At 72.9% G+C, this 109,221-nt stretch carries 104 protein-coding genes and 1 pseudogene (2 of these 105 only partly in view); 57 read left to right on the top strand and 48 right to left on the bottom strand.

What is annotated here, in order from left to right; translation table 11 throughout:
- Nucleotides 1–670, top strand: the 3' end of a protein-coding gene (locus tag ACF3NH_RS09540) for an amidase family protein (protein WP_198365398.1). Its footprint begins 728 nt before the window's first position; 670 of the gene's 1,398 nt are visible here — the last part of the coding sequence; the start codon falls outside the window, past its left edge; the stop codon is at nt 668–670.
- A gap of 52 nt (nt 671–722) precedes the next feature.
- Here ACF3NH_RS09540 and ACF3NH_RS09535 read toward each other — a convergent pair whose 3' ends face one another.
- From ACF3NH_RS09535 to phaR, 3 genes are all read right to left on the bottom strand, one after another.
- Nucleotides 723–2,177: a multicopper oxidase family protein gene (locus ACF3NH_RS09535; protein WP_422922644.1), complete on the bottom strand. Its 1,455-nt coding sequence runs from the start codon at nt 2,175–2,177 to the stop codon at nt 723–725.
- 155 nt (nt 2,178–2,332) lie between these two features.
- The gene (locus ACF3NH_RS09530; protein WP_255528639.1) at nt 2,333–2,782 is read right to left on the bottom strand and encodes a helix-turn-helix domain-containing protein; all 450 of its coding nucleotides are present in this window, start codon (nt 2,780–2,782) and stop codon (nt 2,333–2,335) included.
- A gap of 123 nt (nt 2,783–2,905) precedes the next feature.
- Nucleotides 2,906–3,517: a polyhydroxyalkanoate synthesis repressor PhaR gene (phaR, locus tag ACF3NH_RS09525; protein ID WP_198365396.1), complete on the bottom strand. Its 612-nt coding sequence runs from the start codon at nt 3,515–3,517 to the stop codon at nt 2,906–2,908.
- A 193-nt stretch (nt 3,518–3,710) separates the two neighbouring features.
- On the opposite strand from phaR, the gene ACF3NH_RS09520 reads away from it, so the two are divergent.
- The 3 genes from ACF3NH_RS09520 (at nt 3,711) to ACF3NH_RS09510 (ending at nt 6,687) form a co-directional block, all read left to right on the top strand.
- Nucleotides 3,711–4,340, top strand: a complete 630-nt coding sequence (locus tag ACF3NH_RS09520; RefSeq protein WP_422922643.1) for a hypothetical protein — start codon at nt 3,711–3,713, stop codon at nt 4,338–4,340.
- A gap of 16 nt (nt 4,341–4,356) precedes the next feature.
- Nucleotides 4,357–5,373 (top strand): alpha/beta fold hydrolase, encoded by a 1,017-nt coding sequence (locus ACF3NH_RS09515; protein WP_370591951.1) that lies wholly within the window; start codon nt 4,357–4,359, stop codon nt 5,371–5,373.
- Between the two features lie 138 nt (nt 5,374–5,511).
- Complete coding sequence (locus tag ACF3NH_RS09510) at nt 5,512–6,687, top strand: acetyl-CoA C-acetyltransferase (RefSeq protein ID WP_198365394.1); 1,176 nt, start codon at nt 5,512–5,514, stop codon at nt 6,685–6,687.
- 100 nt (nt 6,688–6,787) lie between these two features.
- Here the strand turns inward: ACF3NH_RS09510 and ACF3NH_RS09505 are convergent, their stop codons facing one another.
- Nucleotides 6,788–7,579, bottom strand: a complete 792-nt coding sequence (locus tag ACF3NH_RS09505; RefSeq protein ID WP_422922642.1) for a class I SAM-dependent methyltransferase — start codon at nt 7,577–7,579, stop codon at nt 6,788–6,790.
- A gap of 57 nt (nt 7,580–7,636) precedes the next feature.
- Here ACF3NH_RS09505 and gloB point away from each other — a divergent pair, with 57 nt between their 5' ends.
- The 3 genes from gloB to ACF3NH_RS09490 all read left to right on the top strand — a co-directional run bounded on the left by gloB (nt 7,637) and on the right by ACF3NH_RS09490 (nt 9,696).
- Nucleotides 7,637–8,365 (top strand): hydroxyacylglutathione hydrolase, encoded by a 729-nt coding sequence (gene gloB / locus ACF3NH_RS09500; protein ID WP_422922641.1) that lies wholly within the window; start codon nt 7,637–7,639, stop codon nt 8,363–8,365.
- Between the two features lie 20 nt (nt 8,366–8,385).
- A complete protein-coding gene (locus ACF3NH_RS09495) occupies nt 8,386–8,985 on the top strand; it encodes a glutathione S-transferase N-terminal domain-containing protein (RefSeq protein WP_422922640.1) in 600 nt (199 codons plus the stop codon).
- An 81-nt stretch (nt 8,986–9,066) separates the two neighbouring features.
- The gene (locus ACF3NH_RS09490; protein ID WP_422922639.1) at nt 9,067–9,696 is read left to right on the top strand and encodes a class I SAM-dependent methyltransferase; all 630 of its coding nucleotides are present in this window, start codon (nt 9,067–9,069) and stop codon (nt 9,694–9,696) included.
- 8 nt (nt 9,697–9,704) lie between these two features.
- On the opposite strand, the gene ACF3NH_RS09485 is transcribed toward ACF3NH_RS09490, so the two are convergent.
- Nucleotides 9,705–12,038, bottom strand: a complete 2,334-nt coding sequence (locus ACF3NH_RS09485) for a putative bifunctional diguanylate cyclase/phosphodiesterase (protein ID WP_422922638.1) — start codon at nt 12,036–12,038, stop codon at nt 9,705–9,707.
- 162 nt (nt 12,039–12,200) lie between these two features.
- Between ACF3NH_RS09485 and ACF3NH_RS09480 the strand changes: the two genes are divergently transcribed.
- Nucleotides 12,201–12,905, top strand: a complete 705-nt coding sequence (locus tag ACF3NH_RS09480) for a glutathione S-transferase (protein ID WP_422922637.1) — start codon at nt 12,201–12,203, stop codon at nt 12,903–12,905.
- Between the two features lie 54 nt (nt 12,906–12,959).
- On the opposite strand, the gene ACF3NH_RS09475 is transcribed toward ACF3NH_RS09480, so the two are convergent.
- Nucleotides 12,960–15,080, bottom strand: a complete 2,121-nt coding sequence (locus tag ACF3NH_RS09475) for a TonB-dependent receptor (RefSeq protein ID WP_422922636.1) — start codon at nt 15,078–15,080, stop codon at nt 12,960–12,962.
- A gap of 172 nt (nt 15,081–15,252) precedes the next feature.
- Between ACF3NH_RS09475 and ACF3NH_RS09470 the strand changes: the two genes are divergently transcribed.
- Together ACF3NH_RS09470 and ACF3NH_RS09465 are read left to right on the top strand one after the other, a co-directional pair.
- Nucleotides 15,253–16,224: a phosphoribosylaminoimidazolesuccinocarboxamide synthase gene (locus ACF3NH_RS09470; protein WP_198365387.1), complete on the top strand. Its 972-nt coding sequence runs from the start codon at nt 15,253–15,255 to the stop codon at nt 16,222–16,224.
- A 109-nt stretch (nt 16,225–16,333) separates the two neighbouring features.
- Nucleotides 16,334–16,699, top strand: a complete 366-nt coding sequence (locus ACF3NH_RS09465; RefSeq protein WP_422922635.1) for a phage holin family protein — start codon at nt 16,334–16,336, stop codon at nt 16,697–16,699.
- Between the two features lie 45 nt (nt 16,700–16,744).
- On the opposite strand, the gene phbB is transcribed toward ACF3NH_RS09465, so the two are convergent.
- Nucleotides 16,745–17,467 (bottom strand): acetoacetyl-CoA reductase, encoded by a 723-nt coding sequence (gene phbB, locus ACF3NH_RS09460; RefSeq protein ID WP_422922634.1) that lies wholly within the window; start codon nt 17,465–17,467, stop codon nt 16,745–16,747.
- A gap of 117 nt (nt 17,468–17,584) precedes the next feature.
- A complete protein-coding gene (locus tag ACF3NH_RS09455) occupies nt 17,585–18,601 on the bottom strand; it encodes an amino acid ABC transporter substrate-binding protein (RefSeq protein ID WP_422922633.1) in 1,017 nt (338 codons plus the stop codon).
- Between the two features lie 264 nt (nt 18,602–18,865).
- Here ACF3NH_RS09455 and ACF3NH_RS09450 point away from each other — a divergent pair, with 264 nt between their 5' ends.
- Complete coding sequence (locus ACF3NH_RS09450) at nt 18,866–19,078, top strand: hypothetical protein (protein WP_198365383.1); 213 nt, start codon at nt 18,866–18,868, stop codon at nt 19,076–19,078.
- 100 nt (nt 19,079–19,178) lie between these two features.
- A complete protein-coding gene (locus tag ACF3NH_RS09445) occupies nt 19,179–19,367 on the top strand; it encodes a soj family protein (protein WP_198365382.1) in 189 nt (62 codons plus the stop codon).
- A gap of 49 nt (nt 19,368–19,416) precedes the next feature.
- Here ACF3NH_RS09445 and glcF read toward each other — a convergent pair whose 3' ends face one another.
- From glcF to pcaH, 3 genes are all read right to left on the bottom strand, one after another.
- On the bottom strand, nt 19,417–20,733 hold the full coding sequence (glcF, locus tag ACF3NH_RS09440) for a glycolate oxidase subunit GlcF (RefSeq protein WP_422922632.1): 1,317 nt from the start codon (nt 20,731–20,733) through the stop codon (nt 19,417–19,419).
- 111 nt (nt 20,734–20,844) lie between these two features.
- Nucleotides 20,845–21,426, bottom strand: a complete 582-nt coding sequence (gene pcaG / locus ACF3NH_RS09435; protein ID WP_422922631.1) for a protocatechuate 3,4-dioxygenase subunit alpha — start codon at nt 21,424–21,426, stop codon at nt 20,845–20,847.
- A gap of 2 nt (nt 21,427–21,428) precedes the next feature.
- A complete protein-coding gene (gene pcaH / locus ACF3NH_RS09430; RefSeq protein WP_422922630.1) occupies nt 21,429–22,154 on the bottom strand; it encodes a protocatechuate 3,4-dioxygenase subunit beta in 726 nt (241 codons plus the stop codon).
- A gap of 110 nt (nt 22,155–22,264) precedes the next feature.
- Between pcaH and ACF3NH_RS09425 the strand changes: the two genes are divergently transcribed.
- From ACF3NH_RS09425 to ACF3NH_RS09405, 5 genes are all read left to right on the top strand, one after another.
- Nucleotides 22,265–23,191, top strand: a complete 927-nt coding sequence (locus ACF3NH_RS09425; protein ID WP_422922629.1) for a LysR family transcriptional regulator — start codon at nt 22,265–22,267, stop codon at nt 23,189–23,191.
- Nucleotides 23,188–23,973: an IclR family transcriptional regulator domain-containing protein gene (locus ACF3NH_RS09420; RefSeq protein ID WP_198365377.1), complete on the top strand. Its 786-nt coding sequence runs from the start codon at nt 23,188–23,190 to the stop codon at nt 23,971–23,973. Before ACF3NH_RS09425 ends, ACF3NH_RS09420 begins: the two co-directional genes overlap by 4 nt.
- Nucleotides 23,974–24,098: 125 nt before the next feature.
- Nucleotides 24,099–25,178: a LacI family DNA-binding transcriptional regulator gene (locus ACF3NH_RS09415; RefSeq protein ID WP_422922628.1), complete on the top strand. Its 1,080-nt coding sequence runs from the start codon at nt 24,099–24,101 to the stop codon at nt 25,176–25,178.
- Nucleotides 25,163–26,110 (top strand): 3-hydroxyacyl-CoA dehydrogenase, encoded by a 948-nt coding sequence (locus ACF3NH_RS09410; protein ID WP_422922627.1) that lies wholly within the window; start codon nt 25,163–25,165, stop codon nt 26,108–26,110. Before ACF3NH_RS09415 ends, ACF3NH_RS09410 begins: the two co-directional genes overlap by 16 nt.
- Nucleotides 26,111–26,182: 72 nt before the next feature.
- Nucleotides 26,183–27,565, top strand: coding sequence for a GntP family permease (locus tag ACF3NH_RS09405; protein ID WP_422922626.1), 1,383 nt, complete (start codon nt 26,183–26,185; stop codon nt 27,563–27,565).
- A 46-nt stretch (nt 27,566–27,611) separates the two neighbouring features.
- Here ACF3NH_RS09405 and ACF3NH_RS09400 read toward each other — a convergent pair whose 3' ends face one another.
- From ACF3NH_RS09400 to ACF3NH_RS09380, 5 genes are all read right to left on the bottom strand, one after another.
- Nucleotides 27,612–27,830, bottom strand: coding sequence for a hypothetical protein (locus tag ACF3NH_RS09400; protein WP_422922625.1), 219 nt, complete (start codon nt 27,828–27,830; stop codon nt 27,612–27,614).
- Nucleotides 27,827–28,288: a CreA family protein gene (locus ACF3NH_RS09395; RefSeq protein WP_422922624.1), complete on the bottom strand. Its 462-nt coding sequence runs from the start codon at nt 28,286–28,288 to the stop codon at nt 27,827–27,829. Before ACF3NH_RS09395 ends, ACF3NH_RS09400 begins: the two co-directional genes overlap by 4 nt.
- Before the next feature lie 87 nt (nt 28,289–28,375).
- Nucleotides 28,376–29,356: a LacI family DNA-binding transcriptional regulator gene (locus ACF3NH_RS09390; protein ID WP_198365372.1), complete on the bottom strand. Its 981-nt coding sequence runs from the start codon at nt 29,354–29,356 to the stop codon at nt 28,376–28,378.
- A 31-nt stretch (nt 29,357–29,387) separates the two neighbouring features.
- The gene (hisD, locus tag ACF3NH_RS09385; RefSeq protein WP_198365371.1) at nt 29,388–30,674 is read right to left on the bottom strand and encodes a histidinol dehydrogenase; all 1,287 of its coding nucleotides are present in this window, start codon (nt 30,672–30,674) and stop codon (nt 29,388–29,390) included.
- A 100-nt stretch (nt 30,675–30,774) separates the two neighbouring features.
- On the bottom strand, nt 30,775–31,551 hold the full coding sequence (locus ACF3NH_RS09380; RefSeq protein WP_422922623.1) for an SDR family NAD(P)-dependent oxidoreductase: 777 nt from the start codon (nt 31,549–31,551) through the stop codon (nt 30,775–30,777).
- A gap of 299 nt (nt 31,552–31,850) precedes the next feature.
- Between ACF3NH_RS09380 and ctrA the strand changes: the two genes are divergently transcribed.
- A complete protein-coding gene (ctrA, locus tag ACF3NH_RS09375; protein ID WP_422922622.1) occupies nt 31,851–32,597 on the top strand; it encodes a response regulator transcription factor CtrA in 747 nt (248 codons plus the stop codon).
- Between the two features lie 38 nt (nt 32,598–32,635).
- On the opposite strand, the gene ACF3NH_RS09370 is transcribed toward ctrA, so the two are convergent.
- From ACF3NH_RS09370 to ACF3NH_RS09345, 6 genes are all read right to left on the bottom strand, one after another.
- The gene (locus tag ACF3NH_RS09370; RefSeq protein ID WP_198365369.1) at nt 32,636–33,433 is read right to left on the bottom strand and encodes a CheR family methyltransferase; all 798 of its coding nucleotides are present in this window, start codon (nt 33,431–33,433) and stop codon (nt 32,636–32,638) included.
- On the bottom strand, nt 33,430–34,575 hold the full coding sequence (cheB, locus tag ACF3NH_RS09365; RefSeq protein ID WP_422922621.1) for a chemotaxis-specific protein-glutamate methyltransferase CheB: 1,146 nt from the start codon (nt 34,573–34,575) through the stop codon (nt 33,430–33,432). The genes ACF3NH_RS09370 and cheB overlap by 4 nt, the downstream gene beginning before the upstream one ends.
- Nucleotides 34,572–34,964 (bottom strand): response regulator, encoded by a 393-nt coding sequence (locus ACF3NH_RS09360; protein ID WP_198365368.1) that lies wholly within the window; start codon nt 34,962–34,964, stop codon nt 34,572–34,574. The genes cheB and ACF3NH_RS09360 overlap by 4 nt, the downstream gene beginning before the upstream one ends.
- Nucleotides 34,965–34,974: 10 nt before the next feature.
- Nucleotides 34,975–35,457: a chemotaxis protein CheW gene (locus ACF3NH_RS09355; protein ID WP_422922620.1), complete on the bottom strand. Its 483-nt coding sequence runs from the start codon at nt 35,455–35,457 to the stop codon at nt 34,975–34,977.
- A 13-nt stretch (nt 35,458–35,470) separates the two neighbouring features.
- Nucleotides 35,471–38,074 (bottom strand): hybrid sensor histidine kinase/response regulator, encoded by a 2,604-nt coding sequence (locus ACF3NH_RS09350; protein WP_422922619.1) that lies wholly within the window; start codon nt 38,072–38,074, stop codon nt 35,471–35,473.
- 92 nt (nt 38,075–38,166) lie between these two features.
- Nucleotides 38,167–38,763: a histidine phosphotransferase family protein gene (locus ACF3NH_RS09345; protein ID WP_422922618.1), complete on the bottom strand. Its 597-nt coding sequence runs from the start codon at nt 38,761–38,763 to the stop codon at nt 38,167–38,169.
- A gap of 132 nt (nt 38,764–38,895) precedes the next feature.
- On the opposite strand from ACF3NH_RS09345, the gene ACF3NH_RS09340 reads away from it, so the two are divergent.
- From ACF3NH_RS09340 to ACF3NH_RS09325, 4 genes and pseudogenes are all read left to right on the top strand, one after another.
- Nucleotides 38,896–39,069, top strand: coding sequence for a DUF3553 domain-containing protein (locus tag ACF3NH_RS09340; RefSeq protein ID WP_198365365.1), 174 nt, complete (start codon nt 38,896–38,898; stop codon nt 39,067–39,069).
- Nucleotides 39,066–39,791, top strand: a pseudogene (locus tag ACF3NH_RS09335) (TSUP family transporter); the annotation flags it as partial. The gene ACF3NH_RS09340 and the pseudogene ACF3NH_RS09335, both read left to right, overlap by 4 nt.
- 132 nt (nt 39,792–39,923) lie before the next feature.
- A complete protein-coding gene (moaA, locus tag ACF3NH_RS09330) occupies nt 39,924–40,916 on the top strand; it encodes a GTP 3',8-cyclase MoaA (RefSeq protein ID WP_422924759.1) in 993 nt (330 codons plus the stop codon).
- Nucleotides 40,917–40,933: 17 nt separating this feature from the next.
- Nucleotides 40,934–41,341 carry a hypothetical protein gene (locus tag ACF3NH_RS09325; protein WP_422922617.1) on the top strand — a complete coding sequence of 136 codons (408 nt, stop codon included), beginning with the start codon at nt 40,934–40,936 and terminating at the stop codon, nt 41,339–41,341.
- Between the two features lie 39 nt (nt 41,342–41,380).
- On the opposite strand, the gene ACF3NH_RS09320 is transcribed toward ACF3NH_RS09325, so the two are convergent.
- From ACF3NH_RS09320 to ACF3NH_RS09310, 3 genes are all read right to left on the bottom strand, one after another.
- Nucleotides 41,381–41,983 (bottom strand): hypothetical protein, encoded by a 603-nt coding sequence (locus ACF3NH_RS09320; protein ID WP_422922616.1) that lies wholly within the window; start codon nt 41,981–41,983, stop codon nt 41,381–41,383.
- Nucleotides 41,980–42,612: a YjbE family putative metal transport protein gene (locus ACF3NH_RS09315; protein ID WP_422922615.1), complete on the bottom strand. Its 633-nt coding sequence runs from the start codon at nt 42,610–42,612 to the stop codon at nt 41,980–41,982. The genes ACF3NH_RS09320 and ACF3NH_RS09315 overlap by 4 nt, the downstream gene beginning before the upstream one ends.
- Nucleotides 42,613–42,891: 279 nt before the next feature.
- On the bottom strand, nt 42,892–43,527 hold the full coding sequence (locus ACF3NH_RS09310) for a TerC family protein (protein ID WP_198365360.1): 636 nt from the start codon (nt 43,525–43,527) through the stop codon (nt 42,892–42,894).
- Between the two features lie 156 nt (nt 43,528–43,683).
- Here ACF3NH_RS09310 and purB point away from each other — a divergent pair, with 156 nt between their 5' ends.
- Entirely contained in the window at nt 43,684–45,021 is a 1,338-nt protein-coding gene (purB, locus tag ACF3NH_RS09305; protein ID WP_198365359.1) for an adenylosuccinate lyase, read from the top strand.
- A 105-nt stretch (nt 45,022–45,126) separates the two neighbouring features.
- Entirely contained in the window at nt 45,127–45,420 is a 294-nt protein-coding gene (locus ACF3NH_RS09300) for a hypothetical protein (RefSeq protein ID WP_198365358.1), read from the top strand.
- Nucleotides 45,421–45,480: 60 nt separating this feature from the next.
- On the opposite strand, the gene ACF3NH_RS09295 is transcribed toward ACF3NH_RS09300, so the two are convergent.
- Entirely contained in the window at nt 45,481–46,080 is a 600-nt protein-coding gene (locus ACF3NH_RS09295; protein WP_422922614.1) for an accessory factor UbiK family protein, read from the bottom strand.
- Nucleotides 46,081–46,247: 167 nt separating this feature from the next.
- On the opposite strand from ACF3NH_RS09295, the gene rfaD reads away from it, so the two are divergent.
- The 5 genes from rfaD to ACF3NH_RS09270 all read left to right on the top strand — a co-directional run bounded on the left by rfaD (nt 46,248) and on the right by ACF3NH_RS09270 (nt 50,950).
- Nucleotides 46,248–47,240 carry an ADP-glyceromanno-heptose 6-epimerase gene (rfaD, locus tag ACF3NH_RS09290; RefSeq protein ID WP_198365357.1) on the top strand — a complete coding sequence of 331 codons (993 nt, stop codon included), beginning with the start codon at nt 46,248–46,250 and terminating at the stop codon, nt 47,238–47,240.
- A 10-nt stretch (nt 47,241–47,250) separates the two neighbouring features.
- Nucleotides 47,251–48,084, top strand: a complete 834-nt coding sequence (gene lgt / locus ACF3NH_RS09285) for a prolipoprotein diacylglyceryl transferase (RefSeq protein WP_422922613.1) — start codon at nt 47,251–47,253, stop codon at nt 48,082–48,084.
- A 53-nt stretch (nt 48,085–48,137) separates the two neighbouring features.
- The gene (locus ACF3NH_RS09280; protein ID WP_422924757.1) at nt 48,138–49,127 is read left to right on the top strand and encodes a class I SAM-dependent methyltransferase; all 990 of its coding nucleotides are present in this window, start codon (nt 48,138–48,140) and stop codon (nt 49,125–49,127) included.
- Nucleotides 49,124–49,894, top strand: a complete 771-nt coding sequence (gene pgeF / locus ACF3NH_RS09275; RefSeq protein ID WP_422922612.1) for a peptidoglycan editing factor PgeF — start codon at nt 49,124–49,126, stop codon at nt 49,892–49,894. The genes ACF3NH_RS09280 and pgeF overlap by 4 nt, the downstream gene beginning before the upstream one ends.
- 87 nt (nt 49,895–49,981) lie before the next feature.
- The gene (locus ACF3NH_RS09270; RefSeq protein WP_422922611.1) at nt 49,982–50,950 is read left to right on the top strand and encodes a hypothetical protein; all 969 of its coding nucleotides are present in this window, start codon (nt 49,982–49,984) and stop codon (nt 50,948–50,950) included.
- Between the two features lie 37 nt (nt 50,951–50,987).
- Here ACF3NH_RS09270 and zigA read toward each other — a convergent pair whose 3' ends face one another.
- Both zigA and ACF3NH_RS09260 read right to left on the bottom strand, forming a co-directional pair.
- Complete coding sequence (gene zigA, locus ACF3NH_RS09265; RefSeq protein ID WP_422922610.1) at nt 50,988–52,199, bottom strand: zinc metallochaperone GTPase ZigA; 1,212 nt, start codon at nt 52,197–52,199, stop codon at nt 50,988–50,990.
- Entirely contained in the window at nt 52,196–52,873 is a 678-nt protein-coding gene (locus tag ACF3NH_RS09260; RefSeq protein ID WP_422922609.1) for a DUF1826 domain-containing protein, read from the bottom strand. Before ACF3NH_RS09260 ends, zigA begins: the two co-directional genes overlap by 4 nt.
- Nucleotides 52,874–53,060: 187 nt before the next feature.
- On the opposite strand from ACF3NH_RS09260, the gene ACF3NH_RS09255 reads away from it, so the two are divergent.
- The 6 genes from ACF3NH_RS09255 to ACF3NH_RS09230 all read left to right on the top strand — a co-directional run bounded on the left by ACF3NH_RS09255 (nt 53,061) and on the right by ACF3NH_RS09230 (nt 58,432).
- A complete protein-coding gene (locus tag ACF3NH_RS09255) occupies nt 53,061–53,993 on the top strand; it encodes a ribose-phosphate pyrophosphokinase (protein WP_198365350.1) in 933 nt (310 codons plus the stop codon).
- 47 nt (nt 53,994–54,040) lie between these two features.
- The gene (locus ACF3NH_RS09250; protein WP_422922608.1) at nt 54,041–54,724 is read left to right on the top strand and encodes a glutathione S-transferase family protein; all 684 of its coding nucleotides are present in this window, start codon (nt 54,041–54,043) and stop codon (nt 54,722–54,724) included.
- Entirely contained in the window at nt 54,724–55,290 is a 567-nt protein-coding gene (locus ACF3NH_RS09245) for a histidine phosphatase family protein (protein ID WP_198365349.1), read from the top strand. The genes ACF3NH_RS09250 and ACF3NH_RS09245 overlap by 1 nt, the downstream gene beginning before the upstream one ends.
- Nucleotides 55,291–55,398: 108 nt before the next feature.
- A complete protein-coding gene (locus ACF3NH_RS09240; protein ID WP_198365348.1) occupies nt 55,399–56,049 on the top strand; it encodes a tetratricopeptide repeat protein in 651 nt (216 codons plus the stop codon).
- Nucleotides 56,049–57,386 (top strand): PQQ-like beta-propeller repeat protein, encoded by a 1,338-nt coding sequence (locus tag ACF3NH_RS09235; protein WP_422922607.1) that lies wholly within the window; start codon nt 56,049–56,051, stop codon nt 57,384–57,386. Before ACF3NH_RS09240 ends, ACF3NH_RS09235 begins: the two co-directional genes overlap by 1 nt.
- Nucleotides 57,387–57,496: 110 nt before the next feature.
- Nucleotides 57,497–58,432, top strand: coding sequence for a calcium-binding protein (locus tag ACF3NH_RS09230; protein ID WP_422922606.1), 936 nt, complete (start codon nt 57,497–57,499; stop codon nt 58,430–58,432).
- A gap of 43 nt (nt 58,433–58,475) precedes the next feature.
- Here the strand turns inward: ACF3NH_RS09230 and ACF3NH_RS09225 are convergent, their stop codons facing one another.
- Nucleotides 58,476–59,450, bottom strand: a complete 975-nt coding sequence (locus ACF3NH_RS09225) for a Bug family tripartite tricarboxylate transporter substrate binding protein (RefSeq protein WP_422922605.1) — start codon at nt 59,448–59,450, stop codon at nt 58,476–58,478.
- Between the two features lie 157 nt (nt 59,451–59,607).
- Here ACF3NH_RS09225 and der point away from each other — a divergent pair, with 157 nt between their 5' ends.
- Nucleotides 59,608–60,942, top strand: a complete 1,335-nt coding sequence (gene der / locus ACF3NH_RS09220) for a ribosome biogenesis GTPase Der (protein WP_422922604.1) — start codon at nt 59,608–59,610, stop codon at nt 60,940–60,942.
- Nucleotides 60,943–60,964: 22 nt separating this feature from the next.
- Here the strand turns inward: der and asnB are convergent, their stop codons facing one another.
- The 3 genes from asnB to ACF3NH_RS09205 are packed head-to-tail and all read right to left on the bottom strand — an operon-like array spanning nt 60,965 to nt 64,777.
- Nucleotides 60,965–62,725 carry an asparagine synthase (glutamine-hydrolyzing) gene (gene asnB, locus ACF3NH_RS09215; RefSeq protein ID WP_422922603.1) on the bottom strand — a complete coding sequence of 587 codons (1,761 nt, stop codon included), beginning with the start codon at nt 62,723–62,725 and terminating at the stop codon, nt 60,965–60,967.
- Nucleotides 62,726–62,744: 19 nt separating this feature from the next.
- A complete protein-coding gene (locus ACF3NH_RS09210; RefSeq protein ID WP_422922602.1) occupies nt 62,745–63,830 on the bottom strand; it encodes a glycosyltransferase in 1,086 nt (361 codons plus the stop codon).
- Nucleotides 63,827–64,777, bottom strand: a complete 951-nt coding sequence (locus ACF3NH_RS09205) for a glycosyltransferase family 9 protein (protein ID WP_422922601.1) — start codon at nt 64,775–64,777, stop codon at nt 63,827–63,829. The genes ACF3NH_RS09210 and ACF3NH_RS09205 overlap by 4 nt, the downstream gene beginning before the upstream one ends.
- 128 nt (nt 64,778–64,905) lie before the next feature.
- Between ACF3NH_RS09205 and ygfZ the strand changes: the two genes are divergently transcribed.
- On the top strand, nt 64,906–65,724 hold the full coding sequence (gene ygfZ, locus ACF3NH_RS09200; RefSeq protein WP_422922600.1) for a CAF17-like 4Fe-4S cluster assembly/insertion protein YgfZ: 819 nt from the start codon (nt 64,906–64,908) through the stop codon (nt 65,722–65,724).
- Between the two features lie 89 nt (nt 65,725–65,813).
- On the opposite strand, the gene ppdK is transcribed toward ygfZ, so the two are convergent.
- The 3 genes from ppdK to ACF3NH_RS09185 all read right to left on the bottom strand — a co-directional run bounded on the left by ppdK (nt 65,814) and on the right by ACF3NH_RS09185 (nt 71,619).
- Nucleotides 65,814–68,483: a pyruvate, phosphate dikinase gene (gene ppdK / locus ACF3NH_RS09195; RefSeq protein WP_422922599.1), complete on the bottom strand. Its 2,670-nt coding sequence runs from the start codon at nt 68,481–68,483 to the stop codon at nt 65,814–65,816.
- A gap of 11 nt (nt 68,484–68,494) precedes the next feature.
- Nucleotides 68,495–70,663 (bottom strand): glycine--tRNA ligase subunit beta, encoded by a 2,169-nt coding sequence (gene glyS / locus ACF3NH_RS09190; RefSeq protein ID WP_422922598.1) that lies wholly within the window; start codon nt 70,661–70,663, stop codon nt 68,495–68,497.
- A gap of 83 nt (nt 70,664–70,746) precedes the next feature.
- Complete coding sequence (locus tag ACF3NH_RS09185; protein WP_422922597.1) at nt 70,747–71,619, bottom strand: glycine--tRNA ligase subunit alpha; 873 nt, start codon at nt 71,617–71,619, stop codon at nt 70,747–70,749.
- A gap of 80 nt (nt 71,620–71,699) precedes the next feature.
- Between ACF3NH_RS09185 and ACF3NH_RS09180 the strand changes: the two genes are divergently transcribed.
- Complete coding sequence (locus ACF3NH_RS09180) at nt 71,700–72,104, top strand: ketosteroid isomerase-related protein (RefSeq protein ID WP_422922596.1); 405 nt, start codon at nt 71,700–71,702, stop codon at nt 72,102–72,104.
- A 22-nt stretch (nt 72,105–72,126) separates the two neighbouring features.
- Here the strand turns inward: ACF3NH_RS09180 and ACF3NH_RS09175 are convergent, their stop codons facing one another.
- The 3 genes from ACF3NH_RS09175 to ACF3NH_RS09165 form a co-directional block, all read right to left on the bottom strand.
- Nucleotides 72,127–72,921, bottom strand: coding sequence for an aldolase (locus ACF3NH_RS09175; protein ID WP_198365336.1), 795 nt, complete (start codon nt 72,919–72,921; stop codon nt 72,127–72,129).
- A gap of 110 nt (nt 72,922–73,031) precedes the next feature.
- A complete protein-coding gene (locus tag ACF3NH_RS09170; protein ID WP_198365335.1) occupies nt 73,032–73,883 on the bottom strand; it encodes a LysR family transcriptional regulator in 852 nt (283 codons plus the stop codon).
- A gap of 73 nt (nt 73,884–73,956) precedes the next feature.
- A complete protein-coding gene (locus ACF3NH_RS09165; RefSeq protein ID WP_198365334.1) occupies nt 73,957–74,346 on the bottom strand; it encodes a winged helix-turn-helix transcriptional regulator in 390 nt (129 codons plus the stop codon).
- Nucleotides 74,347–74,455: 109 nt separating this feature from the next.
- Between ACF3NH_RS09165 and ACF3NH_RS09160 the strand changes: the two genes are divergently transcribed.
- On the top strand, nt 74,456–75,067 hold the full coding sequence (locus ACF3NH_RS09160) for an NAD(P)-dependent oxidoreductase (protein WP_422922595.1): 612 nt from the start codon (nt 74,456–74,458) through the stop codon (nt 75,065–75,067).
- Nucleotides 75,068–75,155: 88 nt separating this feature from the next.
- Here ACF3NH_RS09160 and ACF3NH_RS09155 read toward each other — a convergent pair whose 3' ends face one another.
- The 3 genes from ACF3NH_RS09155 to ACF3NH_RS09145 form a co-directional block, all read right to left on the bottom strand.
- On the bottom strand, nt 75,156–75,923 hold the full coding sequence (locus tag ACF3NH_RS09155) for a DUF2076 domain-containing protein (protein ID WP_198365332.1): 768 nt from the start codon (nt 75,921–75,923) through the stop codon (nt 75,156–75,158).
- 196 nt (nt 75,924–76,119) lie between these two features.
- On the bottom strand, nt 76,120–76,548 hold the full coding sequence (locus ACF3NH_RS09150; RefSeq protein WP_422922594.1) for a CoA-binding protein: 429 nt from the start codon (nt 76,546–76,548) through the stop codon (nt 76,120–76,122).
- Between the two features lie 92 nt (nt 76,549–76,640).
- Nucleotides 76,641–77,750, bottom strand: a complete 1,110-nt coding sequence (locus ACF3NH_RS09145) for an S-(hydroxymethyl)glutathione dehydrogenase/class III alcohol dehydrogenase (RefSeq protein ID WP_422922593.1) — start codon at nt 77,748–77,750, stop codon at nt 76,641–76,643.
- A 191-nt stretch (nt 77,751–77,941) separates the two neighbouring features.
- Here ACF3NH_RS09145 and ACF3NH_RS09140 point away from each other — a divergent pair, with 191 nt between their 5' ends.
- A complete protein-coding gene (locus ACF3NH_RS09140) occupies nt 77,942–78,751 on the top strand; it encodes a S49 family peptidase (RefSeq protein WP_422922592.1) in 810 nt (269 codons plus the stop codon).
- 64 nt (nt 78,752–78,815) lie between these two features.
- Nucleotides 78,816–80,075: an aminopeptidase gene (locus ACF3NH_RS09135; RefSeq protein WP_422922591.1), complete on the top strand. Its 1,260-nt coding sequence runs from the start codon at nt 78,816–78,818 to the stop codon at nt 80,073–80,075.
- Between the two features lie 53 nt (nt 80,076–80,128).
- Here the strand turns inward: ACF3NH_RS09135 and ACF3NH_RS09130 are convergent, their stop codons facing one another.
- Both ACF3NH_RS09130 and ACF3NH_RS09125 read right to left on the bottom strand, forming a co-directional pair.
- Complete coding sequence (locus ACF3NH_RS09130; protein WP_422924755.1) at nt 80,129–80,653, bottom strand: sugar O-acetyltransferase; 525 nt, start codon at nt 80,651–80,653, stop codon at nt 80,129–80,131.
- Nucleotides 80,654–80,790: 137 nt separating this feature from the next.
- A complete protein-coding gene (locus tag ACF3NH_RS09125; protein WP_422922590.1) occupies nt 80,791–82,287 on the bottom strand; it encodes an aldehyde dehydrogenase family protein in 1,497 nt (498 codons plus the stop codon).
- Between the two features lie 274 nt (nt 82,288–82,561).
- Here ACF3NH_RS09125 and ACF3NH_RS09120 point away from each other — a divergent pair, with 274 nt between their 5' ends.
- Together ACF3NH_RS09120 and ACF3NH_RS09115 are read left to right on the top strand one after the other, a co-directional pair.
- Nucleotides 82,562–83,797 carry an MFS transporter gene (locus ACF3NH_RS09120; protein WP_198365326.1) on the top strand — a complete coding sequence of 412 codons (1,236 nt, stop codon included), beginning with the start codon at nt 82,562–82,564 and terminating at the stop codon, nt 83,795–83,797.
- Nucleotides 83,787–84,464 (top strand): trimeric intracellular cation channel family protein, encoded by a 678-nt coding sequence (locus tag ACF3NH_RS09115; RefSeq protein WP_422924753.1) that lies wholly within the window; start codon nt 83,787–83,789, stop codon nt 84,462–84,464. Before ACF3NH_RS09120 ends, ACF3NH_RS09115 begins: the two co-directional genes overlap by 11 nt.
- Before the next feature lie 7 nt (nt 84,465–84,471).
- On the opposite strand, the gene ACF3NH_RS09110 is transcribed toward ACF3NH_RS09115, so the two are convergent.
- Together ACF3NH_RS09110 and ACF3NH_RS09105 are read right to left on the bottom strand one after the other, a co-directional pair.
- Nucleotides 84,472–85,980 carry a M81 family metallopeptidase gene (locus ACF3NH_RS09110; RefSeq protein ID WP_422922589.1) on the bottom strand — a complete coding sequence of 503 codons (1,509 nt, stop codon included), beginning with the start codon at nt 85,978–85,980 and terminating at the stop codon, nt 84,472–84,474.
- Nucleotides 85,977–87,140, bottom strand: a complete 1,164-nt coding sequence (locus ACF3NH_RS09105) for a threonine synthase (protein ID WP_422922588.1) — start codon at nt 87,138–87,140, stop codon at nt 85,977–85,979. Before ACF3NH_RS09105 ends, ACF3NH_RS09110 begins: the two co-directional genes overlap by 4 nt.
- Nucleotides 87,141–87,301: 161 nt before the next feature.
- Here ACF3NH_RS09105 and ACF3NH_RS09100 point away from each other — a divergent pair, with 161 nt between their 5' ends.
- From ACF3NH_RS09100 to ACF3NH_RS09085, 4 genes are all read left to right on the top strand, one after another.
- Complete coding sequence (locus ACF3NH_RS09100; RefSeq protein WP_198365323.1) at nt 87,302–88,573, top strand: cystathionine gamma-synthase family protein; 1,272 nt, start codon at nt 87,302–87,304, stop codon at nt 88,571–88,573.
- A gap of 119 nt (nt 88,574–88,692) precedes the next feature.
- A complete protein-coding gene (locus tag ACF3NH_RS09095) occupies nt 88,693–90,927 on the top strand; it encodes a TonB-dependent siderophore receptor (RefSeq protein WP_422922587.1) in 2,235 nt (744 codons plus the stop codon).
- A complete protein-coding gene (locus ACF3NH_RS09090; RefSeq protein WP_422922586.1) occupies nt 90,924–92,066 on the top strand; it encodes an ABC transporter substrate-binding protein in 1,143 nt (380 codons plus the stop codon). The genes ACF3NH_RS09095 and ACF3NH_RS09090 overlap by 4 nt, the downstream gene beginning before the upstream one ends.
- A gap of 34 nt (nt 92,067–92,100) precedes the next feature.
- The gene (locus tag ACF3NH_RS09085) at nt 92,101–93,177 is read left to right on the top strand and encodes a DUF2218 domain-containing protein (RefSeq protein WP_422922585.1); all 1,077 of its coding nucleotides are present in this window, start codon (nt 92,101–92,103) and stop codon (nt 93,175–93,177) included.
- 75 nt (nt 93,178–93,252) lie between these two features.
- On the opposite strand, the gene ACF3NH_RS09080 is transcribed toward ACF3NH_RS09085, so the two are convergent.
- A complete protein-coding gene (locus ACF3NH_RS09080) occupies nt 93,253–94,386 on the bottom strand; it encodes a M20 family metallopeptidase (protein WP_198365319.1) in 1,134 nt (377 codons plus the stop codon).
- A gap of 152 nt (nt 94,387–94,538) precedes the next feature.
- Between ACF3NH_RS09080 and ACF3NH_RS09075 the strand changes: the two genes are divergently transcribed.
- From ACF3NH_RS09075 to ACF3NH_RS09065, 3 genes are all read left to right on the top strand, one after another.
- Complete coding sequence (locus ACF3NH_RS09075; protein ID WP_198365318.1) at nt 94,539–95,126, top strand: LOG family protein; 588 nt, start codon at nt 94,539–94,541, stop codon at nt 95,124–95,126.
- 19 nt (nt 95,127–95,145) lie between these two features.
- Nucleotides 95,146–96,090: a bifunctional riboflavin kinase/FAD synthetase gene (locus ACF3NH_RS09070; protein ID WP_422922584.1), complete on the top strand. Its 945-nt coding sequence runs from the start codon at nt 95,146–95,148 to the stop codon at nt 96,088–96,090.
- A 69-nt stretch (nt 96,091–96,159) separates the two neighbouring features.
- The gene (locus ACF3NH_RS09065) at nt 96,160–97,056 is read left to right on the top strand and encodes an alpha/beta fold hydrolase (RefSeq protein ID WP_198365316.1); all 897 of its coding nucleotides are present in this window, start codon (nt 96,160–96,162) and stop codon (nt 97,054–97,056) included.
- 34 nt (nt 97,057–97,090) lie between these two features.
- On the opposite strand, the gene ACF3NH_RS09060 is transcribed toward ACF3NH_RS09065, so the two are convergent.
- Nucleotides 97,091–98,032 carry an alpha/beta hydrolase gene (locus tag ACF3NH_RS09060; RefSeq protein WP_422922583.1) on the bottom strand — a complete coding sequence of 314 codons (942 nt, stop codon included), beginning with the start codon at nt 98,030–98,032 and terminating at the stop codon, nt 97,091–97,093.
- Nucleotides 98,033–98,333: 301 nt separating this feature from the next.
- On the opposite strand from ACF3NH_RS09060, the gene ileS reads away from it, so the two are divergent.
- The 6 genes from ileS (at nt 98,334) to pgi (ending at nt 106,804) form a co-directional block, all read left to right on the top strand.
- Nucleotides 98,334–101,216 (top strand): isoleucine--tRNA ligase, encoded by a 2,883-nt coding sequence (gene ileS / locus ACF3NH_RS09055; protein ID WP_422922582.1) that lies wholly within the window; start codon nt 98,334–98,336, stop codon nt 101,214–101,216.
- Entirely contained in the window at nt 101,213–101,710 is a 498-nt protein-coding gene (lspA, locus tag ACF3NH_RS09050) for a signal peptidase II (protein WP_422922581.1), read from the top strand. Before ileS ends, lspA begins: the two co-directional genes overlap by 4 nt.
- A complete protein-coding gene (locus ACF3NH_RS09045; RefSeq protein ID WP_198365312.1) occupies nt 101,707–102,279 on the top strand; it encodes a DUF3035 domain-containing protein in 573 nt (190 codons plus the stop codon). Before lspA ends, ACF3NH_RS09045 begins: the two co-directional genes overlap by 4 nt.
- Nucleotides 102,280–102,308: 29 nt before the next feature.
- Nucleotides 102,309–103,733, top strand: a complete 1,425-nt coding sequence (locus tag ACF3NH_RS09040) for a M16 family metallopeptidase (RefSeq protein WP_422922580.1) — start codon at nt 102,309–102,311, stop codon at nt 103,731–103,733.
- Nucleotides 103,730–105,016, top strand: coding sequence for a M16 family metallopeptidase (locus tag ACF3NH_RS09035; RefSeq protein ID WP_422922579.1), 1,287 nt, complete (start codon nt 103,730–103,732; stop codon nt 105,014–105,016). Before ACF3NH_RS09040 ends, ACF3NH_RS09035 begins: the two co-directional genes overlap by 4 nt.
- 123 nt (nt 105,017–105,139) lie before the next feature.
- Nucleotides 105,140–106,804, top strand: a complete 1,665-nt coding sequence (gene pgi, locus ACF3NH_RS09030; protein ID WP_422922578.1) for a glucose-6-phosphate isomerase — start codon at nt 105,140–105,142, stop codon at nt 106,802–106,804.
- 9 nt (nt 106,805–106,813) lie between these two features.
- On the opposite strand, the gene ACF3NH_RS09025 is transcribed toward pgi, so the two are convergent.
- On the bottom strand, nt 106,814–107,536 hold the full coding sequence (locus ACF3NH_RS09025; RefSeq protein ID WP_422922577.1) for an MgtC/SapB family protein: 723 nt from the start codon (nt 107,534–107,536) through the stop codon (nt 106,814–106,816).
- Nucleotides 107,537–107,653: 117 nt separating this feature from the next.
- Here ACF3NH_RS09025 and mutL point away from each other — a divergent pair, with 117 nt between their 5' ends.
- Nucleotides 107,654–109,221 carry the 5' portion of a DNA mismatch repair endonuclease MutL gene (mutL, locus tag ACF3NH_RS09020; RefSeq protein ID WP_422922576.1) on the top strand. 259 nt of this gene lie beyond the right edge of the window, so 1,568 of the gene's 1,827 nt are visible here — the first part of the coding sequence; it begins with the start codon at nt 107,654–107,656; its stop codon lies beyond the right edge, outside the window.

Here is a 109,221-nt window from a genome sequence, read left to right as displayed (position 1 = left end):
CCCCTGGTGGGTGCCGGCGCCGCTGGACGGGCCGCCCATGCCGAAGCGCGCCGCGCTCTGCATCCGCCCGGAAGGCCTGGCGACGAAGCCCGAGGTGGAGCAGGCGCTGCGCGACGCGGCGCTGCGGCTGCAATCGGCGGGCTGGAGCATCGTCGAGACCGCCTGCCCGCCGCTGCGCGAACCGGCGCGGCTGCAGGCCATGCTCTGGCTGGCCGAATCCCGCCGCAACGGCAACACCGCCTATGAGCGCGAGGGCGATCCGGACGCCCGCTTCGTGCTGGCGCAGATGGAGCGCCTGGCCACGGCGCCCGACCTCGACGCCTTCCAGGACGCGCTGCAGGCCCGCGCCGGCTTCACCCGGCAGTGGCAGCTCTTCCTGCGGGACTATCCGGTGCTGCTGCTGCCGGTCTGCGCCGAGCCGCCCTTCCCCGACCTGCTGGACATCGAATCCCCCGCCGCCTTCGACCGGGTGATGGAGGCGCAGCTCGTGCAGGTCGGGCTGCCGCTGATGGGGCTGCCCGGCCTCACCGTCGCCACCAGCGGCGGGCGCGCGCCGATGGGCGTGCAGCTGATCGCCGGGCGCTACCGCGAGGACCTGCTGCTGGCGGCCGGCGCGGCGATCGAGGCGGCCGGCCCCGGCGTCGAGCCCTGCGACCCCGCCACGGCCTGACGGAATGGCGCCGCCGGCCCCAGGAACGGATGGCCGAACCGTCGGCGGCGCCTCAGCCGATCCGCAACCAGCCCATCATGCCGGTCTCCAGGTGCTCCAGCACGTGGCAATGGAACATCCAGTTGCCTGGCGCCGCCACGAAGGCGATCTCGGCGCGCTCGCGCGGCTGCAGCAGCACGGTGTCGGCCAGGAATCTCGGCAGGCCCTCCTGGCGCGAGAGCGACAGCACCTCGAAGGTGTGGCCGTGCAGGTGGATCGGGTGGGGGTGCGGCGTGGTGTTGTGCAGCTCGAAGATGTAGCTGCGGCCGGCCTTCAGCTCGGCCAGCGGCGGCGGCAGGTGGCGGTGGTCGCCCTGCGCGCCGCCGGGCCAGGTGGACTTGTTGATCGCCCAGAAGGTCTGGCGCCCGGTGCAGAGGCTGTCCAGCAGCACCTGCGCGAAGGGGTCCTCCGGCGGCAGGCCGGCGATATCCCCCGGCGCTGTTCCCGGCAGGCCGAGCGATGCGCTGAAGGCGAAGGGCAGCCGCTCGGCGCGCGCGAGGTCGGCGCGCGGAACGCGGCCCGGGCGCAGCCCGCGCGGCGCGAAGGGGCGCGGCGGCCGGGTGGAGGGCGCGGCGGTGAGGCGCGCGATCGGCCAGGGCGTGCGGGAGAAGTCGTCATGGAGCGTGACGGTCCCGCCCGCCGCCGGGGCGCGCAGCAGCAGATCGAGCCGCATGGCCGCGCCGACCCTCCAGCCCTCGAGCGGGGCGGGCGGCAACAGGGCATTGCCGTCGGTGGCGATCACCACGGCCTCCGCCCCCTCCACGCGCGGCGTCAGGGTGCGGGTGGCATCGAGGTTGAGCAGACGGAGCCGCACATCGCCATGCGCCGGCACCGTGGCCGAGAAGTCCGGCCGGCCGTTGACGGCGCGCCGCGTCCCGAAGGTGCCCGCCCGGCCGGCACCCTGTGGCGTCACGAAGGGCAGCCAGGCGCCATCCCCGGCCAGCCGCCAGTCCTTCACCGCCAGGACGATATCGGCATCGGCGGGCTCCGCCTCGTCGCCCTCCACCACTAGCACGGCGGCGAGGCCGCGCCCGACCTGCCCGGGCTCGTTGCAGTGCGGATGCAGGAAGAAGGTGCCGGTGTCGGGCGGCGTGAGGTCGTAGGTGAAGCTCTGTCCCGGCTCGACCGGCGGCTGGGTGACGTATTGCACCCCATCCATGGCGTTGGGTCCGCGCACGCCATGCCAGTGGATGGTGGTGTGCTCGGGCAGGCGGTTCTCCAGCACGGCCCGGATGCTGTCTCCCTGCCGGATCCGCATCACCGGCAGCAGGCCGTCCGTATAGCTCCAGATGCGCGAGGCCGGGCCTTCGGGACCCAGGAGGCGGGCCTCCCGCTCGGCGGCGACGAAATGCCATTCATGCCGCCGCCCCGCCTGCTGGCCCGCCTGGGCAGGCGCCGCCCTCGCCAGGCCGAGCCCCGCTAGCCCGGCGAGCAGACCACGGCGCCGAAGGGAGGAGAACCCGGTCATGCGCGGCGCGCGCGGCCGGGGATGGAGGAGGAGATCATGCCAGGACTCCGGCGGCGGGTAAGGTCTGAGGTCGACCCTAGCCCCGCTTCCGGCGAAAGTCCTGCTGGTTGCGAGCCGTTCGCAGGAACGGCCGGCCGGGGGACAACCCCCCGCTGTCAGTCGAGGCTGCGGCCCTGCGACTGCGCGGCCAGGGCACGGGCCATCTGGCTCAGGGCCTCCTGGTGCTTCTCGTTGTCGATCAGCGCGAAGTTGCGGGCCAGTTCGAGGCACATGCGCTGCCGCACGCCGAGGGGCTGCGCCGAGCCGTCCTCCGCCAGGCCCTCGAAGAACCAGGAGACCGGCACCGCCAGGACGGCGGCGATCTCGAAGAGACGGCCGGCGGAGATCCGGTTCAGGCCACGCTCGTACTTGTGCGCCTGCTGGTAGGTGACGCCGATCATGCTGGCGAGCTGCTGCTGCGACAGGCCCAGCATCAGCCGGCGCTCGCGGATCCGCGCGCCCACATGCTTGTCGGCCTGCTTGGCGCGCTGGGTCGAGGGATCCTCCGATTCCTCGCCCACTGCGCGTGGCCCTGCCACGATGTCATCCACGTCGGTTGCGGCCATGCTGCTCATCCAGGAAGCGATGTTCTCAACCTCAAATAGGATAAGCCTGCGCAAACTTTGTCGCAGATCGTTCGGTCTCTTCTAACAATCGCGTGATAATTCAACTCGATTCAGAGGGATCTCTCAGGATTTTCCCGAATTGCTCTCGGCTTTCGCCAGACGCTGCCGCAGAAGTTGTACTTCCTCCCGCAGAGCCGCAACCTCATCCGCCTCCGCCGGCGCGCCGGGCGTGGAGTCGCGGCGCGGGAAGGGGCTGAACAGCGTCATGGCGCGCTCCATCATCGCCATGTTCTGCTTGCTGACCTCCTCGAGCCCGGCGAGCGGATTGACCATGGGCTTGAAGTTGCCCATGGCCTGCTCGACGGAAACCCGCATCTGCTCCTGCTGGCGCGCGAAGGTGCCCATGGCGGCCTCCAGATAGCGCGGCACCAGGGATTGCAGGCTGTCGCCGTAGAAGCCGATGAGCTGACGCAGGAAGGAGGTCGGCAGCAGGCTGCGGCCCTTGGCCTCTTCCTCGACGATGATCTGCGTGAGCACACCGCGGGTGATGTCGTCGCCGGATTTCGCGTCGTAGACGACGAAGTCGCGGCCGTCGCGGACCATGTGCGCGAGATCCTCCAGCGTCACGTAGGAGGAGGCCTCGGTGTTGTAGAGCCGGCGGTTGGCGTATTTCTTGATGACAACCGTCGGCCTCGTCGCGTCCTCGGCCACGTGCTGCTTCGCCTGCTCGGCCATGCTCTCTTCCTCCCGGTCCCGCTGGAGCGATGCGAGGACGCTAGCATGACACATCCCGCAGTGCGACAAGCGTCTGGTGGCGCAACGATCCCGCCCGCCCTTTCGCGCGCGCCATCCGGCGCTATGTTCCGGCGCGCGCCAGGCGGATTCCCGGTGAGGCCGGCAAGGCGGGGCGCCGCAACGAAGGATCGGTATGTCGCGCAGCGCGGGGACCGGGGCGGACGACCCGGAAGGCACGCTCGAGAGGCTGGCAGAGGATTGGATCACGCTGTGGCAGAGCGAGATCACGGCGCTGGCCGCGGATCGCGAACTGGCGGAGGCCTGGGCGGCGCAGGTCTCGCTGGCCGCCGCGCTCGGCGCCGCCTGGATGCGCGGCGCCGCGGCGCCGCGCGGGCCGGCGCCGTCCTGGCCCGGCTTTCCCGCCCCGCCGGGCTTCGGCGCGCCCGGCTTCCCGCCGAACCCCGCCCCGGGCGCCCCTCCCGGCTTCGCCGGCCTCTTTCCATCGGGTCTCTTTCCATCCGGCTTGTTCCCGCCCGGCCTGTTCCCCTGGACCGCCGCCGACAGGCCGGCCGGCACGCCGCCGCAAGGGCCGGCGCCCGATGAACCCGCCGCCGCCGAACCGCCGCGGCCCCCGCCCCCTGCCGATGCATCTGAGCCTGGCGCTGATGCGGGGCTGGGGCGCGGCGATGGCGCTGACCCCGGAGGGGCGGCCCTCCTCGGCCGGCTGGCCGAGCTGGAACGGCGCCTGGCCGATCTCGAGGGCAGGGCAGCGGGAGGCGCAGCGGATCGCCGCCGCCTTCGCCGCCGCCGGCCACCCGCCTGAGCGGTTCCGCGCCGCCGTGCTGCGCCGCCTGGCGCGGCAGGACCGTGCCCTCGTCGCCGGCATCGCCGCCTATCGCCGCCATCCCTACCGGCGCGACATGGCGGAGCCGCCCGTGCTCTGGCGGGAGGGCGGCAGCCGCCTGCTCGACTATGGCGGCGCGGGGCCGCCCCTGCTGGTGGTGCCCTCCCTGGTCAACCGCGCCTATGTGCTGGACCTGACGCCGGAGCACTCGATGCTCCGCCACCTGGCGGCCTCGGGCAGCCGGGTGCTGCTGCTCGACTGGGGGTGGCCGGAGGCGGCGGAACGCGGCTTCACCCTGACCGACTACATCGCCGGCCGGCTGGAGCGGGCCCTGGCCGCCCCCGCCCTCGCGCCGCTCGGGCCGCCGGTCCTGCTCGGCTACTGCATGGGCGGCCTGCTCACCCTGGCGCTCGCGCTGCGCCGCCCGGAGCGGCTGCGCGGCCTGGCGCTGCTGGCCACGCCGTGGGATTTCCATGCCGGGGAGGAGGGCGCCGCCGGCCGCGCCGCGGCCCTGGCCGCCCTGCTGCCGGGGCTGGAGCCGGCGCTGGACCTGCACGGCGCGCTGCCGGTCGATGCCATCCAGACGCTCTTCGCCGGCCTCGATCCCTGGAGCATCGCCGGCAAGTTCCGCGCCTTCGCCGCCATGGATCAGGCCGGCGCCCGCGCCCGGCTCTTCGTCGCGCTGGAGGACTGGCTGAACGACGGCGTGCCGCTGGCGGCCCCCGTGGCGCGCGAGGCGCTGGCCGGATGGTACGGCCGCAACGAGCCGGCGCGGCTGGCCTGGCGCGTGGCGGGGGCGGCGGTCGATCCGGCGGCGCTCACCCTGCCGAGCTTCGTCGCCGTGCCGGAGGCCGACCGTATCGTGCCCCCCGCCTCGGCCATGGCGCTGGCCGCCCGGCTGCCCGGCGCCCGGGTGGAGCGCGTCGCCGCCGGGCATATCGGCATGGCGGCGGGCGGGCGGGCGGAGCGTGTGCTCTGGCGGCCGCTGGGCGAATGGCTGGCGGGCCTCTGAGCACCCCGGCCATGGACAGGCCGCCCCGCGCGGCCCACCTTGTGGCCCAGCCGCCCCCGCCACAGATTGTGTCGGGACCGCACCGTTGCCGCCCTTCCCGGCCGCGACGCAGAACAGCAAAGGGAGTCGACCAGCCCCATGACCGATATCGTCATCGCATCCGCCGCGCGCACGCCCGTGGGCTCTTTCAACGGTGCCTTCGCCAGCCTGCCCGCGCATCTCCTGGGCAAGGTCGCGATCGAGGCGGCGCTGTCCCGCGCCGGTGTCGAGGCCGGCGAGGTGGACGAGGTGATCCTCGGCCAGATCCTGACCGCCGGCGCCGGGCAGAACCCCGCCCGTCAGGCCGCCATCGCCGCCGGCATCCCGGCCGGGGCCACCGCCTTCGGCATCAACCAGCTCTGCGGCTCGGGCCTGCGCGCCGTGGCGCTGGCGGCGCAGCAGATCGCCTCGGGCGATGCCTCCATCGTCGTCGCCGGCGGGCAGGAGAGCATGACCCAGGCGCCGCACTGCGCGAACCTCCGCGCCGGCGTGAAGATGGGCGACTTCGCCATGGTCGACACGATGATCCGGGACGGGTTGTGGGACGCCTTCAACGGCTACCACATGGGCAACACGGCCGAGAACGTGGCGCAGAAGTACCAGATCAGCCGCGACGAGCAGGACGAGTTCGCCTTCAACTCCCAGCGCAAGGCCGGCGAGGCGATGAAGTCCGGCGCCTTCCGCGACGAGATCGCGCCGGTCACGGTGAAGGGCCGCAAGGGCGACACGGTCGTGGAGAACGACGAGTACCCGAAGCCCGAGACCAGCCGCGAGATCCTGGCCAAGCTGCGCCCGGCCTTCGCCAAGGACGGCTCGGTCACCGCCGGCAATGCCTCGGGCATCAATGACGGCGCCGCGGCGCTGGTGGTGATGTCGGCCGCCGAGGCGGCGAAGCGCGGCCTGACGCCGCTGGCCCGCATCGTCTCCTGGGCCACCGCCGGCGTCGATCCGGCGATCATGGGCACCGGCCCGATCCCGGCCAGCCGCAAGGCGCTGCAGAAGGCGGGCTGGAACCACCAGGATCTCGACCTGATCGAGGCCAACGAGGCCTTCGCCGCCCAGGCCTGCGCGGTGAACAAGGACCTCGGCTGGGACACGTCGAAGGTGAACGTGCATGGCGGCGCCATCGCGCTCGGCCATCCGGTCGGCGCCTCGGGCGCGCGGGTGCTGACCACCCTGCTCTACGGCATGAAGTCGCGCGGCGCGAAGAAGGGGCTGGCGACGCTGTGCATCGGCGGCGGCATGGGCGTCGCCATGTGCATCGAGGCCGCCTGAGCCCCCGGGGGAAGGGCCGTCTCCGGGCGGTCCGTCCCGCCGCTTCGACCGCCGGTCATGCCGCGCCGCGGCCCGGCATGACCCTTCCTCCGCCCCGGCTTCAGCCGGCCGTCGCCGCCGCCGGCACCAGCACGCGCCGCCCCGGCGTCTTCACCGCGCCCGCCGGCATGGCGCCGTAGATCTCCTTGCGCGCCTCGACGATGACCACGCCGGCGAAGCGGGGCGCCAGGGCGCGGCCGACCCCCTCCCAGGCGCCGGCGCTGCGCAGCAGCAGGCGCCACTGGAAGGGCGGCATGTAGAGCGCGGTGTCGCGGCGGGCGACGGCGAAGAGGTTGCGCTGCAACAGCCGGGTGATCTGACCCATCGAATAGGGCCGCCCCTGGCCGAAGGGGGTGGTCTCCAGATGCGCCCACATGCCGCGCCGGTTCGGCGCCACGATCAGCAGGCGGCCGTCCTCCTTCAGAACCCGCCAGATCTCGCGCAGCATGCGCCGCGCGTTCTCCGAACCCTCCAGCCCATGCACCAGCAGCACGTTGTCGAAGCTGAAGTCGGGAAAGGGCAGCAGATGTTCCTCGACCAGCGCGGTCAGGCACCCCCCTCGGCGGGGCCAGGGCGCCACATCCGTCTCCGGCAGGTTGCAGCAGAGGGTCCGCGCCGCCTGCTCGCGCCAGAGGCGCAGGAAGGGCGCGGCATGGCCGAGGCCCAGCACCTCCCGCCCCGTCATCTCCGGCCAGAGGCGTGCCAGCCGCCCGCGCAGCAGCCGCGCCGCAACCTGTCCGGTGGCGGAGGCGTAGAAGTCGCGATGCCCGAAGCCCTCGGCGAGGCCTTCCGGCGCGATCTCGGCATGGACCCCAAGGTTCATGCGATGGATATAGAGGCTGTTTCGAGGCATGACACGCCCCGCCCGCCGATCCTGCGCCGCGGGCGGCGCGCTTTGGGAGAGAATGCGATGGCCGTCACCGTCCGGGCCGTGCCCTGCCTGTCCGACAACTACGCCTGGCTGCTGCGCGACGCCGCGACCGGCACCATCGCCCTCTGCGACCCCGGCGAGGCCGCGCCCGCCATCGAGGCGATCGAGGAGGAGGGCGGGCGGCTGGACCTGATCCTGCTCACCCATCACCACGCGGACCATGTCGACGGGGTGGAGGCGCTGCGCGCCCGCTATGGCGCGCGGGTGATCGGCGCCGCCGCCGACGCCCATCGCCTGCCCCGGCTCGACGAGGCGGTGCGGCCGGGCGACACGGTCCGGGTGGGCGAGACCGAGGGTCAGGTGATCGACAGCCCCGGCCATACCCTCGGTCATATCGCCTTTTACTTCGCCGATGGCGACGTGCTGCTCTGCGGCGACACCCTGTTCTCCCTCGGCTGCGGCCGGCTGCTGGAGGGCACGGCGCAGGACATGTTCCGCGCGCTCGGCCTGCTCAAGGTCCTGCCGCCGCAGACGCTGGTGTGCTGCGGCCATGAATACACCCAGAGCAACGCCCGCTTCGCCCTGACGGTGGAGCCGGAGAACGCGGCGCTGCAGCGCCGCGCGGGCGAGGTCGACGCCGCCCGCGCCGCCGGGCAGCCCACCCTGCCCGTCACGCTGGGGCAGGAGCTGGAGACCAACCCCTTCCTGCGGGCGGAGAGCGCGGAGGCCCTGGCGCGAATCCGCGCGGCGAAGGACAATTTCCGCTGAAGCAACGCCGGGAGGCCGCCTTGAAGCTGTTCCATTCCCCCTCCAGCCCCTTCGTCCGCAAAGTCATGGCCTGCGCCATCCTGCGCGGACTCGAGGGCCGGCTGGAGCTGGTGCCGACCAATGCCCATGCCAGCCCGGAGGCCCTGCTGGCCGCCAATCCGCTGTCCAAGGTGCCGAGCCTGCTGACCGATGACGGCCAGGCGATCTACGACAGCCCGGTGATCTGCGAGTATCTGGACGGGCTGGGCGAGGCGGCGCCGCTCTTCCCGGCCGCCGGCCCCGCCCGCCTCGCCGCGCTGGTGCGGCAGGCCCTGGCGGATGGCATGATGGATGCCGCCGTGGCCCGGCGCATGAGCGACGGCCTGCCGCAGGACGAGGGCCGCCAGGCCTTCGGCGCGCGGCAGAAGGCGGCGGTGGCGCGCAGCCTGGCCGAGCTGGAGCGCGATCCGCCGAAGGGACTGGCCGATATCGGCGCTGTCGCCACCGCCTGCGCCCTCGGCTATCTCGACTTCCGCTTCGCCCAGGAGCCCTGGCGCGACGCGCATCCGCGCCTCGCCGCATGGCATGCCGAGGTCGCGGCGGCGCCGGCCATCGCCCGCACCGCCCCGCCCCAGGGTTGATGGCGGCCGGGTTGATGGCGACCGGGTTGATGGCGACCGGGTTGATGGCGGCCGGCTGATGTCGCCGCGCGGGGCCGCGGGATGAGCGACGCCGCGGCCTGGGATGCCCGCTACGGCACCGGCTCCTGGCTGTTCGGCCAGGAACCGAACCGCTACCTGGAAAGCCTGTCGCCCCGGCTGCGGCCCGGTATGACGGCCCTTTGCCTCGGCGACGGCGAGGGGCGCAACGGCGTCTGGCTGGCCGGGCGGGGGCTGTCCGTGACGGCGGTGGACTGGTCCGCCACCGGCCTGGCGCGGGCGGCCGATCTGGCGCGCCGGCGTGGCGTGCCGCTGGCCACGGCGGTCGCGGACCTGGCGCGGTGGAACTGGCCCGTGGCGCGCTACGACCTGATCGCCTGGATCTTCGTGCATCTGCCGCCCGCCGACCGGGCGGCCGTCGCGGCCGGGGCCTGCCAGGCCCTGGCCCCGGGCGGGCTGTTGGTGCTGGAAGGCTTCGCCGCGGCGCAGCAGGGCCGGCGCTGCGGCGGCCCGCGCGATCCCGCCCTGCTCTGGAGCCGCGCCACGGCCGAGGCCGCCTTCGCCGGGCTGGAACTGCTGGAATGCCTGGAGGGCGGGGTGCTGCTGGATGAGGGCCCCCGCCACCAGGGCGTGGCCGAGGTGGTGCGCGGGATCTGGCGCAGGCCCGCCGGAGAGCGGGTGGCGGCGGGGTAGGACGGGGCTCAGCCCGGCGGCGGACAGGACAGGGGCGCCAGCAGCAGCCCATCGAGCCGGGCCAGGGGCTGCGGGCGGCCGAGCAGGAAGCCCTGCACCTCGTCGCAGTCGTGGCGGCGCAGGAAATCCAGCTGCTCCGCCGTCTCCACCCCTTCCGCCGTGACCTCCATGCCGAGGCTGGCGCTCATGGTCAGCATCGCCTCGACGATGGCATGGGAGGCCTTCCGCTGTCCGAGCGCCCCGATGAAGGAGCGGTCGACCTTGATGCGGTCGAAGGGGAAGCGGTGCAGGTAGCCGAGACTGGCATAGCCGGTGCCGAAATCGTCCAGCGCCAGCCTGACGCCCAGCCGCTTCAGGCTCTCGATGGCGGCCAGCGCCTGCTGCGCGTCCTCGATCAGCAGGCCCTCGGTGACCTCGAGCTCGAGCCGGCCGGGCGGCAGGCCGGTGCTGGCCAGCACCTGCTTCACCATGGCGGGCAGGCCGGGATCGCGCAGTTGCACCGGCGAGAGGTTCACCGCCACGCGCAGATGCGCCGGCCAGCGCGCCGCGTCGCCGCAGGCCTGCTGCAGCACCCAGCGCCCGAGCGGCAGGATCAGGCCGCATTCCTCCGCCAGCGGAATGAACTTCGCGGGCGGCACCGGGCCGCGGCGGGGATGCGACCAGCGCAACAGCGCCTCGAAGCCGCGCAGCGCGCCGCCGCAGGCGAGGATGGGCTGGTACTCCAGGCCGAGCGTCTGCTGCCGCACCGCCTCGCGCAGTTCCGCTTCCAGCGCGCGGCGCTCGCGCTGGTCGTCCTCCATGTCGGGCAGGAAGAAGCGCAGGGCGCCGCGGCCGCCGGTCTTGGCGGCGTAGAGCGCGGCATCGGCGCCGCGCAGCAGCGCGTCCGGCGAGGTGCCGTCGCGCGGGAAGAGGGCGATGCCGATGCTGGTGCCGATCTGCGCCGTGCAGCCCTCCAGCAGATAGGGCGCCGCGACCGAGGCGAGGATGCGGCGGCCCAGCGCTTCCACCGCCTCGGCGCCGGCGGCGGCGTCGCAGAGCAGCAGGAACTCGTCCCCGCCCATCCGCGCCACCAGATCGTGCGGGCCGGCCAGGGCGAGCAGGCGGCCGGCGACCTGGCGCAGCACCTGGTCCCCGGCATGGTGGCCATAGGTGTCGTTCACCGGCTTGAAGCGATCGAGGTCGAGGGCGAGGACGGCCAGCGGCCGCTCCTGCCGCAGCCACTGCCGCAGCTGCTCCTGCAGCCGCACCCGGTTGGCCAGGCCGGTCAGCGCGTCGTGATGCGCCATGTGCCGGATCTGCTGCTGCGACAGCAGCCTCTGCAGCCGCTGCCGCACCATCAGCCCGCCACCGACGAGCAGGATCAGCGTCAGCCCCGCCACCGCGTTCAGCAGGCTCCGCCGATAGGCCTCGTGCCCGGCCAGCGCGTCGCGCAGGTCGATGCCGACGGCGACCATCACGGGATAGGGGCGCACCCGCCGCGCAGCGATGATCATCTCCATGCCGGTGGCGACGCTGGGCCCCCGGAAGACCGACGCCTCCCGCCCCACCATGCTGCGGAACGCCTCGCTGCCGCTCAGATCGTTGCCGAGCGTGCCGGAGAGAAACGGCGCGCGGGCGCGCAGGATGCCGTCCTCGCCCGTCAGCGTCACGGTGCCGCGGCCGATGTCGAGCGTGTCGTAGACCTGGGTCAGCCAGCCGGGATCGAGCGAGATCACCGCGACGCCGCCGAAGCCGCCGTCCGGGTCGGTCAGCCGGCGGGTGAACTGCACCGACCAGCGCTTGGATTCGCGCCCCATCACCGGGACGCTGATGAAGAGGTCGTCGCGCGGGCTCTCGGCGTGCACGCGGAAATGGGCGCGGTCCGAGAGGTCCAGGCCCGGGCCGCGCACCGGGCCGAGATTGGTCATCAGCAGCCGCCCGTCGGGGCCGATGATGGCGGTCTGCAGCGTCATGTCCTGCTGGATGCCGTTCTCGCGCCGCAGGAAATCGAGGCTGAAGCCGATACGGTCCTGCCGGTAGGCCTCGCGCAGGAAGAGCAGGCGCTGGTCGATGGCCTCGATGGTGCGGGCGAGGATCTGCTGCGAGGCGCCGGCGAGGTTGCTGACATGACGCTCCGCCGCCGTAAGGCTCTCCCGGCGTTCCAGCCGGATGTGCAGCAGGGTGCCCAGCCAGAGCAGCGCCAGGGTCGCGGCGACGAGGCCGAGATCGACCAGCAGCCCCTGGTTCATCAGCAAGGGCAGCCGGCGCCGCAGCCAGCCGGCCGGCCCGTCCAGGTCCAGCCCCGGCGGCGCCGCCAGATCGTTGCGGAGGGCCTGCGGCAGGCCCGGACCGGAATGGAACATGGCGCCTGCCCTTCGCGTCCCTGGAAGGTTGCGGTTCGATGACGCGCTTATGCCCCGCCAATGATGAGCAAGGGCTTAGCGAGGCACCGCCTGCATCCACTCTCGGCGCCGGGCGTTGCGGTTCCGGACTCCCGACGATGGAGGCGGGGCGATGGAGGCGGCATGACCTACGAGCTTTGGTACTGGGACGGCCTGCCGGGCCGTGGCGAATTCGTCCGCCTGGCGCTGGAGGCGGGGCGCATCCCCTACCGCGAATGCGCCCGCGGCAAGGATGCCGGACGGCTGCAGCCCGACATGGCGGCGCGGCGTGAACAGCCGCCCTTCGCGCCCCCCTATCTGGTGGCGGAGGGCATGACCATCGCCCAGACCGCCAATATCCTGCTCTTCCTCGGCCAGCGGCACGGCCTGGCGCCCCGGACCCTGAAGGGCCGGCTCTGGGTGCACCAGTTGCAGCTCACCATCGCCGACATGGTGGCCGAGGCGCACGACACGCATCATCCGATCGACCCCGGCGACTACTACGAGGCGCAGAAGGGCCCGGCGGCGAAGCGGGCCCGGGCCTTCCGCGAGAGCCGCATGCCGAAGTTCCTCGGCTACTTCGAGCGGGTGCTGGAGGGCGGTGCCAGCGCTTGGCTGGCCGGACGGCGCTGGACCTATGCCGACCTTTCGCTGTTCCAACTCCTCGAGGGGCTGCGCTTCGCCTTTCCCCGCCGGATGGCGACGCTGGAGCCGGAGCTGCCCCGCCTGGTGGCGCTGCGCGACGCCGTGGCGACCCTGCCGGAACTCAAAGCCTATCTGGGCAGCAAGCGCCGGCTGGACTTCGGCAAGGGCATCTTCCGGCACTATCCGGAGCTGGATAAGCCTTGAGGCGAACACCTGCCAGCGGTCAGGCCGGACATCAGGATCCGGCGCAGGCCATCGTCAGAAGGTCAGTATCGCCATCAGCCGCGCCGTCCGGCCGGGCAGCAGAACCTCGTCCTTCTTGAACGAGGCGGCGTTGCGCATGTTGCTGTCGAGCAGGTTGCTGGCGACGACCGCGAGGGTGAGGCCCAGATCGCTGCCGAGCGGCGCGGTGTAGGCGATCCGGGCATTCAGAGAGTCATAGCCCTTGGTCGAGGTCTCGTTGTCGGCGGTGCGGTTGTGGTCGAAGGCGTGCAGATAGTCGATGCCGGTGTTCCAGCCGCCGTTGCGCCAGAACATACCGCCGCCGAGGCGGTGTGGCGGAATGCGCGGCAGGTTGCCGCCGCCGGTGAACTCGGCGCGCACGAAGTCGTAGCGTCCGGACAGGCCGAAGCGGCCGCCGCCAAGGCGGAACAGGTCCTGCTCGGCCTTTACCTCGACGCCCCAGAAGCGCGCATCGCGCTGACCGTAGGCGGATTGCAGGAACTCGCCCTCGCCGCCGGGCGCGCAGGAGGCGAAGTCCTCGTCGCAGCTGTTGCCCGTCAGTGCCTGATAGATGAAGCCGTCGAAGCGCGAGAGGAAGGCGCTGGTGTCGAAGCGGAAGCTGCCGCTGTTGCGCGACAGGCCGATCTCGCCGGTCACGGCCGACTCCTTGCGCAGGTCGGGATTGCCGATGTCGAAGGTGCCCGAGGCATGGTGAGAGCCGCGCGAGAACAGCTCCGCGACGCTCGGCGCCCGCTCGACATACTGGCCGGTGACGCGCGCCTGCATCGCCCAGGGCAGGTCCTTCAGCAGGCCGAGGCTGACGCTGACCGGGGTGTAGTCGCGCTCGTAGGGGCTGTTGGCAAGCTCCTGGCCCTCCTCGGACGGCAGCAGGCCGCCGCCGAAATCCGCCGTGGCGCCGCCGATCCGCACCATCTCGATCCGGGTCGCCGCCTGCAGCCGCAGCGTCGGAGTGAGACTGAGCTCCTCGAAGAGATAGGCGGCATAGCGGTCGGTGTCGGCAGGCGGCAGGAAGTCCAGCGCCTCGCCGGTGGTGCGCAGCCGTTCCTGCTCGAAGGACAGGCCGAGCGTGCCGTTCAACGCGCCAATGCTGGTCTCGATCGGCTGGTGCTGCAGCTCGAGGCGCCCATCCCAGGTGATGTTGCGAAAGCCGCCATGCTCGACCCGGGCACCTGCAAGCTCCTCGTGCTCATGCTCCTCGCCCTCCTCGTGATCATGGCCATGCTCATGTTCGAGGCCCATCTCCTCATGCCGGTAGCGGCTGAAGCCGAGCCAGTAGCTGACGCTGCGCAGCGGACCGCTCGACGGGCGGTATTCGCCACGGCTTGCCCAGCGGAACTGCTCGACATCCAGAGAGATGCCCAACTCCGCCTCCTCGCCGCCCGGAATGCCGTAGAGACTGCGGAAACGAGAGATGGAAGTGCCGATGAAGCCCTGCTCGCCGACATAACTCAGACCGAGCGCCTGGCCGTCGGTGCGGACGAAGCTGTTGGCCTGCCGCCCGCCATCCGGCAGCTCGTAGTCGTGATCCTTGCGCCCGAAGAGATCACCATGCAGCACCCAGTTGCCGGCCCGCACATCGGCCGCAGCCAGACCGTCCCAGCCGCGGCTGCCGCTGTTCCACCCGCCGGCGAGGCGACCCTGGACGTTGCGCTCCGGCAGGCTGGTCGGAATACGGTTGTTGATCATGTTGACCACTCCGCCAATGGCCTGCGAGCCCCAGCGCAGCGAGGCCGGTCCGCGGATGACCTCGACGCGCTCGGCGGCGAGCGGATCGAGCGGTACGGTATGGTCGGCGCCGTAGGCCGACACATCGCCGGCGGTGAAGCCGTTCTCCTGCAGCCGGACGCGATTGTCGGTGAGGCCGCGGATGATCGGGCGGCTGGCACCGGGGGCGAAGCCGGTGGCGCTGATGCCCGGCTCGTCGGCCAGCGCCTCGGCCAGGCTGCGCGGCGCGGCGCTGGACAGCGCCGGCTGCTCCAACGTCGTGAGCGGCACGAAGCTACCGATCTGCCCGGTCTGTACCGGGCTTGCTGTAACGGAAACCGGCGGCAGCCGCACCTCCTCCTGGGCGCGCGGGATCGCCGGCAGCAGCGTGGGAAGAAGGGCCGTTGTGAGGAGGAGATGACGACGTGACATGGATCGACTCGGCTCTGCTACAGCTCATAGTGAGGGCAATATGATACAGTATAACATTACTCTTGGAAGACGGTGTTTGCCCTAAGCGTGGCCATTCGGAACTTACCTGCCTCCTGACAGGCTGGGCGGCAGCCGCTACCCTGCGGCGCCCACCGCTTGCAGGATAACGGCCATGGATCCCAGCACCCTCGCGCCCTATGCGCGGCACATCCTGAACGACGCGACCATCGCCGAGCTTCCCAACCACTACAGCGGCAAGGTGCGGGACAATTACGACCTGCCGGACGGGCGGCGCATCCTCATCACCACCGACCGCATCAGCGCCTTCGACCGTATCCTGGCGGCCATTCCGCTGAAGGGCCAGGTGCTGACCCAGACGGCGCGCTACTGGTTCGAGCAGACGCGCGACATCTGCCCCAACCATGTCCTCGAATACCCGGACCCCAACGTGGTGGTGGGAAAGCGGCTGGACATCCTGCCGGTCGAGGTGGTGGTGCGCGACTATCTCGCCGGCACCACGGGCACCTCGATCCTGACGCTCTACAAGGCCGGCCAGCGGGAGATGTACGGCGTCACCCTGCCGGACGGGATGCGCGACAACCAGAAGCTGCCCCGGCCGATCATCACGCCCACCAGCAAGGCCTTCGACGGCGGGCACGACGAGCCGCTGACGCCGGCGCTGATCCTGGAGAAGGGGCTGCTGAGCGCCGCGCAGTGGGAGACCCTCTCCCGCTACGCCCTCGCCCTCTTCGCGCGCGGGCAGGAGCTGGCGCGGCGGCGCGGGCTGATCCTGGTGGACACGAAGTACGAGTTCGGCCTCGACACCGAGGGCAACATCGTCCTGGCCGACGAGATCCACACGCCGGACAGCAGCCGCTACTGGCTGGCCGGCAGCTATCCGGCGCGCTTCGAGGCCGGCGAGAAGCCGGAGAGCTTCGACAAGGACTTCGTGCGCAACTGGGTGGTGGCGCGCTGCGATCCCTACAAGGACCCGATCCCGGAGATCCCCGAGGCGGTGATCCTGGCCACCGCCGCCGTCTATGTCACCGCCTTCGAGCAGATCACCGGCGAGACCTTCGCGCTGCCCTCCCTGGACGAGCCGGTGCTGGCCCGCATCCGCCGCAACCTGGCGCGCTATGCCTGAGCCTCCCGGGGCGCGGCGGGTGGCGGACAGGCAGGGCGACCCGGCTTAAGCTTCGCAACCCCGCGCCGGCGGCCGCGTTGCGCCAGCGCATTCATGGAGGACATGCCCGATGGGTTTCCTGGCCCGCACGCTGATCACGGCCTTCGCCTTCTGGTGCGCCGACATGCTGATCACCGGCATCAACTTCAGCGGACCGTTCAATCTGGTGATCGCCGCCATCGTCTTCGGCATCGTGAACGCGCTGATCCGGCCGGTGCTGATGCTGCTCACCCTGCCGCTGAACCTCCTCACGCTCGGCCTCTTCACCCTGGTGGTGAACGCCGCGATGCTCGGGCTGACGGCGCTGGTGATGCCGGGGATGCAGGTCTCGGGCTTCTGGGCGGCCTTCTTCGGGGCGATCATCGTCGCGGTGGTGTCGTGGATCGTCAACCGCACCATCGGCGACGCCGCGCCCGCCGGCATCGAGAACCGCTGAAGGACCGCCGCCGGGGCCGCTGGAGCCCCGGCGGAACGCCCCGCCTCAGTACATGTGCTGGCCGCCGTTGATCGACAGCGTCGAGCCGGTGATGAAGTCGGCATCGTCGGCGGTCAGGAAGGCGACGCCGCGCGCGATGTCCTCGGCGGTGCCGAGGCGGCCGCGCGGGATGCGCGCGATGATCTTCTGCAGCACGTCCTCCGGCACGGCGCGCACCATCTCGGTGTCCACATAGCCGGGCGCGATGGCGTTCACGGTGATGCCGGCCCGCGCGCCCTCCTGCGCCAGCGCCTTGGTGAAGCCGTGGATCCCGGACTTGGCGGCGGCATAGTTGACCTGGCCGTACTGCCCGGCCTGGCCGTTGATCGAGCCGATGTTGACGATGCGGCCGAACTTGCGCGACATCATCCCGTCCCAGACCAGCTTGGCCATGTTGAAGCAGGAGCCGAGATTGGTGTCGATCACGTCGTCCCACATCTTGCGGTCCATCCGCTTCATGGTGCCGTCGCGGGTGATGCCGGCGTTGTTCACCAGCACCTCGATCGGTCCGTGCTCCGCCTCGATCCGGGCGACCGCGGCCTGGCAGGCCTCGAAGTCGGAGACGTCGAACTTGATGGTCGCGATACCGGTGCGCTCGGTGAAGGCCGCAGCGGCGGCGTCATTGCCGGCATAGGAGGCGACCACCTTGCGGCCGGCCTTCTGCAACTGCTCGCTGATGGCCGCGCCGATGCCGCGCTGCCCGCCGGTGACCAGGGCCACTTTTGCCATAGGCTGTCCTCCTCCGTGAAGGTTTATGGCGGGACCGGCTTCATTCCGGTTCCGCGTCGACCATGGCATCATAGCCGGCGGCCGGATGCCATGGTCTTGTTGAGGCCCCGCCGCGCCTCAGCGCAGCGGCAGGGCGTACATCAGGCCGCCGCGGGTCCAGAGGTCGTTCAGGCCGCGCTCGAGGCCGATGGGCGAACCCTTGCCCAGGGTCCGGTCGAAGATCTCGCCGTAGTTGCCGACCTGCCGGATCGCCTGGAAGGCCCAGTCCTCCGGCAGCGCCAGCGCCTTGCCGAAACCCGGCGTGGCGCCGAGCAGGCGCAGCACGTTCGGGTCCTGCCCGCCGCGCATCTCCGCCGCATTGGCCCGGGTCACGCCCAGCTCCTCGGCCTCGATCAGCGCCGCCAGGGTCCAGGCCACGATGTCGCGCCATTCCTCGTCGCCATGCCGCACCATCGGGCCGAGCGGCTCCTTGCTGATCCGCTCGGGCAGGATGATATGCGCCTCGGGTTCGCGCAGGGCCGAGACGCGCAGCGCGGCGAGTTGCGAGGCATCGGTGGTCATGGCGTCGCAGCGGCCGGACTGGTAGGCGGCCGTCATCTCGTCCATCGAGCTCAGCACCACGGGCTGCAGACGCAGGCCCTCGCGCCGCGCATAGTCCCCGAGGTTGAGCTCGCTGGTGGAGCCGGGCAGCACGCAGACCGTGGCGCCGTCGAGTTGCCGCGCGTCGGCGATGCCCGAGGCGCGCGGCACCAGGAAGCCCTGGCCGTCGTAGAAGTTGACGCCGACCATGTTGAAGCCCATGGCCGTGTCGCGCATCAGCGTCTGCGTCACGTTGCGCGCCAGCAGGTCGATCTCGCCCGATTGCAGGGCGACGAAGCGCGTCTGGTAGGTGGTGGGCACGAATCGGACCTTCGACGCGTCGCCCAGCGTGGCGGCCGCCACGGCGCGGCAGAACTCCGCGTCGAGTCCCTGATACTCGCCCCGGCTGTCCGGCGCGGAGAATCCGGCCACCCCGGTATTGACCCCGCAGACCAGCTGCCCGCGCGCCCTGACCCCGTCCAGGGTCGGGCCCGCCAGGACCGGCGCGGCGTCGAGGGCGAGCAGGGCGGCCAGCAAGGCGATCAGGACGCGCATGGGGCGGCTATCTCCGGCGGTTCGGCGTCCAGCGTAGAGCATCCCCGCGCCGGGCGCATGCCTCGCCGGGCGTAAAAGCACCGTCAATCCTGTGGACAAGTCGCGACCATGATCGTGTCTGGCGCGACTTTACAATTTCTGATTGTGTTACGGATCCTTACTGCAACATAAAGTCATTGATCTTCTGAAACGCTACCGAGTATCACGGGGGCGTGAACATCACCTCGCCCGAGCAGGGTGAAGCAGCGGAAGAAACTCTCTCCCATGGCCAGGCACACCCTTTCCTCGCGCGACCCGCAGGCCGGCTCAGACCAGGAAGCCCTCTCCCGCATGATCTCCTATCTGGAGGCGGAGTGCCGGCGCCTGGGCGCCGCCGATGCCGCGCTGCACCTCGCCCTCGCCGCCACCCTCCTGCCCGCCGCGCCGTCGCTGTCCCGGGACCTGGCGCCGGCCGGCGCGGGCCGCCTGCTGCAATAGGCCGCGCGGCCATCGGTCCGGACCGCGCTTTTTTCTGGTCCGCGGGAGGATTGCGGTGTAAGCGCGGCCGCATCCCAACATCGAGTGGCGGTCCTTTCCGATGGATACCCCTATCGCTGCGGTCCTCTGGACCCATCAGGCGCAACGAGACCTCGCGGCCGTGCTGCGGCTGCTGAGCCACGCCGAACGCTGCTGCCTGGAGGCCGGCTCCGAGGATGCAGCCGGCCTGGTGGCGGAGGCCATGTCGGTGCTGGCGCGGGACGGCGCCGCCCGCAAGATGGCGGCCTGACAGGACCTTCGGCCCGGGCGGGCTCCCGCGAGCCCGCCAGGCCGCCCCATCAGACAGTCCCGTCAGACAATCCCGCCGGGGCCGGTCCGCCTGCCATCCAGTCCAGCAACTCCACCGTATGGATCGCCGGCAGGGGCCCCGAACCCAGCTGCGTCAGGCAGCCGATATTGCCGCTGGCGATCACCGCCGCCCCGGTGCGGCCGATATTCTCCAGCTTTCGGGCCTTCAGCGCCCCGGCGATCTCCGGCTGCATCAGGTTGTAGGTGCCGGCCGAGCCGCAGCAGAGATGCCCCTCGGCCGGCTCCTTTACCGTGAAGCCGGCGCGCGCCAGCAACTGCTTCGGCGCCGAGGTGATCTTCTGCCCGTGCTGCAGGCTGCAGGCCGCGTGATAGGCCACGGTCAGCTCCGGCGCCGCGCGACTCGGCGCGTAGCCGAACTGCAGCAGCACTTCCGAGACATCGCGCGCCCGGGCCGCCACCAGGGCCGCCCGTGCCGCCCAGGGCTCCGGCTCCTCGCGGAACATATGGCCGTAGTCCTTCACCGTGGTGCCGCAGCCCGAGGCGTTCACCACGATGGCGTCCAGCCCCTCGCCCTCGATCTCCCGCGTCCAGGCGGCGATATTGGCCCGCGCCAGGGCCATGGCCGGATCGTGCTGGCCCATGTGGTGGTTCAGCGCGCCGCAGCAGCCCTGTCCCTCGCTCACCACCACCTCGACCCCCATCCGCGTCAGCAGCCGGATGGTGGCGGCGTTGATCGAGGGCGCCAGGACGGTCTGCGCGCAGCCGGTCAGCAGCGCGACGCGGCCGCGCCGCTCGCCCTCGGCGAGATAGCGGCGGACGGCCGGCGCCGGATCGGCCGGCGGCAGCGTCTCGGGCGCCAGCTCCAGCATGGCGCGCATCCGGCCGAAGGTGGTGCCACGCCCCGGCAGCCAGCCCCGCAGCGGGCGCGCCAGCCGCGCCGCCCGCAGGGCCAGGCGGAAGCGCGCCGGATACGGCAGGGTGGCGCCGAGCGCGCGCCGCAGCAGCCGCTCCGGCCAGGGCCGGGTATAGGTCTCCTCGATGTAGCGCCGGGCATGGTCCACCAGATGCATGTAGTGCACGCCCGAGGGGCAGGTGGTCATGCAGGAGAGGCAGGAGAGGCAGCGGTCCACGTGCCGCACCACCGCCTCCGTCGCCGGCTGGCCGCTCTCCAGCATGTCCTTGATCAGGTAGATGCGGCCGCGCGGGCTGTCGAGCTCGTCGCCCAGCAGGACGAAGGTCGGGCAGGTGGCGGTGCAGAAGCCACAATGCACGCAGGTGCGCAGGATGGTGTTGGACTCCCGCGTGTCGGGGTCCGCCAGTTGCTCCGCCGTGAAGTTCGTCTGCATGCCGCCTGATTCCGTCCCGTCCTTCAGGGTGGGAGGGAAGCGGTCGCGGTGCAAGCACCCGGGCGGGAGGGGGCGCGGGAAACCGCCCTCCGCGCCGGCCTCCCGCCGCCCTCACATGTCGAGGAACACCGTCTCCGCCTCGCCCTGGAGCTGGATCACGAGACGGTAGGTCGGCAGGTCGGCGGCCCCGGTGCGCGCGGCGACCAGGGTGGCGCGGCGTCCCGCCTGCTCGATGCTCCGCAGCACCGGGTCGGCCTCGAGCGCCGCGGCGTCCTCGGGGAAGTAGAGGCGCGTGTGCAGGTGGATGTTGATGCCGCGGGCGAAGATCAGCAGGCTGACATGCTGCGCCTGCGGCCGCCCGTCGCGCCAGGGCACCACGCCGGGCCGGATGGTCTCGAAGACCCATTCGCCGCTCGCCGGATCGGCCGCCGCGCGGCCCCAGCCGAGGAAGCCGCCGGCATTGTGCCTGCCGTCCCGGTCCGCCTGCCACAGCTCCAGCAACGCATCGCGCACCGGGTGGCCGGAGCCGTCCATCACCACGCCGGTCAGGCGGATGCGCTCGCCGGCGCCCTCCAGGATATGCGGCTGTTCCTGGGTGCGGGTGGCGAGGCCGGCGGCGACCGGCAGCAGGCCGATATGGACATAGGGCCCACCGGTCTGGGAGGGCGTCTCCTTCAGGTATTCGACGGGCATGGTCAGAGGCCCTCCGGCCGGTTCTCGAAGAAGGTCTGCCGCCGGCCGCGCAGCACGATGTCGAAGCGGTAGGCCAGGGCGTCGAAGGGGATGGAGTTCTGCATGTCGAGCCTCGCCACCAGCCGCTCGCGCCCCGCCGGGTCGGGCAGGGTGCCGAGGATGGGGCAGAGCGGGATCAGCGGGTCGCCCTCGAAATAGAGCTGCGTCACCAGGCGCTGCAGGAAGGCCTCGCCGAAGAGCGAGACGTGGATATGCGCCGGCCGCCAGTCGTTGCCGTTGTTGCGCCAGGGATAGGGGCCGGGGCGGATGGTGCGGAAGAAGTAGCTGCCCTCGGCATCCGTCATGCAGCGCCCGGCGCCGCCGAAATTCGGGTCGAGCGGCGCGAGGTAGCTGTCGTTGTGGTGCCGGTAGCGGCCGCCGGCATTGGCCTGCCACACCTCCAGCAGGGTGCGCGGCACCGGCCGGCCGGTCTCGTCCAGCACCCTGCCATGGACGATGATGCGCTCGCCCACCGCCTCGCCATCGCGGGCGTGGTTGCGGATCAGGTCGTTGTCGAGCGGCGCCAGCAGATCGGCGCGGAAGACCGGCCCGGCATTCTCGCCCGGGCCGGGCTCCAGCGAGACCAGGGCGCGGCGCGGGCTGCGCAGCACGCTGGTCTTGTATTGCGGCGTCAGGGGCGGCGGATGCAGCGAGCGGTCGCGGCGGATGATGTCGCCGAGGCTGGGCATGGATGGTCCTCCCGCGGAGGCGCCGGCGTGTTGGCGGGGGCGGCGCCTTCTCCGGGCTCAGCCTGCCGCGTCGCCTTGCATGAGGAAACCGGGTATTTATCATGCGATGCATGAGCAGGATCGATGCCTTCTCGCTCGATGGCCATGCGTTGCGCCTCTTCCTCGCTGTGCTGGAGGAAGGCTCCGTCACCGCCGCCGCCGGGCGCCTCGGCCTCAGCCAGTCGGCGGCGAGCCACGGGCTGATCCGGCTGCGCGGCCTGCTGGGCGATCCGCTCTTCGTGAAATCGGGCCGCGGCATCGTCGCCACCCCCTATGCGCGCGGCCTGGCCGGGCCGGCCCAGGCCCTGCTCGACGGCCTGCAGGGCCTGGTGCGGATGGATGTCTTCACCCCGGCCAGCGCGCGGATCGGCTTCACCATCGCCGCCAACGGGTTCCAGCGCGACCTGCTGCTGCCCGGCTTCTTCGCCCGGGTGGAGGCGCAGGTGGCGCGGCTGAGCCTGCGCGTGGTCCCTTCCGGCGCGCCCAGCGCGGCCCTGCTGCGCGAGCAGGGCTGCGATCTGATCGTCACGCCCTTCCCGCCCGCCGGCACCGACATCCTGCAGAAGCGCCTGCTGACCGACCGCTACGCCTGCTTCTACGACGCCGCCGCGCGGCGCCCCCCCGAGACGGCCGAGGCCTATCTCGCCGCCCGCCACATCACCGTGCTGCATCCCGAGGGTGAGGCCCTCGATTTCGACCGCCGCCTGGAGGCCGAGGGCCTGCAGCGCGACATCGCCATCCGCGTGCCGGGCTTCGATGGCGTCGCCGCCTTCCTGCGCGGCAGCGCCATGCTGGCCACCCTGCCCGGCCTGCTGCGGCACGGCGCGCTGCGCGGCCTGGCGCACGCGCCGGTGCCCCTGCCCCCCGCCAGGGGCCGGCTCGGCGCGCTGCCGCTCTACATGGCCTGGCACCGGCGCGACCAGCAGGACGCCCGCCACGCCTGGCTGCGCGGCGAGTTGCAGGCCACGGCCGCCGCCCTGCGCGAGGCCGCGCCGTGACCCGGGCCTTCCCGCCGCCCCGCGCGCCCGGCAGCCGCGACCTGCTCGGCGGCCTGTCGCGCGGGCTCCGGGTGATCGAGGCCTTCGCCGGGCGGCCGCGCGCCAGCATCGCCGAGCTGGCGCGCGACACCGGCCTCAGCCGCGCCGCCACCCGCCGCTGCCTGCTGACGCTCGCCGAGCTCGGCTATGCCGAGACGGACGGGCGGCACTTCTGCCTCACGCCGCGCGTGCTGCGCCTCGGCGGCGCGTGGCTGGCCAGCGCCACCCTGCCCGATCTGCTGATGCCGCAGCTCGAGGCGGTGCGGGAGGCGACCGGCGAGAGCTGCTCGGCGGCGATCCTGGACGGGGCGGAGGTGGTCTACATCGCCCGTGCGGCGGCGCAGCGGATCATGCCGGTCTCCCTCGGGGTCGGCAGCCGGCTGCCGGCGCATTGCACGGCGCTCGGCCGCGCCCTGCTCTCCGCCCTGCCCGAGGGGGTGATGGAGCATCTCCTGGCCGGGCTGACGCCGGCGGCGCTGACCGAGCACACCCGCACCAGCCGCGAGGAGATCCGCGCCGCCGTCGCCGCCGCGCGCCGGCAGGGCTTCGCCATGGTGGAGGAGGAGTTGCAGCTGGGCCTGCGCTCCCTCGCCGTGCCGGTGCGCGACCAGCGCGGGCGCTGCGTCGCCGCCATCAACATCGGCCAGCGAACTTCGCGTGGCGAGGCCGGGGCCGTGTGCCAGCGGCTGCTGCCGCCGCTGCTGGCCGCCGCCGCGGAGCTGCGCCGCACCATCCCCGGCTGATCCGGCGCGGTCGGGCTGCGTTCAGGCGACTTCACGGCCATGTGAGCCTGGCCGGCTTGACGCCACGGGCTTCAGCGAGAACGTTCTCGCCGAGAACAAGGCCGCCAGGCCGCCGGAGGAAACCCATGGAAGAGACCGTGTCCGCGCCGCGGCGCCTTCACCGCGTCACCATCAAGGATCTGGCCCGCGACCTCGGCATGTCGGTGGCCACGGTGGCGCGCGCCTTCCATGCCGACGCGGCGATCGCCGATGCCACCCGCCAGGCGGTGCTGGGCCGCGCCAGCCAGCTCGGCTACCAGCCCAACGCCCTGGCGCGCAGCATGATCACCCGCCGCACCCGCATCGTCGGCGTCGTGCTCTCGGACCTGGCGAACCCCTTCTACTCCGCCGCCCTGGCGCCGCTGACCGCCGCGCTGCAGGGCGCCGGCTACAATGTCATGCTGGTCATGGCGGAGGCCGGCGGCGAGATGGGCGAGGCGCTGCGCCTGCTGCTCTCCTACCAGCCCGAATGCGCCGTGATCCTGGCGACGACACTGAGCAGCGACGCCGCCGCCGCCTGCCGCGAGGCCGGCACGCCGCTGATCTTCCTCAACCGCCATCCCGGCGCGGCGGGGCTGGAGCCTGGAAGCCTCGCCGCCGTCTGCGACAATTCCGGCGGCGCCGCCGCGGTGGCCGGGCATCTGGCGGCGCACGGCGCGCGGCGGCTCGGCCTGATCTCCGGGCGGCCGGATGCCTCGACCAACGCCGAGCGGTGCCAGGGCTTTCTCGACCGCTGCGCCGCACTCGGCCTGCCGCCGCCGTTGGTCGAGGCGGCGGGCGAGTTCACCTACGCCGCCGGGCAGCAGGCGGCACGCCGCCTGCTCGCCCGCCCGGACCGGCCGGAAGCGCTGTTCTGCACCGCCGACATCCTGGCGCTCGGCGCGATGGACGTGGCGCGGCACGAGCTTGGCCTCGCCGTGCCGGGCGACATCGCCATCGCCGGCTTCGACGACATCCCCATCGCCGCCTGGCCCTCGCACGACCTGACCAGCCTGCGCCAGCCGGTGGAGCGCATGGTCGCCGCCGCCCTGGACTGGATCACGCTCGCCGGCCGTGGCGAGGCGCCATCCTGCCGGCTGCTGCGCCTGCCCGGCGAGCTGGTCGTCCGCGGCAGCACCGTCCCGTTGCAGGAAGCAAGAAAGGAAACCGCATGCAGCCTGTCCTGAACACCGTCGCCGTCATCGGCGCGGGACTGGTCGGCTCCGGCTGGGCGCTGGTCTTCGCGCGCGGCGGCGCCCGGGTCCGCGTCTATGATGCCGATGCCGGACTGCGCGCCCGCGCGCCCGCGCGCATCCGCGCCATGCTGGAGGAGATGCGCGAGGCCGAGCTGGCCCAGGCGCCGGAGGTCGAGGCGGCCTTCGCCCGCATCACGGTGACGGAGAGCCTCGCCGAGGCGGTCGGCCCGGCCGACTACATCCAGGAATCCGTGCTCGAACGCGTGCCGGTGAAGCAGGCGGTCTGCGCCGAGATCGACGCGGTCATGCGGCCCGACGCCATCGTCGGCTCCTCCTCCTCCGGCATTCCCGCCTCCGCCTTCACCGAGGGGCTGGCCAACCGCGCGCGCTTCCTGATCGCGCATCCGGTCAACCCGCCGCACCTGATCCCGCTGGTGGAGCTGGTGCCGGCGCCCTGGACCGATCCGGCCATCCCGCCCGTGCTGCGCGCCGCCATGGAAGGTTGGGGCCAGGCGCCGATCGAGGTGAAGGGCGAGATCGAGGGCTTCATCCTGAACCGGCTGCAGGGCGCGCTGCTGAACGAGGCCTGGGCGCTCTACGAGGCGGGCCTCGCCTCCGCCGTGGACATCGACCGCACGGTGAGCCAGGGCCTCGGCCTGCGCTGGGCCTTCATGGGGCCCTTCGAGACCATCGACCTGAACGCGCCGGGCGGCATCGCCGACTATTCCGCCCGGCTCGCCCCGCTCTATCACGACATCGCCCTTTCGCGCCGCGATCCGCAGCCCTGGTCGCAGCAGGCCATCGCCAGCGCCGAGCGGGAGCTGCGGCAGAGCCTGCCGCAGGACCGGCTCGGCGAGCGCACCGACTGGCGCAACCGCCGCCTGATGGCGCTCGTCGCGCATCTGCGCGGCCAGCCCAAGTGACCGGCGCCGCGGCCGGGCGGCATCGCCCCGGCCGCGGCCCGGCCCGCAACCGATCATCCCGGAGCCCGACCCTTGGGTACACTCGCCATCATCCTGTCCCTCGCGGGGCTGATGTACTTCGCCTATCGCGGCACCAACGTCCTGATCCTGGCCCCCATCATGGCCGCCTTCGCCGTGCTGATGGCGCAGGGCGGCCCGCTGCTCGCGACCTATACGCAGATCTTCATGAAGAGCCTCGGCAACTACGTCGTGCTGTTCTTCCCGATCTTTCTGCTCGGCGCCATCTTCGGCAAGCTGATGGCGGATAGCGGCTCCTCCACCACCATCGCGCACACCATCATCCGCCGTCTCGGCGCGCAGCATGCCATCACCGCCGTGACGCTGGCCTGCGGCGTGCTGACCTATGGCGGCGTCTCGCTCTTCGTCGTCGCCTTCGCGATCTTCCCGATCGCCGCGGCGCTGTTCCGCGAGGCGGACGTGCCGAAGCGGCTGATCGCAGGCGCCATCGCGCTGGGCAGCTTCACCTTCACCATGACGGCGCTGCCGGGCACGCCGGCGATCCAGAACGCCATCCCGACGCGCTTCTTCGGCACCACCACCTTCGCAGCCCCCGGCCTCGGCATGATCGCCGCCGCCATCATGCTGTTCGGCGGCCTGGCCTGGCTGCACCACCGGCAGCGCCGGGCCAGGCTCGCCGGCGAGGGCTATGGCGACCACAAGGAGAACCTGCCGCAGTTCGAGGACGGCGAGCGGCCGGGCTTCGCGCTGTCGCTGCTGCCGATCGTCGTCGTCATCGGGCTGAACGCGCTCTTCTCGCTGGTCGTCTTCCCCTCACTCGACCTCGGCTACCTGTCGCAGCAGATCTACGGCAACATCGCGCCCACCGCGGTGATCGGCACCTGGGCGCTGATCGTCGCGCTGGTCGGCGCCATCCTGACCGTCCTGCTGCTGCAGCGGCGCTACCTGCGCGACGCGCAGAAGACGCTGAACGAGGGCACGATGGGCTCGCTGCTGCCGATCTTCAACACGGCGAGCGAGGTGGGCTACGGCGCCGTCATCGCCTCCCTGGCGGCCTTCGTCGTCGTGCGCGATTTCGTCGTCGGCATCGCGCCCGGGACGCCGATCATCTCGCTCGCCATCGCCGTCAACGCCCTGGCCGGCATCACCGGCTCGGCCTCCGGCGGCCTGTCCATCGCGCTCGACACGCTGGGCGCCACCTACATGGAGCGCGCCGCGGCGCTCGGCATCAGCCCGGACCTGCTGCACCGCGTCGCCGCCATCTCCTCCGGCGGTTTCGACTCGCTGCCGCACAACGGCGCGGTCATCTCGCTGCTGACCATCACCGGGCTGACGCACAAATCGTCCTATGGCGACATCTTCGTCGTGAACCTGTTGGTTCCGGTCCTGGCGCTGATCGCCGTGATCCTGCTCGGAACGACCCTGGGCACCTTCTGACGCCGCCGTGCCGCCCCCCCGAGGAAGGGGGGGGCGGAGGGGGATGTCACCAGCTGTCGTAGTCGGTGATGTCCTCCGCCTGCCCGCATTCGCAGCGCAGGGCGACCTGCGTGCCGATGGCCGTCGGGGTGAAGGTGACGGCGGTGGACGGCGGCGGGCAGCCGTGCCCGAGGAAACGGTCATAGGCCCGGAGCTCGGCCGGCCGCAGGCGGGAGAGGCCGCCCCGGCCGTCCTTCTGGTTCCCCTCGGGCGCCGGGCGGGTCATGGCGCGGGAGTCGCGAGCGGCACGGCGGTGACGCTGTTGAACGGCGAGCCGTCGATGATCTTCGTGCTGGTGACCAGATAGACCAGCACCTGCTTCTCCTGGTCCAGGATGCGCGTCACCGTCAGCGACTTGAACAGCGCCGAGCTGGAGCGGCTGAAGACGGATTCCGTCTGCGGCAGCTTCTCCGGCAGGGTCACCGGGCCGGTGGCGCGGCAGGCGATGCTGAAGCGCGAGGGATCCTCGGCCAGGCCGACCCAGCCCGACAATCCGCCCGTGTCGGCGCGCGAGACGTAGCAGGAGACATTGGCGACGCGGGGATCGTCATAGCGCTCGACCACGACCTTGTCGTTCGGCCCGACCATGCGGAAGGTGGTGCTGACCTCGCCCACGCGCTTCTGCGCCAGGGCGGGTTGCCCGGCCAGCAGCAGGGCGAGGGGGACAGCGAGCAGCGGCTTCATGATGCGGGCGGCCTGGGGCTGGGGTTGCGGCCCTCACACATAGGCGATGATCGGCGGAAAGGAACGGGCCGCCCGGAGATCGGCCGGTCACAGCGAGCCGCGGCGCAGCAGACTGGCCGGGAGCCGCTCGGCCCTGGGCGGCGCGTCATCGCCGCCCAGGCGCGCGCGCAGCAGGCCGATAGTGCGGTCGATCATTTCCGGCACGGGCTGGCGCAGGGTGGTCAGGCGGTAGGCCGGCCAGGCGCCCATCGGGATGTCGTCGAAGCCGATCACCGCGACCTCGTCCGGGACACGCCGGCCCATCTCGTGCCGCAGCGCGTCCAGCCCGCCGAGCGCCAGGATGTCGTTGGCGAAGAAGACACCGTCCGCGCCCCCCAGCGCCCGGGCCGCGCGATGACCGGCCTCGTAGCTGAAATCGCCGGCCTCGATGCGGAGCGGCGTCAGGCCATGCCCGGCCAGGGCGGCGCGGAAACCCCGTTCCCGGTCGTGGCTGGTCGAGGTGTCGGCGCGGCCGGCGACGAAGGCGGGGTTCCGGCAGCCATGGGCCAGCAGCGCCTCGGCCGCCATCCGCCCGCCCCCGACATTGTCGCAGGCGACGCTGTCGAGCCGCGTCGGCCCGATGGCGGTGCGGTTGAACAGCACGGCGGCCCGGCCATCGCCCAGCCAGTGCGAGGCGCTGGCCGAGGACAGGCTGGCCGAGGTCAGCACCACCGCGTCGACATGGTACTGCCGCAGCATCGGCAGCGCGTCGTCGGCGCTGCCGCCCGGTGGGATGGTGATCAGCAGCGACTGGAAGCCGGCCTCCCGCAGCGCGGCGTTCAGCTGCTCCAGCACCGCCGGATAGAAGGGGTTGGTCAGCTCCGCCATGACGATGCCGACCAGCGAGGAGCGGCGCCGCGACAGGGCGGATGCGATGACATTGGGGCGGTAGCCCAGTTCCTCCGCCGCGCGCAGGATGCGGGCGCGCATCGCCGGCGCCACCGAGGCGCCGGGGCTGAAGGCCCGCGACACCATCGATTGCGAGACGCCGAGATGCCGCGCCAGGTCGCGCGCGGTCACGGCTCCCATGGGGGCTCCCGCGGGGGCCTCCGCAGGGGCGTCAGGCGGCGTTCTTGCCACCGTAGCGCCGCACGCGGATGTCGGCCTGCTCCTTGTGCCCGGCGAAGTTCTCGATGGCGCAGAGGCGCGAGCAGTACTCGCCGACCATGGCGCTGGCCTCGGGCTTCACCTCCTGCCAGGTGCAGGTCTTGATGAACTTGCCGACCCAGAGCCCGCCCGTGTAGCGCGCGGCCTTCTTGGTCGGCAGGGTGTGGTTGGTGCCGATCACCTTGTCGCCATAGGCCACGTTGGTCTCGGGGCCGAGGAACAGCGCGCCGTAGTTGCGCATGTTGTCGCGGAACCAGCGCGGATTCCTCGTCATCACCTGCACATGCTCGGAGGCGATGTCATCGGCCACCTGCAGCATCTCCTCATCGGTGTCGCAGAGGATGACCTGGCCGTGGTCGCGCCAGGCGACGCTGGCGATGTCGGCGGTGGGCAGCACCTTGAGCTGGCGCTGGATCTCCGCCTCGATCCCCTCGGCGATCTTGCGCGAGGTGGTGAGCAGCACGGCGGGCGAGGTCGGGCCGTGCTCCGCCTGGCCGAGCAGGTCGGTGGCGCAGATCTCGGCATCCACCGTGTCATCGGCGATGACCAGCGTCTCGGTGGGGCCGGCGAACAGGTCGATGCCGACACGGCCATAGAGCTGCCGCTTGGCCTCGGCGACGAAGGCATTGCCCGGCCCGACCAGCATGTCCACCGGCTTGATCGTCTCGGTGCCCAGCGCCATGGCGGCGACGGCCTGGATGCCGCCCAGCAGATAGATCTCGTCGGCGCCGGCCATCGCCATGGCGGCGACGGTAGCCGCCGGGGCCTCGCCGTTCAGCGGCGGGGTGCAGGCGATGACGCGCGGCACGCCGGCGACCTTGGCGGTCAGCACCGACATGTGCGCGCTGGCCACCATCGGGTAGCGGCCACCCGGGATGTAGCAGCCGACGCTCTCCACGGGGATATTCCTGTGGCCCAGCGTGACGCCCGGCAGGGTCTCGATCTCGAGATCCGTCAGGCAGGCCTTCTGCGCCTCGGCGAAGCGGCGGATCTGGGCCTGGGCGAACCTGATGTCCTCGATCACCTGCGAAGGCAGGCTGTCGATCAGCGCCTGGACCTGCTCCGGGGTCAGCCGGAAGCTCTCGGGCGACCACTTGTCGAACTTCACCGACAGCTCGCGCACCGCCGCATCCCCGCGCGCCTCGACATCGGCGAGGAGGCTCTCGACGGTCTGGCGGACCTTGCGATCGTATTCGGCCGTCTCGGCGGCCTCGGCGCCCTTCTTCAGATAGCGGATCATGACGCGTTCCTTCCCTGGCCGTGACAACAAGGCGGCCAGGATGAGGCCGGATTGCATACGGATGCAAGTCTTATTGCATCCGTATGCATCGGCGATCTCCTCACTCCGCGGTCCAGCCTCCATCCAGCATCAGCGCACTGCCGGTCATCAGCCCGCTGGCCCCGGAGGCCAGGAAGACGACGGCGCCCATCAAATCCTCCACCTGCCCGACGCGGCCGAGCTTGATCTTGGACAGGACCCAGTCGCGGAAGGCCGCGGCCTCGAAGAAGGGACGCGTCAGGGGGGTCTCGATGAAGGTGGGGCAGAGCGTGTTCACCCGGATGCCATGCAGCCCGAGCTCGATCGCCATGGCCTTGGTCATCCCCTCCATCGCATGCTTGCTGGCGCAGTAGACGCTGCGGTTCGGCCCTCCGACATGCCCCATCTGTGAGGAAAGCTGGATGATCGAGCCAGGCCGCCCCGCTGCCACCAGGCGCTTCGCCACCGCCTGCGCCGTGAAGAAGGCGGCGCGCAGATTGAGCGCCATGACGGCGTCGAAATCCGCCGGCGTCACCTCCAGGAAGGGGGCGGGGCGGTTGGTTCCGGCATTGTTGACCAGGATGTCGAAGGGCTCGCGCGCCTCCAGCGCCGCCTCCAGGGCGGCCAGGTCCGAGACATCCAGGGCCAGGGCCTCGGCCGCGCCGCCGCCGGCGCGGATCGCCGCCGCGGCCGCCTCCACCTCCGGGCCGCTGCGCGCCGCGAGCGCGACATGCGCGCCAGCCTCGGCCAGAGCGGCGGCGGCGGCGAGGCCGATGCCCCGCCCCGCCCCCGTCACCAGGGCGCGGCGCCCGTCCAGCCGGAAGGAGGGTGTCCGTGGCAGAGCCAGGTCTTGGGTCATGGATCGTCCTCCGAATGCGTTGCGGGGGAAGTCCTAGCCCTGGGAGCGAAGGGGCGGCAAATGCGGAAGAGCGTTTCTATTTATGGATATTTCTTCGTTAATATACAATCCGTATGGTGGCCGCGGACCACCTGGAGCCCCCGAAAGGCCGGTTTTGTTCAGAATGCCGCCACGTCACGCCGTCATCTCTGATTTTTAAACTCTGTCTCGCGTATTAATACGTCTCAAAGATGAAAAACCTCTTTTGGTTTCCCGTATAAGTGGTATCAATGCACTTATAGATTGTGGAGCACCAAGAGATGCGAGTTCTTCTGGTTGAGGACGACATGACCACCGCTCGCGGCATCTCGATGATGCTCAAGGCGTCGTCGATGATCACGGACACCGCCGCCACCGGCGAGGAGGCGCTCGAACTCGCCTCCCTCTATGACTACGACATCATCATCCTGGACATCATGCTGCCGGACATGGAGGGCTACGAGGTGGTCCGCCGGCTGCGCGGCAACCGGGTCGAGACGCCGGTCCTCATCCTCTCCGGCCTGTCCCGCCCCCAGGCCAAGGTGAAGGCCTTCGGCATGGGCGCGGACGACTTCATCACCAAGCCCTTCGACCAGCAGGAGCTGATGGCCCGGCTGCAGGCCATCATCCGCCGCGCCAAGGGCTTCAGCCAGCCGACCCTCTCCGTCGGCCCCCTGCTGCTCAACCTCGGCTCCCGCGAGGTGCGGGTGAACGACCGCGAGGTGCACCTGACCGGCAAGGAATACGCCATCCTGGAGCTGCTGACCCTGCGCAAGGGCCTGGTGCTGACCAAGGAGGTCTTCCTCAACCATCTCTACGGCGGCATCGACGAGCCGGAGGCCAAGATCATCGACGTGTTCATCTGCAAGCTGCGCAAGAAGCTGGCGCAGGCCGGGGCGGGCGAGCTGATCGGCACCGTCTGGGGCCGCGGCTATGTGATGCGCGAGCCGGCGCTGCAGTGCGCGCGCTTCCCGGCGCCCGAGCTGCCGGCGCCATCCCGGCAGGCGGCGCCCCAGGCCGCGGCATGACGATCCCGGGGAGGGCCGCCCGCCCTCCCCGGACCGTCTCACCGGGCCAGGGCATAGGCGCCCCGCTCCCCCGGCACCGCCATCAGCTTCTCCGTCAGGCCCAACACCGTCTCGGCGCCGCCGAGATAGAGCACGCCGTCCGGCGCAAGCTGAGCGGCGAGCGCGTTGAGCACCCGTCCCTTCGTCGGCGGGTCGAAGTAGATCAGCACGTTGCGGCAGAAGATGACGTCGAAGCGCCCGAGGCTGCGATGCTCGCCCAGCAGGTTGCGCTCCTCGAAGCGGGTCATGGCGCGCAGCTCCGGCCGAACCTGCCAGCGTGCCCCCTCCTGCCGGAAGTGCTTCACCAGCATCTGCACCGGCAGGCCACGCTGCACCTCGAACTGCGTGAAGAAGCCCTCGCGCGCCTTCTCCACCACCTCGCGCGAGAGGTCGGTGCCGAGAATCTCGGCCTGACGCATCCCGAGTTCGGAGAGGATCATCGCCACGGAATAGGCTTCCTGCCCGGTCGAGCAGGCGGCTGACCAGATGCGCAGCCTGTGGCCCGCGGCGCGCGCCGCCATCAGGCCCGGCAACAGCCGGCGCAGGTGGTCGAACGGCTTGCCGTCGCGGAAGAAGCTGCTTTCGTTGGTGGTCAGCGCCTCGGTGACATCGCGCGCCAGCCGCTCGGCCCTGATGTCGCGCAGCCGCAGCGCCAGCATATCCAGGCTGGCCACACCCTCCCGCTTCAGGATGGGCGCAAGCCGGGTCTCCAGCATGTAACCCTTGTCGGGGGTCAGCACGATGCCGGAGCGCGTCCTCACCAGCGCCGCGATAGCGGCAAAGCTCTCCGCATTCATGCGTGTCCTCCCACGGGACCGGCGCCCGCCATGCCACATTGCGCCATCGCGCGCTCAGCCAGTTGTTCGGGCGGCAGCAGCGCCTGCGCCAGGCCGGCCTTGGCCACCGCGCCCGGCATGCCCCAGACGACGCTGGAAGCCTCGTCCTGCGCCAGAACCGCGCCGCCCGCCGCCGCCACCGCCTTGCAGCCGAGCAGGCCGTCCTGCCCCATGCCGGTCAGGATCACCGCCAGCAGCCGGCCCTCGCAGGCCCCGGCGGCGCTGCGCAGCATCGGATCGACGGCGGGGCGGCAGAAGTTCTCCGGCGGCGCCTGGTTCAGCCGCGCCACCAGCCCCTCGCCCCGGCGCTCGACCAGCAGGTGCCGGTCGCCCGGCGCCACATGGATCCGGCCCGGCCGCAGCACCTCGCCATCCTGCGCTTCCGCCGCCGCGGGGCCGCCGAGCCGCGACAGATGATCGGCCAGCATGGCGGTGAAACCGGCCGGCATGTGCTGCACCACGACGATCGGCACCGGGAAGGCGGCCGCCACGGCCAGGCGGCGGACGAAGCCGGCGAGCGCCTGCGGGCCGCCGGTCGAGGACCCCAGCGCCAGCAGCCGAGGGCGCCCGCCGCGCGGGGCGGCCGGCAGGCCCGGCGGCACGATGGCCGGCGGAGCGGGCGGCCTGACCCGGGGCGGCTGACGCATCCGGGCCCAGCCCTTGACCTTGGCCAGAAGCTCGGCGCGGAAGGCGGGGTCGGCCATGCCGCCGCCCGCCGCGCCGGGCTTCGGAAGGTAGTCGGCGGCGCCGGCGCGCAGAGCCGCCATCGCCGCCGCCGCGCCATGCTGGGTGAGCGCGCTGGCGACGATCACGGCGAGGCCGGGCTGCGCGCGCAGCAGGCGCGGCAGCGCCGTCATCCCGTCCATCACCGGCATCTCAAGATCCAGAAGCACGACATCGGGGCGCTCGCCGGGCGCCAGGTCGCGCAGGGCGTCCAGCGCCTGCTGCCCATCCGCCGGCCGCGCCACCACGCGGATTCCCGGATCGGTCTCCAGCAGGCGGCCGAGGGCGGCGCGGACCGTCGCGCTGTCGTCGCACAGCATGACGCGGATCGGCCCGCCGGCCGGCATGGCGCGCGGCGTGACGGGGGTCCAGGCGCTCACGGCCCGACATCCTCCGCCAGCAGGCCGAGCTGCACCAGCTTGCCGGTGACGATCTCGTCGTCGAAGGGCTTCATGATATACTCCTGCGCGCCGGCGGCGAGCGCCAGCACGATGCGGTCGAACTCGCTCTCGGTCGTGCAGAGCATGATGACCGGCCGCTCCGGCCCGAACTCGGCGCGGGCCGCGTTCAGGAACTCCAGCCCGTCCATCACCGGCATGTTCCAGTCGAGCAGAACGAGGCGCGGAAGCTCGGCGCGGCAGGCCTCGAGCGCCAGCAGGCCGTTCTCCGCCTCGCGCACGGCGAAGCCATGACGTTCCAGGATGCGGCGCGCGGCCTTGCGCACGACGCGGCTGTCGTCCACCACCAGGCAGGTTGTCGGCGTTTCCATGCGTTCCTCCTCAACCGATCGCCAGGACGCGGTCGACATCGAGCACGATCAGCAGCTGCCCGTCCTGCCGGTGGACGCCGCGCGACACCTCGCGCCAGACCGGGTCGAGCGTCGGAGGATTGGCGGCGAAACCTTCGGTGCGCAGCGGCAGGACCTCCCCCACCGAATCCGAGAGAAGGCTGTAGAGCTCGCCATTCTGCTCGACGACGACGCTCATCGCGGTGGCGCCCGCGGCCCGCTCCGGCAGGCCGAGGCGGCGCCGCAGGTCGATCGCGGTGACGATGCGGCCACGCAGGTTCAGGCTGCCGGCCACCTCGCGCGGGGCCAGGGGCACGCGGGTGATCACCTGCGCGCCCAGGATGTCGCGCACCGACAGCACCGGCACGCCGCAGAGCTGGCCGGCGACCGTCAGGGTCAGGAACATCTCGGCCGCGGCGTCGGCCAGGACCGGCGGCCGCACCAGGCCGGCGGAGGAAGGCTTCGGGGCATGCATCGCGGTGGTTTCCTCAGCACGGGGTCTGCGCGGCCACGGCGTCGCGCAGCGCCGCCATCAGCGCCTCGCGGTCCGACTTGCCGACATAGTCGTTGAAGCCGGCCTCACGGGCGCGGCGGATCAGCGCGGGATCGCTGCGGCCGCTCAGCGCCACCATCGGCACCGTGCGCCAGGCCCCGGCGCCGCGCACCGCCTGGGCCAGGCCGATGCCGTCGAGATCCGGCATCTCGATGTCGGAGACGATGATGTCGAAAGCGGCGCCCTGCTCGCGCAGCTGCAGCGCCTGCGCGCCGGTGTCCACCGCCGTCACGTCATAGCCGGCGGCGGTCAGGCCCGGCATCAGCAGGTGGCGGAAGAAGGCGCTGTCCTCGACCAGCAGGACGCGCGGCGTCGTCTGGTCGCCGCCGGTGGGGCGGAACCAGTCCTCCCCGGCCTGCCGCAGCCACCAGGAGCAGTCGATCAGGTCGGTCACCTTGCCGCAAATCACCGCGCTGCCGAGGATGCCCGGCTGGTCGCTGGCGCCCTCGATGACGATCTGCTCCTCGACCACGTCCAGGATGCCGTCGACCATCAGCCCCATGGCGCGGTCGCGGTCGTTGAAGACCAGGACGGCCTGGCGGCGGCCCGGCTCCGGCATCATCCAGCCCGGCGCGGCCGGCACCAGCGGCATCAGCTTGCCGCGATACTGCACCAGCGCCTTGCCGCCGGAATGCTCGATGCTCTCCGCCGGCAGGTCCTCGAGCCGCGCCACCAGACCGAGCGGCACCGCCTTCGGCGCGCCGTCGCCGGCCTGGAAGAGCAGCAGCGCGGTGCGCTCGCCCGAGCGGGTGCCGCGCAGCCCTTCCTGCGCCCGCGCCGCCTCCTCGCTCGGCCCGTCGGCGCCCACGCCGGTGGCGCGGGCGATGCCGTTGGGATCGAGGATCATGATGACGCTGCCATCGCCCAGGATGGTGTTGCCGCTGAACATCGTGACGTGGCGCAGGATCGGCGCCACCGGCTTGACCACGATCTCCTCGGTGTCGAAGACCTTGTCGACGATGATGCCGAAGACATTGGCGCCGACCTGGGTGACGACGACGAAGCCCTCCTCCGGCCCGGCATCGGCGCGCTGCTCCAGCTGCAGCAGCCGCGACAGCGAGACCAGCGGCAGCAGCCGCTCGCGCAGGCGCATCACCGGCGTGTCGTTGATCCGCTCGATCTGCGCGCTCTCGGCGGCGCCGCCGGCGCGCACCAGCTCGACCACGCCGATCTGCGGAATGGCGAAGCGCTCGCCGCCGGCCTCGACGATCAGCGCCGAGACGATGGCGAGCGTCAGCGGGATCTTGATGTAGAAGGTCGTGCCCTTGCCTTCCATCGAGCGCAGGTCGATGGTGCCGCCGATCTTCTCGACATTGGTCTTGACCACGTCCATGCCGACGCCGCGGCCGGAGACCGAGGTCACGGCCGCGGCGGTGGAGAAGCCGGCGCGGAAGATGAACCGCTGGATCTCCCGCTCGCTCATGCCGGCCAGCTCGGCCTCGGTGGTCAGGCCCTGGCTCAGCACCTTGGCCCGGATCTTCTCGACCGCGAGGCCGCGCCCGTCATCGCCGATCTCGATGATGATGTGCCCGCCCTCGTGATAGGCGTTGAGCAGGATGCGCCCGGTCTCGGGCTTGCCGGCCTGCCGGCGCTGCTCGGGCGTCTCCAGCCCATGGTCGCCGCTGTTGCGCACCATGTGCGTCAGCGGGTCCTTGATCAGCTCCAGCACCTGGCGGTCCAGCTCGGTCTCGGCGCCGCGCATCACCAGCTCGATCTTCTTGCCGAGCTCGTTGGCGAGATCCCGCACGATGCGCGGCAGCTTCTGCCAGGCATTGCCGATCGGCTGCATGCGCGTCTTCATGACGCCTTCCTGCAGCTCGGAGGTGATGTGCGACAGGCGCTGCAGCGGCACGGTCAGCGCCGAGTCGCTGCGGGCGCGCACGAGCTGCAGCAGCTGATTGCGGGTCAGCACCAGCTCGCTGACCAGGGTCATCAGATCCTCCAGCACATCCACCGAGACGCGGATGGTCTGGGCCGCGGTGATCGGGCCGGCCGCGGCGGCCTCGCCCTCCGTGCCCGGCTGGCGCGGCGCGGGCGCCGGCGCCGGCGCGGCGGCCTCCGCGGCGGGCTCCCGGGCGGCGGCCTCCGGTGCGGCGGGTTCCGCCTCGAACACCTTGTCGAGCGCCTCGAGCGTGGCCTGCGCCGGTGTCGCGGCGCCGGGCTCGCCCCGCCAGGCGGCGTCGAGCGCCGCGATCAGCGCCGCGTCATCCCCCGCCGGCTCGCCGCCCGTCGCCTCCAGCCCCGAGACGATGCCCTTCAGCCCGTCCAGCGCCGCCAGGATCAGGGTGATGCCGGCGGGCGTGACCCGCAGCGAGCCGTCCCGGTACTTGCCCAGGACGTTCTCGGCGGCATGGGCCACCTTCTCTAGCCGCGCCAGGCCGAGGAAGCCGCAGGTGCCCTTGATGGTGTGCACGTTGCGGAAGATCTCGGAGAGGGTCTGCCGGTCGTCCGGCGCCTTCTCGAGCTTCAGCAAGGCGCCGTCCAGCGAGGCCAGGGCCTCGTTGGTCTCGGTCAGAAAATCGGCGAGCAGGTCGTCCATCGCGGTCCCCGACAGGCTGGTTCAGCAGGCTGTTGCCGGCCAAACTGGCGTCCGTTCCGCGAAGAAACCGTAAAAGCCGTGCCTCGCCCGCCTCAGCCGCGCGGGTCGAGCCGCAACACCATGGCCTCGCCCTCGGCCCCCAGCGCGGCGCGCCAGCCCGCCCCCTCCGCCAGCACGCGCAGCATGGTCGCCAGGATGCCGCGCGGTCCGGCGGAGGCATCGCCGCCCAGCGCCGCCGCGACGCCCGGCGCCCAGGCCACCACCCGCCCCTCGGGCCGCAGCACCAGCGCCTCCGCGGCCGCGCCCGGCCCGAGATGCACGACGCCGCCGCGCGAGACCGCCTCCCCCGCCAGCATGGCGGCCACCAGCAGCAGCTGCGCCACCGGCGCGGGCAGCACCCGGTCCCGCGGCATCGCGCCCAGGTCGAACCGCGCGCGGCCGCCGGCCAGCATGCCGTCCAGCAGGGTCGCGATCTCGCTCAGCGCCAGCGGCCCGGTGCCGGCGCCGCAGGCGGCGCGCCAGTAGCTCAGCCGCCGCCGCATCTCGGCCACCGCGTCCTGCGCCAGCCCGGCGGCCTCCGGGTCCTCGCCCAGCAGGCTCATGGCCCCGCCGATCGTGCCGAGCGGGCCAACGAGGTCATGGCACAGCCGGGCGCAGAGGTCCTGCGCCAGGCTCGATTCGCTGTTCATCAAGGGGGCTTCCTCATGCCGGGTCCGGAAGGCCGCGCTAGCCGCATCCTGCCTAAGATACGGTTAAGAATCACGCTTCCGTGAACGTCGTCTCCCTAGCCCGGCCGGCGCTTCGCCGCCACCCTGGCCGCCATGCGACTCCCGCTCGAACCTGGAATGCTGGTCCGCCATCCGCAGCGCCCGGAATGGGGGGTGGGACAGGTGCAGTCCGTGGTCGGCGAACGGGTCACGGTGAACTTCGAGCATGCCGGCAAGCTGCTGATCAACGCCGCGCAGGTGGCCCTCGACGTGCTGGACGCGCCGTGATCGCGGCCGCCTGGGCTCAGGTGGCGCCCCTGCTCGGCGGCTGGGAGGTGGGGGTCGCGGTCTTCGCCACCGTCATCGCCGGGCTGATGCGGGGCTATTCCGGCTTCGGCACCGCCATCCTGCTGGCTCCGGTCTATTCCACCCTCTGGGGGCCGCGCGTCGGCGTCCCGGTGATGCTGGTCATGGAGCTTTTCGTCTCCGCCTATCTGCTGCCGCGCGCCGTGGCGCTGGCCAACCGGCGGGTGATCTTCTCGCTCGGCGGCGCCGCCATCCTGGCCACGCCCTTCGGGGCCTGGGTGCTCTTCGTCGCCGAGGCCGGCACGCTGCGCCGCGCCATCGGCCTGATGGTGCTGGTCTTCGGCCTGCTGCTGATGTCGCCCTGGCGCTATCACGGCAAGCGGCCGCTGTCGCTGAACCTCGTCATCGGCACCGTCTCCGGGCTGATGAAGGGCGCCACCGGCATGTCGGGCCCGCCGGTCATCCTCTATCTGCTGTCCGGGCCGGAGGCGGCGGCGCAGCACCGCGCCAACCTGATCCTCTACTTCGGCCTGCTCGGCATCGCCGCTGTCATCCCGCCGCTTTGGGGCGGGCTGATCGGCGGGCCGGTGCTGGTGCTGACGGCGCTGATGCTGCCGGTGCTGCTGGGCAGCGTGCCGGTCGGCGCCCGGCTCTTCCATGTCATCCCGGTGCAATGGTACCGCCGCCTCGCCCTCGTCGCCCTGGTCGGGGCCGGGAGCTTCGCGCTGCTCGAGGCCGGGACGGCGGCGGAGGGGGTTGCAGCGGGGGGGGTTGCAGCGGAGGGGCGGGGCGGCCCAAATGGGGTGGACCCGCATGCCCCAGGAGTGCCCCTCGCCATGATCGATCCGTTCGGCCGGCGGATCAGCTACCTCCGCGTCTCCGTCACGGACCGTTGCGACCTGCGCTGCGTCTACTGCATGGCGGAGGACATGACCTTCCTGCCCAAGGCGCAGATCCTCAGCCTCGAGGAGCTGGAGCGGCTGTGCGGCGCCTTCATCGGCCTGGGCGTCGAGCGGATCCGGCTGACCGGCGGCGAGCCGCTGGTCCGGCGCGACGTGATGTCGCTGATCCGCAACCTCGGCGCCCGCATCGGTCCCGGCGCCCTGCGCGAACTGACGCTCACCACCAACGGCACCCAGCTCGCGAAGCATGCCGAGGGCCTCTACGCCGCCGGCGTCCGCCGCCTGAACGTCTCCCTCGATTCCCTCGATCCGGCGCGCTTCCGGGCGCTGACCCGCTGGGGCGACATCGAGAAGACGCTGGACGGCATCTTCGCCGCCCGTGCGGCGGGCCTGGCCATCAAGATCAACGCCGTCGCCATGAAGGGCGTGAACGAGGACGAGTTCGACCGGCTGATCGCCTGGTGCGGCGAGCACGGCTTCGACCTGACGCTGATCGAGACCATGCCGATGGGCGAGATCGGCGAGGATCGCACCGACCAGTACCTGCCGCTCTCCCTGGTGCGTCGCCGCCTGCGGGAGACCTGGACGCTGGAGGACACGGACTACGCGACCGGTGGACCGGCCCGCTACATGGTGGTGAAGGAGACCGGCCGCCGGCTCGGCTTCATCACCCCGATGACCCACAATTTCTGCGAAAGCTGCAATCGCGTCCGCCTCACCTGCACCGGCACGCTGTATATGTGTCTCGGGCAGGAGGACGCGGCGGATCTGCGCGCCCTCCTGCGCGACCCGGCGGTGGACGAGGCCGGGCTGCGCGAGGCGATCGAGGCCGCCATCGCCCGCAAGCCGAAAGGCCATGACTTCGTCATCGACCGGCGCCACAGCCGCCCCGCGGTCGGGCGCCACATGAGCGTGACCGGAGGGTGAACCTTGGCGGCTGAACCATGAACGAGTTGCGGAGCCTGACCGCCAGCCTGGCGATCCCCGGCATGCCGGAATGGACCGGCCTGCTGTTTCTCACCCTCGGCCTGCTCTGCGCCGCGGCCTTTCTGCTGATGCCGTTCAGCGTCTTCGGCGTGAAGTCCCGGCTCGAGGCGCTGGAGGTGCAGCTCGACGAGATCCAGGCCGAATTGCGGGAACTGGCGATGCGGCTGCAGGAGCCGGCGCTCGCCGCGCGCCGCCCGGCGGTGGCGGAGGACTGGGTCGAGCCCCCCTCCTTCGTGGCCGGCCGCTCCGAGCGCGAGCCACCGCGTGTCGTGGCGCCGCCGGTCCCGCCGCCGCCGGCCTGGCCACAGCCCGGGTCGCGCGGCGGCCGCGCCGAGCCGCGGCTGGACTGGCCGCGCCAGCGCTGAGCCCCCCGGCGCTGAACCCGGCCTGCTCCGGGCGGGGCCTCAGCGCCCCGCCGGAGCGGCGCGCAACGCGCCCACCACCGCCTGGGTAAAGCCGTCGGCGTCCATGTCGATCAGGTCCTTCTGCCGCGTCGGCACGGCGACGAAGACCTTGACGAAGCGCCCGGCGGCCAGGCCCACGCACATCTGCTGCCACATCGCCGTGCGGCCATAGCTGCCTTCCAGCGTGGCGCAGCGGACCGGTGCGCCTCCCGCCACCGGCAGGTCCCGCCGGTGGCTCTCGGCCATCTGCTTGCCGGGCGCCGGGGTCGTGCTGTCCCGCACCCCCTCGTCCAGCTGCGCCTCGATGACGGCGGGCGGGGTATCGGGTGGCAGGGCGGGATGCCCCCGATCGTAGATGATCACCGAGGCGATGGCGGCGCGGGCCGCCACGCCGTTGCGCATGTCGGTGGCATAGTCCACCGCGCGGCCCTGGCCGGGCTGGGCGGCCTCCATATCCGTGGTGATCCCCCGGCTGAAGCCGGCGGCCGAGGCCGGCAGGCGCCGCAGCGCCTCGTCGAGGCCGGGACGGTCCCCGGGCATGGGTCCGGAGGGCTGGGCGGCGCAGGCCGCCAGCAGCAGGGCCGCCAGCAGGCCGGCCCTCAATGCGCCACCCCTGGCAGGTTCAGCCCCAGTTGCAGTGTCGCATTCGCCATCAGCAGCCCCTCCCACAGAAGTTCCAGGCCGATATAGGCGATCAGCGCCACGCCGACATAGGCAATGACCTTGAACCGGTCCAGGAGTTTGGCCAGCAGGCCGCCGAGCAGGCCCATCATGACGATGGACACGCCGAGGCCGATGACCAGAAGGGTGAGGTTGGAGCGCGCCACGGCGGCGACGGCCAGCACGTTGTCGAGGCTCATCGACACATCGGCGAGGATGATCTGCCACAGCGCCTGGCCGATCGACTTCTCCCTGGGCGCGGCATGCGCTCCGCCTTCCGCCTCCTGCGCCCCGCCGCGCAACTCGCGGAAGAAGGTCCAGGCGATGTAGAGCAGGGCCAGGCCGCCCACCAGGTCGATCCACCAGAACTCCAGCAGCAGGGTGGCGAAGATCGAGAAGACGATGCGCAGCACCGCGGCGGCGATCACCCCGAAGAGCACGGCCTTGGCGCGCAGCCGCTCCGGCAGGCCGGCGGCGGCCATGCCGATGACGACGGCATTGTCGCCCGACAGGATGATGTTCAGCCACATGATCTCGGCCAGCGCGGGCAGCATGCCGGTGAAGGCGTCCATAGTTCCTCGCTCAGTGTCGATGGCGGGCCGCGGCGCCGCCCGGCACGGCGCCACGGACCGGGAAGGAAGGGGCGGGAACGCTCGGGGAGACGGCCCTCCCCGTCAAGGCGGAGGCGTCCGGCGCATGACGGAGGGGCAATCCGATGCGGAACCGGGCTCATTTTCAGCGCTCCGGCCGGCCCGCCTGCAAACCGGCACGAAAAAGGGCCGCCCCCTCGCGGGAGCGGCCCCTTCCGTCAGGCCGCGCCGATGCGCGACCCGATCCTCAACCGATGGTCCTCAACCGGTGATGAAGGGCAGGATCTCCCCGCCACCCTTCCATATCATCTCGACCGCGACATAGAGGATGACCAGCAGGCCGACCCAGGCGATCCAGCGGTGTCGCTCCAGCAGCTTGGCGATGAAGGTGGCGGCGACGCCCATCAGCACCACCGACATGGCCAGGCCGATGACCAGGATGTAGAGGTGGTCCTTGGCCGCGCCGGCCACCGCCAGCACGTTGTCGAGGCTCATGGAGACGTCGGCGACCAGGATCTGGATGATCGCACCGCGCAGCGTCTTGCGCTCGCCGGTCTGCGCGGCCTCGCCCTGCGCCTCAAGCTCGGCCTCGGTCACCTCCGACTGATGGCCGCGCTGAAGCTCGCGGAACATCTTGTAGCAGACCCAGAGCAACAGGACGCCGCCGGCGAAGGTCAGGCCGACAATGGCGAGCAGCTGGGTGGTGATGGCAGCGAAGCCGATGCGCATGACCGTCGCGGCGGCGATGCCCCAGAAGATCGCCTTGCGGCGCTGGTCCGCCGGCAGGCCGGCGGCGGCCATGCCGACCACGATGGCATTGTCGCCGGCCAGCACGAGGTCGATCAGGAGGACCTGCCCGAGCGCGATCAGCTCAGGCATCCAGGCAGATAAATCCATTTGTCGCTTTCCCGGGCGAAGAGAAGAATGGCTGATCGCGTGCGGGGCCAGGGTTGTCAACCTGTCGGCAACCCGTCACACAGCGCCGCTCCCGCCCCCCTCCGCGCCCTGCCGGCCCCCGCTTCCGGCCGGCCCAGACGACAAGGATCGCCCGCCATGGTCCCGCGCTATGCCCGCTCCGAGATGACCGCCATCTGGTCTCCCGCCTCGCGTTACCGGATCTGGTTCGAGATCGAGGCGCTGGCCGCCGAGGCGATGGGCCGGCTCGGCACCATCCCGGCCGAGGCCGCCGCGGCGATCCGCGAGAAGGGCGCGCCGCTGGCCGCCGCCATCTCCGAGGCCGACATCGCCCGGATCGACGAGATCGAGCGGGAGACAAGGCACGATGTCATCGCCTTCCTTACCTGGATGGCCGAGGGCATCGGTGAGAGCGCGCGGTTCATGCATCAGGGGCTGACCAGCTCGGACGTGCTCGACACCTGCCTCTCGGTGCAGCTCGCCCGCGCCGCCGACCTGCTGCTCGCCGAGCTCGACCGGCTGCTCGCGGCGCTGCGCCGCCGCGCCGAGGAGCACAAGTACACGCCGACCATCGGCCGCAGCCACGGCATCCATGCCGAGCCCACCACCTTCGGCCTGAAGCTCGCCGGACATTACGCCGAATTCATGAGAAACCGGGCCCGCCTGGTCGCCGCGCGGGCGGAGATCGCCACCTGCGCGATCTCGGGCGCCGTCGGCACCTTCGCCGCCGTGGACCCGCGGGTGGAGGCCTTCGTGGCGGAGAAGCTCGGCCTCGCGGTGGAGCCGGTCTCCACCCAGGTCATCCCGCGCGACCGTCACGCGGCCTTCTTCTGCACGCTCGCCGTCATCGCCTCGGGCATCGAGCGGCTGGCGGTCGAGGTGCGGCACCTGCAGCGCAGCGAGGTGCGCGAGGCGGAGGAGTATTTCCATCCGGGCCAGAAGGGCTCCTCGGCCATGCCGCACAAGCGCAACCCGGTGCTGTCGGAAAACCTGACGGGCCTGGCGCGGGTGGTGCGCGGCTTCGCCATGCCGGCGCTGGAGAACGTCGCGCTCTGGCACGAGCGGGACATCAGCCATTCCTCGGTCGAGCGCTTCATCGGCCCGGACGCCACCATCACCCTCGATTTCGCGCTCGCCCGGCTGACCGGGATGATCGACAGGCTGACCGTCTATCCAGCGCGGATGGAAGCCAACCTGGAAAGCCTGGGCGGCGTGGTGCACAGCCAGAAGGTGCTGCTGGCCCTGACGCAGGCCGGCCTCTCGCGCGAGGGCGCCTACCGCGCCGTGCAGCGCGCCGCCATGGCGACCTGGACCGCGCTCGGCCAGCCGGAGGCCCGCTCCTTCCGCGACAATCTCCTGGCCGATGAGGAGGTGGCGGGACGGCTGGATGCGGCGGCGCTCGACAAGGCGATCGATCCGCAACGCGACTTCCGCCATGTCGAGACCATCTTCGCGCGGGTTTTCGGCGCCGGCTGAGGTCCGCGCACGCGCTTGTGACGGCGGCCACACCGCCGCCCGTCGCCGGCCATGGTTCCGCCGCAAGCCAGGACCAGATTAGGGCCCTGACAGGAGGAACCGATCATGCCTCGCTTGCGTGACCTGGCCCTGGCCGGCCTGCTCTCCCTGGGGGCGCTGCTGGCCACCGGCCTGGGCCCGGCGCCGGCCCGGGCCGATGAGGTGGTGCTGGTGCATGACCACTGGCGGCGCGGCCCGCCGCCGCCACGCTGGCACCGCCCGCCGCCACCGCCGCGCTATGGCTACTACCGCCCGCCGCCGCCGCGCTATTACCACCCGCCGCCGCGCTACGGCTATTATCCGCCGCCGCCACCGCCGCGCCATTACCGGCCGCCGCCGGGCGTCTACTTCCAGTTCTGAGCCGGCATGAGAAAGGGGCGGGTTCTCCCGCCCCTTCCGCACATATCGGCGCCGTGGCCCTCAGACCAGCCGCGCCGGATGCGGTTCGTCCGATCCGCCCGGGGGCGTCGGGTTGCCGGTGGGCGGTTCCGGCGGCTCAGGCACCGGCCTGGGTCCCGGCGCCGGGGCAGTGCCGCCCGCCGCGGCGGTGGTCGGGTCCGCGGCCGGGTCCAGCGTGCTGACCTCCGGTGTGGCGATCTCCGGTGTGGCGACCTCCGGCGACGTGGCGCCGGAGGCGGTCGCGCCGGAGAGGCCGGCCTCCGTTCCACCCGGCGCCGCGGCCAGCTTCGCCTCCAGCGCGGCAACCCGCCCGGCCAGGGCGCCGGCCTCCTCGCGCGCCCGGCGGGCGACCTCGAGCGCCGCGTCGAGATCCTCGCGCCGGACCAGCTCCAGGCGCTGCACCATGGTCTCCACCTGCGACTTCGCCATGGCCTCGACCTCGGCCCGCAGGCCGGCCATCACGGAGAAGGCGCCGCCCGCCATGCCGGCCAGGTCGTCGAAGAACCGGCCGCGCCGGCCGGGTCCCTGCCCGGCGCCCGCGCCCGGATTGCTCCCCGAACCGCTCCCCGGATTGCTCCCGGGATTGCTCCCCTGGCCCGTCTCGGTGCCTGACTCCACCATCGCTCTGCTCTCCTCGTTCCGGCGGAAGCGCCGATCCTGTTGCCTGTGTCGGCCGGGGTGGCCGGGCCGCCGGCGGCTTGCCCCCATCGGGGCCGGACGCCTATACCCGGCGCGCCCGGCGGGCGACCATTCCCTCCCGCTCCACACCGTCGCGGAAGGCTACAACGATGTATCTGGTCACTGGTGGCGCCGGTTTCATCGGCTCCAATCTCGTCGCCGCCCTGTGTGAACGCGACGCCGAGGTGCTGGTTTGCGACCGGCTGCGCGGCGGCGAGCCGGGGCGCGAGAAGTGGCGCAACCTGGCGCGCCACAACATCGCCGGCATCCTGCATCCCGAGCAGCTCTGGCCCTATCTGGACAGCCGGCCGAAGCTCGACGCCATCCTGCATCTCGGCGCCATCAGCGACACCACGGTGCGCGACGGCGACCTGGTGGCGGAGAACAACCTCGCCCTGACGCTGCGCCTCTGGGCCTGGTGCGCCGAGGCCGGCGTGCCGCTGGTCTATGCCTCCTCCGCCGCCACCTATGGCGACGGCGCCGAGGGCTTCGACGACGACGCGGCGCCGGAGCATCTGGCCCGGCTGCGCCCGCTCAACCTCTACGGCTGGTCGAAGCACGCGACGGACCGGCGCATCGCCGAGCTGCTGCGGCGCGGCTACCCGGCCCCGCCGCAATGGGCCGGCCTGAAGTTCTTCAACGTCTACGGGCCGAACGAATTCCACAAGGGCCGCATGGCCAGCGTGGTGCTGCACAAGTTCCGCCAGATCATGACCGGCGCGCCGGCCACGCTGTTCCGCTCCGACCGCGAGGGCATCGCCGACGGCGAGCAGCTGCGCGACTTCGTGCATGTCGATGACTGCGTCTCGGTGATGCTCTGGCTGCTGGACAACCGCCACGTCTCCGGCCTGTTCAACGTCGGCACCGGCACGGCGCGCAGCTTCCTCGACCTGACGCGCGCGATCTACGCCGCGCTCGACCGCACGCCGGAGATCGCCTTCATCGAGATGCCGGTCGACCTCGTCGGCAAGTACCAGTACTTCACCCAGGCGCGGATGGACCGGCTGCGCGCCGCCGGCTTCGACGGCACCGCGACGGCGCTGGAGGACGGCGTCCGCCGCTACGTGCGGGACTTCCTCACCCAGCCCGACCCCTATCGCTGAAGGCCGCCGGATGCTGCTCGCCATCCCCTTCCCCGCCATCGACCCCGTGCTGGTCGAGATCGGGCCCCTGGCCATCCGCTGGTACGCCCTGGCCTATATCGCCGGCATCCTGATCGGCTGGCGGCTGATGCGCCGGCTCGCCGCCCTGCCGCCGGTGGCGGCGACGGCGCAGCAGGTGGACGACTTCGTGACCTGGGCGGTGCTCGGCGTGATCCTGGGCGGGCGGCTCGGCTATGTCCTGTTCTACCAGACCGACCACTACCTCTCCGCCCCCTGGGAGGCGCTGTATCTCTGGAAGGGCGGCATGTCCTTCCATGGCGGCGCGGCGGGCGTCGTCCTGGCGATGTATCTCTACTGCCGCAACCAGGGCCTCTCCTTCCGCCGTTTCGGCGACCGGCTGACGCCGGTGGTGCCGATCGGCCTGTTCCTCGGCCGGCTGGCGAACTTCATCAATGGCGAGCTCTGGGGCCGCGTCAGCGACGTGCCCTGGGCCATGGTCTTTCCGCATGCCGGGCCGGAGCCGCGCCATCCGAGCCAGCTCTACCAGGCCTTCCTGGAGGGCGCCTGTCTCTTCGTGCTGCTGCAGATGCTGGTCCGCATCCCCGGCCTGCGGGCGCGCAAGGGCTTCGTCGCCGGCGCCTTCCTGGCGGGCTATGGCGTGGCGCGGATGATCGGCGAGGTCTTCCGCCAGCCGGATGCGCAGCTCGGCTTCCTCTTCAGCTTCCCCGGGGGCGGCGCCACCATGGGCCAGCTCCTTTCCATCCCGATGGTGCTGATCGGCCTCGGGCTGATGATCGCGGCGCGGCCCGACCCGGCGGCGGAACCCGCCAGCGCGCGGGCGTGACGCCGGTGGTGGCCCCGGCGTCCAGGGCGGGCGCGGAGCGCCTCGACCGGTTCATGGCCCGCGCCGTGGCCGCCTACTACGCGCGGCGCGATCCCTTCGGCGCGGCCGGCGACTTCACCACCGCGCCCGAGATCTCCCAGGCCTTCGGCGAATGCCTCGGCCTCTGGGCCGCCGTGCTCTGGCAGCGGATGGGCCGGCCCGACCCGGTGCTGCTGGTCGAGCTCGGCCCCGGGCGCGGCACGCTGATGGCCGATGCGCTGCGCGCCATCGCCCAGGTCATGCCGGGCTTCCGCGCCGCGCTGCGGCTGCATCTGGTCGAGCAGAGCCCGGTGCTGCGCGCCGCCCAGGCCGCGCGTCTGGCGGACGCCGCCCCGACCTGGCACGGCGCGACCGAGGGTCTGCCGCCCGGCCCCGCGCTGATCCTCGGAAACGAGTTCCTCGACGCCCTGCCGATCCGCCAGTTCGTCCGCCGGGGCGGCGCCTGGCGGGAGCGTTTCGTGGAAGGCGGCGCCTTCGTCGAAGGCCCGGCCGAGGACGCGCCGCCCCTGCCTGACGCGGCGCCCGAGGGCGCGGTGCGGGAGGTCGGCGAGGCCGCCCTGGCCCTGGCGGCCGGCCTCGGCGCCCGGCTCGCCGCCCAGGGGGGAGCCGCGCTGTTCCTCGACTACGGGCCGGCCGAGAGCGGCTTCGGCGACTCGCTGCAGGCCCTCGCCCGCCATGCCGCCGCCGATCCGCTGGCGGCGCCGGGCGAGGCGGATCTGACCGCGCATGTCGATTTCGCGGCGATCGCCGCCGCCGCCCGCGCCGGCGGCGCCGTCACGGCCGGGCCCTTGCCGCAGGGGATCTTCCTGCAATCCCTCGGCCTCGTCACCCGCGCCGCCATGCTGGCCCGGGCCAGGCCGGAGAGCGCCGGGATGCAGCTTTCCGCGGCGCAGCGGCTGATCGCCCCCGAGGGCATGGGCCGGCTGTTCAAGGCCCTGGCGCTTTGCCACCCTGGCCTCCGCCATCCTGGCCTGCCACCCCTTCCGGGCTTCGAGACCGCATGAGCGCCGAATTCCTCACCGACCCCGCCCTGGACGGGCTGCCGCACGGCTTCTTCACCCGCCGCGGCGGCGTCTCCACCGGCGGCTTCGCCAGCCTCAACTGCTCGCTCTCCGGCCGCGACGACCCGGACGCGGTGGCCGCCAACCGCGCCCGCGCCATGGCGGCGCTCGGCCTGCCCGCCGCGGCGCTCTCCGGCGCGCACCAGGTGCATGGCATCACCGTCGCCACCGTGACCGCGCCGGTCCCCAATGCCCGCCGCCCCGAGGCGGATGCGCTGGTCACCGACCGGCCCGGCCTGGCGCTCGGCATCGTCACCGCCGATTGCGGGCCGGTGCTCTTCGCCGACCGCGCGGCCGGGGTGGTGGGCGCCGCCCATGCCGGCTGGCGCGGCGCCGTGGCCGGCGTGCTGGAGGCGACGCTGGACGCCATGGAGGCGCTGGGCGCGCGGCGGGCGCGCATCGCCGCCGTGGTCGGCCCCTGCATCCGCCAGCCCTCCTACGAGGTGGGCGCCGACCTGCGCGAGGCCGTGCTGGCCCACGCGGCGGCGGATGAGCGCTTCTTCACCGCCGCCTCGCGGCCCGGGCATTGGCAATTCGATCTGGCGGGCTATTGTGCCGCCCGCCTCGCCGCGGCCGGCACCGGGCATGTGGCGGTGGTCCAGGCCGACACCCTGGCCGAGCCGGACCGTTTCTTCAGCCACCGGCGACGCACCCTCGGCGGCGAGGGGCCGATCGGCCATCAGCTCTCCGCCATCGCCCCGCCCGGATGACGCCCCGGATTGCCCCCCGGATAACCCCCATGCCCTACATGGTGATGTTCCTGCTCCTCTTCGCGCTGACCCTGCTGGTGTCCTGCCTTGCGTTGGTCTGACCGCTGCCGCCAGGCGGCACGGCTGCTGCGGCTCCTGCCGGCCGTGCTGCTGCTCGCCGCCTGCGTCGACATGCGGCCCTATGCCGGCAATCCGGGCGGCGCCGCGCCGCGGCTGGTGCTGCCGCCGGCCTACCGGATCGCCGTGCCGCCGCCGCAGCAGGCGCTGCTGACCGATGCAGGCGCGCAGGCCTTCGCCCGCGAGCTGGCCGAGGCGCTGCAGGCCAATGAGGTGCCCGCCGCCGCCACCGATCCCAACCCGCTCGACTGGCCGCTGACCGTGACCGCCGAGCGGCAGGGGCAGGCGGTCCGTCCGCGCTATGAGCTGCGCGATGCCGATGGCGTCTCGCTCGGCACCGCCGAGGGCCAGGCGGTGCCGCTGCGTCTCTGGGGCGGCGAGGCTGCGGCGCAGTTCAAGGCGGTGGCCGTGGCGGATGCGCCGGCGGTGGCCGAGCTGCTCGGCCGGGTGGAGGCGGCGCGCAAGGCGAGCGACCCCGCCGCCCTGGCCGGCAAGGGGCCGATGCGCATCCGGCTCGCCGGGGTGAAGGGCGCGCCGGGCGACGGCAACACCAGCCTGAACGCCCGCATGCGCGACTTCCTGACCAGGCTCGGCTACCTGCCGCAGGATGGCGCCGAGGGCGCCACCTACGCGGTGCAGGGCGATGTCAAGGCGGTGGACGTGCCGGGGGGCCAGCAGCGCATCGAGCTGCAATGGATCGTCTCCCGCCGCGATGGCCACGAGCTGGGTCGGGTGGTGCAGCTGAACGAGGTGCCGCGCGGCACGCTGAACGGCCTGTGGGGCGACGTCGCCTATGTGGTCGCCGAGCAGGCGGCGGGCGGCATCCGGGAGGTGCTGCAGAATGCCGTGCTGCCGCCGGAGGAGGCGCCGAAGCCCGCGGCGGCGGCGGCGGCGCCGCCCGAGCCGCCGCCGCCCGCCCCGCGCGGCCGCGCCGACTAGGGCGGCAACCGGGGGAAGCGGGGAGCCACCCTGAAGCTCAGCGCTCCCAGGCCGGGAAGGGGTCGGGCAGGCGCCGCCATCCCGCCTCGCCCAGGTGCAGCTCCGCCTCCCCCAGCAGGCAGGCGTCGAGGTCGCGGCGCAGTGCCGCCTCGTCCATGTCGATGCCGATGAAGACGATCTCCTGCCGTCGGTCGCCGAAGGGCTCGCGCCACGCCGCCATCACCCGGGCCCGCCACTCCGGCTCGGCCGGCCAATGGCGCGGATCGGTGGCGGCCCACCAGAAGCCGGCGGCCTCGTGCCGGCCGATGCTGCCGGCGAGCTGCCAGCTGCCCGCCCAGCCCATCCGGCTGGCCAGCCAGAAGAAGCCCTTGGCCCGCAGCACGCCCGGCAGCGGCCCCTCGATGAAGGCCTTGAAGCGCGCCGGATGCAGCGGCCGGCGCGCCCGCCAGACGAAGTTCGTGATGCCGAACTCCTCGGATTCGGGCCGGTGCGGGCCGGACAGGGCCTGTGCCCAGCCCGCCGCCTGGCTGGCGCGGGCGAAATCGAAGCGGCCGGTCTCCAGCACCTTGCCGAGCGGCACCCGGCCGTGCCGGGCGGGGATGATCTCGGCGCCCGGGTTGAGCCCGCGCAGCAGGGCCGCCAGCCGCCCCGCCTCCTCCCGCTCCAGCAGGTCGATCTTGTTGACGACGATGACATCGGCGAACTCCACCTGCTCGATCAGCAGGTCGACCAGCAGCCGGTCATCCGCCTCCCCCGCCACCTCGCCGCGCTGGCGCAGCGATTCCGTGCTGCCGTAGTCGCGCAGGAAGGTCGCGGCGTCGACCACCGTGACCATGGTGTCGAGCCGGGCGAGGTCGGACAGGGAATGGCCCTCCGCGTCGCGGAAGTCGAAGGTGGCGGCGACCGGCATGGGCTCGGCGATGCCGGTGCTCTCGATCAGCAGGGCGTCGAAGCGCCCCTCACGGGCCAGGCGCGCCACCTCCGCCATGAGGTCCTCGCGCAGGGTGCAGCAGATGCAGCCATTGCTCATCTCAACCAGCCGCTCCTCCGTGCGCGACAGGCCGCCCCCCTGCGCCACCAGCGCCGCGTCGATGTTCACCTCCGACATGTCATTGACGATGACCGCGACGCGCCGGCCCTCGCGATTGGCCAGCACATGGTTCAGCAGGGTGGTCTTGCCGGCGCCGAGGAAGCCGGAGAGCACGGTGACCGGCAGGAGGGAGGCGGGACTGGCGGGGGCGAGGGTCATGGCAGGGGGATCCGTCCGGGTTCGTCGAGGCAGAGCAGGAGCCGCGCCGGCCCACCGGGCGGGCATGGCGGCGAGCGGTGGATGCAGCCCATGCCGGCCTGGCCGGGATGGGCCTCGCCCTTCAGCAGGGCGACGGCGCCGGTGCCGAGGCGCCGTGCCGGCACGGGCGGCGGCTCCGGCAGGGCGCGGGTGGCAGCGGCCCCGCCCGGCAGCGGCAGCCACTCCGTGGCGGGGCCGCGATAGGTGCAGAGCAGGCGGAGGGAGACGGCATCGGCATGGAAGCGCCGGCAGGCCGCATCCCCCACCACCTCCAGCCGCAGGCGCAGCCAGGTCCGGTCCGTCAGGCCGGCGAAGAGCAGCGCCAGCCCATGAATGTCCGGCAGCAGGCCTTCCGGCGCCCCGGGCGGCAGGCGGCGCGCCAGGGCGGGAAGGAGATCCGCGACCGGCGCCTCGAGCACGGCGGCGAAGGGAGCGGCGCACAGGGTCGCCGCGCCCCGCCGCAGGGAGGCCGGCAGCGGCCGGTCCCAGATGGCGAGCTGGACACCCGGCCGCAGGATGCCCAGCAACGCCTCGGGCGTGGCGCCGGCGACCACGGAGGGCCGGCCGGCCGGGGACGATCCGGGTGCGATCCGGGGGCCGGGAGGGTCGAGGAAGGTCTCGCAGGTCAGGGCCATTTAGATATGTTATAACATTTCATTTTGAGCGCAAGCGCAGCCCCGATCCGCGGCCGCCGCATGCCGAAGCGCCGCGGGGCGATAGACATCGCACCGTCACGTTGCTACCACGCGCCCGTTCCTCGCCGGGCCCGATCCTCCCCCCAGGGGCCGTTGGGGTCCCCGCCGCCCGGAGATGCCGCGTCCCATGAAGATCGTCGCCTGCAACAGCAACCGCCCCCTCGCCGAGGCCGTTGCCGCCGCGCTGAACCTGCCGCTGACGCAGGCCTCCATCCGCCGCTTCGCCGACATGGAGGTGTTCGTGGAAATCCACGAGAACGTCCGCGGCGAGGATGTCTTCGTGGTGCAGTCCACCTCCTATCCGGCGAACGACAACCTGATGGAGCTGCTGATCACGCTGGACGCGCTGAAGCGCGGCTCCGCCCGCCGCGTCACCGCCGTGATCCCCTATTTCGGCTATGCCCGCCAGGACCGGAAGTCCGGCCCGCGCACGCCGATCAGCGCCAAGCTGGTGGCCAACCTGATCACCCGGGCCGGCGCCGACCGCGTGCTGACGCTCGACCTGCATGCCGGGCAAATCCAGGGCTTCTTCGACATCCCGGTGGACAATCTCTACGCCGCGCCGCTCTTCGCCCGCGACATCCTGGAGCGCTACAAGGGCCGCGACCTGATGGTCGTCTCCCCCGATGTCGGCGGCGTGGTGCGGGCGCGCGCCATCGCCGCGCGGCTGCACACCGACCTCGCCATCATCGACAAGCGCCGCCCCCGCGCCGGCGTCTCCGAGGTGATGAACGTGATCGGCGATGTCGAGGGCCGCGACTGCATCCTGGTCGATGACATCGTCGATTCGGGCGGCACCCTCTGCAACGCCGCCGAGGCGCTGCTGAAGAACGGCGCCCGCTCGGCCTCGGTCTATGTCACGCACGGCGTCTTCTCCGGCGGCGCCGTCGCCCGCATCGGCGCCGCGCCGATCGAGCAGATGGTGGTGACGGACAGCATCCAGGCGACCGAGGCGGTGCGCGTCTCCTCCAACATCCGGCAGCTCACCATCGCGCCGCTGCTGGCCGAGGCGGTGCGCCGCATCTCCGAGGAAAGCTCGGTCTCCACCCTGTTCAACTGAACCGCCGCGCCCAGGCCATCCCGGCCTGGGCCGCCCCCTGACCCCCCTTGCACCGCGGCCCCGCGCCGCCGATGCTCGCCGCCACCATCCTGTGGGGGAACGACGTCATGAAGCTCTACTACTCGCCCGGCGCCTGCTCGCTCGGCATCCACGTCATCCTGGAGGAGATCGGCCAGCCCTACGAGGCGGTGCTGGTCGCGCTGAAGGACGGCGCGCAGCACAAGCCGGAGTTCCAGGCGGTCAATCCCAAGGCGAAGGTGCCGGCGCTGCAGCGCCAGGACGGCTCGGTGCTGACCGAATGGCAGGCCATCGCCTTCTACCTCGCCGCCTCCAACCCGCAGGCCGGCCTCTGGCCCGAGGGCGTCGAGGCGCAGGCCCGCTGCCTCGAGGCGATGGACTACATCTGCGGCACCATCCATCCGCAGGGGTTCACCCGGCAGTTCCGCGCCGCCAACTTCACCCCCACCGAGGCCGACCAGCCCAAGGTGATCGAGCAGGGCAAGGCCCTGGCGAGCAAGGGCTTCGAGACGGTGGACAAGCTCTGGGCCGGCCAGGACTGGCTGCTGCCCGGCGGCTATTCGGTGGCGGACGCGGCGCTGTTCTTCGTCTCCTACTGGGCGATCAAGCGCGTCGGCATGCCGGTGCCGCCCCGCATCACGGCGCATTTCGAGCGCATGCTGGCCCGCCCCGCCGTGCAGCGCACCCTCGCCGCCGAGGGCTTGTCAGCCTGATGCCGCTGACCCCCGCCGCCTTCTGGTTCCTGCGCCATGGCGAGACCGACTGGAACGCCCAGGGGCTGAGCCAGGGCAACGTCGACATCCCGCTCAACGCGGTCGGCATCGCCCAGGCGGAGCGGGCGGCGGAGGCGCTGAAGGGCAAGGCCATCGCCACCATCGTCTCCTCGCCGCTCGGCCGCGCCCGCCGCACGGCGGAGACGGTGGCGGCGGCGCTCGGCCTGCCGGTGCGGATCCATGAGCCCCTGCGCGAGGTCTCCTTCGGCGTGCAGGAGGGCCAGCCCATGGCGGGCTGGTTCGACGACTGGGTGGAGGGCCGCTTCACGCCCGAGGGGGCGGAGAGCTTCCCCGCCCTGCGCGAGCGGACGGTGGCGGCGATCAACCACTGCCTCGCCCTGCCCGGGCCGGTGCTGGTGGTGGCGCATGGCGCGCTCTGGCGCGCCTTCCGCGCCGAGGCCGGGCTGGCGCCCAATGTGCGCACGCCCAACGCCCTGCCGATGTGGGTGACGCCGCCCCGGCCGGGCGAGACGGCCTGGAGCTTCGACCCCTTGCCGCTGGGCTGATGGCCGGGCCCGCGTGGTGGGGGGATTCCGCCCCGCCGCCCGCCTCCCCTTAACGTGGCGCGCCGCTGCGGCTATGGTCCGGCCCGCTTTTCACAGAGGCCGGATACCTTGCCGGATATCTTCGACGAAGTTCAGGAGGAGCTGCGGGCCGAGCGGGCCCGGCAGCTCGGCGCCCGCTATGGCGCCATTCTCGCCGGCATCGCGCTTCTCGCGCTGATCGGCATCGGCGGCTGGCAGGGCTGGCGCTGGTACCAGCAGCGGCAGGCCGATCAGGCCGCCATCGTCTTCCTGCAGGCCAGCGCCGCCGCCGAGGCGCAGGGCGCCGATCTGAGGGCCGCGGCCGACCGCTTCGCCATGCTGGTCCCGACGGCGCCGGAGGGCTACCGGGTCCTCGCCCGCCTGCGCGCCGCCGCGCTCAAGGCGGAGACCGGCCAGCGGGAGGAAGCCCTGGCGCTGTGGGACGCCCTGGCCGCCGATCAGGCGGCGCCACAGATCTATCGCGACCTGGCCAGCCTGATGTGGGCGCTGCACGGGCTGGACAGCCAGGACCCGGCGGCGCTGGCGGCGCGGCTGGAGCCGCTGGCGCGACGCGACAGCGCCTGGCAGGCCTCGGCGCGCGAGATGCAGGCGCTGCTGGCGATCCGCCGCGGCGAGACGACGGAAGCGAAACGTACCCTGGAGGCCCTGGCCAACGACGTGACCGCCCCGCGCGGCCTGCGTGACCGGGCGGGCCGTCTGGCGGCGGGATTGGGGGTCTGATGCGAGGCAGGACGAACTGGACGCGCCGCACGGCGCTGTTGGGCGGTGCCGGGCTGCTGGCCGGGTGCTCCACCTTCGACGACCTCTTCGGCGAGGCCAAGACCAAGCTGCCGGGCGAGCGGCGCTCGATCCTGACGGCGCGGCGGGAGCTGGCGGCCGATCCCGCCCTGGCGGGGCAGCCGCTCCTCCTGCCCCCGGCCGCGGACCGGGCCGACTGGCCGCAGCCCGGCGGCAATGTCGCCCACAGCCCCGGCCACGCGGCCCTCGCCGGGCAGCCGGCGGAAGCCTGGCGCGCCTCGGCCGGCACCGGCAGCGGCTATCGCCGGCGCATCACCGCCGGCCCGGTGGTGGCGGAGAACACGGTCTTCACCGTCGATGCCTATGGCGTTGTCTCCGCCTTCGATCTGGCGGGCGGCGGGCGGCGCTGGCGCTTCGACACCCGGCCCGAGGAGGACAGCACCGGGGCCGTGGGCGGCGGCTGCAGCCACGACCAGGGCCTGCTCTTCGTCGCCACCGGCATGGCCGAGCTTCTGGCGCTGAACCCCGCCGACGGGCAGCCGCGCTGGCGCAAGCGCCTCGCCGCCCCGGTGCGCGGCGCCCCGGCCGTGGCGGGCGGCCGGGTCTTCGTGCCGACCATCGACAACCAGCTCCTGGCCTTCTCGGCCGAGGACGGGCGCGCGCTCTGGAACTACCGCGCCCAGGCGGCGACGGCGGTGCCGCTCGGCCTCCCGGCGCCGGCGGTGCAGGACGATTTCCTGGTGGCCGGCTTCCCCTCCGGCGAGCTGGTCGCGATGCGCCCGGCGGATGGCCAGCTGCTCTGGTCCGAGAGCCTGGCGGGCCAGGGCCTGGGCGGGCTGGGCGAGATCACCGGCATCCGCGGCCTGCCGGTGATCCAGGACGGGCGGGTCTATGCCATGGGCATGGGCGGCACCTCCATGGCGGTCGATCTGCGCTCCGGGCGGCGCCTCTGGGAACGCGAGGTGGGCGGCACCGAGACGCCGCTGCCGGTGGGCGACTGGCTGTTCCTGATCGGCGCCAGCGGCGAGTTGCTGGCGCTCGGCCGCGAGGATGGCCGGATCCGCTGGATCACCGACCTCAACGCCCCGCCACCGGGCCAGGAGCGGCGCGACGAACCGGCCAGCTTCGCGGCGCCCATCCTGGCGGGCGGGCGGCTCATCCTGCCCTCCAGCGCCGGCGAGGCGCTGCTGGTCGATCCGGCCGAGGGCACCGTCAGCGGCCGCCTGCGGCTGCGCGGCCCGGCGACCCTGCCGGGCGCCGTCGCCCAGGCCACGCTGCTGCTGCTCGACGACGACGGCACGCTGATGGCCTTCCGCTGATTCCTCGCCGCGGGGCCCACAGGGTCCCGCGGCGGATGGCAGCAGAAAATCGTTTACAAGTCGTAAAATAATCTCATTATCGAGACGTTCCTCTTCCGGAAGGTCTCGACATGGTGAAGCTCATCCTTGGCACGCCCGGCGTCTATGCCTGGCAGACCACCGGCGCCGCCGATGAGGTCTGGGGCACCGTCGGCGCCGACAGCGTCTGGGCGGGCGGCGGCCATGACTGGATTTTCGGCGGCGCGGGCGATGACAGCCTCGGCGGCGGCGAAGGGGACGACACCCTGCTCGGCGGCGACGGCAACAACAGCCTCTTCGGCGGCGCCGGCAACGACATCCTCCACGCCTCCGGCAGCGGGCGGAACTTCGCCACCGGCGACGAGGGGGATGACGACATCAACTTCAGCGGCGCCACCGGCCCCTCCACGGTGCATGGCGGCACCGGCCATGATGTCATCCGCACCGGCCGGGGCCAGGACTTCATCACCGGCGGCGAGGGCGACGACACGATCAGCGCCGGCCAGGGCGACGACACCCTCCACGGCGGCGGCGGGCACGACACCCTCACCGCCGGCCAGGGCGACGATTTCATCACCGGCGACGACGGCGACGACACGATCAACGCCGGCGACGGCAATGACCGCATCCATGGCGGCGCCGGCGACGACCAGATCAATGGCGGGTCGGGCGACGACTTCATCACCGGCGATTCCGGCGATGACCGGATCATCGCCCGGCTCGGCGGCAACGACACCGTCTATGCCGGCGACGGCGACGACCGCCTGACCTACACCCTGGCCGAGGGCCGGGCGCTGTTCGACGGCCAGTCGGGCCATGACCTCTTCATCCTCGACCTCACCGGCGCGCAGTTCGCCGCCCACAAGGCCGAGATCCTCGCCTTCCGCGACTTCCTGGCGACGCCGCAGGCCGGCTGGGGCGCCGCCTTCACCTTCGAATCCACCGGCACGCTGGTGCGCGGCTTCGAGCGGCTGCAGCTGCGCGTCGATGACGAGGTGGTGCCGCCGCGCTCCGATCTCTGGAACTGACGGCCTGAGGCGGGGGCCGAGGCGGGGCGCGGCCGGCCCCGCCTTACTCGGCCTTGATGCCCGCCTCGCGCGCCACCCGGCGCCATTCCGCCAGCTCCTCCTCGACCCGGCGGCCCAGCTCGGCGCCGCTCTGGCGGCGGACGAAGCCGCCCTGCTCCGTCACGCGCCGCTGGTAGTCCGGCTCCTGCGTCACCGCCTCGATCGCCCCGACCAGCCGGCGCGCCTTGTCCTCCGGCAGCCGGGCCGGGGCGAAGACGGCGAACCAGGCCAGGCTGAGGAAGCCCGGCAGGCCGGCCTCGGCCATGGTCGGCACCTCCGGCAGGGCGGGATGGCGCGTCTCGGCGGCGATGGCCAGGGCGCGGAGCCTGCCCTCGCGCACGAAGGGCATCAGCGGCGGCGGGGTGGTCAGGAAGACCTGCACCCGGCCCGCGATCAGGTCCTGGATCGCCGGCCCGGTGCCGCGATAGGAGACATGGGTCATCTCGATCCCCTCGCGCTGCTTCAGCAGCTCGGTGCCCAGGTGCTGGATCGAGCCATTGCCGGCCGAGGCGTAGTTGAGCTGGCCGGGATGCGCCTTGGCATGGGCCACCAGCTCCGCCATGTCCTTCGCCGGGACGGAAGGATGCGTGAAGACCGCCTGCGGCGCCTCCATCAGCAGGCTGAGCGGCGTGAAGTCCTTCACCACGTCATAGCCGAGGTCCGGAATGATGGCCGGGGTGCCGACGTGATAGCCCGCGTACTGGACCAGCAGCGTGGCGCCGTCCGGCTGGGCCCGGGCCACCGCCCCGGTGGCCAGCGCGCCATTGGCGCCACCGCGGTTCTCCACCACCACGGGCTGGCCCAGGCGGCGCGACAATGGCTCGGCCAGCAGGCGCCCCGCGAAGTCGGTGCTGCCGCCCGGGGCGGTCGGCACCAGCAGGGTGATGCTGTTCCCCTGGGCCCGGGCCAGGCGCGGCATGGCGAGCGGGAGCAGGGCGGCTGGCGCGGCGCCGAGCAGCAGGCGGCGGGTCGGGGTCATCTCCTGGAGGCTCCTCGGAATTGTTTTGCCCGCAGGATGCCAGCCGCCGCTTCTCTTCGCCAGATGGCCGGATGGCCCCCGCGCCTGGCCCTTCTCGCCGCAGGACGGAGGGATTCCTTTCCCCCCGACCCCGTTCCGGGCTAAAGCCCCGCGCATCATGCTCCCCCGTATCGCGATCATCGGCCGGCCCAACGTCGGCAAGTCCACGCTGTTCAACCGCCTCGCCGGCCGCCGGCTGGCCCTCGTGGACGACACGCCCGGCGTCACCCGTGACCGCAAGGAGGTCGTGGCGCGGCTCAGCGGCCGCGACGTGCTGCTGCTCGACACCGCCGGGCTGGAGGAGGCGCCGCCCGACACCGTCGCCGGCCGCATGCGCGCCAGCTCCGAGGTCGCGGTGCGGCAGGCCGATCTGGTGCTCTTCGTCATCGACGCGCGGGCGGGGCTCACCCCCTCCGACCGCGCCTTCGCCGCCTGGCTGCGCCGCCAGCCGGCGCCGGTGCTGCTGGTCGCCAACAAGACCGAGGGGCGCGGCGGCGGCCTGGCGGCGATGGAGGCCTACGAGCTGGGCCTCGGCGACCCCGTGGCGATCTCGGCCGAGCATGGCGAGGGCATCGCCGACCTCTACACCACCGCCGCCGCCATGCTGCCGGAGGAGGAGGACCCCGAGGCGCGCGACCGTGAGCGGCCGCTCCGGCTGGCCATCGTCGGCCGCCCGAACGCCGGCAAGTCCACCCTGCTGAACGCCCTGCTGGGCGAGGAGCGGATGATCACCGGCCCCGAGCCCGGCCTGACCCGCGACGCCGTGGCGGTGGAATGGGAGGACGAGGTGGGCCGCGTCCGCCTCGTCGACACCGCCGGGATGCGCAAGAAGGCGCGCATCAGCGAGAGCCTGGAGCAGATGTCGGTCGGCGCCACCATCGGCGCGCTGAAGGAGGCCGAGGTGGCGGTGCTGGTGCTCGACGCCCTGCTGGGGATGGACGAGCAGGACCTCCGCATCGCCCGGCTGGCCGAGCGCGAGGGCCGCGCCGTGGTCATCGCCCTCAACAAGTGGGACGCGGTGGAGGACCGCCCGGCCAACCGCCGCGCGCTGGACGACGTGCTCACCGCCTCCCTGGCGCAGCTCAAGGGCATCAGCGTCGTGCCGCTCTCGGCCATGACCGGCAAGGGCGTGAACCGACTGATGCCGGCGGTGCGCGAGGTGATGGAGCGCTGGAACCGGCGCATCCCGACCGGCGAGCTGAACCGCTGGTTCGAGGCCGCCGTCGCCCGCCACACGCCGCCGCTGGCCGATGGCCGCCGCATCAAGCTGCGCTACGCCACCATGCCCAAGGCGCGGCCGCCCACGCTCGCGGTCTTCGGCCCGCGGGCCGAGGACCTGCCGGAGGACTATCGCCGCTATCTGGTGAACAGCTTCCGCGAGGCCTTCGACATGCCCGGCGTTCCGGTCCGGCTGCACGCGCGCGGCGGCAAGAACCCCTTCGTCGAGGACTGAGGCCGCCGCTACCGGGGCGCCGCTACCGCGCCGCCAGGTATTCGAAGGTGTCCTCGCCCCGCGGCACGATGCCCTCCACATGCCGGCGGTGCCAGAGCGCGTGGAACAGCAGGTGCCAGGCGGCGAAGCCCTCGCGCTTGCCGGCCGCCGCCCGGAACAGCGCCACCACCTTCTCGGGCCGGGCGATCTCCTCCACGCCCGGCTGCGCCGCCACCAGCGGCCCCAGCCGCTCCGCCGCGCCGGCGATCCAGGCGCCGACCGGCACGGTGAAGCCCTGCTTCGGCCGGTGCGGCTCGGCGGCCGGGAAGTGCCGCGCCAGCCATTCGCGCAGCAGCCACTTGCCGGCCCCCTTGCGCACTTTCAGCCCATCCGGCAGGCGGAAGCAGGCCTCGGCGACACCGGGATCGAGGAAGGGGGTGCGGCCCTCGACGCCATGCGCCATCAGGCAGCGGTCGAGCTTCAGCAGCAGGTCGTTGGGCAACCAGTCGGCGATGTCGAGCGCCTGCGCCGCCATCAGCCGGCTGCGGCCCGGCAGGGCGGCGGCGGCCTCGGCGGCGGCGATGCCGTCCCGCCAGCCGGTCGGCGGCCGGCGCAGCACGTCCAGCCGGTCGAAGGCGCCCCGGGTGCGCGGCGCCTTGCCGCCCAGCCACCAGGGCCGCATGGCGGCGCGGTAGCGGCCGTAGCCGCCCAGGATCTCGTCGCCGCCCTCGCCGGAGAGCACCACCTTCACCTCCTGCCGCGCCCGGCGTGCCAGGAACCATGTCGGGATGATGGCGTAGTCGGCCGCCGGGTCGTCCATCCCGGCGACGATCTCCGGCAGGTGGCGCCAGACATCGGCCTCGCCCACCATCACCGTCCGGTGCCGCGCGCCGGCGGCGCGGGCCAGGCCGGCGGCGCGCTCGCGCTCGTCGGCCGCGCCCTTCACGTCGAAGCCGGCGGTGAAGGCGGTGACCGGCGCGGTGTTCAGCCGCGCCATCATCGCCAGCACGGCGGCGCTGTCGGTGCCGCCGGAGAGGAACATGCCGTAGGGCACGTCGCTCCGCTGGTGCAGCGCCACGCTGTCCTGGAAGGCGGCGTCGAAGCGCGCCAGCGCCTCGGCCTCGCCGATCGCCTCGGGCCCGCCTTCCGGCAGGGCGGGGCGGAGGCGGCGCTCCAGCACGCGCCCCTCGGCGATGGCGATGGTCTCGCCCGGCAGCACCCGGTGGATGCCCTCGAAGATGGTCTCGGCGCCGGTGGTGAACTGCATCTGGAGAAGCTCGTTCCGAGCCTCGGCGCGCAGCCGCGGCGCCACCAGCCCGGCGGCGATCAGCGCCTGCGGCTCGGAGGCGAAGGCGATGCCGCCCATCGCCTCGGCGGTGTAGAGCGGCTTGATGCCGAAGGGATCGCGCGCCAGCACCACCTGCCGCGCCGCGCGGTCATGGATGGCCAGGGCGTACATGCCGCGCAGCCCCTCGGCGAAGGCCATCCCGTCCCGGCGGAAGAGGTGCAGCGGCGGCTCGCAGTCGCTGCCGGTGGCGCAAGCCAGGGCGTTCTCGTCGCGCAGTTCGCGGTAGTTGTAGATCTCGCCGTTGCCGACCAGCGCCGCCGGCCCGGCGAAGAGCGGCTGGTCGCCGGTCGCCAGGTCGATGATGGCGAGCCGGGTATGCGCCAGCGCCACATTGGCGGCGACGTGATGCCCCGCCCCGTCTGGGCCGCGATGCGCCAGCGCCGCCGTCAGCCGCTGCAGCAGGGCCGCGTCCGGGACATGTCCCGGCTTCAGGATCAGGCCGGCAATGCCACACATAGGGATCCCCGTTTCGTCGTCACCCCGCCGGGGCATCCGGTCGCGCGGGCGCGGCGCCGGAGGCCGGCCGCCGCTCCACCTGTTGCAGGAAGCCGCGCCATCGCGCAAGCACGGGCGCCGCGGCGAAGTCCGCGTCATAGGCGGCGCGGCCGGCCTCGGCCAGCGCGGCGCGGCGGCCGGGATCGGCCAGCAGGCCGGCGATGGCGCGGCCCAGGGCGGCGGGCGATTCCTTCGGCACCAGCAGGCCGGTCTCGCCCTCGCGGATCAGCTCGGAGGGGCCCTGCGCGGCCACCGCCACCACCGGACGGCCGGCGCTCCAGGCCTCCAGCACCATGTTCCCCAGCGGCTCGTGGCGGGAGGAACAGACGAAGACGTCGCAGGCGGCGAGCAGCGCCCCGGCATCTTGCCGCCAGCCCAGGAAGCGCACCCGCCCGGCCACGCCCAGCTCTCGCGCCAGCGCCTCCAGCGCCGCCCGCTCCGGCCCCTCCCCGGCGATCGCCAGCACCGCGCCGGGCACCTCCGGCAGGGCGCGCAGCAGGGTATCGAAGCCCTTGTTGCGGTGCAGCCGGCCGAGCGCCAGGAGGCGCGGCCGCTGTGGCGGCAGGTCCAGCTCCGCCGGCAGGGCGCCGCGCATGTCGTCGACGAAATTCGGCAGGTAGTGCACCCGCTCCGCCGGCCAGCCCTGCGCCGCGATCCAGCGCGCCAGGTCCCGCGTGTTGCCCACCAGATGGTCGCAATGGCGGTAGTACCTCAGGTCATAGTAGCCGCCGAGCCGGCCGACCAGGGTCCAGGGGCCGCGCGGGGTGAAGCGGGTGCCCCGGTTCATCCAGGAGACCACGACCCGCGGCGCGAAACCGCGCAGGGCGAGGCGCAGGCGCGGCCGCGTCATCCAGTCGAGCCACCAGTTGCCGAAGCGGAGCTGCAAGGGTGTCAGGCCCTGGACCGTCAGCCGCGCGGCCCGCGCCGGATCGCGGCGGATCACCGGCAGCACCGCGTCCCCGGCGCCGTGCAGCGCGAGCGTCAGCCGCTCGTAGAAGCCCTCGGCGCCGCCCATCGCCGCGCCGGCCATGACCTGGGCGACGCGCAACGGCGCCCCGCCGGTCATGCCGCCCCGCCGCAGCGGCGCAGCAGGCCGGTGGCGGCCTCCAGCGCATCCCGCACCGGCAGGGCCTCCATCGGCGCCTGGCCCGGCGCGCCGCGCGCCAGCACCGGCCCGGCGCAGCGTCCGGTCGGAGCGTACTCGCTCGCCGGGGTGGGGCCGAAGAGGCCGAGCGTCGGCGTCCCGGCGGCGGCCGAGAGGTGCATCAGCCCGGAATCATTGCCGATGAAGAGGCGGCAGCGGGACAGGACGGCCGCCGCCTCGGGCAGGCTCAGCCGCCCCACCAGATCGACCGCGCCGGGCAGGGCGGCCAGCACCGGCGCCGCCATGGCCGCCTCCGTCCCGCCGGGCCCGGCCAGCACCACCGGCCGGGCGCCCGGCAGGGGTCCGCCGGGCGCCGCCAGGGCCTGGAACAGCTGCACGAAGCGTTCCGCCGGCCAGACCTTGCCCGCCCAGTTGGCGCTGGGGCCGAGGGCGAGCAGCGGCGCCGCGCCCGCCCCCCCGCCCGCCGCCCCGCCGGGGGAGGACAGCAGGGCGGCGGCGCGGGCCTCGTCCGCCGCGTCGAACCAGGCGACCGGCGGCGGCGGCGGGTCGAGGTCGAGCACCGCCGCCAGATGGCCGAGCCGGTGCCCCGCCCGCCGGCCGCCGCGCATCACCGCGCGCCGCCGCGCCCGCACCATCCAGGACAGGGCCGAGCCGCGCAGGTCCACCACCAGATCCCAGCTCTGCCCGATCACCTGCCGCCAGAGCGACAGCCAGTGCCGGGAGAAGCTCTGCTTGGTGAGGACGATGGTGGCCTCCCTGTTCGGCATGCGGGCGAAGATGCCCTCCGCCGCCGGACCGCAGGCGATGGTGATCCGCGCGGCGGGATACTGCCGCAGCAGATGGTCGAGCAGGCCGGTGGAGAGCACCGCATCCCCGATCCGGGTGGCGGTCACGAAGAGGATGCGCATGGGATCGTGTTCATGTGTCCGGCGCGCGCTTAGCACGCCAGACGCGGATCGCCGAAGGGGCCTGCGTCCCGGGGCGCGAATCCATCCCCGCGCTTGTCCGCCGCCGCCGACGCGCCCAATTGGAGGGCATGCCCATCGCTCCCCTCCCCGACCGCGCCCCGATCGAGATCTCCGGCGAGGACCGCGTCGCCTTCCTGCAAGGCCTGGTCTCCAACGATGTCGCGCAGGCGGCGCCGGGCCGCGCCGTCTGGTCGGCGCTGCTGACGCCCCAGGGCAAGTGGCTGGCGGATTTCTTCGTGTTGAGCGACGGCGGCCGGCTTCTGCTGGACGCCGAGGCCGCGCAGGCGGAGATGCTGCTGCAGAAGCTCTCCCGCTTCCGCCTGCGCTCCAAGGTGGCGCTGGCACCGGCCGCGGGGCTCGCGGTCTTCGTCGGCTGGGGCGATTCGCCGATGCCCTCCGGGCTCGCCGCGCCCGATCCGCGCCTGGCCGGCGCCGGCTGGCGCGCCCTTCTGCCGCCCGGCGCCCTGGTCGCCGATGCCGGGCCGGAGGATTACGACAGGCACCGCCTGGCCCTCGGCCTGCCCGACGGCTCGCGTGACCTGGAGAGCGAGAAGACCGTGCTGCTGGAGGCCGGGTTCGACGAGCTGTCCGGCGTCTCCTGGAGCAAGGGCTGCTACATGGGGCAGGAGCTGACCGCCCGGACGAAGTATCGCGGCCTGCTGAAGAAGCGCCTCTTCCCCGTCACCGTCGAGGGCCCGCTCCCCGCCCCCGGCACGCCCATCCTGCGCGACGGCGCCGAGGTCGGCGAGATGCGGTCGGGCGCGGCGGGACGCGGGCTGGCGCTGATCCGCCTGGCCGTGCCGCCGGGGGAGACGCTGTCCTGCGGCGAGGCGACCCTGCGCGCCTCGGTGCCGGAGTGGATGGCCCTGCCGGGCCGCGCCGGATAGGGCGGCGCCGAAAGGCCCCGCGGCGGCACCGCCGCCGCAAGGAGGCACTGAAAAGCCCCGGGGCGGCACCGCCGCCCCGGGTGGTGGCGTCACGCCGTCCGGTCGGAGCCGCCCGCCAGCGCCGCCTGTGCCGCGGCGAGTCGCGCGACGGGGACGCGGTAGGGGGAGCAGGAGACGTAGTCGAGGCCGACGCTCTCGCAGAACTGGATGGAGGCCGGGTCGCCGCCGTGCTCGCCGCAGATGCCGAGCTTGAGGCCTGGCCTGGCGCCGCGGCCCTTCTCGCTGGCGATCTCGACCAGCGCGCCGACGCCCTCGGGGTCGATCGAGACGAAGGGGTCTTTCGGCAGGATGCCCTTCTCGACGTAGTAGGGCAGGAACTTGCCGGCATCGTCGCGCGACAGGCCGAAGACGGTCTGCGTCAGGTCGTTGGTGCCGAAGGAGAAGAAGTCGGCGACACCGGCGATGGCATCGGCCGTCAGCGCCGCGCGCGGCAGCTCGATCATGGTGCCGACCAGGTACTCGATGGTGGTGCCGCTCTCGGCGAACACCTCCTTCGCCACCTTGTCCACCTGGGCGCGGGTCAGCTCCAGCTCCTTCCGCATGCCGACGAGCGGGATCATGATCTCCGGCACCGGCGCGCGGCCCGTCTCCCGGGCGGTGGCGACGGCGGCCTCGAAGATGGCGCGCGCCTGCATCTCGTAGATCTCGGGATAGGTCACGCCGAGGCGGCAGCCGCGATGGCCGAGCATCGGATTGGCCTCGGAGAGATCGGCCGCGCGGCGCTTCATGGCGGCGAGGTCGGCGCCGAGGCCGGCCGCCACCTCGGCCAGCTCCTCCTCCTTGTGGGGGAGGAACTCGTGCAGCGGCGGATCGAGCAGGCGGATCGTCACCGGCAGGCCGGCCATGATGCGGAACAGCTCGATGAAGTCCTTGCGCTGGAAGGGCAGCAGCTTGGCCAGCGCGTCGCGCCGTCCGCCCTCGCTCTCCGACATGATCATCTGCCGCACGGCGCCGATGCGCTCGGGATCGAAGAACATGTGCTCGGTGCGGCACAGGCCGATGCCCTCGGCGCCGAACTTGCGCGCCGTCTCGGCATCGAGCGGCGTCTCGGCATTGGCCCGCACCTTCATGCGGCGGTGCTGGTCGGCCCAGCCCATCAGCGTCGCGAAGTCGCCCGAGAGCTGCGGCTCCACCATGGCCACGGCGCCCTGGAAGATCTCGCCCGTGGCGCCGTCCAGCGTGATGGTCTCGCCGGCCCGCACGATCCTGCCGCCGGCCGAGAGCTGCTGGCTGTGATAGTCCACCACCACGCCGCCGGCGCCCGCCACGCAGGGCCGGCCCATGCCGCGGGCCACCACCGCCGCGTGGCTGGTCATGCCGCCGCGCGTGGTCAGGATGCCCTTGGCGGCATGCATGCCGTGGATGTCCTCGGGGCTGGTCTCGATCCGCACCAGGATGACGCTCTCGCCCTTGGCGGCGCGCGCCTCGGCCTCGTCGGCGGAGAACACCACCGTACCGCAGGCGGCGCCCGGCGAGGCCGGCAGGCCCTTCGACAGCAGGTCGCGGGGGGCCTTGGGATCCAGCGTCGGATGCAGCAGCTGGTCGAGCGAGCTCGGCGCCACGCGCCGCACCGCCTCGGACTCGTCGATCAGCCCCTCGCGCGCCATGTCGACCGCGATCTTCAGGCTGGCCGCCGCGGTGCGCTTGCCGTTGCGGGTCTGCAGCATGTACAGCTTGTTCTGCTGCACGGTGAACTCGATGTCCTGCATGTCCGTGTAGTGCTTCTCGAGCGTCTCGCGCACCCGCACCAGCTCGGCATAGGCCGCCGGCATGGCCTGCTCCATGCTGCGCTCGCCCGGCTTGGCGCGGGCCTCGGACATCGGCTGCGGCGTGCGGATGCCGGCCACCACATCCTCGCCCTGGGCGTTGATGAGATACTCGCCGTAGAAGATGTTCTCGCCCGTGGACGGATCGCGGGTGAAGCACACGCCGGTCGCGCAGTCCTCGCCCATGTTGCCGAAGACCATGGCCTGCACGTTCACCGCCGTGCCCCAGTCGGCCGGAATGTCGTGCAGGCGGCGATAGGTGTTGGCGCGCTGGTTCATCCAGGAGCCGAACACCGCGCCGATCGCGCCCCAGAGCTGCGCCTCGGGCTCCTGCGGGAAGGGCTGGCCCAGCACCTCCTCCACCATCCGCTTGTAGCCGGCGACGACCTGCCGCCAGTCCTCGGCGGTGAGCTCCGTGTCCTCGGTGACGCCCTTGTCGAGCTTGGCGTCCTCGATGATCTCCTCGAAGCGGTGGTGATCGACGCCGAGCACCACCGAGCCGTACATCTGGATGAAGCGCCGGTAGCTGTCCCAGGCGAAGCGCGGATCGCCCGAGGCGGCCGCCAGCCCCTCCACCGTGCGGTCGTTCAGGCCGAGGTTCAGCACCGTGTCCATCATCCCCGGCATGGAGACGCGCGCGCCGGAGCGAACCGAGACCAGCAGCGGCTTCGCCTCGTCACCGAAGCGCAGCCCGACCGCCGCCTCGACGCGCGACAGCGCCTCCGCCACCTGGCCCTTCAGCTCGGCCGGATACTGCTTCCCGTGCTGGTAATAGTAGGTGCAGACCTCGGTGGTGATGGTGAAGCCGGGCGGCACCGGAAGACCGATCGTCGCCATCTCCGCCAGGTTGGCCCCCTTGCCACCCAGCAGGTTCCGCATCTCCGCACCGCCCTCGTTTCGGCCAGCGCCGAAGCCATACACCCACTTCTGCATCTCGGGTCCCTCTAGCCTTCTATCTTGGAAAAGTCTGCCACACGCTCCAGCGCGGCCACCAGCCGGGCCAGCAGGCCGAGGCGGTTGCGGCGCCGCGCCGGGTCGGGGTCGTTCACCACCACCCGGTCGAAGAAGGCATCGACCGGGGCGCGCAGCCGCGCCAGCGCGGCCATGGCCTCGGTGTCCCGCTCCGCCTCCAGCGCCGCGAGCACCGCCGGCAGGGCGGCGTCCAGCGCGGCCGAGAGGGCCCTCTCCTCCTCGGCCACGAAGAGGGCGGGATCGGTCTCGGGCCGGTGCGGCCCGTCCTTCCGGTCCTCGATGCGCAGGATATTGGCGGCGCGGCGGGAGGCGGCCAGCAGGTTGGCACCGTCCTCGCCCTCCAGGAAGGCGCGCAGCGCGGCGGCGCGCGCCAGCAGGCGCACGAGGTCCGCGCCGCCCTGCGCCGCCACCGCCGCCAGCACGTCGTGCCGCTCGCCCTCGGCGCGCAGCTGCACCCGCAGCCGGTCGGCCAGGAAGCCCAGCAGGCCGGCGGCGAAGGCGGCGACCATCGGCGGATGGTCCGATGCCGGATCGGGCCGCCAGCCGGACGTCATCATCTCCTGGGCCACGGCCATGCCGAACTCGGGCTCCGCCGTGGCGCCCACCGCCTGCGGATAGCCGAAGAAGGCCTCGGCGATGGCGTCGGCGAGATCCAGCCGCAGCCCGTTCTCGCGCAGGATGCGAAGGACGCCGAGCGCCGCGCGCCGCAGGGCATAGGGGTCGCCCGAGCCGGTCGGCCGCTCGTCCACGGCGAAGAAGCCGGCGAGCTGGTCCAGCTTGTCGGCCAGCGCCACGGTGATGGCGACGGGCTCGGCCGGGACCGAGTCACCCGGGCCGAGCGGCCGGTAATGCGCCGCGATGGCCTCGGCCACGCGGGCCTCCTCGCCGTCCTTCAGCGCGTAGTAGCGCCCGATGATGCCCTGCAGCTCGGGGAACTCGCCGACCAGCCCGGTGGCGAGGTCGGCCTTGGCCAGCCGCGCGGCGCGGGCGGCGGGCGCCGGCTCGGCGCCGAGCCTTGGCGCCAGCCATTCCGCCAGCCGCGCCAGCCGCGCCACGCGCTGCCCCTGGGTGCCGAGCTTCGCATGGAAGACCACGCTGTCGAGCTTCGGCAGGTAGCTCTCCAGCGCCTGCCTGCGGTCGAGATCCCAGAAGAAGCGGGCATCGGAGAGGCGGGCGCGCAGCACCCGCTCATTGCCGCCGACCACCGCGAGGCCACCATCGTGCGCGGCGATGTTGGAGACGACGCCGAAGAAGGGCGCCGCCGCGCCATCCGGCCGGCGCAGGGCGAAGTAGCGCTGGTTCACCCGCATGGTGGTGCGCATCAGTTCGGCCGGCAGGTCCATGAAGGCCTCGTCAATGCGGCCGAGCAGCGGCACCGGCCACTCGACCAGGCCCGCCACCTCCGCCACCAGCCCCTCATCCGGCACCACCTCGACCCCCTGCGCCGCGGCCAGCGCCGCGATGCCGTCCCGCACCCGCGCCGCGCGCTCGGCGGGGTCGATAACCACGTATCGCGCCGCGAGTTTCGTCGCATAATCCGAGAAATCCACCACCTGTACCTCGCCCGGCGAGAGGATGCGATGGCCCTCCGTCCGGTCCGAGGCGGCGAGGCCGTGCCCGTCATCCTCGCCCTGGGCCAGGGTGAAGGGCACCACGGCGCCGCCGAAGAGGCAGAGGATGCGCTTCAGCGGCCGCACCCAGATGAAATCGCTGCTGCCGCCCCAGCGCATGGACTTGGGCCAGGGGAAACGGCGCAGCAGGGCGGGGATGATCTCGGCCAGCACCTCCTGCGTCGGCCGGCCGGGGCGGCGGATGACGGCGTAGAGATAGGCGGCGCCCTTCACCTCGCGCGTCTCCAGCTGGTCCTGGCGCAGGCCGGTGGCGCGCAGGAAGCCCTCCAGCGCCGGGCCGGCGGCACCGGCCCGCGGGCCGCGCCGCTCCTCCTCGACCGCCGCCGTCCCCGCCGGCAGCTCGGCCACCAGCGTGAGGCGGCGCGGACCATAAAGGGTGCGCAGCCCCTCCGCGGGCAGGCCGGCCCCCTTCAGCGCCTCGCCCATCAGCCGCGCCAGATCCTCGGCCGCGCGCGCCTGCATGCGGGCGGGGATTTCCTCGGAGAAGAGTTCGAGCAGAAGTTCGGGCATCGGGGGCCTTGGCGGGAAAAGGGGCCGGAGCGGAGTCTCGGCGCCGAATCAGGCGCCGGCGTGGCAGTCTCGGGCGGGCGGCCTCAGCCGCCGAGCCAGGTCTCGCAGCAGGATCTGGCCAGGGCGCGCACCCGGCCGATGTAGCTGGCGCGCTCGGTCACCGAGATGGCGCCGCGCGCGTCGAGCAGGTTGAAGGCGTGGCTCGCCTTGATGCACTGGTCATAGGCCGGCAGGGCGAGGCGCTTCTCCACCAGGGCGGCGCATTCGGCCTCGGCGTCCCGGAAGTGCTGGAACAGCAGCGCCGTGTCGGCGAATTCGAAGTTGAAGGCGCTGTACTCCCGCTCGGCGCGCAGGAAGACATCGCCATAGGTGACGCCCTCGCCGTTGAAGTCGAGGTCATAGACGTTCTCGACGCCCTGGATGTACATCGCCAGCCGCTCCAGGCCGTAGGTCAGCTCGGCGCAGGGCTTGTCCACCGGGATGCCGCCGACCTGCTGGAAGTAGGTGAACTGCGTCACCTCCATGCCATCGCACCAGACCTCCCAGCCGAGGCCCCAGGCCCCCAGCGTCGGGCTCTCCCAGTCATCCTCGACGAAGCGGATGTCGTGCAGCGCGGGGTCGATGCCGAGCGCCCGGTAGCTCTCGATCAGCAGGGCCTGCGGGTCGGCCGGGCTCGGCTTCAGGATCACCTGGTACTGGTAGTAGTGCTGCAGCCGGTTCGGGTTCTCGCCATAGCGCCCGTCGGCCGGGCGGCGGGAGGGCTGCACATAGGCCGCCTTCCAGGGCTTCGGCCCGAGCGCCCGCAGGGTGGTGGCGGGATGGAAGGTGCCGGCGCCCATCTCCATGTCGTAGGGCTGCAGGATCACGCAGCCCCGCGCCGCCCAGAAGCGGTGCAGCGTCAGGATGATGTCCTGGAAACTGAGGGGTTTGGTCCGGTTCGGCGTCTCGGTCATCATCCAGGGTCTTGGGCTTGCGGCCGTGTTATGCGCCGCACCATAAGACCCGCCCCACACCCCCGCAAGGAAGGGCACAGGCCATGGCCGCCAGCGAAACCGTGATCCGCAGCTACTATGACGCCTTCAACGCCGGGGATGTCGAGGGCATGCTGGCGCTGCTGACCGAGGATGTGCTGCACGACATCAACCAGGGCGCCCGCGAGGTGGGCAAGGCGGCGTTCCGCGCCTTCCTGCTGCGCATGGCGGCGTACTACCGCGAGGAGCTGCGCGACATCGTGGTGATGTCCGGCGAGGGCGGCCGCCGCGCCGCCAGCGAGTTCATCGTGCACGGCACCTACCTGGCGACCGATGCCGGGCTGCCGGAGGCGCGGGGCCAGACCTACGTGCTGCCGGCCGGCGCCTTCTTCGAGCTGCGGGACGGGCTGATCGCCCGGGTCAGCAACTACTACAACCTGGCCGACTGGATCGCCCAGGTCGGCGACTAGGCCGGGGGGGGCCCCGCCCCGGTCAGGCCAGGAAGTCCGGGCTCTCCCGCGTCAGGATGCGGCGGACGCTATCGAGGTGCAGCCGGGCGCTGTCGGCCCGGCCGGCGGCCTCCTGCGCGGCCACGCGGCGCGCCACCTCCTCCGGCACCGGCTTCAGCGCCCGGCCGGAGGACATGGCGAGAAGCTGCGCCTGCGCCGCCCGCTCCAGGTAGTAGAGGTCGTCCCAGGCCTCGGCGATCGTCTCCGCCACCACCATGACGCCGTGGTTCTTCATGAAGACGATGTCGGCCTCGCCCAGGCTGCCGGCGATGCGGTCGCCCTCGCGCGAGTCGAGCGCCAGGCCGTTGTAGTCCTCGTCCACCGCGGTGCGGCCGTAGAAGCGCAGCGCCGTCTGCCCCGCCCAGACCAGCGGCTCGCCCTCCAGCATGGCCAGCGCGGTCGCATGCGGCATGTGGGTGTGGAAGGCGACCCGCGCGCGGGGCTTCAGGGCGTGGATGCGGGCGTGGATGTAGAAGGCCGTCGCCTCCGGCTGGCCCTGGCCTTCCACCACGTTGCCGTCGAAATCGCAGACCAGCAGGCTGGAGGCGGTCACCTCGGCGAAGGACAGGCCGTGGGGATTGACCAGGAACAGATCCGGCCGTCCCGGCACCACGGCGGAGAAGTGATTGCAGATGCCCTCCTGCAGGCCGAGCCGCGCCGCCATGCGGAAGCAGGCGGCGAGATCGACCCGCGCCCGCCGCAGCGCCTCCGCCTCCGGCGGGTGGTTGTGCGCCAGGCTCGGCACCGGGGCGGAGGAGGCGGCGAGGGAATGGGCCATGACTGCGGCATCCTCGGGCGGCTGGAGGGGGGTGAAGGCCGGCAGATTGCGGCCGGTGCCGGCCGGGCGCAACCGGGCTCGGCCAAGGGGGAGCCTTGGCCAGAGGAGACTCAGCCAGGGGCGATGCTCTCGCGGATGAAGCCGATCAGCGGCTCGACCAGCTGGCTCTGCCCGGTCGCGTCGCCGAACACCGCCATCTCCGCGACGCCCAGGGCCGGCAGGCCGTGATGCTCGGTCAGGCCCTCGGGCAGGCCGGAACGGCCGAGCACGGTGACGGCGAGGCCGGCCTGCGCCGCCGCCGCCACGCCGAGCAGGCTGGCGGAGACATAGACCACCTCGAACTCCATCCCGGCCCGCGCCAGGGCGGCCAGGGCGCGGTCGCGGAACATGCAGCCCTGCGGCAGCATGGCCACCGGCAGCGGCCGCCCCTCGGGCGGTGCCCAGCCCGGCGCCGCGACCCAGACGATCGGCTCGGTCCAGATCGGCCGCCCCTCGGTCTCGCCATCCCGCCGCTTGCCCAGCACCAGATCGAGCTCGCCCCGCTCCTGCGCCGCGCGCAGCTCGTGGCTGCGGCCGACCTCGATCTCCAGCGCCAGCTCGGGAAAGGTGCGGGCGAAGCGGGCCAGGATGGGCGCCAGGTTGCGCGGCACGAAATGATCGGCGACGCCGAGGCGCAGGCGGCCAGCCACCGGCGGCGCGATCATCCGCCGCACCGCCTCGTCGTTCAGCGCCAGCATGCGGCGGGCATAGGCGAGCAGCGTCTCGCCCTCGCGCGTGAGCGCGATGCTGCGGCTGGTGCGCTCCAGCACGCGCTTCTGCAGCAGCTCCTCCAGGCGCTTCACCTTCAGGCTGACGGCGGATTGCGTCAGGCCGAGCGCGGCGGCGCCGGCGGTGAAGCCGCCGCGCTCGGCCACCTGGACGAAGCAGCGCAACAGGTCGAGGTCGAGATCGGGCAGGCGCATGGGCGGAGGCTAGAGCAGATCCGGCCCGGAGGGAATTCTCTCCCCGGCGGAAGACATCCGCCAAAACAAGGGACTAGGGCGAGGATCCGGGCTCGGGCGAGGCGGGGGCGGCCTGCGCCGCGTCATAGCGCCGCTGGGCCGCCAGTACCGCCCCGATATGGCTCTCCGCCCAGTCGCGCAGGGAATCGAGCGTGGCGGCCAGGGTGCGCCCCAACGGCGTCGCGGCGTATTCCACCGTCACCGGCACGGTGGGGAACACATGCCGCGACACCAACCCGTCCCGCTCCAGCCGCCGCAGCGTCTGCGACAGCACCTTCTGCGAGATCCCGGTGCGCCGGCGCAGCGTGGCGAAGCGCGTCGGCGCCGCCGCCAGCGTGACCAGGAGCATCACGGTCCATTTGTCGGCGATCCGGTCGAGCACGAGCCGGGTCGGGCATCGCGGATCGTAGAGGTCACCCTGCATGGGGCGGTTTCCTCGGGGTAACGCGGTGCGTCCAAGGTGCCTTCTTTACAGCACCTCACCGCAGGTTATCTGGTTTCCATCAGATACCACGGCGAAGGGACAGACCGCCATGCACATCGCCCTCATCGGCGCCTCCGGCCAGGCCGGCGCCCGCATCCTCCAGGAACTGGCGCGGCGCGGCCATTCCGTCACCGCCATCGCCCGCGATCCCGCCCGCATCGCCGCCGCCCCGGGCGTGACGGCCGTGGCCGGGGACCTGTTCGATCAGGCGGCGCTGGCCGAGCGGCTGGCCGGCCACGCGGCCGTCATCAGCGCGGTGCATTTCACGGCCAGCGATCCGGAGAAGCTGATCGGGGCCGTCCGGCAGGCCGGCGTGCCGCGCTATCTGGTGGTGGGGGGCGCCGGCAGCCTGGAGGTGGCGCCCGGCAAGCGCCTGCTGGACAGCCCCGACTTCCCCGCCGCCTATCGCGCCGAGGCCGAGGGCGGCGCCGCCTTCCTGGCCCGGCTGCGGCAGGAGGAGGCGCTGGACTGGACTTTCCTCTCCCCCTCCGCCGACTTCCATGCCGGCGAACGCACCGGGCGCTTCCGCCTCGGCACCGACCAGCTCCTCGTGGCGGCGGACGGCCGCAGCCACATCAGCTTCGAGGACTTCGCCGTGGTCCTGGTGGATGAGGTGGAGGCGCCGCGCCACAGCCGGGCGCGCTTCACCGTCGGCTACTAGAGCGGATCCCGATCAGGGGAAGCGCCTGATCGGGTGAGGATGCTCGCAAACACAACGGGGCCGGCCGGAGCCGGCCCCGGAAGAGGGGTCAGATATCCTCCTCGAAGCCGCCATCCTCGTAGCCCGGATCGTCGGCATAGCCGCCCTGATCCTCCGCCGGCGTGGCGTCCTGCCCCCAGCCGGAGGAATCGGCGGCCGGCACGGCGTCCTGCTGGCCCGGATCGGTCCACGGGCTGGAGGCCGGCACCGCCTCCTCGGCGAAGGCGCCGGCCGCATCCGTGGCCTGGGTGGCGGCCTCGGCCGCGCCCCCCGAGAAGGCGCCCATCAGCATGTTCCCGAGCACCATGCCGCCCGCGACACCCGCCGCCGTGGTCAGCGCCGAGCCGAGGAAGCCCGAGCCGCGGCCCTGCTGCATCATGCCCGGGTTCATGGGCTGCGGCGGCTGAACCGGCTGCGGGCGCGGCGTCATCGGCACCGGGCGCTGCTGCTGCTGGCCGCCGCCGAACATGCCGCCGAACAGCCCGCCCCGGCCCTGCGGCTGCTGCTGCGCCGCCTGGGCCTGGCGCTCGCTGTTCTCCAGCTGCCACTCCAGCTCCTGGATGCGGTTCTGCGCCTGCACCAGGGCGTGCTCCTGCACGAAGGCCGTCTGCGTCAGGCGGTAGCGCGCCTCCGGGTAGCGGGCGAACAGGTCAGCGATCAGCCGATCGGACTCGGGATCGACCGGCGGCAGGGGCGGGCGGGACTGGGTGGCCGGCACGCTGCTGCCGCCCCAGGGCGAGGCCGCCGGCTGCGAAGCGGAGACCCCCGCCATGCGCTCGACGAAGGCGGTGATGATGCGGCGTTCTTCTTCGGTCATATCAGATCCCCGGACGGGGCCTTTCCCAGACTAGGTTGCCTCGCGCGCCACCCGACCCGCAGGGGGACCGGCGCATGGCGAGCAGGCCATGCGTGTGGCGCGGTGCTGGCATCTGGACCACCCGCCACCGTCTTTCAAGGCCGCGTTAAATTCCGGCCATGTTTTGTCACGCAAATCTCTCGCCGGCTGCCGATCGCTACGCGCGGCGAAGCCCCAGCCGGCCGAACTCGATCACCGGGCAACGGTCCATGACCGCGATCAGCCCCGCCTGCCGGGCCCGCTCCGCCGCCGCCGTGTCGACGACGCCGAGCTGCATCCAGACCACCCACGCGCCCTGCGCGATGGCCTCGTCCACCACCGCCCCGGCCTCCTCGCTGCGGCGGAAGATATCCACCATCTCCAGGGGCCCCGCCGCCTCCAGCGAGGGCGCGACGGTGGCGCCATGCAGGCTCTGCCCGGCCAGGCCCGGATTGACCGGCACCACCGCATAGCCCTGCCGGACCAGGAAGCCGGTGACCTCGTGCGAGGGCCGCGCCGGATTGGCCGAGGCGCCGACCACGGCGATGTGCCGGGTGTTCAGCAGGATGTCGCGAATGGTGTCGTCGCTTAGCCCGTCGATGCTCATGGGAACCTCCGTGTGCCTTCGGGGGCAACGCCGGGCCGGGCGGAAGGGTTCCCCCCCCCCGCCCGGCGTCCGGAGAGAGCGCCCCGGGCCGGTCAGTACAGCACGACGCCGCGAATGCTCTCGCCCCGCGTCATCAGGTCGAAGCCCTCGTTGATCTTGTCCAGGGGCATGGTGTGGGTGATCAGGTCGTCGATGTTGATCCTGCCGTCCATGTACCAGTCGACGATCCTCGGCACGTCGGTCCGCCCGCGCGCGCCGCCGAAGGCGGAGCCGATCCAGCGCCGGCCGGTGACGAGCTGGAAGGGGCGGGTGCTGATCTCCTGCCCCGCCGCCGCGACGCCGATGATGGTGGAGACGCCCCAGCCCTTGTGGCAGCACTCCAGCGCCTGGCGCATCAGCGTGGTGTTGCCGACGCATTCGAAGCTGTAGTCGGCGCCGCCCTTGGTCAGCTCGACCAGGTGCCCCACCAGGTCGCCCTTCACCGCCTTCGGATTGACGAAGTGGGTCATGCCGAACTTGCGGGCGATGGCCTCGCGCTCCGGGTTGATGTCCACGCCGACGATCATGTCGGCGCCGACCATCTTCGCGCCCTGGATGACGTTCAGGCCGATGCCGCCCAGGCCGAACACCACGACATTGGCGCCCGCCTCCACCTTGGCGGTGAACAGCACGGCGCCGAGGCCGGTCGTGACGCCGCAGCCGATGTAGCAGACCTTGTCGAAGGGCGCGTCCTCGCGGACCTTCGCCAGCGCGATCTCGGGGACCACCGTGTGGTTCGCGAAGGTCGAGGTGCCCATGTAGTGGTGGATGGGCTTGCCGTTGCAGGAGAAGCGGCTGGTGCCGTCCGGCATCTGCCCGCGGCCCTGGGTGACGCGGATCTTCTGGCAGAGATTGGTCTTGCGGCTGAGGCAGTAGTCGCACTCGCGGCATTCCGGCGTGTAGAGCGGAATGACGTGGTCGCCCTTCCTGAGCGATTTCACGCCCGGGCCGACATCCACGACGATGCCGGCGCCCTCATGGCCCAGGATGCTGGGGAAGATGCCTTCCGGGTCGGCGCCGGAGAGGGTGTACTTGTCGGTGTGGCACAGGCCGGTGGCCTTGATCTCCACCAGCACCTCGCCCTCGCGCGGGCCTTCCAGGTCCACCTCCTCGATGGACAGCGGCTTGCCGGCCTCCCAGGCAACGGCGGCGCGGGTCTTCATGGGCGGATCTCCTCGGGCTTCGGCCGGAGCGGCGCGCCGCTCCCTCGGTCCGGAAACTGGCATGCCGGGCGGACGCGGAAAAGGCCGGCGCGCCGCGACGCCGCCGGCGGGCCGGGCCCAGGGCCCGGGATCCCGGGGCCAACGATCCTTTGCCTTGACCGGCGCGGTGCGGGGAGGCGAAAGCGTTGGGAATGCCCTTCCCCTTCCTCAGCCGCCAGCCCCGCGTGGCGGTCGTCCGGCTCTCCGGCCTCATCGCCGCGCGTGGCGGTCTGCTGCCCGGCGGCGGCCTCAGCCTCGAGAGCGTCGGGCCGGTGCTGGAGCGCGCCTTCGGCCTGAAGCGCCTGGCCGGCGTGGTGCTGGCGATCAACTCGCCCGGCGGCTCGCCGGTGCAGTCGAGCCTCATCGCCCACCGCATCCGGCAACTGGCCAACCAGCACCGCGTGCCGGTCATCGCCTGCTGCGAGGATGCCGCCGCCTCGGGCGGCTACTGGCTGGCCTGCGCGGCGGAGGAGATCGTCGCCGATCCCTCCAGCATCGTCGGCTCGATCGGCGTCGTCTCCGCTGGCTTCGGGCTCGAGGCGCTGGCGGCGAAGCTCGGCGTCGAGCGGCGACTGGCCACGGCGGGCGGGCAGAAATCCTTCCTCGACCCCTTCCGGCCGGTGGAGGACTGGCAGCGCGAGCGGCTGCAGGAGCTGCTCGACGCGCTGCATGCCGAGTTCAAGGCCTGGGTGCACGAGCGCCGCGGCACCCGGCTGAAGGCCCCGGAGGCGGAGCTGTTCAACGGCCGCTTCTGGACCGGGCGCCAGGCCCTGCCGCTCGGCCTGGTCGATCGCCTGGGCGACGCCCGGGGCGAGATCCGGCGCCGCTTCGGCGAGAAGGTGCAGGTGGTGTCGCTGGGCCAGCGGCGCCCGCCCCTGCCGCTGCGCCTGCTGCGCGGCGCCGCCGCGGAGGCGGTCGCCGGGCTGGAGGAGCGCGCGGCCTGGGCGCGGATCGGCCTCTGAGCCACCATGCTTGACAGGGGGCCACCCCGGGGTGGCAATCCCCGTCAGCGCAGAGGAGGCCCGGATGGACCAGCAGAGCACCCTTTCCCCCGCCACGGCGGAGGACCCCCGCCTGGAACGGCTGGCCGGGATCGCCGTGCGGGTCGGGCTGGGCGGGCTGAAGCCGGGGCAAGAGCTGCTGATGACCGCGCCGGTCGAGGCGCTGCCGCTGGTCCGGCTGATCACCGAGGCGGCCTACAGGGCCGGCGCCTCGCTGGTGACGACGCTGTTCTCCGACGACCAGTCGGCCCTGGCCCGCTACCGACTCGCCACCGATGACAGTTTCGACGTGGCGCCGGGCTGGATGTACGAGGCCATGGCGGCGGCCTTCCGCGGCGGCGCGGCGCGCCTCGCGGTGGTGGGCGAGGACCCGAACCTGCTGGCCGCCCAGGACCCGGAGAAGGTGGCGCGCGCCAACCGCGCCCGCTCCAAGGCGTACCGGCCGGCGCTGGAGCTGATCACCGCCTCGGCCATCAACTGGACGCTGGTGCCCTACGCCACCCAGGCCTGGGCCCGCGCCGTCTTCCCCGACCTCGCGCCCCACGAGGCGCAGGCGAGGCTCTGGGAGGCTGTCTACAGCAGCACCCGCGTCGACCGCCCCGACCCCGAGGCCGAGTGGGCGCGCCACAACGCCGCGCTGATGGAGCGGCGCCGGATGCTCGACGCCCAGCGCTTCCGCGCCCTGCACTTCAGGGGCCCGGGCACCGACCTGCGGGTGGGCCTGGCCGACGGGCACAGCTGGATGGGCGGCAGCTCGAAGGCGCGCAACGGCATCACCGGCAATCCCAACATCCCGACCGAGGAGGTCTTCACCACGCCGCACGCGGCGATGACGGAAGGCACGGTCGCCGCCACCAAGCCGCTGGCCCATGCCGGCACGCTGATCAGCGACATCCGCGTCCGCTTCGAGGGCGGGCGGATCGTCGAGGCGCATGCCGGCACGGGCGAGGCGGTGCTGAACCGGCTGATCTCGACCGACGAGGGCGCGCGGCGGCTGGGCGAGGTGGCGCTGGTGCCGCATTCCTCGCCGATCTCGCAAAGCGGCCTGCTGTTCTTCAACACGCTGTTCGACGAGAACGCCGCCTGCCACATCGCCCTCGGCCAGGCCTACAAGAAGTGCTTCACCGATTCCGAGAGCATGACGGACGAGCAGTTCACGGCGCGGGGCGGCAATTCCTCGCTGATCCATGTGGACTGGATGATCGGCTCGGCCGAGACGGACCTCGACGGCATCGGCTTCGACGGTCAGGCCGTGCCGCTGATGCGGAAGGGCGAGTGGGTCTGACCTGACGCCGGCGCGCATCCCGATCCGGCGATTCCACCGGATTGGGATCCGCTCTAGCGCGGCGCGCGCGCCGGATTGCCGACGACCGTCGCGCCCGGCGGCACGTCCCGCGTCACCACGCTGCCGGCGCCGATCACCGCATCGTCGCCCACCGTGACGCCGGGCAGCAGGATGGCGCCGCCGCCGATCCAGACATTGGCGCCGATCCGCACGGGGCGGCCGAACTCCAGCCCGCTGCGCCGCGCCTCCGGCTCGCGCGGGTGGTCGGCCGTGTAGATCTGCACCGCCGGCCCGATCTGCGTGCCCTCGCCGATGCTGACCGCGACGACATCGAGGATGACGCAGTTGAAGTTGAGGAAGGCGCCGGCGCCGATGCTGATGTTGTAGCCGTAGTCGCAATGGAAGGGCGCGCGGATCACCGCCCCCTCCCCCACCGCCGCCAGCCGCTCGCGCAGCAGCGCGGCCCGGGCGGCGGGATCGGCGAAGGCGGCGTTGTAGCGCGCCATCCAGTCCCGCGCCGCCGCGGCATCGGCCTGAATCTCCGCATCGCCCGCATGGTAGAGGGCGCCGGACAGCATCTTCTGCTTCTCGGTCAAGGCCACGCTTCAGCTCCCTTCCGGTTGGAGAGGGAGCTTAGCGAGAGGCGCGCGGAATGCCCATGCGGGGCGAGGTCGGAGGGTGTCATGTGCCGCCCCCCTGCCCCCGCCCTCTCCCGTTACAGCATCGCCGCGACCGCCTTGGTCTCGGTGTAGAGCTCGATCGCCTCGTAGCCCATCTCGCGGCCCCAGCCGGACTGCTTGTAGCCGCCGAAGGGCAGCGCGACGTCGTTGAAGTTGTGCACGTTGATCCAGACGGAGCCCGCCTTGATCCTGCGCGCCATCTTGTGGGCGATGCCGATGTCGCGCGTCCAGATGCTGGCGGCCAGGCCGTAGGCGGTGTTGTTGGCCTCGCGCGCGATGCGCTCCAGGTCGTCGTCGTTGAACGGCATGGCGCAGACGACGGGGCCGAAGATCTCCTCCTTCACCACCGACATCTCCGGCGTCGTCCTCGCCAGCACGGTGGGCTTGATGAAATAGCCCTCGTTGCCGTGCCGCTCGCCGCCGGTCACCACCTCGGCCCCGGCCTGCTTGCCGGCGGCGAGGTAGCCGCTCACCTTGTCGAACTGCTCCTGCGAGACCAGCGGGCCGATCCGCGTCTCCGGCTCCAGCCCGTGGCCGATGCGCCACTTGCCGGCCTCGTCCGCCAGGCCCGACATCATCTTGTCGAAGATGCGCTCATGCACGAAGAGGCGCGAGCCCGCCGTGCAGCACTGGCCCATGTTGAAGAAGATGCCGGTGGCGGCGCCGGGGATGGCGACGGAAAGGTCGGCGTCGGGGAACACCACGGCCGGCGACTTGCCGCCCAGCTCCAGGCTCACCTTCTTCAGGTTGCCCGCCGCCGCCTTGACGATCAGCTTGCCGACCTCGGTCGAGCCGGTGAAGGCCACCTTGTCCACGTCCGGATGCGCCGCCAGCGCCGCGCCCGGCGTGCCGTCGCCCGTCACCACGTTCACCACGCCTGGCGGGAAGCCCGCCTCCTCGATCAGCTCGCCCAGGCGGATCGCCGTCAGCGGCGTCTGCTCGGCCGGCTTCAGCACGATGGTGCAGCCGGCGGCAAGCGCCGGCGCGATCTTCCACGCCGCCATCATGAAGGGAAAGTTCCAGGGGATGATCTGCCCGACCACGCCGACCGGCTCGCGGATGCTGTAGGCGTGCCACTCGCCGGGCGCCGAGAGCGGGATCTGCTGGCCGGTGATCTTGGTGCACCAGCCGGCCATGTAGCGCAGCAGCTCGGCCGAGAAGGGCACGTCGACGGCGCGCGCGTCGCTGATCGGCTTGCCGTTGTCGAGGGATTCGAGCTGCGCCAGCTCCTCGGCGTGCCGCTCGATGACCTCAGCCAGCTTCCAGACCAGCTTGCCGCGCTCGGTCGGCTTCATCCGCGGCCAGGGGCCGTCCTCGAAGGCCTTGCGCGCGGCGCGCACGGCGGCATCGATATCCTCGGCCCCACCCTCGGCGACGGTGGCGATCTGCTGGCCATTGGCGGGGTCATGGACGGGGAAGGTCTTGCCGGATCGGGCATCGACCCATTGCCCGCCGATCAGCAGCTTGTGCCGGCGGGCGATGAAGGCGCGGGCCTCGGCGCCGAGGCGGCCGTGGGCGGTGGCGGCATCCATGGCGGTGTCCTCCTGTTCGTTGTGTTTATTTGAGCATAGCGAGCCGTTCCTGGCCGAGTCCAGCCCGGCGCCGGCGCATCATGTTAATGCGTCTCATTCTCAGATTACAACCTCGCCACCACGCCCCCGCGCGGTTTGACAGCCTCCCGGACGGGGCGCAGCCTGACCGGCCGGGTCCGCCTCGTCCGCCGCCCGTGCCCCGCCCATGCGGCAAGGGCGGGACGGCGCGCGCGGCGGGCCCGAACCTCCGAGTCCCGTCCAAGGAAGATCCGACATGCCCCCCGCGGGCCCTGACACCACCCCGCGGCCGGACCGCGCCGCGCCCGACCGAGACTGGCGCATCATCGGCCTCATCGGCACCGGCCACTTCCTGTCGCACTTCTACATGCTGTGCCTGGCGCCGCTCTTCCCGATCTGGCGCGACGAGTTCGGCGTCTCCTATGCCGCGCTCGGCCTGTCCGTCGCGCTGATGAGCGCGGTGACGGCGGTGCTGCAGACGCCGGTCGGCTTCCTGGTGGACCGGCACGGCGCGCGGCCCTACCTGATCGGCGGCACGCTGATCATGGCGCTCTCCATCTCCGCCATGGCCTTCGCGCCGAGCTACTGGGTCATTCTCGGCCTCGCGGTGCTGTCCGGCATCGGTAACAGCGTCATCCACCCGGCCGACTACGCCATCCTCGCCGGCTCCATCAACAAGGCGCGCATGGGCCGCGCCTTCGCCATGCACACCTTCACCGGCAATCTCGGCTTCGCCCTGGCGCCCCTGGTGATCGTGGCGCTGGCCGCGACCATGGGCTGGCGCGCCGGGCTGCTGCTGGTCGGCCTGCTCGGCGTGCCGGTGGTGGGCGCCATCCTGTGGCAGAGCCGGGTGCTCTCGGACCAGCCCAAGCCGCGCGCCACGGAAGGCGGCGCCGCCGTGCTGCTCTCGCGCACCATGCTGCTCTTCTTCGCCTTCTTCCTGCTCTCCTCCATGGCGGGTTCGGGCATCCAGGCCTTCCTCATCACCGTGCTGGACACGATGTGGGGCATTCCGGTCGCGGTCGGCTCGATGGCGCTCACCGGCTACATGGCGGGCAATTCCGGCGGCGTGCTGGTGGGCGGCTGGTTCGCCGACCGCTCGCAGCGCCACGCCGCCTTCGTCATCGGCCTGACGCTCTGCTCCATTGTCCTGCTGCTCATGCTGGGCACCATCCCCATCCCCGGCTGGGCCGCCATCGTGCTGGCGCTCGGCGCCGGCTTCGCGCTCGGCGCCAGCCGCACCCCGCGCGACGTGATGGTGAAGGATGCCTCGCCGCCGGGGCAGATCGGCAAGGTCTTCGGCTTCATCTCGGCCGGCCTGCCGCTGGGCGGCGCGCTGACCCCGGTGCCCTTCGGCATGCTGCTCGATGCCGGGCTGACGCACTGGGTGCTGCCGCTGGTGGCGGGGCTGCTGGCGCTCTCGCTGCTGTGCATGGGCACGGCGCGCGGCACCGCCGAGAGCGACAGGGCGCGCCCCCTCCCTGCCGAGTGACCTGCCTTCCGCCTGGCCTTCCGCCTGGCCGCTCGCCTGGCTGCTCGCCGGCCTGAACTGGCTGGGCACCGCCGCCTTCGCCGCGGCGGGCGCCCTCACCGCCTCGCGCAAGCGGCTCGACCCGGTCGGCTTCATCCTGATCGCCGCCGTCACCGCCTTCGGCGGTGGTACGGTGCGGGACGTGCTGCTGGGCCGCCCGGTCGGCTGGCTCACCACGCCCGGCCTGGCGCTGATGGTCGCCGGCATCGCCGTGCTGATCTTCTTCACGGCGCATCTGCTGGAACGGCGCTTCGTGCCGCTGCTCTGGGCCGACGCGCTGGGGCTGTCGGTCTTCGCCGTGCTGGGCGCCGAGGCGGCGCTGATGGAGGGCGCCAGCCCCTGGGCCGCGACGCTGATGGGCATGGCCACCGCCACCTTCGGCGGCGCGCTGCGCGACGTGATCTGCGGCGAGCTGCCGCTCATCCTGCGGCGCGAGATCTACGCCACGGCGGCCGCGCTCGGCGCCGGCGCCTTCGTCCTGCTCACCGCGGCGGGGGCGGACCGCGGCCTCGCCGTCTGCACCGGCCTCGCCCTCGCCTTCGGCCTCCGCGCGGCGGCGATCCGGCGGGGCTGGTCGCTCCCGGCCTACAGGGCGCGGCCGGGCCGCGACTACCCGGACCGGCGCTGAGTCTCCCTCACGGCGCCCAGCGCGTCTCCGGGTCGAGCGGCAGCACCGGGCGGGGCAGCTTCGTCCAGGCGAAGCGGTCCAGCATCGGCGAGGTCAGGCCGGGGGCGTCCACCTCGATGATGCGGCCGGGCGTGAAGAACTCGTCGAAGCCGCCGCGGAAATGCCCGCGCGACTTCAGCACCACGGCCCGCGCCGCGCCGATATCGAGGCCCAGATGCTCGAAGAAGGCCGGGTCGGCGCATTGCAGGCGGTGGCTGACCACCACCGCCGTGATCCCGCCCAGGCGCAGCGCGGCCGTCGGGCCCAGATCCTTCGCCGTGCCCGCATAGAGGCCACGCCGCCCGACGACCCGCCCGTCCGACAGCGCCACCACCTCCGCCGGCGCGGCGAAGGGATGCGCGAAGCCGCCCCGCGTGTCGCGGTTGAACCGGGCGCTGAAGCGCGCGCCCCGGCCGCGCTCATGCGCCTCCGCCGCCAGCGCCGGGTCATGGAGGAGGCCGAACAGCGCGCCCTCCACCCCCGCCTTGTGGAAGGCGGCCAGGATGAACAGGGTGTTGCCGCCGCCGCCACCGCCGGGATTGTCGGCGACATCGGCGAAGGCCAGCGGCACCTCCGCGGTCAGGGCGCGCTGCACCGCCTCGGTCAGCGGTGTCAACTTCGCCACGAAGCGGGCGCGCCGGCTCCAGGCATCGCGCGCCAGCTCGTCGGCCAGCGCCTCGCAGGCGGCACGGTCGGGGCCGGTGACGACGATGGCGAAGCCGTTGAAGGGCGTGTCGCTGTAGGCGAAGCCGCCCATCACCGAGACATTGGCGACCTTCTCCGGCCCCAGCAGCCGCCGCCGTTCCTGCCCGAAGTCGATCACCTCGCCATAGGGCCCCTTGGCCGTCAGCAGGCTGACGGTCGGCGCCACGATGGGCAGGCGGCGGAAGGCGCGATGGAACCGCTCGCCCGCCATCAGCCGCCGCAGCAGCGCGGCGGATTCCGCGCCCCGCTCGCGCATGTCGAGATGCGGGTTGGTGCGGTAGCCCACGAAGGCGTCGCAATGCCGCACCATCGCTTGGGAGACATTGGCGTGCAGGTCGTAGCTGCAGACCAGCGGCACGCCCTCGCCCAGCACCTCGCGGATCATCGCCTGCAGGGCACCCTCGGGATCGTCCAGCGCCGTGGTCAGGCCGGCGCCATGCAGCAGGCAGTAGACGCCGTCCAGCTCGCCGCGCAGCACCTCGAGCCCCTGGCGCCAGCGCGCCATCATGTCTGCGAAGTCGCCCTGCTCGACCGGCCCGTTCGGCTCGGCCAGGGCGAGCAGCAGCGGGCGGGGCCGCCAGGGTCCGGCGGCGTCCATGGCGGCGACGAAGCCCGGCATCTCCGGCAGCGCCACCGGCGCCGCGCCCCGCGCATCGGCCAGCAGGGCCTCGCCCTCCAGCCAGCGGCGGAAGTCCGCCAGGCGCGCCACGGGGGCGAAGCGGTTGCACTCGATGGAGAAGCCGAGCAGCGCGACGCGCGGCCCTCCCGTCACAGCGCCACCCCGGCCAGCTCGGCATGGCGCTGCGTCGCCTTCAGCCCGGCGCCGGTCAGCACCACCACCGTCACCTCCTCCCGCCCGATGGCGCCCTCCTCCCGCAGGCGGCTCAGCGCCGCCGCCGCCTGGGCCGAGGTGGGCTCCACATAGAGGCCCTGCGCCGCCAGATCGCGCGTGGCCGCGGCGATCTCCGCCTCCTCCAGCAGCACGGCGCCGCCGCCGCTCCGCCGCAGGGTGTCCAGGATCTCCGGCAGGCGGATCGGCTGGGCGATGGCCGTGCCCTCGGCGATGGTCGGGCCGGGCGGCGCCGGCGGCAGGCCGAGGAAGGCCCGCGCGATCGGCCCGCATTGCGCCGGCTGGGCGGCGAAGAGGCGCGGCAGGCGGTCGATCTGCCCCGCCCGCAGCAGCTCGCCGAAGCCGATGCCGCAGCCGAGCACGTTGGAGCCGGCGCCGCAGGGGACGATGACGTTGTCCGGCGCGCGGAAGCCGAGATCCTCCCACAGCTCGTAGGCCAGCGTCTTGGTACCCTGCAGGAAGAAAGGGTGCCAGTTGTGGCTGGCGTAGAAGACGCCCGAGGCCGGATCGTTCCCCGCCGGGTCGCTCCCTTGGGCCAGGGCCGCATCGGCGCAGTCCTGCCGGCTGCCGGGGATCAGCTCGATCGCGGCGCCGAGGGCGCGGGACTGCACCGTCTTGGCCGGGCTGGTCGAGGCCGGCACCAGGATCCTCGCCCGCATCCCGCCCGCCGCCGCGTAGGTGGCGATGGCCGCGCCGCCATTGCCGGAGGAATCCTCGAGCACGTGCCGGATGCCCTGCTCGCGCAGCAGCGAGAGCATGACCGTGGCGCCACGGTCCTTGAAGCTGCCGCTCGGCATCAGCCACTCGCATTTGAAGTGCGCCGTGCCGCGCAGCGCGCCCTGGCCCCAGTCGCGCCGCAGCAGCGGCGTCGCGCCCTCGCCGAGGGTGATCGGCGCCGCCGGCCGGAACGGCAGCGCCGCGGCGTAGCGCCAGAGGCCGCGCGTGCCGGCCTCGATTCCCGGCCGGGTCAGGCCGGGCAGGTCGGTGAGCAGCAGCGGCTGGCCCTCGGGGCCGCGCCAGCGGGGTTCGGAAAGCGGCCAGGTGCGGCCGCTGCGCGGGTCGAGATAGGCGGGGTCCTGCATGAGCGGGAGCCTCGCGCGCCCGGGGCCGTCCGGCAAGGGAGAGGCGCCGCTCCCGCCCCTTCTGGCGTTTCCCCTTTGGCGTTCCCCTGGCGCGCCCCGGGGCCGCCATGCCAGCCTCCCTCCCCGGCCGCCGCCCGGCGGCCCCAGCAAGGAGGCCCGCCATGGCCGAGGACCGCAGCCACCACACGACGATCGGCAACCACCCCCTGCATCCCGAGACGCTGATGCTGGGCTACGGCTACGACCCGGCCCTCTCCGAGGGCTCGGTCAAGCCGCCGGTCTTCCTGACCTCCACCTTCGTCTTCCGCTCGGCCGAGGAGGGGCGCGACTACTTCGATGTCGTCGCCGGCCGCAAGGCCGCCCCCGAGGGCGGCGCCGGGCTGGTCTATTCGCGCTTCAACCACCCCAACAGCGAGATCGTCGAGGACCGCCTGGCGATCTACGAGAAGGGCGAGGCAGCCCTGCTCTTCTCCTCCGGCATGGCGGCCATCGCCACCAGCATCCTGGCCTTCGCCCGGCCGGGCGACATCATCCTGCACAGCCAGCCGCTCTACGGCGGCACCGAGACGCTGCTCGCCCGCACCCTGGCGCAGTACGGCATCGCCGCCGAGGGCTTCGCGGAGGGGACGAAGGCCGCGGCCATCGAGGCCGCCGCGGACCGGGCCGTGGCGCGCGGCCGGGTCAGCGTGATCCTGGTGGAGACCCCCTCCAACCCGCTCAATACCCTGGTCGACCTGGCGCTGATCGGGGTCGCCGCCGACCGCATCGCCGCGCGGCAGGCGGGGCACCGCCCGGTGATCCTCTGCGACAACACCATGCTCGGGCCGATCTTCCAGCAGCCGCTGACGCATGGCGTCGACCTCGTCGTCTCCTCCATGACCAAGTATGTCGGCGGGCACAGCGACCTCGTCGCGGGCGCCGCCATCGGCCGGCGCGACCTGATCCAGGCGGTGCGGCTGCTGCGCGGCGCCATCGGCACGCAGCTCGATCCGCATTCCTGCTGGATGCTGGGCCGCTCTCTGGAGACGCTCTCGCTGCGCATGAAGGCGGCGGCGCGCAACGCCGAGGCGGTGGCCGACTTCCTGGAGCGGCACCCGCGCGTCGCGGCGGTGCATGCGCTGGGGCCGCAGGCCGGCCCGGTCTACGCGGCGCAATGCAGCGGCCCCGGCTCGACCTTCAGCATCGAGATCGCCGGCGGCCAGCCGGAGGCCTTCCGGGTGCTGAACCGGCTGCGCGTCTTCAAGCTGGCGGTCAGCCTGGGTGGCACCGAATCGCTGGCCAGCCACCCCGCCTCCACCACCCATTCCGGCGTGCCGGCGGAGGTGCGGGCGCGGATCGGCGTGAGCGACGGGCTGATCCGGCTCAGCATCGGCATCGAGCATGTCGACGACCTGATCGCCGACCTGACCCAGGCCCTGGCGGCGCTGGGCTGAGGGGCGGGCCGAAGGGACACACGCGGCGGGCGAAGGGCAGATCCGCGCCCGCCCATGTTGCGAACGAATCGCAGCTGTGCCTAAACGGGCGCCAATCTCCCGTTTCCGGAAAGTCTGGCATGGCTCGCTTGTCTCCGCTGCGCTCCCTCCTCCTCGCGACCGCCGCGGTCCTGCCCACCGCCACGCTGGCACAGGAGGCACCCGCCCTCGCCGCGGCGCCCATCACTGAGAGCAGCGTCACCGAGGGCAGCGTCACCCTGCCGGAGGTCAATGTCCAGGCCACCGCCTGGCGCGCCTGGGAGCATGCGCCGGGCTATGTCGCGCCACTCACCACCACCGGCTCCAAGACCGACACGCCGCTGATCGAGGCGCCGCAGTCGGTCGGCGTCGTCACCCGCGACCAGATCGACGACCAGGCGGCGCTCAGCGTCTCCCAGGCCCTGCGCTACACCGCCGGCGTGCTGGCCGAGGTGCGGCCCGCCGCGCGCTATGACAGCGTCTTCGTGCGCGGCTTCGGCGGGCAGGGCACCGGCGCCGCCTTCGTCAACTTCCTCGATGGCCTGCGCCAGGGCCGCGGCCTCTACTACGGCGTGCCGAACACCGACCCCTGGCTGCTGGAGAGGATCGAGGTGCTGCGCGGCCCGGCCTCGGTGCTCTACGGCCAGACCGGCGTCGGCGGCCTGGTGAACCTGGTCAGCCGCCGCCCGACCACCACGCCGATCCATGAGGTCCGCATCGAGGCCGGCAGCAACGCGCTGATGCAGACCGCCTTCGATTTCGGCGGCCCGCTGACCGAGGACGGCACCTTCGCCTACCGCCTGACCGGCATCGCCCGCATCGCCGACACGCAGTACGACTTCGCCGAGGAGCAGCGCATCGCCATCGCGCCCGCGCTGATGTGGCGCCCGGACGACAACACCACCTTCACGCTGCTCGCCTCCTACCAGAAGGATCCGAAGAGCGGCTTCTACAACTTCGTCCCCGCCGTCGGCTCGGTGCTGCCCAGCCCCTATGGCCAGCAGCGCCGCGGCTTCTTCGGCGGCGATCCGAACTACGACCGCTTCGACCGCACCCAGGCCTCGATCGGCTACCAGTTCGAGCACCGCTTCGACAATGTCTGGACGGTGCGCCAGAACTTCCGCTACTCGCATATCGACGCGGAGTTCAACGTCCTCTCCATCGGCTCCATCGCCGCCAACGGCCGCACCGGCAGCCGCCGCGCCACCTACGCCTCGGACCACGCCAATTCCTACGCGCTGGACAACCAGGCGCAGGCGACCTTCACCACCGGCCCGGTGCAGCACACGGCGCTCTTCGGCGTCGACTGGCAGCGCACCTCGGCGCGCGCGCGGCTGACCACCATCAGCGTCGACGTGCCGAGCCTCGACCTCTTCGCGCCGGTCTACTACCGGAACATCCCGCCCATCCTCTCCGGCCCGGCCGACCTGACCAACCAGGAACTGGACCAGCTCGGCTTCTACGCGCAGGACCAGATCGCGCTCGGCCGCTGGCGGTTCAATGTCGGCCTGCGCTACGACACCGCCAGCATCGGCACGACGACGCATCTGGCGAGCGGCGCCAACGCGGCGCAGACCTCGCAGTGGGATGACGAGCTGACCTGGCGCGTCGGCGGCCTCTACCTCTTCGACAACGGCCTGGCGCCCTATGCCAGCTACTCGACCTCCTTCCTGCCGAACACCGGCACCCAGGCGCCGCAGCGCGGCGGCGGCAACTTCGCGCCCACCACGGGCGAGCAGTACGAGGTCGGCGTGAAGTACCAGCCGCCGGGCATGAACAGCTTCGTCCAGCTCGCCGCCTTCCACATCACGCAGGACAATGTGCTGACCCGTGACGCGGTCTACACGAACTACAGCGTCGCGCAGGGCGAGATCCGCTCGCGCGGCATCGAGCTGGAGGGCCGCGCCAGCCTGACCGACAGCCTCGACCTGCTCGGCAGCTACGCCTATCTCGACACCGAGATCACCAAGTCGAACGTCGTCGGCGTCGAGGGCAACCGGGTGCCGCAGGTGCCGCACCACATGGCTTCCGGCTGGGCCAACTATGCCTTCCACGAGGGCCCGCTGCGCGGCCTGAGCCTCGGCGGCGGCGTGCGCTACATCGGCGAGACCTACGGCAACGACACCAACACCTTCAAGGTGCCGTCGGTGACGCTGTTCGATGCCGCCATCCGCTACGAGCTGGGCGCCCGCTTCGAGAAGCTGGCCGGCGTCGAGCTGGCGGTGAACGCGCAGAACCTCGCCGACAAGGACTACGTGGCCAGCTGCAGCAGCATCACCGCCTGCTACTACGGCACGGGCCGGATGGTGCTGGGCTCGCTGCGCGCCCGCTGGTGAGCGGCGGCGGGACGGCCGGGCGGCGGCGCCTGCTGGGCGCCCTGCCGGCCCTCCTCTCCTCCCTGGCCATGCCGGCGCTGCCGCGGCACGCCGGGGCTGCGGCGGCGCCGCTGACGGATATCGCGGGGCGCGGCGTCACCCTTCCCGGCACCGCCCGGCGCATCGCGCTGACCGAGGCGCGGCATGTCCTCGCCATGGGCCTGCTGCACCCCGATCCGGTCTCCCTCATCGTCGGCTGGGGCGATGACCTGCGTCGGATGAACCCGCCCGACTACGCCATGGTGCGGGAGCGCTTCCCGCGGGTGGACGACATCCCGCTGCTGCGGCGCGGGCAGTCGCAGGACCTGGCGCTGGAGACGCTGCTGGCGGCGCGGCCGGAGGTGCTGGTCGCCGGCCTCTCCGCCGTCGCCAGCGGCCTCGCCGACCGCGTCACCGCGCTCGGCATTCCCGTCATCGTCATCGACTTCTTCCAGGACCCGATGCGCAACACGCGGCCGAGCCTCGCCCTGCTCGGCCGGATCCTGGGGCGGGAGGACCGGGCGGCGGCCTTCGAGGCCTTCTACGGCGAACGCCTCGCCGCCATCGCCGCGCGCGTCGCCGGCGCGGAGGCCCCCTCCGTGTTCCTGCACGCCCATGCCGGCGGCCGGCCCTGCTGCGATTCCCCCGGCCGCGGCGCCCATGATTCGATGATCCGTTTCTGCGGCGGGCGCAGCATCGGCGCCGCGCTGCTGCCCGGCACCATCGGCACCCTGTCCTTCGAGCAGGTGGTGGCCGCCGATCCCCGCCTCTATGTCGCGACCGGCGGCCCCTATGGCGGCCGCGGCGGCATCCCGCTCGGCCCGGGCGTCACGCCCGGGGCGGCGAGCGCCGCCCTGGCCGACACGCTGCGCCGCGACCGGCTCGACCTGCTGCCGGCGGTGCGCCGGGGCCGGGCGCATGCCGTCTGGCACGGCTTCAACGACACGCCCGCGCATGTGGTGATGCTGGAGCTGCTGGCCCGCTGGCTGCATCCCGACCGCTGCGCCGACCTCGATCCCGCCGCCACCCTGGCGGCGCTCAACCGGGATTTCCTGGCCATCCCGATGGCCGGAACCTACTGGGCCGACCTGCCCGCCGGCCCGTCCATGAGCCGGCCCTGATGCCGCCGGCCCGATGCCGAAGGAGGCACCTCCGATGACCCGCGTCACCGCCACCGCGCAGGCCCGCACCGCCAGTCCCGCCCGCCTCGCCGCCGCCTTCCGCCGGCACATGCTGGAGCACGGCCGGCCCATCGTCGGGCCCGAGGAGGATTACCGCATTGCCTTCCCCGGTGGCGAGGCGCGGGTGACGACCGCAGCCGACGGCCTCGCGCTGCGCCTGGAGGCCGAGAGCGTCGCGGCGCTGGCCGAGGCGCAGGGCGTCGTCGCCGGCCATCTCGACGAATTCGCGCCGGGGGAGCGGCTCGGCATCGCCTGGGCCGGCGCCGCCGCGCCGCGCGCCGACGCGCGGCCGGCGAACTTCCGCACCGCCCGCGTGCTGCGGGTGACCGCGGTCACGCCGCGCATGCGCCGCCTGACCCTGCGCGGCGACGATCTCGCCCGCTTCGACGCCGAGGCGATGCACCTCAAGATCTATATCCCGGGCCAGCGCGCCCCGGACGGCGCCGAGCCGCGCTGGCCCGGCCTCACCCCCGCCGGGCAGCCCGACTTCGCCGGCCGCGACCTGACGCGGCGCACCTACACCATCCGCCGCATCGATGCCGCCGCCGGCGAGATGGAGATCGACTTCGTCGTGCATGGCGATGGCAGCCCGGGCTCGCGCTTCGCCTTGCGGGCGGAGCCGGGCGACTGGCTCGGCCTCTCCGGCCCGGGCGGCGGCCATATCCCGGTGCGGGGCTGGACCCTGGTGGGCGGCGACGAGACCGCCCTGCCCGCCATCGCCCGCGCCCTGGAGCAGATGCCGCGCGACGCCCGCGGCCAGGTGCTGATCGAGGTGGCCGATGCCGCCGAGCGGCAGACGCTGTCGCCGCCGCCGGGCATGGCGGTGCGCTGGCTGTTGCGCGACGGCGCACCCCATGGCGCGCCGCTGCTGGACGCGGTGCGCGCCCTGTCCTGGCCGGCGGGCGAGGCCGGGCGTTCCGCCTGGGTCGCCTGCGAGGCGGAGACCGCCCGCCAGTTGCGCCAGCATTTCAGCGAGGCCTGCGGCCTTCCGGCGGGCCAGTTCCGGGCCGCCGGCTACTGGCGGCAGGGGGTGGCGGAGGGCGGCCACTGACGGGGGCGGCCCCGAGGCGGCCCCGAGGCGACCCCGGCGCGGGAGGGGCGGCGCCGCCCCTCCCGGAGCCCGGCCTCAGCCCAGCGTCTCCAGCAGTTCGCACAACGTGCCGCAGCGCGGCGCCAGCTCGCGCCAGAGGATGTGCTCGAACTCCGCATGCGCCCCCGCGCCGGAGCAGCCCAGCCCGTCCAGCGTCGGAATGCCCATGGCGGCGGTGAAATTGCCGTCCGAGCCGCCGCCGCGGTGCTGCTTCGGCAGGTCGTAGCCGAGCCGCGCGGCGATCGCCCGGGCCTGCTCGTAGAGCGCCAGGTTGCCCGGCCCCTCGACCATCGGCGGCCGGTTCAGCCCGCCGGTGATCACGACGCTGGTCCCCTCCGGCTGCGGCCCGGCCATGGCCATCACCGCCGCCTCGACCCGCGCCGCGTCCTCCAGCGTGGCGACGCGGAAATCCACCTCGCAGCCGGCCTTGTTGGGAATGACGTTGGGCCGCGTGCCGCCCCAGATCGGCGCCACATTCGTCGTCGTGCCGCCCGGCAGGTCCACCAGCGCATGGATCTGGCCGATCAGCCGCGCCAGCGTCACCACCGCGCTGGCGCCCTCCTGCCAGTTGCCGCCCGCATGGGCGCTGCGGCCCTCGACCTGGATGGTGAAGCGCCCGGTGCCCTTGCGCGCCGTGACACAGGCCTTCTGCGTCCCGCCCGCCGGCTCCGGGATCAGCACGGCGCAGGCGCCGGCCGCCTCGCGCTCGATCAGCGCCCGGCTGGTGCCGCTGCCCACCTCCTCGTCCGAGGTCAGCAGCAGGGTGATCGGGCTGCGGGTCCGCGTGCCGTGCCGCAGGATCTCGCGCACGGAATGGAAGGCGAAGAAGCTGCCGGCCTTCATGTCGTAGATGCCGGGACCGAAGCACTTCTCGCCCTCGACGCGGAAGGGGATCGTCCTCTCCAGCGTGCCGTGGTCCCAGACGGTGTCGAGATGGCCGGCGACGAGCACGGGCCTGCCCTCGCCCGGCGTCCGGGCCACCAGATGGTCGCCGCGGCCCTCGGTGCCGGGGATGCGCTCCAGCACGGCGCCGACGGCGGCCAGCCCGGCCTCGGCCCTGTCCAGCAGGCGGTTGATGGCGGCGGCGTCGGTGGTCGGCGTCTCGGTCTCGACCCAGCCGCGCAGCTCCTCCAGGAGCTGTTCGCTCGTGCCGATGGGGGTGGCGGGCATGGCGACTCCTCTGTGCTCGATCCGGCCGGGTTGTCTCCCCGTGCGGATCGCTTGTCCATCCGGGCACCCGGCGTTAAGCCCGCAGGGCCGGGTGGGTGGCCCCGCCTTCGGGCCCGCCCCGCCCGGCGCCACGATCGAGCTGGGGTTCCCCGATGGCCATCAAGCGTGTCTGTGTCTTCTGCGGGTCCAACCCCGGCAACAACCCGGCCTACGCGGCGGCCGCGCGGGCCCTCGGCCAGGCCATCGCGGCACGCGGCCAGGGGCTGGTCTATGGCGGCGGGCATGTCGGGCTGATGGGCATCGTCGCGGATGCGGCGATGAAGGCGGGCGCCGAGGTCATCGGCATCATCCCCGAGACGCTGATGCGCCGCGAGGTCGGCCATGGCGCCATCACCGACCTGCGGGTGGTCGGCACCATGCATGAGCGCAAGGCGATGATGGCCGACCTGTCGGACGGCTTCGTCGTGCTGCCCGGCGGCATCGGCACGCTGGAGGAGGCGGTGGAGGCCTTCACCTGGACCCAGCTCGGCATCCACGCCAAGGGCCTCGTCTTCCTCGACACCGCCGGCTACTGGGGCCGCCTGGGCACGGTCTTCGACCACATGGTGACGGAGGGCTTTCTGCACCCCAAGCACCGCGCCCTGGCGGCGCTGGCCGGCACGCCGGAGCAGGCGCTGGCGGCGCTGGAGGATTTCGCCCCGGTGGAGGTCGAGAAGTGGGTCGAGAAGGCGCAGCGATGAGCCGCCACGGCGCCGGCCGATGAGCCAGGACCCGCCGGACCCGAACGCCATCCCGGGCCTCTCCTGGCAGGCGGTGCCGCCCGCGGCGCGCGGCGCCACGCTGGCCCTGGGCAATTTCGACGGCGTGCATCTCGGCCACCGCGCCGTGCTGCGCGCCGCCCATGCCGGACGGCCGGAGCTGACGCTCGCCGCGCTGACCTTCGAGCCGCATCCGCGCGAGCATTTCCGCCCCGACGACCCGCCCTTCCGCCTGACCCTCGCCCCGGCCAAGGCGGCGGCGCTGCGCGCGGCGGGCGCGGATGTCGTCGTCGCCCTGGCCTTCGACGCCGCCTTGGCCGCGCTCCCGGCCGAGGCCTTCGTCACCGAGGTGCTGCATGGCGCGCTCGGCGCCCGGCACCTCGCCTGCGGCGCCGACTTCGCCTTCGGCCACCGGCGCGGCGGCGACGTCGCCTTCCTGGCGGCGCAGGCCGAGCGGCTCGGCATCGGCCTGACCGTGGTGCCGCCGGTCGCCGACGCCGCCGGCCCCATCTCCTCCTCGCGCATCCGCCGCGCCCTGCAGGACGGCTATCCCGAGCGGGCGGCCGAGGCGCTGGGCCGGCCCTGGGAGATCCGTGGCCCGGTCAGCCATGGCGACAAGCGCGGGCGGACCATCGGCTTCCCCACGGCCAACGTGCCGCTGGGGCGGCACCTGGAGCCGGCGCGCGGCGTCTATGCCATCGAGGCGGAGCTGGCCGACGGCACCCTGGTGAAGGGCGTGGCCAATATCGGCCAGCGGCCGACCGTGGGCGGGACGGAAAGCCGGGTGGAGGCGCATCTCTTCGATTTCACCGGTGACCTCTACGGCCAGGAGATCGGCGTGCGGCTGCTGCACTTCTTGCGTCCGGAGCACCGGTTCGCCGCGCTGGCGGAGCTGACGGCGCAGATCGCGGCGGATGCGGCGGAGGCGCGGCGGCTGCTGGGATGAGGCCGGGCGGGGTCGCCCCCTCCCCCGCGCCGTGTCCGCCCCCCACATCGGGGCGGGAGGAATCCAACCATGCTGAAGCAGATCGAGGCCGGGGCGCTGCGCGTCGCCTACCGCGAGCAGGGCGAGGCCGGCGGCTGGCCGGTCATCCTGCTGCACGGCTTTCCCTACGACGTGCATGCCTATGACGCGGTGGCTTCCCGCCTTGCCGCCGAGGGCGCGCGGGTCGTCATCCCCTGGCTGCGCGGCTATGGGCCGACGCGCTTCCTCTCGCTCGACACGCCGCGCTCCGGGCAGCAGGGGGCGCTGGGGGCGGATCTCCTGGCGCTGATGGACGCGCTGGCGATCCCACGCGCCGTGCTGGCGGGCTATGACTGGGGCGGCCGCGCCGCCTGCGTCGTCGCGGCGCTCTGGCCGGAGCGTTGCGCCGGGCTGGTCACCGGCGACGGCTACAACATCCAGGACATCGCCGCGGCCGGCGTGCCGGCGGCGCCGGAGCGGGAGCACCGCCACTGGTACCAGTACTACCTGCACGGGGCGCGGGGCGCGGCCGGGCTGGCGGCGCACCGGCAGGAGTTCTGCCGGCTGCTGTGGCGCCTCTGGTCGCCGGACTGGCGCTTCACCGAGGAGACCTTCCAGCGCAGCGCTGCCGCCTTCGACAATCCGGACTTCGTGGCGGTGGTGGTGCACTCCTACCGCCACCGCCACGGGCTGGCGGCGGGCGACCCGGCGCTGGAGGCGATCGAGCAACGGTTGGCGGCGCAACCGCCCATCGGCGTGCCGAGCATCAGCCTGGACGGCGGCAGCGACGGTGTCTCCCGGCCCGGCGGCAGCGGCGGGGACGCCGCGCGCTTCACCGGCTCTTACACGCACCGCACCCTGCCCGGCATCGGCCACAACCTCCCCCAGGAGGCGCCGGAGGCCTTCGCCCGCGCCGTCCTGGATCTGCGCCCGCCCGGCGGTGGCTGAACCGGGGGGGATGGCTGAGCCGGGCGGCGGGCTCTCAGGGCGCGGGCAGCGCGGTCAGCCGCAGGGGAGGCTGCCGGGGAGGCTGCCGGGCCGCCAGGCGCTGGTCGCTCCTGGCCTGGATGAAGCGCGCCATGTCGCTCGACAGGGGCGCGAAGCTGGGCAGCCAGGGCAGCGACATCATGATGTCGAGGTGGCCAATCATCGGGTAGAGGATGGCCTCGGCCCGCCCGCCCCGCGCGCGGGCCACCTCGGCCAGGTGCCGGGTGTCGCCGGGCCGGGTGAAGACGTCCCAGCTGCCGCTCACCAGCAGGAGCGGGGGTGTGCCTGGCCCCAGGAAGGGCTCCGGCAGCGCCTGCGCGGCCGGAATGCCGGCGAAGACGGGCGCCACCGTCGGATGGTCCAGGAACCATTCGCCATAGGGGCCGGCGATGCCGATGGCGCCGCCGAGCCTCCGGTGGTCCAGGCCGCGCGCCGCGAGGTAGCGGCCATCGGCCGCCAGCATGACGGCGATATAGGCGCCCGCCGAATGGCCCGCCACATAGAGGTTGTCGGGGTCGCCGCCATAGGTGGCGGCGTGGTCCCGCGCCCAGGCCAGGGCGGCCGCGCCATCCTCCAGGAAGCCCGGGAAGGTGGCGGCGGGATAGAGCCGGTAGCCCGGGACCATCACGACCGCGCCGCGCTTTGCGAGTTCCTGGGCGACAACCTGATTCTGCAACTCCTGGTTGCTTCCAAACTGCCAGAACCCTCCATGGAAGAAAACAATCACCGGCAGCCCACCGGCCGCGCGAGAGGGTCGGTAGACATCGAGCCGGCCCGTCTCCCCCGGCTGGAAAACGACATCGCGTTCCACCACCACCGGCTGCGGTTCGGTGAAACCCGCCATCAGCTCAGGCGCGGCGCAGCCGCTGGACAGGCTGAGCCCGGCGAACAGGCAGGCGGTCCGGAACAGGGGGGAGGCTCGTCCAAGGAAGCCCATTTTGGCCACTCCATCGGGGGGGGAATGGCACAATAATCGATGAAAGTCTCAATTTTTAATTAAATCGGTGTCGCCAGGGATGGCGCGTCGGAGCACGGCGCGCCGTCCTTGACCCCCGGCGCGCCGCGCCGCAAAACCCGCCTATGTCTGGCACGCCGTTCCGCTCCGGGTGGCCCATGGCAGGGCCGCGAATTAGCTGCCCGGTCCTCTGCCGGAGGGCCGGGTCCGCAGACGCATCCTTCCCCTCTCCTGGCTGACGCCGCCCCTCATCCCTCCCGCCGGGCGGCCTGGACGAACAGCGATGACCGACGTGCCTGCCGACCCCTCCGCCGCCGGCGGCGCCCGCGACTACCGTGGCACCGTCTTCCTGCCCCGCACGCCCTTCCCGATGAAGGGGGACCTGCCGAAGCGCGAGCCCGGCTGGCTGGAGCGGTGGGAACGGATCGGGCTGTGGGACCGGTTGCGCCAGCAATCGGCGGGGCGGGAGAAGTTCGTCCTGCATGACGGCCCGCCCTACGCGAACGGCGCGCTCCATATCGGCCACGCGCTGAACAAGATCCTGAAGGACGTCATCAACCGCGCCGCCCAGATGAGCGGCAAGGATGCCGACTACATCCCCGGCTGGGACTGCCACGGCCTGCCGATCGAGTGGAAGGTCGAGGAGGAGTACCGCAACCCCCGCGGCAAGTATCAGGGCGGGCGGGACAAGGACGCCGTGCCGGTGCTGGAGTTCCGCGCCGAGTGCCGCGCCTATGCCGCCCACTGGCTGGACGTGCAGCGGGAGGAGTTCAGGCGCCTCGGCGTCGCCGGCGACTGGGCCGGGCGCTACGCGACGATGGACTTCCCCTCCGAGGCCGCCATCGCCGGCGAGATCGGCAAGTTCCTGATGAACGGCTCGCTCTATCGCGGCCTACGCCCGGTGATGTGGAGCCCGGTCGAGAAGACCGCGCTGGCCGAGGCCGAGGTCGAGTACCACGACCACAAGTCCGCCATCCTCTACACCGGCTTCCCGATCCTGAAGGCCGGCGCGGAGGATCTGGTCGGCGCCGAGGCGGTGATCTGGACGACGACGCCCTGGACCATCCCGGCCAACCGGGCGCTGGCCTATGGCGGGGAGATCGACTACGCGCTGCTGGTCGTCGATGCCGTGGCGGAGGGCGTGGCGCTGGTCCGCCCCGGCCAGCGCTTCATCGTGGCCGAGGCGCTGATCGGCGCCTTCGCCAAGGAAGTGGGCCTCGCCGCCTTCTCCGTGAAGCGCGTCCTCAAGGGCACGGAGCTGGCCGGCGCCATCGCCGCGCATCCGCTGCGCGACTGGAGCGGTGCCCAGGGCGGCTACCGGTTCGACGTGCCGCTGCTGGAGGGCGATTTCGTCACCACCGAGGCCGGCACCGGCCTCGTGCACATGGCGCCGGCGCATGGCGAGGACGATTTCCGCCTGACCCGCGCGCATGGCATCGCCGTGCCGGAATGCGTCGCCGATGACGGCACCTACACGGTGCAGGCGCCGGGCTTCACTGGCATCCATGTGTTCAAGGCGCATGAGCCGGTCTGGGCGGCGCTGACCGAGACAGGACACCTGGCCGGCAAGGGCTTCGTCACCCACAGCTACCCGCACAGCTGGCGCTCGAAGAAGCCGGTCATCTTCCGCGCCACGCCGCAATGGTTCATCGCCATGGACGATGGCAACCAGATCCGCGCCAAGGCGCTGGAGGCCATCGCCAACACCCGCTTCGTGCCCGACATGGGGCGCAACCGCATCGGCTCCATGGTGGCGGCGCGGCCGGACTGGTGCATCAGCCGCCAGCGCGCCTGGGGCGTGCCGATCGCCGTCTTCGTCGAGAAGAAGACCGGCGCGGTGCTGCGCGACCAGGCGGTGCTGGACCGCATCTGCGCCGCCTTCGCCGAGGAAGGGGCGGATGCCTGGTACAGGCCCGGCGCCGCCGCCCGCTTCCTCGGTGACGGCCGCAACCCGGACGATTACGAGCAGGTGATGGACATCGTCGATGTCTGGTTCGAATCCGGCTCGACCCATGCCTTCGTGCTGCGCGACCGCGGCCTGCCGGTGCCGGCCGATCTCTACCTGGAGGGCTCGGACCAGCATCGCGGCTGGTTCCACTCCTCCCTGCTGGAGAGCATCGGCACCAATGGCTTCGCCCCCTTCAAGGCCATCCTGACGCACGGCTTCGTGCTCGACGAGGGCGGGCGGAAGATGTCGAAGTCGCTCGGCAACGTCACCGCGCCGCAGGAGGTGACGCAGCAGTACGGCGCCGACATCCTGCGCCTCTGGGTGATGAATTCCGACACCGCGGACGACCTGCGCATCGGCAAGACCATCCTCGGCCAGCAGGCGGAGCTCTACCGCCGCATCCGCAACACGCTGCGCTGGCTGCTCGGCAATCTCGACGGCTTCGAGGAAAGCGAGATCCTGCCGCACGACCAGCTCCCCGAGCTGGAGCGCTGGGTGCTGCACCGGCTGACCGAGCTGGACGCGCGGCTGCGCAAGGCCGCCGCGGATTACGACTGGAACGGCGTCTATCCCGAGATCCACGGCTTCTGCGCGACGGACCTCTCGGCCTTCTATTTCGACATCCGCAAGGACAGCCTCTATTGCGACGCGCGCGACAGCCACCGCCGCCGCGCCGCCCGCACGGTGCTGGACGCGCTGCACCGCTGCCTGACCGCCTGGCTCGCCCCGGTGATGCCCTTCACCGCCGAGGAGGCCTGGCTCGCCCGCTTCCCCTCCGAGACGGATTCCGTCCATCTGCGGGACTTCCCGGTGCTGCCGGCGGCCTGGCGGGATGACGTCCTGGCGGCGAAGTGGCAGCGGCTGCGGGAGATCCGCCGCAGCGTCACGGGGGCGCTGGAGAAGGCGCGCGGCGCCGGCACCATCGGCTCCTCGCTGCAGGCGGCGCCGACGCTGCACCTCGCCCCGGCCGAGATCGAGCTGCTGCCGCCGGCCGCCTGGGCCGAGCTCTGCATCACCTCCGACCTGATGCTGAGCGCCACTCCGCCGCCCGAGGCGGCCTTCACGGTCGAGGGCGTGGCCGGCGCGGCCACCGAGTTCGCCCTCGCCCCGGGCGGGAAGTGCGAGCGCTGCTGGAAGGTGCTGCCCGAGGTCGGCCAGTCCGCCGCCCATCCCACCCTCTGCCGCCGCTGCGAGGCGGTGGTCGAAGCCGCCGCATGAGCCTCAAGCTCGGCCTGCCCTTCGCCGCCGGCATCCTGGCGGCGGACCAGATCAGCAAGTGGTGGATCCTGGAGGTGCTCCGCCTGCCGGAACGCTTCCAGGTGCGGCTCGTCGATCTCGGCGCGGTCGGCTTCGACCTCACCATGGTCTGGAACCGCGGCGTCACCTTCGGCCTGCTGGCTGGGGACAGCCCCTGGCACCGGATCGGCCTCGCCGTGCTGGCGCTGGCCGTGGTCGCGCTGCTGCTGCGCTGGCTGGCACGGGCCGAGAACCGGCTGAGCGCGCTGGCGCTGGGCGGCATCGTCGGCGGCGCCATCGGCAATGTCATCGACCGGCTGCGCTTCGGCGCGGTGGTGGACTTCGCCGATTTCCGGATTGGCAGCTTCCACTGGTATGTCTTCAACGTCGCCGATGCCGCCATCGTCCTGGGCGTGGCGGCACTGATCGCCGATGCCTTGTTCCGGCCCGGCCGGACCGCTAAGGAAACGCCATGAGGCAGCTCTCCACCCGTGCCGCTCTCTCCGGCACCGCCCTGGCCTGCGGCCTGCTGCTCGCCGGCTGCGGCTCCGACACCTCGCGCACCCTGGGCTTCACCCGGGACGCGCCGGACGAGTTCAGTGTCGTGACCCGCGCGCCGCTCTCCCTGCCGCCGAGCCTGGGCGACCTGCCGCAGCCCCGCCCCGGCGTGCCGCGCCCGCAGGAGCTGCGTGGCCGCGAGGCCGGCGAGGCGACCGTGGCGCCCGGCGCCTCCTTCGGCGTCGGCGCCGCCGCCGCGCCCTCCTCCGGCGAGAGCGCGCTGCTGGCCCAGGCCGGCACCGGCGGAAGCACGCCCGACATCCGCCGGCGGGTCGACGAGGAAAGCCTCCGGCTCGACCAGCCCGACCGCAGCGTGGTGGACCGGCTGATGTTCTGGAAGGACGCGCCGCCGCCCGGCACCGTCGTCGATCCGCAGCGCGAGGCGCAGCGCCTGCGGGAGAACGCCGCCCTCGGCCGCAGTCCGGAGGAGGGCGAGACCGCCATCATCCAGCGGCGCCGGACGGGCCTGTTCTCGGGGCTGTTCTGAACCCGCCCGAAGCCCCATGTGAGGAGGCGATGTCCGCCCTCACCCGCCGCGCGGCGCTGTCCGCCGCCGCCGCCCTGCCCGCGCTCGCCGTGCTGCCGCCGGCGCGCGCGGCCGCTCCCGCCGCCGCGCCGCTGGCCGGCGAGCGCCCGCTCTTCGGCGCCAGCCTCTGGACGCTGCCCAACGGCCTGACCGTGGTGCATGCGGAGAACCGGCGCGCGCCCGTCGTCGCGCATTACGTCTTCTACAGCGCCGGCGCCGGCGAGGACCCGGCCGGCCGCTCCGGCCTCGCCCACTTCCTCGAGCACATGATGTTCAAGGGCAGCCCGAACGTGCCCTCCGGCGCCTTCTCGCGCCTGGTGGCGCGCGAGGGCGGGCAGGACAACGCCTTCACCTCCCGCGACGTCACGGCCTATCACCAGCATGTCGAGGCCGGCCGGCTCGACCTCGTGGCCGGCATGGAGGCCGACCGCATGGCCGCCGCCCTCTTCCCCGCCGACGAGATCGAGCCGGAGCGGCAGGTGGTGCAGGAGGAGCGGCGCCAGCGCACCGAGAGCACGCCGCGCGGCCGCTTCCGGGAGACCTGGGACGCCGCCTTCTGGGGCCGCCAGCACTGGCGGGGCCGGCCGCTGATCGGCTGGCCCGAGGATATCGCCGCGCTGAGCCGCGACGACATGCTGGACTTCTTCGGCCGCTACTACGTGCCGGCCAATGCCACCCTGCTGGTCACCGGCGCGGTGTCGCGCGAGGCGGTGGCGCGCATGGCCGAGCAGCATTACGGCGCCATCCCCTCCCGCCCCGCGCCCTATGACAAGGCCGCCCGCGATCGCGCCCCGGCGCCCGGCTCGCCGCTGCGCGACCGGCTGGTGCAGCGCGAGGCGACCCTGCAGGAGGCCGCCTTCCTGCGCGGCTGGGTGGCGCCGAGCCAGCCCCAAGGGCAGACCCAGGGGCAGACCCAGGGCGGCGCGCCGGCCGAGCATGTGCACCCGCTGGAGGTGCTGGCGCATCTGCTGGGCGGCGGTCAGGGCTCGCGGCTGCACAAGGCGCTGGTGCAGAGCGGCCTCGCCGTCTCCGCCGGCTGCGCCTATGACGGCGACGCCATCGGCACGGGCAGCCTGGAGATCTTCGCCACCCCGCGCCGCGAGACCACGACCGCCGCGCTGGAAGGCGCCGTGGCGGCCGAGGTCGCCCGGCTGCTCGACGGTGGCGTGACCGAGGCCGAGGTGGCGCGCTCGATCCGCCAGCTCACCGCCGGCGTGCTGCTGGCGCTGGACAGCCTCGGCGCAGCGCCCCGCATCCTGGGCGGTGCGCTGGCCAACGGGCTGCCGCTGGAGAGCGTCGAATTCTGGCCGGCGCGCATCCGCGCCGTCACCCCGCCGCAGGTGGAGGCGGCGGCGCGCGCCGTGCTCTCGCGACCCTCGATGACCGGCTGGCTGCTGCCGGAGGGCGCGGCATGAGCGGCGCCTCCGCCGCGCCCGCCGCCGGCTTCTCCCTGCCGATCCAGGTGGTCGAGGGCGGCGGCTTCACCGCCTGGCTGGCCGAGGACCATTCGGTGCCGGTGGTCAGCCTGGCCTGGTCCTGGCCCGGCGGCGCCGCGCTGGACCCCGAGGGCCAGGAGGGCTGCGCCCGCCTCGCCGCCGCCCTGATGACCGAGGGCGCCGGGGACCTCTCCGCCGCCGATTTCGCCGATGCGCTGCAGGACGAGGCGATCGGCCTCGGCTTCAGCGCCGACCGCGACACCTTCGAGGGCAGCCTGCGCGCCCTCAAGCCGGCGCTGCCCGAGGCGGTCCGGCTGGCGCGGCTGGCCATGACGGCGCCGCGCTTCGAGGAGGAGGCGGTCTCCCGCCTGCGGGCCCGGGCCATCGCCGGGGCGCGGCAGGCGCTGGAGGGGCCACGCGGCCGCGCCTCGCGCGCCTTCTGGGCCGCCGGCTTTCCCGGCCACCCGGCCGGCCGCCCCGCCGGCGGCACCGAGGAGAGCCTGGCGCGGCTCACCGTCGAGCAGATGCGGGCGGCCCTGGCGCGCCACCTGCACCAGGGCCAGGGCGAGGCCGGCCTGCTGATCGCCGCCTCCGGCGCCATCACGGCCACGGAGCTGGCCGCGCTGCTGCCGCAGCTGCTGGGCGCCCTGCCCCCGGGCCGCTCCGAGCCGCCGCCGCCCCTGCCGGACTTCGCCCGCTTCGGCACCCAGGTGGTGCCGGTGGCGGCGCCGCAATCGGCCATCCTCTTCGGTCAGCCCGGTCTGCCGGTGCGCGACACCGACTGGGAAGCGGCGCAGGTGCTGCTGCGCATCCTCTCCGGCGGCGGCTTCACCGCGCGCCTGACCCGCAGCATCCGCGAGGAGCGCGGCCTGACCTATGGCATCGGCGCCGGGCTGGACCCGATCCTCGGCCAGGGCGTGCTGGTCGGCTCCTGCTCCACCGCCAATGCCCGGGTGGGCGAGCTGCTCACCGTGCTGCGCGCCGAGTGGCGCCGCATGGCGGAGGACGGCCCCACGGCGGCGGAGATGGAGGAGGCCATCGCCTTCATGACCGGCAGCCAGCCGTTGCAGTTCACCGACAGCCGGCGCATCGCCGCCACCCTGCTGGCCATGCGCCGCAACGGCCGGCCGCTGGACTGGCTGGCCCGCCGGCCCGAGCGGCTGGCCGCCATCTCCCGCGACCACGCGGCGAAGCTGGCCGGGCGGCTGCTGCAGCCCGGGGCGCTGTCCGTGACCGTGGCGGGCCAGCCGGAAGGGCTCTGAGGGCCCTCCCGGCCGCCGCTCATCTAGTCTTTTGTTTTTGGCCGCATCTCTTCGATCCGCCAATTCCCTCCCGCCAGCTTCTGTTCTAGCCTCCCCGGCCGCATGGACACGGAAGGGAGCGCCATGAGTCTGACACCGCGCGAGGCGGCCTGGGGCCGCATCGAGCAGCTGGCCCGGCAGCCCGGAGCGGGCCGCATCCGCGCCCTCTTCGAGGCCGATCCGCAGCGCTTCCGCCGTTTCCACCGCGAGGCGGCGGGGCTGTTGCTGGACTTCTCGCGCACCGCCATCGACGAGGAGGTCCTGGCCGCCCTGCTCGACCTCGCCACCGCCCAGGAGGTGATGGCCCAGCGCGACGCCATGGCGGCGGGCGCCCAGATCAACGAGACCGAGAGCCGCGCCGTGCTGCACATGGCGCTGCGGGCGCCGCGCTCCGCCGGCTTCCGCGCCCTGCGGGCCGACGGCACCTTCGAGGACGCCTCCGGCCCGGTGGCCGACACGCTGGCGGCCATGCAGCGCTTCACCCGCGCCGTGCATGCGGGCGAGATCCGCGGCGCCGGCGGCGAGGCCTTCACCGATGTGGTGAACATCGGCATCGGCGGCTCCGACCTCGGACCGGCCATGGTCACGGGCGCGCTCTGGACCCCCGCCGCGCCGCTCCGCGCGCATTACCTCGCCAATGCCGACGCGCACCAGTGGGAGGCGATCCGGGCCGGGCTCGACCCGGCGCGCACCCTGGTGCTGGTCGCCTCCAAGACCTTCACCACCGCCGAGACCATGGCCAATGCGCATCTCGTGCGCGGCTGGCTGGAGGCGGCGCTGGGGGCCGAGGGGGCGAAGGCGCATCTCGCCGCCCTCTCGACCAATCTCGAGGCCACCGCCGCCTTCGGCGTGCCCGCCGACCGCGTGTTCGGCTTCCACGACTGGGTGGGCGGCCGCTTCTCGCTCTGGTCGGCCATCGGCCTGTCCATCGCGCTGGCCTGCGGCTGGGAGGCCTTCGCGGCGCTGCTGGCCGGGGCGCGGGAGATGGACGAGCATTTCCTCGGCGCCGCGCCGGCCGACAACCTGCCGCTGCTGCTGGCCCTGGTCTCGGCCTGGCATGTCAACGGACTCGGGCTGAAGGCCCAGGCCATCCTGCCCTACGACCAGCGGCTGGCGCGCTTCCCGGCGCATCTGCAGCAGCTCGAGATGGAGAGCCTGGGCAAGCGGACGCTGCTCTCGGGCCAGGAGGCGGTGCGCGACACCGGGCCGGTGATCTTCGGCGAGCCGGGCACCAACGCGCAGCACTCCTTCATGCAGTTGCTGCACCAGGGCACCACGCCGGTCCCGGCGGATTTCATCCTGATCGCCAACCCGGACCACGACCACGCCGCCAGCCACCGCCTGCTGCTGGCCAATGGCCTGGCCCAGGCCGAGGCGCTGCTGCGCGGCCGCGGCGCCGCCGAGGTCGAGGCCGAGATGCGCGCCGCCGGCACCGACCCGGCCGAGATCACCCGCCTGCTGCCGCACCGCCTCTTCCCCGGGGACCGCCCCAGCGTCACCCTGCTGCTGGAGCGCCTCACGCCCCGCAGCCTCGGCGCGCTGATCGCGCTCTACGAGCACAAGGTGTTCTGCCTGGGCGCGCTCTGGAGCATCGACGCCTTCGATCAGTGGGGCGTCGAGCTGGGCAAGAAGCTGGCCGGCTCGATCCTGCCGGAGCTGGCGCCGGAGGGCCGGCCGGGGGCGCATGACGGCTCGACGGCCGGGCTGATCGCCCGCCTCCGCGCGCTGCAGGGCCTGCCGGAGGGATAAGCCGGCGCCTCAGTCCTTCACGCTGCCGTCCCAGGTGACGTGGATGATGCCGGGCTGGCGTTGCAGCCCGGCGATCACCTCCCTCAGCTCCGCCGGCTCCACGGCGGTCGCGACCAGCGTCGCGGTCACCTCGGCCAGGTCGGCGCCGCGCTCCTCCGCCGCGACATCGGCCACCGGGTATTGCGCCTCCTCCAGCCGCTCGACGAGCAGTTCGCGCAGCTGCGGCATGGCGCCACGGGTGACGAGGGCCTTCACCTGGTAGGTCGCCTCGACATTGCGCTCGTTGATCGGGATGCGGTTGATGCGGTTGACCAGCGGCCGCAGCAGCGTGTTGCCGGCCAGGACGGCCAGGGTGAGCAGCCCCGCCTCGGCCAGCATGTCCGCCCCCGCGCAGGCGCCGACCGCCGCCGAGCACCAGAGCGTCGCGGCGGTGTTGAGGCCGCGGATGTTCAGCCCCTCCTTCATGATCACGCCGGCGCCGAGGAAGCCGATGCCGGTGACCACGTTGGAGACCACGCGCACCGCCTCCGTCGGGCCGATCATGCGGTGCGCCAGATCGACGAAGGCGGTCGCCCCCAGCGCCACCAGCACATTGGTGCGCAGTCCCGCGCTGCGCTGGCGGTACTGCCGCTCGGCGCCGATCAGCGTGCCGAGGACGAAGGCGGCGGTCAGGCTGACGGCGGTGTCGAGCAGCGAGGACAGGCTGGTCGTCTCGAGAAAGCTCGGGCTCATGGGAGGCGCTGACCCTCATGCCGGCGGTGACCACGGGGCGGGAGCATTCCGGATGGCGGGGGGCGTGACAAGCCCGGCGCTCTTCCGCTCCCCCCGGCCGGGGCGCTAGAGCGGGGCATGGACCGCATCCGCCTGCTCTCCGCCACCACCGCCGACCGCATCGCCGCGGGCGAGGTGGTGGAGCGCCCCGCCGCCGCCGTGAAGGAGCTGGTGGAGAACGCGCTGGATGCCGGGGCGCGGCGCATCCATGTCGCGCTGGAGGGAGGCGGCATCGGCCGCATCCTGGTGGAGGATGACGGTGCCGGCATGTCCCCGGCCGACCTCGCCCTCTGCGTCGAGCGCCACGCCACCTCCAAGCTGCCGGAGGAGGCGGCGCTGTTCCGCATCGCCACCCTGGGCTTCCGCGGCGAGGCGCTGCCCTCGATCGGCGCGGTGGCGCGACTCACCCTCACCAGCCGCCCGCCCGGCGGCGAGGCGCACAGCCTGGCGGTGGAGGGGGGGAGCAAGGGCGAGGTGCGGCCCGCCGCCGGCGCGCCCGGCACGCGGGTCGAGGTGCGCGACCTGTTCTTCGCCACCCCCGCCCGGCGCAAGTTCCTCAGGACGCCGCCGACCGAGGCCGGCCACGCGGTGGAGGCGGTGCGCCGCCTGGCGCTGGCCTGGCCCGAGGTGGCCTTCACCGTCGAGGTGGAGGGGCGCCGCGTCCTGACCCTCGCCCCCGCCGACCGGACGGCGCGGCTCGCCGCCCTGCTGGGGCCGGACTTCGCCCGCGCCGCCGTGCCGGTCACGGGGCGGTGGAGCGACCTCGACCTGGACGGCATGGCCGCCCTGCCGGCGCTGACCCGCGCCACGGCGGCGGAGCAGCATCTGGTGGTCAACCGCCGCCCGGTGCGCGACCCGCTGCTGCGCGCCGCGCTGCGCGTCGCCTACCGCGACCTGATCGCCGCCGGGCGGCACCCGGTCGCGGTGCTCTTCCTCGAGCTGCCGCCGGAGATGGTGGACGTGAACGTCCATCCGATGAAGACCGAGTTGCGCTTCCGCGAAGCGGGGCTGGTGCGCGGCGCGCTGATCTCGGCCCTGCGGCGTGCCCTGGCGGTGGGCGCCGGGCCGCAGGCCAGGGAGACCGGTGGGGAGACCGGCGGCGGGCCGGCTTCCTGGCCCGGCGAGGCGGCGCTGGCGGCCCCGGCCGGCGCTGCCGTGCCCGGCTTCGCCGAGGCGCGCGAGCCCGGCCTGGCGCCGCCGCCCATGCCTCCGCCCATGCCTCCGCCCTGGCAGCCGGGCCTGCGCCTGCCGCCGCCCTCCTCCTGGCCGGCCGCGCCGGCCGCCGGGGGCCGGATCCCCGTCCGGGAGGCGCCCGCCGGCGACAGGCCCCTGGGCCGCCCGCTGGCGCAGCTGATGGACACTTACATCCTGGCCGAGGCGCCGGATGGCGCGCTGGTGCTGGTCGATCAGCACGCGGCGCATGAGCGGCTGACGCATGAGGCGCTGAAGGCGCAGCTCCTGGAGGGCGAGGTGCGCCGCCAGCCCCTGCTGCTGCCCGCCGTGGTCGATCTGCCGGCCACGGACCTCGCCCGCCTGCTGGAGGCGGCGCCGCTGCTGGAGCGGCTGGGGCTGGAGCTGGAGGGCTTCGGCCCCGGCGCCGCGCTGGTGCGCGCCATGCCGGCCCTGCTCGGCAATCCCGACCCGGC

Source organism: Pseudoroseomonas sp. WGS1072, from assembly GCF_049340465.1.
Classification (GTDB): Bacteria; Pseudomonadota; Alphaproteobacteria; order Acetobacterales; family Acetobacteraceae; genus Pseudoroseomonas.
Note: the sequence above shows the minus strand (reverse complement) of the source record. Positions and strands in the feature narration are given on the sequence as shown.

Coding starts and splice junctions, on each gene's coding strand:
- ACF3NH_RS09535 (WP_422922644.1), bottom strand. CDS start 2,177: ATGACCGGGTTCTCCTCCCTTCGGCGCCGTGGTCTGCTCGCCGGGCTA.
- ACF3NH_RS09530 (WP_255528639.1), bottom strand. CDS start 2,782: ATGGCCGCAACCGACGTGGATGACATCGTGGCAGGGCCACGCGCAGTG.
- phaR (WP_198365396.1), bottom strand. CDS start 3,517: ATGGCCGAGCAGGCGAAGCAGCACGTGGCCGAGGACGCGACGAGGCCG.
- ACF3NH_RS09520 (WP_422922643.1), top strand. CDS start 3,711: ATGTCGCGCAGCGCGGGGACCGGGGCGGACGACCCGGAAGGCACGCTC.
- ACF3NH_RS09510 (WP_198365394.1), top strand. CDS start 5,512: ATGACCGATATCGTCATCGCATCCGCCGCGCGCACGCCCGTGGGCTCT.
- ACF3NH_RS09505 (WP_422922642.1), bottom strand. CDS start 7,579: ATGCCTCGAAACAGCCTCTATATCCATCGCATGAACCTTGGGGTCCAT.
- gloB (WP_422922641.1), top strand. CDS start 7,637: ATGGCCGTCACCGTCCGGGCCGTGCCCTGCCTGTCCGACAACTACGCC.
- ACF3NH_RS09490 (WP_422922639.1), top strand. CDS start 9,067: ATGAGCGACGCCGCGGCCTGGGATGCCCGCTACGGCACCGGCTCCTGG.
- ACF3NH_RS09485 (WP_422922638.1), bottom strand. CDS start 12,038: ATGTTCCATTCCGGTCCGGGCCTGCCGCAGGCCCTCCGCAACGATCTG.
- ACF3NH_RS09480 (WP_422922637.1), top strand. CDS start 12,201: ATGACCTACGAGCTTTGGTACTGGGACGGCCTGCCGGGCCGTGGCGAA.
- ACF3NH_RS09475 (WP_422922636.1), bottom strand. CDS start 15,080: ATGTCACGTCGTCATCTCCTCCTCACAACGGCCCTTCTTCCCACGCTG.
- ACF3NH_RS09470 (WP_198365387.1), top strand. CDS start 15,253: ATGGATCCCAGCACCCTCGCGCCCTATGCGCGGCACATCCTGAACGAC.
- ACF3NH_RS09465 (WP_422922635.1), top strand. CDS start 16,334: ATGGGTTTCCTGGCCCGCACGCTGATCACGGCCTTCGCCTTCTGGTGC.
- phbB (WP_422922634.1), bottom strand. CDS start 17,467: ATGGCAAAAGTGGCCCTGGTCACCGGCGGGCAGCGCGGCATCGGCGCG.
- ACF3NH_RS09455 (WP_422922633.1), bottom strand. CDS start 18,601: ATGCGCGTCCTGATCGCCTTGCTGGCCGCCCTGCTCGCCCTCGACGCC.
- ACF3NH_RS09450 (WP_198365383.1), top strand. CDS start 18,866: ATGGCCAGGCACACCCTTTCCTCGCGCGACCCGCAGGCCGGCTCAGAC.
- ACF3NH_RS09445 (WP_198365382.1), top strand. CDS start 19,179: ATGGATACCCCTATCGCTGCGGTCCTCTGGACCCATCAGGCGCAACGA.
- glcF (WP_422922632.1), bottom strand. CDS start 20,733: ATGCAGACGAACTTCACGGCGGAGCAACTGGCGGACCCCGACACGCGG.
- pcaG (WP_422922631.1), bottom strand. CDS start 21,426: ATGCCCGTCGAATACCTGAAGGAGACGCCCTCCCAGACCGGTGGGCCC.
- pcaH (WP_422922630.1), bottom strand. CDS start 22,154: ATGCCCAGCCTCGGCGACATCATCCGCCGCGACCGCTCGCTGCATCCG.
- ACF3NH_RS09425 (WP_422922629.1), top strand. CDS start 22,265: ATGAGCAGGATCGATGCCTTCTCGCTCGATGGCCATGCGTTGCGCCTC.
- ACF3NH_RS09415 (WP_422922628.1), top strand. CDS start 24,099: ATGGAAGAGACCGTGTCCGCGCCGCGGCGCCTTCACCGCGTCACCATC.
- ACF3NH_RS09410 (WP_422922627.1), top strand. CDS start 25,163: ATGCAGCCTGTCCTGAACACCGTCGCCGTCATCGGCGCGGGACTGGTC.
- ACF3NH_RS09400 (WP_422922625.1), bottom strand. CDS start 27,830: ATGACCCGCCCGGCGCCCGAGGGGAACCAGAAGGACGGCCGGGGCGGC.
- ACF3NH_RS09395 (WP_422922624.1), bottom strand. CDS start 28,288: ATGAAGCCGCTGCTCGCTGTCCCCCTCGCCCTGCTGCTGGCCGGGCAA.
- ACF3NH_RS09390 (WP_198365372.1), bottom strand. CDS start 29,356: ATGGGAGCCGTGACCGCGCGCGACCTGGCGCGGCATCTCGGCGTCTCG.
- hisD (WP_198365371.1), bottom strand. CDS start 30,674: ATGATCCGCTATCTGAAGAAGGGCGCCGAGGCCGCCGAGACGGCCGAA.
- ACF3NH_RS09380 (WP_422922623.1), bottom strand. CDS start 31,551: ATGACCCAAGACCTGGCTCTGCCACGGACACCCTCCTTCCGGCTGGAC.
- ctrA (WP_422922622.1), top strand. CDS start 31,851: ATGCGAGTTCTTCTGGTTGAGGACGACATGACCACCGCTCGCGGCATC.
- ACF3NH_RS09370 (WP_198365369.1), bottom strand. CDS start 33,433: ATGAATGCGGAGAGCTTTGCCGCTATCGCGGCGCTGGTGAGGACGCGC.
- ACF3NH_RS09360 (WP_198365368.1), bottom strand. CDS start 34,964: ATGGAAACGCCGACAACCTGCCTGGTGGTGGACGACAGCCGCGTCGTG.
- ACF3NH_RS09355 (WP_422922620.1), bottom strand. CDS start 35,457: ATGCATGCCCCGAAGCCTTCCTCCGCCGGCCTGGTGCGGCCGCCGGTC.
- ACF3NH_RS09350 (WP_422922619.1), bottom strand. CDS start 38,074: ATGGACGACCTGCTCGCCGATTTTCTGACCGAGACCAACGAGGCCCTG.
- ACF3NH_RS09345 (WP_422922618.1), bottom strand. CDS start 38,763: ATGAACAGCGAATCGAGCCTGGCGCAGGACCTCTGCGCCCGGCTGTGC.
- ACF3NH_RS09340 (WP_198365365.1), top strand. CDS start 38,896: ATGCGACTCCCGCTCGAACCTGGAATGCTGGTCCGCCATCCGCAGCGC.
- moaA (WP_422924759.1), top strand. CDS start 39,924: ATGATCGATCCGTTCGGCCGGCGGATCAGCTACCTCCGCGTCTCCGTC.
- ACF3NH_RS09325 (WP_422922617.1), top strand. CDS start 40,934: ATGAACGAGTTGCGGAGCCTGACCGCCAGCCTGGCGATCCCCGGCATG.
- ACF3NH_RS09315 (WP_422922615.1), bottom strand. CDS start 42,612: ATGGACGCCTTCACCGGCATGCTGCCCGCGCTGGCCGAGATCATGTGG.
- ACF3NH_RS09310 (WP_198365360.1), bottom strand. CDS start 43,527: ATGGATTTATCTGCCTGGATGCCTGAGCTGATCGCGCTCGGGCAGGTC.
- purB (WP_198365359.1), top strand. CDS start 43,684: ATGGTCCCGCGCTATGCCCGCTCCGAGATGACCGCCATCTGGTCTCCC.
- ACF3NH_RS09300 (WP_198365358.1), top strand. CDS start 45,127: ATGCCTCGCTTGCGTGACCTGGCCCTGGCCGGCCTGCTCTCCCTGGGG.
- ACF3NH_RS09295 (WP_422922614.1), bottom strand. CDS start 46,080: ATGGTGGAGTCAGGCACCGAGACGGGCCAGGGGAGCAATCCCGGGAGC.
- rfaD (WP_198365357.1), top strand. CDS start 46,248: ATGTATCTGGTCACTGGTGGCGCCGGTTTCATCGGCTCCAATCTCGTC.
- lgt (WP_422922613.1), top strand. CDS start 47,251: ATGCTGCTCGCCATCCCCTTCCCCGCCATCGACCCCGTGCTGGTCGAG.
- ACF3NH_RS09280 (WP_422924757.1), top strand. CDS start 48,138: ATGGCCCGCGCCGTGGCCGCCTACTACGCGCGGCGCGATCCCTTCGGC.
- pgeF (WP_422922612.1), top strand. CDS start 49,124: ATGAGCGCCGAATTCCTCACCGACCCCGCCCTGGACGGGCTGCCGCAC.
- zigA (WP_422922610.1), bottom strand. CDS start 52,199: ATGACCCTCGCCCCCGCCAGTCCCGCCTCCCTCCTGCCGGTCACCGTG.
- ACF3NH_RS09260 (WP_422922609.1), bottom strand. CDS start 52,873: ATGGCCCTGACCTGCGAGACCTTCCTCGACCCTCCCGGCCCCCGGATC.
- ACF3NH_RS09255 (WP_198365350.1), top strand. CDS start 53,061: ATGAAGATCGTCGCCTGCAACAGCAACCGCCCCCTCGCCGAGGCCGTT.
- ACF3NH_RS09245 (WP_198365349.1), top strand. CDS start 54,724: ATGCCGCTGACCCCCGCCGCCTTCTGGTTCCTGCGCCATGGCGAGACC.
- ACF3NH_RS09235 (WP_422922607.1), top strand. CDS start 56,049: ATGCGAGGCAGGACGAACTGGACGCGCCGCACGGCGCTGTTGGGCGGT.
- ACF3NH_RS09230 (WP_422922606.1), top strand. CDS start 57,497: ATGGTGAAGCTCATCCTTGGCACGCCCGGCGTCTATGCCTGGCAGACC.
- ACF3NH_RS09225 (WP_422922605.1), bottom strand. CDS start 59,450: ATGACCCCGACCCGCCGCCTGCTGCTCGGCGCCGCGCCAGCCGCCCTG.
- der (WP_422922604.1), top strand. CDS start 59,608: ATGCTCCCCCGTATCGCGATCATCGGCCGGCCCAACGTCGGCAAGTCC.
- asnB (WP_422922603.1), bottom strand. CDS start 62,725: ATGTGTGGCATTGCCGGCCTGATCCTGAAGCCGGGACATGTCCCGGAC.
- ACF3NH_RS09210 (WP_422922602.1), bottom strand. CDS start 63,830: ATGACCGGCGGGGCGCCGTTGCGCGTCGCCCAGGTCATGGCCGGCGCG.
- ACF3NH_RS09205 (WP_422922601.1), bottom strand. CDS start 64,777: ATGCGCATCCTCTTCGTGACCGCCACCCGGATCGGGGATGCGGTGCTC.
- ygfZ (WP_422922600.1), top strand. CDS start 64,906: ATGCCCATCGCTCCCCTCCCCGACCGCGCCCCGATCGAGATCTCCGGC.
- ppdK (WP_422922599.1), bottom strand. CDS start 68,483: ATGCAGAAGTGGGTGTATGGCTTCGGCGCTGGCCGAAACGAGGGCGGT.
- glyS (WP_422922598.1), bottom strand. CDS start 70,663: ATGCCCGAACTTCTGCTCGAACTCTTCTCCGAGGAAATCCCCGCCCGC.
- ACF3NH_RS09185 (WP_422922597.1), bottom strand. CDS start 71,619: ATGATGACCGAGACGCCGAACCGGACCAAACCCCTCAGTTTCCAGGAC.
- ACF3NH_RS09180 (WP_422922596.1), top strand. CDS start 71,700: ATGGCCGCCAGCGAAACCGTGATCCGCAGCTACTATGACGCCTTCAAC.
- ACF3NH_RS09175 (WP_198365336.1), bottom strand. CDS start 72,921: ATGGCCCATTCCCTCGCCGCCTCCTCCGCCCCGGTGCCGAGCCTGGCG.
- ACF3NH_RS09170 (WP_198365335.1), bottom strand. CDS start 73,883: ATGCGCCTGCCCGATCTCGACCTCGACCTGTTGCGCTGCTTCGTCCAG.
- ACF3NH_RS09165 (WP_198365334.1), bottom strand. CDS start 74,346: ATGCAGGGTGACCTCTACGATCCGCGATGCCCGACCCGGCTCGTGCTC.
- ACF3NH_RS09160 (WP_422922595.1), top strand. CDS start 74,456: ATGCACATCGCCCTCATCGGCGCCTCCGGCCAGGCCGGCGCCCGCATC.
- ACF3NH_RS09155 (WP_198365332.1), bottom strand. CDS start 75,923: ATGACCGAAGAAGAACGCCGCATCATCACCGCCTTCGTCGAGCGCATG.
- ACF3NH_RS09150 (WP_422922594.1), bottom strand. CDS start 76,548: ATGAGCATCGACGGGCTAAGCGACGACACCATTCGCGACATCCTGCTG.
- ACF3NH_RS09145 (WP_422922593.1), bottom strand. CDS start 77,750: ATGAAGACCCGCGCCGCCGTTGCCTGGGAGGCCGGCAAGCCGCTGTCC.
- ACF3NH_RS09140 (WP_422922592.1), top strand. CDS start 77,942: ATGCCCTTCCCCTTCCTCAGCCGCCAGCCCCGCGTGGCGGTCGTCCGG.
- ACF3NH_RS09135 (WP_422922591.1), top strand. CDS start 78,816: ATGGACCAGCAGAGCACCCTTTCCCCCGCCACGGCGGAGGACCCCCGC.
- ACF3NH_RS09130 (WP_422924755.1), bottom strand. CDS start 80,653: ATGCTGTCCGGCGCCCTCTACCATGCGGGCGATGCGGAGATTCAGGCC.
- ACF3NH_RS09125 (WP_422922590.1), bottom strand. CDS start 82,287: ATGGATGCCGCCACCGCCCACGGCCGCCTCGGCGCCGAGGCCCGCGCC.
- ACF3NH_RS09120 (WP_198365326.1), top strand. CDS start 82,562: ATGCCCCCCGCGGGCCCTGACACCACCCCGCGGCCGGACCGCGCCGCG.
- ACF3NH_RS09105 (WP_422922588.1), bottom strand. CDS start 87,140: ATGCAGGACCCCGCCTATCTCGACCCGCGCAGCGGCCGCACCTGGCCG.
- ACF3NH_RS09100 (WP_198365323.1), top strand. CDS start 87,302: ATGGCCGAGGACCGCAGCCACCACACGACGATCGGCAACCACCCCCTG.
- ACF3NH_RS09095 (WP_422922587.1), top strand. CDS start 88,693: ATGGCTCGCTTGTCTCCGCTGCGCTCCCTCCTCCTCGCGACCGCCGCG.
- ACF3NH_RS09085 (WP_422922585.1), top strand. CDS start 92,101: ATGACCCGCGTCACCGCCACCGCGCAGGCCCGCACCGCCAGTCCCGCC.
- ACF3NH_RS09080 (WP_198365319.1), bottom strand. CDS start 94,386: ATGCCCGCCACCCCCATCGGCACGAGCGAACAGCTCCTGGAGGAGCTG.
- ACF3NH_RS09075 (WP_198365318.1), top strand. CDS start 94,539: ATGGCCATCAAGCGTGTCTGTGTCTTCTGCGGGTCCAACCCCGGCAAC.
- ACF3NH_RS09070 (WP_422922584.1), top strand. CDS start 95,146: ATGAGCCAGGACCCGCCGGACCCGAACGCCATCCCGGGCCTCTCCTGG.
- ACF3NH_RS09065 (WP_198365316.1), top strand. CDS start 96,160: ATGCTGAAGCAGATCGAGGCCGGGGCGCTGCGCGTCGCCTACCGCGAG.
- ACF3NH_RS09060 (WP_422922583.1), bottom strand. CDS start 98,032: ATGGGCTTCCTTGGACGAGCCTCCCCCCTGTTCCGGACCGCCTGCCTG.
- ileS (WP_422922582.1), top strand. CDS start 98,334: ATGACCGACGTGCCTGCCGACCCCTCCGCCGCCGGCGGCGCCCGCGAC.
- lspA (WP_422922581.1), top strand. CDS start 101,213: ATGAGCCTCAAGCTCGGCCTGCCCTTCGCCGCCGGCATCCTGGCGGCG.
- ACF3NH_RS09045 (WP_198365312.1), top strand. CDS start 101,707: ATGAGGCAGCTCTCCACCCGTGCCGCTCTCTCCGGCACCGCCCTGGCC.
- ACF3NH_RS09040 (WP_422922580.1), top strand. CDS start 102,309: ATGTCCGCCCTCACCCGCCGCGCGGCGCTGTCCGCCGCCGCCGCCCTG.
- ACF3NH_RS09035 (WP_422922579.1), top strand. CDS start 103,730: ATGAGCGGCGCCTCCGCCGCGCCCGCCGCCGGCTTCTCCCTGCCGATC.
- pgi (WP_422922578.1), top strand. CDS start 105,140: ATGAGTCTGACACCGCGCGAGGCGGCCTGGGGCCGCATCGAGCAGCTG.
- ACF3NH_RS09025 (WP_422922577.1), bottom strand. CDS start 107,536: ATGAGCCCGAGCTTTCTCGAGACGACCAGCCTGTCCTCGCTGCTCGAC.